This is a genomic window from Paragemmobacter kunshanensis (assembly GCF_011059185.1).
Taxonomy (GTDB): Bacteria; Pseudomonadota; Alphaproteobacteria; order Rhodobacterales; family Rhodobacteraceae; genus Paragemmobacter; species Paragemmobacter kunshanensis.
Genome location: NZ_JAALFE010000004.1, coordinates 109,848 through 221,501, shown reverse-complemented (window position 1 = coordinate 221,501; position 111,654 = coordinate 109,848). Strand labels below are relative to the sequence as shown.

The following is a 111,654-nucleotide window of genomic DNA, read 5'->3' as shown; positions in this document are numbered from 1 at the left end:
GGCTGCGTGGCACATGGACCGAGGCGCTTGGCCGGCCTGTGATGCCGATGACGCATCCGGCCTATCTGTTGCGCAACCCGGCGGCAAAGCGCGAGGCCTGGGCGGATCTGCTGGAGATACAGGCGAGATTGAGGGCGAGATGAGCCGGATCGACGAGACGAAGGATTTCATCCCGGTGCGGATTGCCGTGCTGACCGTCAGCGACACGCGGACGGCAGCGGACGACCGTTCGGGCGATACGCTGGTGGAGAGGTTGACGGATGCGGGGCATCTGCTGGCCGCGCGGGGGATCGTGCAGGATGACCGGGCCGGGATCGCGGCGCAGTTGCGGGCCTGGATCGCCGATCCGGCGGTGGATGTGATCCTGACGACGGGCGGCACGGGGCTGACGGGGCGGGATGTCACCGTCGAGGCGCATCGCGACGTCTATGAGAAGGAGATCGAGGCCTTCGGCACGGTCTTTACCATCGTGTCGATGCAGAAGATCGGAACAAGCGCGGTGCAGTCGCGGGCCTGTGGTGGCGTGGCGGGGGGGACCTATCTCTTTGCGCTGCCGGGCAGCCCGGGGGCCTGTCGGGATGCCTGGGACGAGATCCTGAAATGGCAGTTCGACTATCGCCACCGGCCCTGCAACTTTGTCGAGATCTTCCCCCGGCTTGAGGAACATCGCCGCAGAAAGTAGCGCAGGGCAGCGACGGAAACCTGGGCATCCGGCGTTTCACGCAGGCGTCATTGGCGCGGGCGGCCTGACGGGCTAGGTTGGCGTCAGGGCAGCAGGGTCTGCGAAGGGGATGGAATGCGGTTTTTCGGTCGCGCGGTCGGCGGTTTGTTTCTGGCGGCGGTGACGCTGGCCCTGCTGGCGCTGGCGGTCGGGGTGGTGATGGGCGCGCTGCGCGAGCGGATGGCGGGCGGTGGCCCGGCACGGCCTGCGGAAGAGCGGGTGATTTCGGCCAATGTGGTGCGGGTGGAGGCCGGGCACATCGTGCCGGTGATCACCGCCTATGGCGAGGTCCGGTCGGTGCGGCGGCTGGAATTGCGCGTGCCGCGCGCGGGCCGGGTGGCCGAGCTTTCGTCGAGTTTTGCCGACGGCGCCATCGTGCGGGCGGGCGAAGTGCTGGTGCGGCTGGACCCGGCCGAGGCGACGGCGGCGCGCGATCTTGCGGCGGCGGCCCTGGCCGAGGCGGAAGCGGCGGGGCGCGAGGCGGCGCGCGGGCTGGATCTGGCGCGGGACGATCTGGCGCAATCAGAGGCACAATTGGCGCTGCGCGGGCAGGCCTTGCAGCGGCAGCGCGACATCGAGGCGCGCGGCGCGGGATCGGCGGCGGCGGTGGAGACGGCGGCCCTGGCCGAGGCGCAGGCGGCGCAGGCGCTTTTGGGCAGCCGGTCGGCGCTGGCGCAGGCCGAAGCGGCGGTGGATCAGGCGGCGATTGCGGTATCGCGCGCGCGGATCAACCTGTCGGAGGCAGAGCGCGCCCTTTCCGAGACGGTGATCACGGCGGAATTCGACGGCCGGCTTGAGGGCGTGGCGGCGCTGGTCGCGGGCGGGCAGGTGGGCGCGAACGAGGTTCTGGGCACGCTGATCGACCCTGCGGCGCTGGAGGTTTCGTTCCGGCTGTCGACGGCGCAATATGCGCGGCTGATCGACTCGCGGGGGCAGTTGGTGGAGGCCCGGGCAAGCGCGCGGCTGGATGTGGCCGGGGCGGCGCTGGCCGCCGAGGGGCGCATCGTGCGGGCGGGCGCTTCGGGGGCCGAGGCGGGCGGGGGCCGTGTCGTCTATGCCGCGCTGGAGGCGGCGCCGGGCCTGCGACCGGGGGATTTCGTGACGGTGGCCGTGGAGGAACCCGCGCTTGACGGCGTGGCCGATCTGCCGGCGACGGCGGTGGATGCGCAGGGCCGCGTGCTGGCGCTGGACGGTGAGGCGCGCTTGCAGGAAGTGGCGGTCGAGGTGCTGCGCCGGCAGGGGGACCGGGTGATCGTGGCCCCCGGCGGGCTGGTCGGCCGCGAGGTGGTGGCGGAACGGTCGCCGCTTCTGGGGGCGGGGATCAAGGTGCGCCCCGTGCGCCCGGGCGAGGCCACCGAGGCCCGGGCCGAGCCCGAGATGTTGGATCTGACGGAGGAGCGCCGCGCGGCGCTGATTGCGGCGGTGGAGGGCAATGCCCGGATGCCGCAGGAGGCCAAGGCGCGCGTGCTGGAGCAGTTGAAGATGGAGCGCGTGCCGGCCGATGTCGTGGCCCGGATCGAAGCCCGGGCCGGGGGCTGAGGGCGATGCGATCCAGGGGGATATTGTCCTATTTCGTGCGGCATCGGACCATTGCCAACCTGGTGATGGTGGTGATGCTGGTGGCCGGGCTGGCGGCGGCGGGCAATATCCGGGCGCAGTATTTTCCGGATGTCATCATTTCGGAAGTGGATGTCGATGTGTCCTGGCCGGGGGCCGGGGCCGAGGATGTGGACCGCGCCATCGTGCAGGTTCTGGAGCCCGCGCTGATCGCCGTCGAAGGCGTGGCGGCGACGAATTCGCGATCCTTCGAAGGGCGGGCCTCGATCGAGATCGAGTTCGAGCCGGGCATTGATCTGGACCGCGCCGCGCAGGACGTGACGGCGGCGGTCGAAGGCGTGACGACCCTGCCCGCCGATGCCGAGGAACCCGAGGTGCGGCGCAGCGCCTGGCGCGATCAGGTGACGGATGTGGTGATCACAGGGCCGGTGGGCGTGGATCAACTGGCGCGGCTGGCCGATGAATTCACCGCGCGGCTTTTTGCGGCGGGCGTCACGCGGACCACGATCAATGGATTGTCCGCGCCGCAGACCGTGGTCGAGGTGACTTCGGTCGCGCTGATGCGGCATGACGTGACCATGGCCGAGATTGCCGATGCCATCGCGGCGGCGGTGGTGACGTCGCCTGCGGGGGAAGTGGCGACGGGGGCCGCCCGGGTGCGGACCGGCGAGGAGCGCCGCCGCGCGGATGAGATCGGCGATATCGCCCTGCGGGTGGCGGCGGATGGGACGGTTTTGCGCATCCGCGACGTGGCCAGCGTTCGGGTGGACGGGGCGGATCGGGGGCGCGCGGCCTTTGTGGGCGAGAACCCGGCCATGGCGATCCGGGTAGAGCGGGGCCCCGAGGGCGATGCCATCGACATGCAGGCCCGCGTGGCCGAGGTTGCGGCTGCGATGCGGCCCGCCCTGCCGCAGGGTGTGACGCTCGATCTCGTGCGGACGCGGGCGGAGCAGATCACCGAGCGGCTGTCGCTGATGTTCGACAATGCGGCGACCGGGCTGGTGCTGGTGGTGCTGATGCTGTTCCTGTTCCTGAACGGGCGCATCGCGCTTTGGGTGGCGGCGGGCATTCCGGTGGCGACCCTTGCCGCCGTCTTCGTGATGTGGACGGGCGGTTTGACGATCAACATGATCTCGCTTTTCGCGCTGATCCTGGTGCTGGGCGTGATCGTGGACGATTCCATCGTCGTGGGGGAACACGCCGATTTCCGCGTGCGGCATCTGGGGGAAACCCCGGTCGTGGCGGCGGAGCGGGCGGCGGTGCGCATGGCGGGGCCTGTATTGGCATCGACGATCACGACGGTGATCGCCTTTCTGGCGCTGGCGGCCATCGGCGGGCGGTTCGGGGATCTGATCCAGGACATTCCCTTTACCGTCATGGCGGTGATGCTGGCATCGCTGATCGAGTGCTTCCTGATCCTGCCCAATCACATGGCCCATGCGCTGGCGGATTCGGTGAAGGAAAAATGGTATGACGCGCCAAGCCGGTTCATGAACCGGCAGCTGGACCGCTTCAAGGAAGCGGGGATGAAACCGCTGATGCGCTGGGTGATCGCGGCGCGCTATCCGGTGCTGGCGGCGGCCGTGTTGGCGCTGGCCACACAGGCGGCGCTGTTCCTGCGCGGGGATGTTCCGTTCCGCTTTTTCAACGCGCCCGAGCAATCGTCGCTGACCGGAAATTTCGCGATGCTGCCGGGGGCGACACGGGCCGATACCGAGGCGATGATGGCCGAGTTGCAGCGGGCGGTCGCGGCGGTGGGTGCTGCCTATGAGGCCGAGCATGGGCTGAACCCGGTGGAATTCGTCATGGCCGAGGTGGGCGGCGGCACGGGGCGCGGTCTTTCGGGGGCGGCGACGAAGGATGCCGATCTCCTGGGTGGGATTTCGGTGGAGATCGTCAATCCGGACCTGCGGCCCTATTCCGGCACCGCCTTCATCGCCGCCGTGGAGGCCGAGGTCCGCCGGCATCCGCTGCTGGAGGAGCTGAGTTTTCGCGGCGGCCGGTTCGGGCCGGGCGGATCGGCGATCTCGGTCGATTTCTACGGGGCGGATGCGTCGGTCCTGAAGGCGGCGGCCGAGGCGCTGAAGGCGCGGCTGGCGGTGTTTCCCGAAGTGTCGGGGCTGGAGGATACGCTGGCCTATGACAAGGAGGAACTTGTCCTGAGCCTGACCCCGACCGGGCAGGCCATGGGATTTGCCATCGACCGGCTGGCCGCCGACCTGCGCGACATGCTGGGCGGGATCGAGGCGGCGACCTTCCCCGATGGCCCGCGTTCGGCGGCGATCCGGGTGGAACTGCCCGAGGGCGAATTGACGGCGGATTTCCTGGAACGGACGCAGATGCGCGCGACCGGGGCCGATGGCACGACGCGCTATGTGCCGCTGGCCGATATCGTGACGGTGGAGCGCGCGGCGGGGTTTTCATCGGTGGTGCGCGAGAATGGCCTGCGCGTCGTGACGGTGTCCGGCGACCTGGCCGAGGATGATCCGGCCCGCGCGACAGAGATTCAGGCCGCGATCCGGCAGGATTTCGTGCCGCGGATCGAGCAGGATTTCGGGGTGCAGGTGCGCTATTCCGGGCAGGCAGAGCAGGAGCGGGAGTTTCTGGGCGGGGCGGCGGTGTCGGTGCTGCTGGCGCTGGTGGGGATCTATCTGTGCCTTGCCTGGGTCTTTGCTAGCTGGGCGCGGCCTTTCGTGGTGATGTCCGTCATTCCCTTCGGGCTGGTGGGCGCGATCTTCGGGCATTGGTATTGGGGGGTGCCCTTGTCGATGTTCTCGATCGTGGGGATCATCGGCATGTCGGGGATCATCGTGAACGATTCGATCGTTCTGGTGTCGACAATTGACGAGTATTCGCGGCGGCGCGGATTGATCCCGGCCGTGGTGGATGCGGTCGCCGACAGGCTGCGCCCGGTGCTGCTGACGACGCTGACGACGGTGCTGGGGCTTGCGCCGCTGCTGTTCGAACGATCAAGCCAGGCAGAGTTCCTGAAGCCGACGGTGGTGACGCTGGTCTTTGGTCTGGGCTTCGGGATGTTCCTCGTGCTGCTGGTGGTTCCGGCGATCACGGTGGTGCAGGCGGATATCACGCGGCGGCTGAAGGCGCTCAGGCGTGGCTTGCGGGGCCGCGGCGCGCGGGGGGCTGCGATGCGGCGGGTGCTGGGGATCGGGGTCGGGGTGATGCTGGCGCTGCTGGTGCTGATCCTCGGGCCGGTCCTTGCAGGCGGGGCCCTGGCGGGATGGCAGGTCGCGTTGCTGCCCTGGCTGGCCGGGTTGCCCGCCGGTGCGGCGGCGTTCCTGCTGGTTCTTCTGGCGGCGGGTGCGGTGACGGGGGCGATCTTCCTGCTGACGCGACAGAGGGCCTGAGGCCCGGGGCAGCGCTTGCGTGCCGGTCAGGGTTGAAGGCGGTCGCGCCTCAGGGTGCGGGGCAGCCCCGGATTTCCACTGCGCGATCGTCCGAGATCACGGTGACAACGACCATGGACCGGTCCAGCGCGAAGGGTTTGCCTTGCGGGGGGACCATCTCGGCCGTGGCGACAAGGGTGTTCCCGTCCCGCTGAACGGCGGATTCGGATACCCAGACACCGGAAAGGCCGGGTTCGAAGACCACGGTTTCGGCGCCATTTCCCCTTGGCAGGTCAATCGTGCCTGTCACGCGCAGGCCATCCTTGATCGGGTCGATGCGGCAGCCGATGCCGCCGAGACCGGCCTCGCGCCCGGTGAGCGGCTGATCGGCCAGCGCAGCATGGATCAGGGGGTCTGGGGCCCCCGGGCCGGAGAGGACGCCGTCGAATGCCAGGCTGGCGGGCAGGCAGATATCGGAACAGACCCCCAGATCCACCGCAGCCCTGAGGCGGACGGGCAGGGAGGGATCGGCGGGGATCACCTCGATCGGCAGGACGAGATCGCCCTTGTAGCCGATGGTGTTCAGCCCGTTCAGGCTGAACACTTCCGGGCGGGGCCAGTGAAAACGGACAGAGCGGACATTCTCGCTTCCTGTCCAGTCGAAGCTGGGGGGGATGCCGGCATCGCCGGGGCTGCGCCAGTATGTCTTCCACCCCTGTGCCATCACAAGATGGAGCGCGGCCATATGCGACCCGTCAGCCGCCTGCCAACCGCTGCGCAAGGCGCCGGTCAGTACGTCATCCTGTGACTGGGCGGCGGCGGGCAGGCAGGGGAGCAGGCAAAGCAGGGCAAGGGGGGCAATCTGGCGCATGAGGCGAAGATAGGGATCGGCGGTGAAATGGGAAATCACGATCCGGCGACAGGAAATGACCTTCGGGGGCTTGAGGCAGGGCTGCAACAGGGCCATCTTCGGGGAAGCAGGCGGAGGATGTGGAGATGGCCGGGCTGGATCTGGATGGAAAGCTCTTGATCGCCATGCCGGGCATGGGCGACCCGCGTTTCGAAAAGAGCGTGATCCTGATCTGTGCCCATTCGGCCGAAGGGGCAATGGGCCTGATCGTGAATCGTCCGGCGCGGGACCTGACCTTTGCCAGCCTGCTGGAGCAGCTTTCCATCCCGATTGGGGCCGAAGGGCGCGATATCCGCATTCATACCGGCGGCCCGGTCGAACGCGGGCGCGGCTTTGTGCTGCATTCGACGGATTATGCGGGCGGGGCCACGACCATGCAGATCGCCTCGGGCTATGGCATGACGGCGACGCTGGACATCATCGAGGCATTGGCCCAGGGCGGTGGGCCCAGCCGGGCCCTGCTGGCACTGGGCTATTCCGGCTGGGGGCCGGGGCAGCTTGAATCCGAGATCCGCGCGAATGGCTGGCTGGTGGCGGATGCGCCGGCGGAACTTGTCTTTTCGCCGGATGATGCGGGGAAGTGGGTGGGCGCGCTCAAGGTGATGGGCATCGACCCGCTGACCCTGTCAGCGGCGTCTGGTCGGGCCTGAGACAGGAAAATTCTTCATCCGAAGAATTTTCCGGGGCACGAATTTTCTGCGAAAATTCGTAGGCTTTCCATGGAAAGCCTGTGGGGAAAAATCTTCAGTGAAGATTTTTCCCTATTCGCCATAGGGGACCCATATGGTCTTGATCGCGGTGGCATGGCGCAAAAATTCGCGGCCCTCCCCCTCTGCGCCCATCCAGTCGCGGGCGCGGCCGTTGTTGACCCATGTCCGCTTGAGGTTTGCCGCGCTTTCGCTTTCGATCAGGGCGGAAAGATCGGTCGAGGAGAAAGACCAGAGCGCCTCCACATCCATGTGGCCTGCCAAGGGCTTGGCGAGTTCGGCATGGCTGCCGGTGACGATGTTCACCACGCCTGCGGGCAGGTCGGAGGTTTCCAGCACCTGGTAAAGGTCCGTCGCGGCCAGCGGGAAGGGGTCTGACGGCACCAGCACGCAGGTATTCCCCATCGCGATGGCGGGGGCCATGGTGGAGATCAGGCCAAGCAGCGGTGCCTCGTCCGGGCAAAGGGCGGCGATGACGCCCACGGGTTCGTTCATGGCAAGGGCAACACCGCGGATCGGGACGGATTTGGCCTGACCGTCGTATTTGTCCGACCATGCGGCATAGGTGAAGAGGCGGGCGATGCTGGCGTCCACTTCTGCCGTGCCGTCACGGCCTGTCAGATCGCGGATGCGCGCGGCGAATTCGGTCGCGCGGGCCGAGAGGTTTTCGGCGATGTAGTACAGGATCTGGGCGCGGTTGTGGCCTGTGGCCTTGCCCCAGCCTTTGGCCGCGTGGGCGGCTTCGACCGCGTTGCGGATGTCCTTGCGGTTGCCGAGGCCGACATGGCCGAGGTGCTTGCCCTTCGGAGAAAAGACCGGGCGGGAATAGCCGCCGTCGGGGCGGGCCTGTTTGCCGCCGATGAAGAGTTTGGCGGTGCGGTCGAGGGTGGGGGGATCAAAATCGCGCGGTTCAGGGATTGCGGCGACGGGTTTCAGGGGTTTGGCGCTGCGGACGGGCTTGAGATAGGCCATGAGGCCTTCCCAGCCACCTTCGCGGCCGAAGCCGCTTTCGCGCACCCCGCCGAAGCCAGCGGCGGCGTCGAAGAGGTTGGTGGCGTTGACCCAGACGACGCCCGCCTTGATCTTGGGCGCGATGTCGAGGGCGAGGTTGACGTTTTCGGTCCAGACCGATGCGGCGAGGCCGTAGCGGGTGTTGTTGGCAAGGTCGACGGCTTCGGCGGGCGTGCGGAAGGTCATGGAGACGAGGACGGGGCCGAAGATTTCCTCCTGCATCAGGCGGGAGGCGGTGCCGAGGCCGGTGATGAGGGTGGGCGGGTAGAAGCAGCCTTGGGCCGGGATCGGCGTATCGGCGTGGTAGATGTCGCCGTCGGAGCCGTTCACCATGTCGGTGATGGTGGCGAGCTGGATCGGGTCCACCACCGCGCCCACGTCGATGCATTTGTCCAAGGGGTCGCCGAGGCGGAGGCCGTCCATCCGGCGTTTCAGTTTTTCGTGGAAGCGGGGGGCGATGCCTTCCTGCACCAGAAGGCGCGATCCGGCGCAGCAGACCTGTCCCTGATTGAACCAGATGGCATCGACGAGGCCTTCGATGGCAGAGTCGATATCGGCGTCGTCGAAGACGATGTAGGGGGACTTGCCGCCCAGTTCGAGGGTCAGCGCCTTGCCCGTGCCTGCCGTGGCGCGGCGGATGGCCTTGCCCACGGCGGTGGAGCCGGTGAAGGCGATCTTGTCGACGCCGGGATGCGCGACGAGGGCGGCGCCCGTGTCGCCGTCGCCGGTGACGATGTTGAGGACGCCCTTGGGAAGCCCTGCCTCGCGCGTGATTTCGGCGAAGAGGAGGGCGGTGAGCGGGGTGTACTCGGCGGGTTTGAGGACCACGGTGTTTCCGGCGGCCAGCGCAGGGGCGACCTTCCATGCCAGCATCAGGAGCGGGAAGTTCCACGGGATCACCGCGCCGCAGACGCCATGGGGGGCGTGGCCGGGAAGTTCGCTGTCCATCAGCTGGGCCAGCCCTGCGTGATAGTAGAAGTGACGGGCGACCAGCGGCACGTCGATGTCGCGGCTTTCGCGGATGGGTTTGCCGTTGTCCATCGTTTCCAGCACGGCCAGAAGGCGGGCGTGTTTCTGGATCAGGCGGGCCAGCGCATAGAGGTATTTCGCGCGGGCATGGGCCGGCAGGCGCGCCCATTTCGGCTGCGCGCGGCGAGCGGCGGCGACGGCTGCGTCGATGTCCTGCGCGGTGCCTTGGGTGATCTGCGCGAGGTCGGTGCCATTGGCGGGGTTCTTCGTGGCGAAGGTCGCGGCCGGTTTGGTGAACCCGCCGTCGATGAAATGGCCGAAGGTTTGGCCGTGTTTCGCGAGCCATGCCTTCACCTCGGCATTGCCTTCGGGGGCGGGGCCGTAATCCATGCGGTCGAAGATTTCCTTGATCGTCATGGTCCTATCCCATCGCATGGCGGTTGGCGGCCGAGTAGTGGCCGGTCAGGTAATGTTCGAGTTGGCGTTCGATGTCGCCCAGCAGGGAAGACGCGCCGAAGCGGAAGAGATCGGGTTGCAGCCAGGGATGGCCCAACTCGTCCTTCATCAGGGCGAGGTATAGAAGCGCATCCTTGGCCTTGGCGATGCCGCCTGCGGGTTTGTAGCCGACCTTCACCCCCGTGCGATCCTGATAGTCGCGGATGGCCCGGATCATCGTCAGTGTCACGGGCAGGGTGGCGTTGACCGACTCCTTGCCGGTGGAGGTCTTGATGAAATCCGCCCCCGCCATCATGCAGACGAGGCTGGCGCGGGCGACATTGCGGAGGGTGGCAAGCTCGCCCGTGGCGAGGATGGCCTTCACATGGGCGTTCCCGCAGGCATCGCGCATTTCGCGCATCTCGTCATAGAGCGCCTGCCAGTTGCCTGTCAGGACGTGGCGGCGCGAGATGACGATGTCGATCTCTTGCGCGCCCGCAGCGACGGAGCGGCGGATTTCCTCGATGCGGAGGTCGAAGGGCGAGAGGCCCGCCGGAAAGCCGGTGGAGACGGCGGCGACGGGGATTTTCGTGCCTTCCAGCGCGCGGACGGCGGTTTCCACCATGTCGTGATAGACGCAGACCGCGCCGGTGGTGAGCCCCTCCATCCCGAGTTTTTCCAGCATCCAGGGGGCGACGGGCTGGCGCGCCTTGGCGCAGAGCCGTTCGACGCGGCCCCAGGTATCATCACCCGAGAGGGTGGTGAGGTCGATCAGGCTGACGGCCTTCAGAAGCCATGCGGCCTGAAACTCTTTCTTCACCGAGCGGCGGCCACCCAGCGTGGCGGCGCGGCGTTCGATGGCGGAGGTATTCGCCTGCACGGCGGCGACCCAGTCGAGATCGAGCGGCATGCCGGGATTGCGCGGATGGGCGACCTGCGGAAGCTGGGTCTTGCTTGGGGTGAGTGTCTGCACGCGGTCCTCCCTTCCGGACGGGGGGAAGATGCCTGCAGGCGCTGCCCCGCGCAAGGGCGGGGATGCGATCTATCTGCTTCTTTTTTACCGTTTGGTCAGGAATCCCGTTGGGGAAGCTGCGGTTCCGGGCCTTCGGGGGCGTCGTCGAAGGTGGACCAGTCGCGGCTGACGCCGGTCTTGGGGATCTGGCCGTCGAAATGGCGTGATTGCAGATGCACCTTGGACAGGTAGTTCGCGGTGATCGGTGCCGTGACGAAGATGAAGACCATCACCAGGATTTCCTGCCAGGAGAAGCCCGTGCCGATCATCAGGCCGTGGAACATGGAGGCGAGCAGCGCGGTGCCGAGGCCGACGGTGGAGGCCTTGGTCGGGGCATGCAGGCGCTGCATCCTGTCCTTGAGGCGGATCAGGCCATAGCTGCCGGTCAGGCCGAAGAGGCCGCCCACGACAAGAAGGATGGAAAGGATGATGTCGAGGGCGAAGGTCATTCGATCACGCTCCCCCTGAGAAGGAATTTGCAGAAGGCGACGGTGCCGACGAAGCCCGTCATGGCAAAGAGCATCGCTGCCTCGAAGTTGATGCCGAGGCCGGTCTGGATGCCGTAGAGGACGATGATGGCGATGACGTTCACGACCATCGTGTCGAGCGCAAGCACGCGGTCGGCCACCGTCGGGCCGAGGATGAGGCGCCAGAGGTTCAGGATCAGGCCGAGGCCGAAACAGACGAGCGCGAAGGCAAGGGCGTAGGTGATCATTCGAAGATCCTCTTGAGCCGGGATTCGTAGCGCGACTTGATGTCGTCGCGGATGGCGTCGGGGTCGGGCGCATGCAGCGAGTGGATCAGCAGGACGCGCCCGCAGGAGGACATGTCGGCGGTGACGGTGCCGGGGGTCATGGTGATGGTTCCGGCAAGCAGGGCGATGGCCTCGGGCGATTTCAACTCGATCGGGACGCGGATCCAGGCGGACTGGATGCGATCGCGCGGCATGAACAGGACGATCTTCGCCACCTGCACATTGGCGACGATCACGTCCCAGACCACCAGAAGGACATAGGAAAGAAGCGCGGGCAGGCTATTGAGCCGGGGGCGGTGGGGCCAGTAGGGCGCGGTGATCAGGGGGATCACGGTCGCAAGGAAGGCGGCCATGACAAGGCTGCCCAGCTTCCATTGATTGACGAGGAGGAACCAGGTCAGGACCAGGAAGAGCGAGAGGTAGGGGTGGGGATAGAGGCGGCGGAGCATGTCAGTTCACCCACGGAAGCTGGTTCGCGGCGATATAGCCAGCGGGTTGGTGCAGGGCCGTGGCGGTAAGGTCGAGCCAGTCCTTGACCGGGCCTGCGAAGATGGTGAGCGCGACAAGTGCCGCTAGAAGCGCCCCGACCGAGATGAAGGCGAGGGGTTCGGAGGCATGGCCGGGTTCGGGTGCCTCGCCGGTTGCGTGGGATTTCCAGAACAGCACGGATCCGGCGCGCGCGAAGCCGAGGATCAGCAGAAGCGAGGACAGCAGCACCACCGTCCAGATCAGCGGCGCATCGCCGCGCATCGCATCGAGGACCAGCAGTTTCCCGATGAAGCCCGACAGCGGCGGCATGCCGGCCAGGGCGATGGCACCGACGAAGAACAGTCCGGCGATCAGGCCCTGCTGGGCGATCCGGGGGCGCGCGTCCAGTCGGGCGCTGCCGCGGCGGTCGGTGACGAGATCGGCGATCAGGAACAGCGCGGCCGTGGCGAGGGTGGAATGGATCAGGTAATAGAGCGCGGCCGAGGTCGCGGCGGGCGTGAAGGCCGAGAAGGCGGTGAAGATCGTGCCCATGGAGGCGATGCCGGCAAAGGCCGCCAGCCGTTGCAGCGTGGTGGCCCCCAGCACGCCAACGGCCCCGATGGCCAGGGTGACAAGCGCGGCGGGCAGCATCAGATCGCCGATCATGCTGCCGATGGCGGGGGAGTCGGGCGTGAAGAAGAGCGTGCTGCTGCGCAGGATCGCATAGGCGCCGACCTTGGTCATGATGGCAAAGAGCGCGGCGACCGGGCCCGGGGCATTGGCATAGGTGCCTGGCAGCCAGAATTGCAGCGGCACCAGCGCGCCCTTGATCGCGAAGACCGAAAGCATCAGCACGGCCGCGGCACGGATCAGGGCGGCATCCCCTTCGGGCAGGGCCGCGACCTTGACGGCGATGTCGGCCATGTTGAGCGTGCCGGTCACGGCATAGACCGTGGCCAGCGCGAAGAGGAACAGCGTGGAGGCCACGAGGTTGAAGCCGATATACTGCACCCCGGCGCGCAGCCTGTCCTTGCCTGCGCCATGGATCATCAGCCCGTAGGAGGCGATGAGAAGCACTTCGAAGAAGACGAAGAGGTTGAAGGCGTCGCCAGTCAGGAAGGCCCCGTTCAGGCCCATCAGCTGAAACAGGAAGAGCGCGTGGAAATGGCGGCCCCGCGCATCCCAATCGGTAGAGATGACGTAAAGCTGCACGCCAAGCGCAAGGATGGCCGTGAGCATCAGCATCATGGCGGAAAGCCTGTCCAGCACGAGGACGATGCCGAAGGGGGCGGGCCAGTTGCCCAGCAGATAGGCCTCTGGAGGGTTGTGGCTGGCCGCGATCAGCAGCGCCGCCGCGATGGCCCCCAGCGCCACGGTTCCCGCGAGGCCGAAGATGCGCTGCAGCGTCAGGTCGTTGCGCATGACCAGCACGATGAGCGGTGCGAGGATCGCCGGAAGGACGACCGGCGCGATGATCCAGTGCGACATCATGCGCGTGTCTCCTCTTCCTCGTCCATGTCGACCTTGTCATGGCCAGCTTCGAGCCAGGAGCCGAGCGCCATCAGCACTATGACGGCGGTCATCCCGAAGGAGATCACGATGGCCGTGAGGACGAGCGCCTGCGGCAGCGGATCGGTATAGCCCGCCGCATCCTTGGCGATGATGGCCGGAAGGCCAGGCACGATGCGGCCCGCGGCGAAGATGAAGACGTTCACGGCATAGGACAGCAGCGTCAGCCCGATGATGACGGGAAAGGTGCGCTGGCGCAGCATCAGGTAGACGCCGCTGGCGGTAAGGCTGCCGATGGCGATGGCGATCAGGGCTTCCATGTCAATTTCCCCCTTCCGGGCGATCCACGGAATAGGGATCGGCGCTGACCGTTTCGCCGGCGCGGCGGGCCAGACGGCTGAGTGAGTTGAGGGCGAGCAGCACCGCGCCGAGGACGCAGAGGAAGACGCCCAGATCGAAGATGGCGGCGGTGGCAAGCTCGAATTCCTCGAGCGGCCAGAGATGGACATAGGTGTAGCTGGAGGCGAGGAAGGGCGCGCCGAAGAGCCAGGACCCGACGCCCGCGGCGGCGGCGGTCAGGACCCCCGCGCCGATGAGGGCGTGATGGTCGATGCGCTGGCGCGCCTCTGTCCAGCCGAGGCCGGAGGCCATGTATTGCATCACGGTGGCGATGGCGAAGACGAGGCCCGCGACAAAGCCGCCGCCGGGCAGGTTGTGGCCGCGCAGGAAGATGAAGACACCGATCATCATGGCGACAGGCAGGATGAAGCGGGTGGCCATCACCATCAGCAGCGGGTGCCGGTCGCCGGCAAGGCCTGTCCGCGTGGCGGCCATGGCGCGCAGCGCGTCATTGGCGGGGCCGGGTTTCAGCAGGGCTTCGGCCAGCGCATAGATCAGCAGCGCGGCGATCCCCAGCACGATGATTTCGCCGAAGGTATCATAGCCGCGGAAATCCACGATGATGGTGTTGACCGCATTGGTGCCGCCCGCGCCCGGTTTCGACTGTTCGAGGTGATAGGCCGATATGGAGGGGAAGGCGAAGTTGCGGGTCATGATCGCATAGGCCAGGCCCGCGATGCCCGCGCCCGCGCCGATTGCGATGACGGCATCGCGAATGCGGCGGACGGGGCTGCTTTCGCGCGGGGTCTCCTTGGGCAGGAAGTTGAGCGCGAGCAGCATGAAGACCACGGTGACAACCTCGACCGTGATCTGGGTCAGCGCGAGGTCGGGGGCCGAGAGCCAGGCGAAGCCGAGCGAGATGATGAGGCCGATGATCCCGATCAGGATGAGCGAGAGCAGGCGGTTCCGGTGGATCAGCGCGACGCCCAGCGTGGCGAACATCAGAAGGCCCCAGGCAATGGCGGTGACCGGGGTTATGGCCAGCATCTCGCGCGTGCCGGGGCTGTGGGTGCCGCTGTTGAAGGCCCAGAGCGCCGTCGCGGTGATGGCGATGGTCGCGATGGCGATGGCGCGGGTAAGCGAGCCGTTGTGCAGGGCCTGCGTGAGCGCGCGCGCCCCAGCGGCAAGCGGTTCGACAATGGCGTCGAAGATCGCCTTCGCTTCGGGTCGGGGGGTGCCGTCCCACATGGCGCGCAGCCGCGGGAAGGCGGCGAGCATGGCAAAGCCGCCGCCCACGGCCGCGATCGACATCCACAGCGCGGGGGAATAGAGGCCGTGCCAGTGCTTGATATGCACCTCTTGCGCGGTGCCCGTGACGGCCGAGGCCGCGGCATCCACCAGCCAGGCCGCCGAGGCCATGGGGGCAAGGCCGATGATCACGACAAGGGTGGCCAGCAGGGCGGGGGCGGCCCAGAGGCCGAAGCCCGGATCATGGGGTTTGTGGGGATAATCGTCGCGGACCGGGCCGAGGAAGCCATGCGCGAGGAAGCGGAAGCTGTAGGCGACGGAGAAGAGCGCGCCGATCGTGGCCAGAACCGGCAGCAGCCAGTCGGGGCCGAGCGCGGTATGCGCCGCCTCTTCCAGCATCATCTCTTTCGACAGGAAGCCGTTGAAGGGCGGGATCCCGGCCATGGAAAGCGCGGCGATGCCCGCGATGGTGAAGGTGACGGGCATCAGGTGGCGCAGGCCGCCGAGGCGGCGCAGATCGCGGGTATGCGCCTCATGGTCCACGATCCCCGCCGACATGAAGAGCGCGGCCTTGAAGGTGGCATGGTTGATGATGTGGAAGATCGCGACAGTTGCCGCCTTGGCCGTGCCAAGACCCAGCAGCATGGTGATCAGGCCAAGATGGCTGACCGTGGAAAAGGCGAGAAGCGCCTTCAGGTCGTCCTTGAAGAAGGCGATCTTGGCCCCGATCACCATGGTGATCAGCCCGGCCGAGGTGACGATCCAGAACCATTCCGGCGTGCCGGCCAGCACCGGCCACATGCGGGCCATCAGGAAGATGCCGGCCTTCACCATGGTGGCCGAATGCAGGTAGGCCGAAACCGGGGTGGGGGCCGCCATCGCATGGGGAAGCCAGAAGTGGAACGGAAACTGCGCGGATTTGGTGAAAGCGCCGAGCAGGATCAGGATCAGCGCGGGCAGATACCAGCCAGAGGCCTGGATCACGACTTTCTGCGTCAGGATCACCGACAGGTCATAGCTGCCAGCGATATTGCCCAGGATCAGCATGCCCGCGATCATGGCAAGCCCGCCGCTGCCGGTGACGGCCAGCGCCATGCGCGCGCCCTGGCGGCCTTCGGGAAGGTGTTTCCAGTAGCCGATCAGCAGGAAGGACGAAAGCGAGGTAAGTTCCCAGAAGATCAGCAGAAGAAGGATGTTGTCCGACAGGACGATCCCCACCATAGCGCCCTGAAAGAGCATGAGGTAGGTGTAGAAGACCCCCATCGGATCCGACTTCGAAAGATAGAAGCGGGCATAGAGGATGATGAGAAGCCCGATCCCGAGGATCAGCCCGGCAAAGAGCAGGCCGAGGCCATCGAGCATGAAATTCGCGTTCAGCCCGAGCGAGGGCAGCCATTCGATCCGGGTCTGCACCACCTCTCCACGCAGGACGGCGGGGGCCTGAAGCGCGAGCAGCGCGAGGGCGAGCGCGGTGACGGATCCCGTGACCGTGGCGCAGGCCGTGCGTCCGGCGCGGATGAGAAGGCCCGGAAGCAGGGCTCCGAGGAAGGGCAGGGCGGCAATCAGCGCAAGGGTCATCGGAAAACAAACTCTCCCTCAGCGCCGGTATGCGACGCAGTCTTCTTATTCGACAGGAACCACCCGAAGGTTAGCCCATTCGTTTGGACGGACCCTGTCCATCTGGGCAGAATGTTCGAACAGATCAAGATGCAGATGCAGAAACCGCAGGATTTCCGGGCCATTTCGGGCCGGATTGGCCCGATTTTCGCGGACTGCGACAATCAGCCCTGCGGGATTGCCGGGTCGATCAGGTAGCGCTGGGCCAGGGGGATGGCGGCAGCACCGAGGGCGCGGGCTTCGGCGCCGACGGTGCCTTCGCGGACCTGCGGACGCTCGACGCCCGAAAGATCGAGCCGGCCGAGGGCGGCATCGGTGCGAAGGGTCAGTTCGGCGCGGACATGCGTGGGCATCCATCCGTCGATCATCACGGCTTCCAGTTCGACCAGCGCCGCGGCAGAGAGGGTGGCATAGGCCAGTCCTTCGGCGGCATGCTGGATCCAGTGATCGAGGAGGTGGTCGGAGACGCGCCATTCGGCATGCTGTTCCCAAAGGTGATCGGCACTTTCGCCCGCGGCTTCCATCATTTCGGCCAGGCGCGACATCGAGGCGACATCGAACAGGCGTTGCAGCGTGCCATCGGGGCCGGGAACGGGCATGGGGCCGACACCGCCCGCATTGCCGGTGCGCCCCGGAAAGAGCTGACCGTTCAGCACCAGCCCGCCACCGATGAAGGTGCCGAAATAGAAATAGAGAAAGTCCTTCGGCTTTTCGCCCGTTCCGAAGACCAGTTCCGCGCCGCAGGCGGCAGTGGCATCGTTCTGGACATGGACCGGCATGCCCGCGATGGCCGAGATTTCGGCGGCGATGTCGCGATCCCGCCAGGCGTCCATTTCCGTCTGCGGCGCCCCGATGTAGCGCACCCAGTTCCAGAGCTGGAAGGGCATGGCGATGCCGATGCCGCCGACGCGGTCGCGCAGGGCGGCGGGCAGATTTTCCAGAACCGCGGGCAGCGCCTCGGTGACGAAGGCCACGACCGTGCCGGGGGTGGGGTAGCGATAGACGCGGCGGCGCGTGGCGCGGACCCGGCCGAGGAAATCGACCAGCATGAGATCGGCAGACCGGCGGCCGATCTTCAGCCCGATGAAGAAGGCCCCCTCGGCATCCAGCGACATCGGGACGGAGGGTTGGCCGATGCGGCCGCGGATCGGTTCCCCGCGCAGCAAGAGCCCGTCCTGTTCGAGGCTGCGCATGATGACGGACACGGTCTGCACCGAAAGCCCCGTCATGCGCGCAAGATCGGACTTGGCGAGCGGCCCTTGCCGACGCAGGATGGAAAGGACGAGCCTTTCGTTATGCGCGCGCATGCCGGACTGGTTCGATCCCCGGAAGCCCGTGGCTTCGGGGTGCAGACGATCCGGCATCGTCTCGGCCAATGGTCGCACGTCTCCTCCCGCTCCGGGTGTGTTGCCCGGTTTTGAGGCGAGGATGCGCGGGGAATCGGCAGCCTGTCAATAATAATTCAGAGTGATTTAATTATCTTGACGCGAGGGCGGGAATCGGCTTTCTTGGCTGCGTCGCAAGGGGGGATGTCCCTTCACGGCATGTCACAAAGGGGGGGCACCCCCGGATTTTCTTGGGAGGAAAATCAATGAAATTCAAAGCTAAGGCCCTTGCGGGCGCTGCCACGCTTGCCCTGATGTCGGCTGTTCCGGCCATGGCGCAGGACGTTTCTGCCTGCCTGATCACCAAGACCGACACCAACCCCTTCTTCGTCAAGATGAAGGAAGGCGCCGAAGCCAAGGCTGCGGAACTGGGTGTGACCCTGAAATCCTATGCCGGCAAGGTGGACGGTGACCATGACAGCCAGGTCGCGGCCATCGAAGCCTGCATCGCCGACGGTGCCAAGGGCATCCTGATCGCCGCCTCGGACACCAAGGCGATCGTCGATTCGGTGAAGAAGGCGCAAGAGGCCGGCATGGTCGTCATCGCGCTGGACACCCCCCTTGATCCGGCTGATGCCGCCGATGCGACCTTCGCGACCGACAACCTGGAAGCCGGCAAGCTGATCGGTGCATGGGCTGCCGCCACGCTGGGTGCCGAGGCCGCCAATGCCAAGATCGGCTTCCTGAACCTGACCCCGTCCGAGCCGACCGTGGACGTCCTGCGCAACCAGGGCTTCATGATGGGCTTCGGGATCGACGTGAAGGACCCCAACGATATCGGCGACGAGGATGATCCGCGCATCGTCGGCCACGACATCACCAACGGCAACGAAGAAGGCGGCCGCAAGGCGATGGAGAACCTTCTGCAGATCAACCCCGACATCAACGTGATCCACACGATCAACGAACCGGCCGCCGTGGGTGCCTATCAGGCGCTGAAGGCGATCGGCAAGGAAAACGACGTGCTGATCGTGTCGGTTGACGGCGGCTGCCCGGGCGTGGCCTCGGTCAAGGACGGCGTGATCGGTGCGACCTCGCAGCAGTACCCGCTGATGATGGCGGCGCTGGGCGTGGAAGCGATCAAGAAGTGGGCCGACGAAGGCGTGAAGCCGGAGCCGACCCCGGGCAAGGCCTTCTTCGACACCGGCGTGGCGCTGATCACCGACAAGCCCGCCGAAGGCGTGCCGTCGATCGACACCACCAAGGGCACCGAGCTCTGCTGGGGCTGATCTGAAAAGACTTGCGCGGGGGGCCTGTCCCCCCGCACGATCCCGGAAGGGAGAAAACGGGGGCGGCTCTCGATCAGGGCCGCCCTTCGTCTAGGCAGCGCCCGGATGGCGGGTTGAACGGGGGGACAGATGAGTCAGCCACAGGAATTCGAAAAGGTTCTCGACAAGAGCGCGACCACGGTCGCCCATTTCGAGGAACAGAAAAGCGGCCTTCGCAAGCTGCAGCACTTCCTGCATTCCAACCCGGCCGCCGTGCCGATGATCGTGCTTGTCGCGCTGATCATCATCTTTGGCCTTGCGCGGGGGGAGCGGTTCTTTTCCGCCTATACCCTGACGCTGATCATGCAGCAGGTGGCGGTGGTGGGTATCCTTGCTTCGGCCCAGACGCTGGTGATCCTGACGGCGGGTATCGACCTGTCGATCGGCGTTCTGATGGTCTTTGCCTTTGTCATCATGGGCAATTTCGTTCTCGCCTATGAAATGCCCGCCATGGTGGCGATCCTTGCCGGGTTCCTGATCGCAGGGGGCGGGGGGGCGTTGAACGGTTATCTGGTCTCGCGCCTGAAACTGCCGCCCTTCATCGTGACGCTGGGCACCTGGAACATCATCATGGCGATCTGTCTGATCTATTCGGAGAACGCCACATTGCGAGAGGCGGACCTGACGGCGCAGACCCAGTTGCTGCACATTTTCGGCACCAGCTTCAAGATCGGCGGCGCGGTTGTGACGCTGGGCGTGGTCGCCATGCTGGCGCTGTATGTGGGCCTGTGGTTCATGCTGAACAACACGGCTTTCGGGCGCCATATCTATGCCGTCGGCGATGATCCGGACGCCGCAGATCTGGCCGGGATCCGCACGAACAACGTGCTGCTGAAGACCTATACGCTGGCGGGCCTGATCGCGGGTCTGGCGGCCTGGGTGTCCATCGGGCGGAACGGTTCGATCTCGCCGTCCACCGTCGTCACCGACTTCAACCTGCAAGCCATCACGGCTGCGGTGATCGGGGGCATCTCGCTGTTTGGCGGGCGCGGATCGATCCTTGGCGTGCTGTTCGGGACGCTGATCGTCGGCGTGATGAGCATGGGGCTGAATATGCTGGGCGCGGACCCGCAGTGGAAGGTGCTTTTGACCGGGATCCTGATCATCGGCGCCGTCGCCATTGACCAGTGGATCCGCAAGGTTTCGGGCTAAGGGAGGGACGAGACATGGCTGAACCCATTCTGACCGCACGCGGATTGACCAAGCGCTATGGTCGCGTGACCGCGCTCGACAATTGCGACTTCGACCTCTACCCCGGCGAGATCCTTGCCGTGATCGGGGATAACGGGGCGGGCAAGTCCACCCTCATCAAGGCGCTTTGCGGTGCCGTGGTGCCGGACGAGGGCGAGATCAAGCTGGACGGCAAACCCGTCCACTTCACCAACCCGATGCAGGCGCGCAATGCCGGGATCGAGACGGTGTATCAGAACCTTGCCCTTTCGCCCGCGCTTTCCATCGCGGACAACATGTTCATGGGGCGCGAGATCCGCAAGCCGGGCGTGATGGGGTCGATGTTGCGGATGCTGGATCGCAAGGCGATGGAAAAGATCGCGCGCGAGAAACTGTCCGAACTGGGCCTGATGACGATCCAGAACATCGGGCAGGCGGTGGAAACGCTTTCGGGTGGCCAGCGTCAGGGCGTGGCCGTGGCGCGGGCGGCGGCCTTCGGGTCCAAGGTGGTGATCATGGACGAACCCACCGCCGCGCTGGGGGTGAAGGAAAGCCGCCGCGTGCTGGAACTGATCCTTGACGTGAAGAAGCGGGGGCTGCCGATCATCCTGATCAGCCACAACATGCCGCACGTCTTCGAAGTGGCGGACCGCATCCACATTCACCGACTGGGCAAGCGTCTTTGCGTGATTGACCCGAAGGAATACACGATGTCGGACGCGGTGGCCTTCATGACCGGGGCCAAGGTGCCGGATCACGTCATCGCCTGATGCATGCCTTGACAGCCCGGCGAAGCCCCGGAACGGGGGCTTCGCCGGGTTTTTCTTTGATGCCGGGGCTTGGCCGGATCAGGCCCGCGGCAGCAGGCCGCCCGCGATCCAGCGGTCTACGATGGCGAGGGCCGCATCGCTGAAGGCCGGATCGTTGATATGGGCGTCGAGTTCCACCAGCGAGACGTTCGGCGCGCAGCATTTGCGGATCTCGTCGACGAAGGCGGCAAGGCCCGCCGCATCCTGCAAGGGGCCGCCGGGGCGATCCCATTCGTTGCCGCCATGCAGGGGAAGAAGGAACACCGTCTCGGCCTTTGCGCCTGAGAGCTTGGCCATGATCTGGCGCGCCATGGCGCGGCGCTGTTCGGCATCCAGAACGACGGATGAAAGCAGCCGGTTATGGGCGTGGAAGGGGTTTTCGGCAAAGCGGTCGGGCAGGGGATGCCAGCCCACCAGATCGACCAGATCGTAGCAGCCGATGGAAACGATCTGTGGCAGGCCGCGCGCGCCTGCGGCTGTCATGCGGTCGGGGCCGGCGCTGATGGCGGAACCGAACAGGTGATTGCCCACCTCTTGCGGGGCAAGGTCGAGGACGGCGGCGAAGGCGCCTTCGGCGGCAAGGCTTTCGAAGGCGCGGCCGCCCATGCCGGTTGCATGGAACACGGCCACCTCGAAACCCCGCGCCTCGAGCGCGGGTTTGAGGGACACCATATAGCGCAGGACGGTCTTGCCGAAGCTGGTCATCCCGATCATCGGGCGGTCGCGGCGGGGCGGTTCCACCGCGCGCGCCGCGCCCAGAACGGCCCCTGCCGCCTGCGAGAGCGATGCCTTGCAGATGGCGTTGAGGCCATAGAGCCCGCCTGCCCAGAGGATCATCTGGATATCTGCGGGCAGCCGTTCCGGCGGGATCATGGGCGAAAAGCTGACGGTGGAGACCACGTATTTCGGCACGCCCAGCGGCAGGGCGGAACAGAGATCGAGCGCCAGGTCCGTGCCCATGGTGCCGCCCAGCACGATCACGCCATGGATGCGGCCTTCGGCATGCAGCCGGGCGGCTAGGCGGGCAGAGCCTGCGGCCATGATCTGCATGGCGGTATTCTCATCCCCGGCGGCGATGGCCGCGGCGATGCTGGATCCTGCCGCCTCGGCCACCTGATGCTTGGAGATGTCGGCGGGTGTGGCGGGATCGCCCAGAACCGACACATCCATCGTGATGACCCGCCCGCCCTGGGCGCGGATCACATCGGCCATATAGGCCAGTTCGTCATTCTTCGTGTCCCAGGTGCCTGCGACAAGGATCGTGCGGTCGGCGGCCATCACAGTTGAATCCATCCGGTCTTGAGATCGGTGTATTTGTCCAATGCGTGCAGCGACTTGTCCGCCCCGTTGCCGGATTGCCGGGTGCCGGACAGGGGCACGGTGATATCGGCGCCGCCATAGGTGTTCACATGCACCACGCCCGCGCGGATGCCCCGCAGCATGCGATGCGCGCGGCCGAGGTTGCCTGTCCAGACGCCTGCGGCCAGGCCGTAATCGGTGGCATTGGCCAGATGCAGGGCCTCTTGTTCGGTAGAGAAGGGGGTCACGGCGAGGACGGGGCCGAAGACTTCGTTCCGGAAGAGGCGGTGGTGGGGGGCGACGCCCGTGACGATGGCCGGATCCATGTAATAACCGCCCGTATCTGCAAGGATGCGGTTGCCGCCGGTCACGAGTTCGCCGCCTTCGGCGGTGGCGTCGGTCACGAAGCGCAGGTTGGCCTCCAGTTGCGTCAGGGAGTTGATCGCGCCGATCTGGCTTGTCAGTTGCAGCGGATTGCCGACCGACATCTGCGTCGTGGCCCGGGTCAGCGCGTCGATGAAGGCATCATGGATGGATGCCTCGACCAGAAGGCGGGAACCGGCGACGCAGACCTGGCCTGCATTGCGGAATATGGCCATGGCCGCGGCCTTGGCGGCAGCAGCGATATCGGGGGCATCGGCAAAGACGATGTTGGGCGACTTGCCCCCCAGTTCCAGATAGCAGCGCTTGAGGTTGGAACGGGCGGAATATTCCAGCAGCCGCCGCCCGGTGGCACCTGATCCCGTGAAGACCAGCACATCGACATCGGGCGAAAGCGCCAGCGCCTCGCCCGTGATTGCGCCGGGGCCGGTGACGACATTGAAGACGCCGGGCGGCACCCCGGCCTCGAGCGCGAGTTCGGCAAGGCGCAGCAGGGTAAGCGAGGCGGTTTCAGCCGGTTTCAGAACCACGGAATTGCCCATGGCAAGGGCCGGGGCGATCTTCCATGCGCCGATCATCAGAGGGAAATTCCACGGCACGATGGCCCCGACGACGCCGATGGGTTCGCGGTGGACCAGCGCCAGCACATTGGCCTGCGTCGGCGCGATCTCGCCATGGATCTTGTCGATCGCCTCGGCATAGTAGCGGAAGGTGCCGGCGGCGCTGCCCGGTTCGGCCTTGAGCGCCATGGAGATTTCGGTGCCGTTGTCGCGCACGCCGAGAACGGCCAGTTCGAGGGCGTGCCTGTCGATCAGATCGGCGAGGCGGTGCAGGACCTTCTTGCGTTCGGCGGGGGGCCTTGCAGACCAGCGGCCATCTTCGAAGGCCGCGCGGGCATCCGCGCAGGCGCGGGCGACATCCGCGGCGGAGGCTGTGGCGAGGGTTGTCAGACGCGATCCGTCGATGGGGGAAAGGACGGGCATCGGCGCGCCCGAGCCATCCTGCCATGCCCCGCCGATCAGCAGGCGTTGGGGGGGGACCGGTGTGGCGGCAAGCCGGTCGATGGTTGCTTGGTCAAGTGTCATTGATCTGCCAGTCCTCGCGCGGGCGGCGTGCCTTGATCGCCCCCCGGATGGTGAAGAAGAGAAGCAGGGCGAGCCCTGCAAGAATGACGGCCGAGATCGGCCGTGTGACGAAGATCGAAAGGTCGCCGCCCGCGCCGCCCATGGCCTGGCGGAAGCGACTTTCGAGGATCGGTCCCATGACGACGCCCAGCAGGATGGGCGTCAGCGGCCAACGGTGGCTGCGCAGGATGTAGCCCAGCACGGCAAAGGCCATGGCGAGGCCGACATCCGAGAAATTGTAGTTCGAGGCATAGGTGCCGATGAGCGAGAGCGTGAGGATCGCCACACCGAGGAAGCGCTTGTTGATCAGGGCGGCGCGGGCAATGGTATTGGTGGCGACGAGAAGGAACAGGATGATGACCAGGTTCATGGCCAGCAACGTCCAGTAAAGCCCGGCCACGAATTCCGGCCGGTTCAGGAAGAGATCCGGCCCCGGGATCACGTTATGCACCAGAAAGACCGCCAGCATCATGGCTGTCAGTTCCTCGCCCGGGATGCCCAAGGCCAGCATGGGGATCAGCGCGGCGGGGGGGACGGCGTTGTTCGTGGCCTCGGAGACGATGATGCCTTCAGGGGCGCCCTTGCCGAAGAGATGCCCTTCCTTCGACAGCTTGCGCGCCCAGACATAGTTCACCTGCTGCGCGAGGAATTCCCCCACGCCCGGCATGATGCCGCAGATGATGCCGAAGACGGAGGAGCCGAAGAGCGTGACCTTGTAGCGGAACACCTCGAGGAAGCCCTGGAAGAAATGGCCCTTCAACTGCACGGATTGGCGCGTGGTGTCGCGCCCGGTGAGCTGGATCAGCGCCTCGGACATGGCGAAAAGGCCGATGACCATCGGCACCAGGGGGATGCCCTGGATCAGCCAGCTTTGGCCAAAGCTGTAGCGCTGGGTGGAATAGGCGGTTTCGATCCCCACCGTGGCAAGGAACAGGCCGAAGGCCAGCGCCGCCGTTGCCTCGACCCGCCGCCCGCCATGGCCGATGACGACAAGGACGAGGGCGGCGAAGGCCAGCATGGCGAATTCGGCCGAACCGAAGTTCTTGGCTACTTCGGCGAGGGGCCTTGTCAGCAGCATGAGGGCCAGGACCGCCAGCACGCCGCCGACAAAGGAAGAGGAATAGGCAAGGCTCAGGGCGCGGCGCGCTTCGCCCCGGTCGACGAAGGGCCGTGCCTCGAGCGCGGTCAGCACGGCGACCGGGCTGCCGGGGGTGTTGATCATGATGGCGGGGATGGCCGAGCCATAGGCAGAGCCGCAATAGACGCCGAGGAGGAGGGTCATCCCGGTAAGCGGGTCCATCGCAAAGGTGCTGGGCAGCAGGATCGAGATGGTCACGGCGGCCCCGGCCCCGGGGATGGCCCCCACGATGACGCCAAGGATGGCCCCGATGCACATGGTCAGGAACAGCGCGGGATCGGCAAGTTGCTGCAGGCCGAGAAACAGGAAATCCATCGCCGCGCCTTTCAGAACCAGCGCATCAGCGCAAGGCGGATGCCATCGGGGAACAGGTCATAAAGCCCGGGCGCGGGCATCCAGACGCCCAGCCCCGCACGGAAGACCGCGATCATGAAGAGCGAAAGCCCGATGCCCGCCCAGATCCAGCGCGCGGCCCGCAGTCCGACCCGCCACAACAGGCCAAGGACGAAGACCAGTGTCGCGGGGAAATAGCCCAGATGCTGGATCGCCCAGATATAGGCCGCGTAATAGGCGAGGAATTCGGCGGGACGGAGCCAGCCCAGAACCTTTGCCCGTGCGTCTGCCCATTCCTCGGCCGTGGCCGGGTGCGCCCGCAGATCGGCGGCATCGCGCCAAAGCGTCACCAGATTTGCCGCCACCAGCAGGGCAAGCGCGATCCCCGGCGCAAAGGCGGGCCGAGTCCACCACCCGCCCGAAGCCTGCCCCGTCCGTGTGGCCACCCCGATCAGCGCCAGCAGCAGCAGCGAGATTGCCGCGAAGATGAGCGCCAGCGCCATGCTTTCCAGACGGTTCGCCTGTGGTTCGTCCGGGTCCGTCATCCTTGCCCCCGCGCAAATGGGCAGGGCGCGGCCCGCAGGCCGCGCCCTGCCCGAACCTTACTCGGTCACGCCCAGCTTTTCGCGCAGGGCGGCCAGATCGACCATGTCCTTGGCCACCTGTTCGGTCGCCGCCGCCTGATCCTGCCAATAGACCAGCGCGCCGGTCGTCTTGGCGATCTCTTGCGCGGCCTCGCTTGCCACGACGGTCTGCGCCACGGCGGCGATCTTGTCCTTCACCTCTTGCGGGGTGCCCTTGGGCACGAAGAGCCCGTTCCAGAGCGAGGCCCCCTGCAGGGCGGGCACCTGTTCACCCAGCGTCGGGACATCGGGCGTGATCGCGGTGCGGTCGCCGGTGATCGTTGCCAGCACCTTGATTTCGCCCAGGCAGGACAGCACCAGCTGTGCCGTGGTGTTTATCACATCCGCGTCGCCATTGGCGAGGGTGGAGCAATCCACCGCGTCGAAGGCGGCTTCGGCGCTGAAGGCACCGCCCAGTTCCTGCACTCCATAGACCGTCATCATCGTGGGTTCGATGCCATAGCCGAAATGGCCAAGGCGCACGGGGTTGGCCTTCGAATATTCGGCCAGTTCGGCCATGCTGGAATAGGGGGCGTCGGCCTTGGCCGCGATCAGGAAGGGATAGGTCAGGAAGATCCCCACCGGTTCGAGCGCGTCAGCCGCGAACTGGGCATCGGGGCCCATGGTCTTGACCGTTGGAATGCCGACGGTCAGCGAGCCGATGGTGTAGCCATCGGGTGCCGCGGTGGCCACATCCAGCCCGCCCACGACGCCGCCCCCGCCCGGCTTGTTCACGACGGCTGCCGGAACGCCGGTCTGGGCCTGCAGTTCTTCGGCGATCATGCGTGTCAGCACATCCTCCAGATCGCCGGGGGGCCAGGGGACCACGAAGGTGACGGGTTTTTCGGGGTATTCGGCAAGGGCTGCCCCGCCGAGGGCGGCGAGGGCAAGCGCAGCCGCGCTGCCCAGAAGGGCGATTTTCTTCATCCGGCTTCTCCGCTGTTGGTGGTTCATTATTTGAACCGTTGGTTTGAAAAATAGATTGACAGGCCAAGCGGCAATCTGTCAACAAAAATGCAATGGCGCGCATTCCGCTTTTGCGGGGCGGCAGGGGGAGGCGGCGAAAGCCCATGGGGACGGTCGGAAAAGCCCTTGATCTGCTTGATCTTTTCACCCGCCAGAGGGCGCAGGTGGGCCTGTCCGAGATTGCGCGTCTGTCGGGCCTGAACAAGGCGACCTGCCATCGCCTGCTGACCGAAATGGAATCGCGCGGGTTGGTGGAGCAAGTCGGCGCGGCGCGGGAATACCGGCTTGGCCCGGCGGTGCTGCGCCTTGCCGCCCTGCGCGAAACGGCGGTGCCGACCCGCGATGCGGCGATGCCGGTGCTGCAGGCGCTGGCGCGGGCGACGGGCGAGACGGCGCATCTTTCGCTGCGCGAGGGCGACAGGCTGGTGACCATCGCCTTTGCCTATTCGCCCGCCCATGCGACCAAGGTGATGATGGAGGATGCCGACATCCTGCCCTGGCATGCCACCTCATCCGGGCAGGCAGTGCTGGCCTTCCTGCCCGAAGATCAGCGCGAGGCATTGCTTGGCCGCCCCCTGCCGCGCCTGACGGCAGCTACGGAGACGGATCCCGATCGCCTGCGCGCCCGGCTTGCAGAGGTGCGTGCCCTGGGCTGTGCCGAAACGGCGGGAACGTTCGAGTCCGATGCCCAAAGCCTTGCCGTGCCGCTTTTCGCGCGGGGGGATGCGGTGGTGGGCGCGCTGGGCGTGGCGGTGCCGGTCAGCCGGATGTCGCCGGACCTGCATGCCGTCATCCGCCGCGAAGTCACGGCGGCGGCAACGGAAATCGCGACACTCTGGGGCGGACAGGTTCCGCCCGGCATCACCGCGCTGTGGCAGCGCCTGACCTGAACATCCGAAGGAGAGAGCCATGAAGGACGAGAACTTCCTGAAGGCGAACAACGCCCGCAGCCTGTGGCATCCCATGACGGCCCCGGCCGACAGCCTGAAGAACGCCCCCACCATCGTGACCGGTGGGCAGGGCGTGCGGATCACCGATATCGACGGGCATGAGGTGGTCGATGGTGTGGGGGGGCTGTGGAACGTCAATCTGGGCTATTCCTGCCAGCCGGTGAAGGCGGCGATTGCCGCGCAGCTTGACCGGTTGCCCTATTATTCGATCTTCCGGGGCACCTCGAACGATTGCGTCATCGAACTGGCCGAAGAGTTGCGCGCCTTCTTTGAACCGGATGGCCTGACGCGGGCCTTCTTCACCTCGGGCGGGTCGGATTCGGTGGAAACCGCGCTGCGGCTGGCGCGGCAGTATCACAAGATCCGGGGCGAGGGCGGGCGGGTGAAATACCTGTCGCTGAAGAAGGGCTATCACGGCACCCATACAGGGGGGGCATCGGTCAACGGGAATGCCAATTTCCGCACGGCCTATGAGCCGCTTCTGCCGGGCTGCCACCACATCCCCGCCCCCTATACCTATCGCAATCCGTTCAACGAGACCGATCCCGCGCGGCTGGCCCAATTGTGCCTTGCCGCGCTGGAGGATGAGATCGCCTTTCAGGGGGCGGGCACCATTGCCGCCTTCATCATGGAGCCGATCCTTGGCGCAGGCGGCGTGATCCCGCCGCATGAAAGTTTCATGCCGAGGGTGGAGGCGATCTGCCGCAAGCATGGCATCCTGCTGATCGCGGATGAGGTGATTACCGCCTTCGGCCGCACGGGGGCATGGACGGGGAGCCGGTTGTGGGGCGTGAAGCCCGATTTCGCCTGCACGGCGAAGGCCATCACCAATGGCTATTTCCCCTTCGGCGCCGTGATGATCGCCGAACCTGTCGCAGAGGTCTTCGAGGGCGATGCCAGCGGCAAGGCGGCCATCGGGCACGGCTATACCTATTCCGGCCACCCTGTCGGCGCGGCGGCGGCGCTGGCCTGTCTGGCGGAAACGAAGCGGCTGAACGTGGTCGAGAACGCGGCCGCGCGCGGGACGCAGCTTTTCCGGGGTGTGCAGGAGTTGATGGCGCGGCACGACATCATCGGCGACGTGCGCGGCGGCCACGGCCTGATGACGGCCATCGAACTGGTGGCCGACCGTGCCACCAAGGCCGCGCCCGACAAGGCGATCCCCGCCCGCGTGCAGGAAGCGGCCTATCGCGCGGGAGCGATGGTGCGGGTTTCGGGGCCGAACATCATCCTGTCGCCGCCCCTTGTCCTGACGGCGGCGGATGTCGAGGTGATCCTTTCGGCGCTGGACGCCGGGTTCAGGGCGCTTTGACATGACGACGGGTTTCTGCTTCGACGAACGCACGCTTTGGCATTCCACGGGCGAGGCCGCGCTGTTCCTGCGGCCCGGCGGCTGGATCCAGCCGCCTGCCGGGGGCGGTGCGGCCGAGAACCCGGAAACCAAGCGCCGGTTCAAGAACCTGCTGGAGGTGTCGGGTCTGTGGCGCAAGCTGACGGTGGAGAGCGGGGAAGCCGCGACCGATGAGGCGCTGCGCCGGATCCATCCGGTCGGCTACCTGACCGAATTCAAGCGGCTTTCGGATGCGGATGGGGGAATCCTGGGCGAGGAATCGCCTTTTGGCCATGGCGGCTATGACATCGCCGCGCTGTCTGCCGGGCTGGCCATGCACGCGATGGACCGCGTGCTGACCGGGGCCTGGCGCAATGCCTATTCCTTGTCGCGCCCGCCGGGGCATCACTGCATGCCCGATCATTCCATGGGGTTCTGCCTGATGGCCAATATCCCCGTCGCGATCGAAGAGATGAAGGCACGGCATGGGCTGGGCAAGGTGGCCGTCGTCGACTGGGACGTGCATCACGGCAACGGGACGCAGGCGATCTATTGGGAGCGGCCCGATGTCCTGACGATCTCGGTCCATCAGAATGCCTGCTATCCGGTGCATCTGGGGTCGACAGCGGAACGCGGGGCGGGCGCGGGAGAGGGTGCGAACATCAACATTCCCCTGCTGCCGGGGGGTGGACATGAAAGCTATCTCGCCGCGATGGACCGGATCATCCTGCCCGCGCTGGAACGGTTCCGCCCGGATCTGATCGTCGTGGCCTCGGGGCTGGATGCCAATGGGCTGGACCCTTTGGCGCGGATGATGGCGCATTCCGGCACCTATCGTGCGATGACCGCGCGGCTGATGCAGGCCGCCGATGCGCTTTGCGCCGGACGGCTGGTTCTGGTGCATGAGGGTGGCTATTCCGAGGTGATGGTGCCCTTCTGCGGGCATGCGATCATGGAAACCCTTTCGGGGCAGCAGACGGCGGTGGTCGATCCGCTGCTGGATCTCCTGCAGGCCCAGCAACCGCCACCGGAATTCGACGCGCTGGAATCCCGGAGGCTTGCCGCCATGGCAGATGCTTTCGGCCTGTGAAGGAAGACCCGATGACTGATTTCGTCGCGCTGCTTGGCACCAAGGGCGGCCCTGCCATCCGCAGCGGATCGCCGATGCCCACGTCATCGCTGCTGTCGCTTGGCGGGCAGCGCATCGTTGTCGATGCAGGCCTTGGTGTGACGCGTGGCCTTTGCGATCAGGGCATGGCGCTGAAGGATATCCGCACCGTATTCATCACCCATCTGCATTCGGACCACTATCTGGAACTCGGCCCCTTGCTGCACACGGCCTGGACTGCCGGATTGAAAACCCCGGTCCGCATCTGGGGGCCATCGGGGCTGGCTGCCTATTTCGAGGGGTTCTTCCTTTCGATGCGGGAAGACATCGACACAAGGATCGAGGATGAGGGACGGCCCGATCTGCGCGATCTGGTGTCCTGTCATGTGATCCGGGATGGCGAGGCGATCATCGAAGGCGGTATCACAGCCGTCGCCATGCCTTCGATCCATCCACCGCTGAGGGAAAGCTGGTCGCTGTCCTTTCGGGGGGCGGGGCGGCATGTCGTCTTTTCGGGGGATACGGCGCATAATCCCGCGCTGGCCGATTTCGCGCGCGGGGCGGATCTGCTGATCCATGAGGCGATGCTGGCCGAGGGGCTGGAGGCCCTGCAGCGCCGCATCGGCAATGGGGATGACCGGCTGATGGCGCATTGGCTGCGGGCGCATACCCTGGCCGAAGATGCGGCAAGGGTGGCCGCGGAGGCAGGTGTCGGGGCGCTGGCGCTGCATCATCTGATCCCGTCCGACGATCCCGATTTCGGCGTGACCGACTGGCAGTGTGCCTGCGCCCCGCATTGGCAGGGGCCCTTGCATGTCGGGCGGGACGGGCTGCGGATCGACCTGCCTCTGCTTGGGTAGGCCGGGGGTGACAAGGCCGCCCCCGCATGGCAGGGTCGCGCCCATCCGTGACGCGGCAGGACCATGACCAGCATCCCCTTTCCCGGCCCCCAGATCCCGACGCTTGTCCAGCATGTGCTGGCGCGGATCGACCTTGGGCAGCTCAATCCCGGTGATCTGCTGGACGAGGCGGAGCTTGCGGAAAGCTATGGCGTTTCGCGCACCCCTGTCCGTGAGGCCATCCTCTATCTGGAGGCGCTGGGTCTTGTCCGGCGTTTGCCACGCAAGGGCGCGACGATCTTCCGGCCGACGCTGGAGGAGTTCCTGGCCATTCTGGAAGTGCATGCCAAGCTGGAGGGGCAGGCGGCGGGCCTTGCTGCGCGGCGCCTGTCGCGGCAGGGGGCAGCCGATCTGGAAGCGGCGGTCCGCGCCTGCGAGGCGCATGCCGCCGCCAATCCTGATGCCGATCCGGATGGTTATTACCAGCACAACCTGCGATTCCATGAATGCGTGGCGATTGCCTCGGGCAACGGGGTATTGCTGGAATCGCTCAAGACCAATGCACGCAGGCTGCTGGCCTATTACCGGGCGCGCTATCGCTTTGCCGGGGCGATCCCACGATCAGCGGCCGAACACCGCGCCATCGCGCGGCTGATCACCGACCGCGATTCCCTTGGGGCGGAGTCTGCGATGCAGCAGCATGTGCAGTTCGACCAGGTCACCGCGATGGACCTGATCGCCGCCCTGTCCTAGGCCGCGCCGGGGGCGGCCTGTTCGAAGAAACGGGCGATCCATTCGGCGAAGCGCGGGCCTTCGATGCCCGCCCGCAGCGACTGGCGCGCGGCCGCGCCAACGGCGGGGGGGAATTTCGGGGCGAATTCCTCGACCAGGGCTGCGATGAAGCCGGGGGTCATCTCGGGGTGGTACTGGGTGGCGAAGACCCGGGTTCCGATGCGATAGGCCGCCACAGGGCAGCCTTCGGACTGACCGATGATCTCGGCATCCGGGGGAAGTTCCAGCACCTGCTCGCCATGGGCGGCAGCCAGGCGGATCGTTGCGGGATCCGCCATCCAGGGCGCAGGGGCCGTGATGCGGGTTTCGGCCGCGCCAAGGATGAAGGGGCCGGGATTCGGCCCCACGCGGCCACCAAGGGCCTGTGCCACGGCCTGATGCCCGAAACAGGCCCCCACGATCGGAATTCCCGCGGTATGGGCTGTGCGGATCAGGTCCATCAACCGGGTGATCCAGCCTGCGTCATCCAGCACGGAGGCCGGGCTGCCCCCGATCAGAAGGCCATCGAATTCCTGCGGGGAAACGGGGAATTCCCCTTTCGGAAGATCAAAGGGCGTGACCTGCCAGCCGGGACGTGCAGCATGGATCAGCGCTGTGAACTTCGCCGCATCCCGCGGGTGGCGCGCGGCGAAGGCGGTGTCGTCCGTATTCGTCACGAGCAGCCCGATATGCATGCATATTTTCCTTTACATATTTATAAGCCATATCATTATGCAAAAAACCAAGCTGCGGCAAGGAGCCAATGATGACGGTCTGGACACCCACCGATGATGGCCATGCCGATCTGACCAGCCATGACACCTTTCTGACCGGTGCGCCGCACAACACCTTTGCCCGCCTGCGCCGGGATGATCCGATGCACTGGACGGAATGGGATCAGGGCCTGCCCTTCTGGTCTGTCACCCGGCATGCCGATATCCATGCGCTGAACGGCAAGCCCGACCTTCTTTCCTCGGCCCGCGGCATAAGGATGGAGGATCAGAGCTATGAGGAATACCTCGCCCGCCGCACATTCCAGGAGACCGATCCGCCCGAACACATGATGACGCGGGTCAAGGTTGCGAAGGCATTCTCGAAACCTGTGGTGGCGGGGTTTGAAGAGGCGATCCGCGATCTTTGCGTTGATATCCTCGACTCTGCGCTTGCCAAGGGCACCTTCGATGCAACCAAGGAGATTGCCCGCGAATTGCCGATGCGGATGCTGGGCCGGATCGTCGGCCTGCCGGATGAAGACCTGCCGTGGCTGGTGGAAAAGGGCGATGCGCTGATCGCCAATACCGACCCGGATTTCACCGATCACGTGCTGGACAAGCTGACGACGGATGAGTTCCGGATGATGCCCTTCAACTCGCCCGCGGGGGCGGAACTGTTCGTCTATGCGCGCGATCTGATGCAGCGGAAAACCGCGGCGGGGGATACGTCGGGGGTGTTGCACCTGATCCTGCAACCCGGTCCCGATGGATCTGTCCTGCCGGAGAACGAGTTTCGCAACTTCTTCTGCCTGATCGTGGCGGCGGGCAATGACACCACGCGCTATTCCATCGCGGCGGGCATACAGGCGCTGGCGCATCAGCCCGAACTTCTGGCGCAGATCCAGAGCGGGGCGGTGGATGACACCATGGCAGACGAGATCATCCGCTGGGCGTCGCCCACATCCTATTTCCGCCGGACAGCGACGCGCGATTTCGAGATGCATGGAAAGCAGATCAGGGCGGGCGACAAGGTGCTTTACTGGTATGCCTCGGCCAATCGCGACGAGGCGGCCTTCGATCAACCCTTCCGCGTGGATCTGGCGCGCACGCCCAACCGCCACCTGGCCTTTGGGCAGGGCGGGCCGCATCTGTGCCTGGGCATGTGGCTGGCGCGGCTGGAGGTGCGGGTGCTGTTTCAGGAACTCGCCAAGCGGATCAAGTCGATCGAACCTGCGGGAGAACAGAAATTCCTGCGATCCAACTTCGTGGCCGGGCTGAAATCGCTGCCTGTCCGCGTGACATTGAAATGAACCAAGAAAAACAGTGAACAGGGAGTAACATCATGGCGGACCGCCTCAGGGCCATGTTCTGCGACCATCTCAGCCTGATGCGCGGCAAGTATCTGCCCGCGTCGAAGATGAAATCCGATGGCACCCGGCTGGCACGGCCGACCTTCAGCGTGCATTGGGACAAGGACCTGATCCTTGATGCGCCCCATACGAAATGCCGCGAAGGCATCCCCGACATGGAGTTCCGCTGGGACGGCACCGAAATCCGCGATGGATGGGAGCCGGGCACAAGGGTGGTGACGGGCGATCTGTATGACAGCGACGGCGCGCCGCTGCCGCTTTGCCCGCGCGGCGCGCTGAAGCGTGCGGTGGCGGATTGGGGACGGCATGGCCTGACCCCGAAGGTGGGGATCGAGCTTGAGGCCTTCGCCTTCGAGATTGGCGAAGATGGCGGCCTGTCGCCCCTGCATGCGCCGGGCGGCATCGTCTATGGCACCGGCCCCTTTGCCGATCCGGCCGGATTCACCGATGCGATCTGGCATCGGGCCGAAGAGGCGGGGTTCCGGCTTGAACTGATCACCGCCGAATACGACACCCCGCAATATGAATTCACACTGGCCTATGACGAGGCGGTGAAGGCTGTCGACGAGATGGTCCTGTTCCGGCAGATGGCGCGCGAAGTGGCGCTGGAACATGGGATCCTTCTGACCTTCCTGCCCAAACCCATTCTGGAAAAGGGCGGATCGGGGTTGCATTTCAACCTCTCTTTCGCGGATGCGGCTGGCAAGAACGCCTTGGCGACCGGGCCGAAGGGCGGCCCGGATCACATGAACGATCTGGCGCGGGGCTGCGTGGCGGGGTGGATGCGGCATCACAAGGGGTTGGCGGGTATCCTGGCGCCCACGGTCGGATCCTATCTGCGCCTGCAACCGGCCTCGATGTCCGGCTATTGGTGCAACTGGGGCGGCGATCACCGTGGCGTCACCGTGCGCGTGTCGGAAGAGGGCGGGGCGAAGACCCGGCTGGAACACCGTATGGCCGATGCCTCCTGCAACCCCTACACCGCGCTGGCCGCCCTGTTGCAGGCGGCGCGTCTGGGGATGGAGAACGCCTATCCCCTGCCAGAGGCCGAGGCGGGAGATTGCTTTGACCGCATTGATGCAGGCTTTGGCGTCGCGGCTTCGCTGGCCGAGGCGATGGATGATCTTGAGGCAGATACCGCGCTCTGCGCAGCCCTGGGGCCAGAGATCGCCGAACACCACATCTTCATGAAGCGGATCGAGGTGGACAAGACGGCGGGCCTCGAAGGGGCGGCGCTGCGCGACTATTACATCTGGTATGTCTGAGGGGGCTGTCATGCAGGCGACATGGAAACTGCCCGATGGGCGCGCGATCACGCTGGACGTGGCCGAAGGGATGAACCTGATGCAGGCCGCCGTGGCGCGCGGCATTCCGGGGGTGGTGGGGGAATGCGGGGGGTCGCTGTCCTGCGCGACCTGCCATGTGGTTGTTGATCCGGACTGGGCGGCGCGGGCGGGGAAGCCGGGCGTGTTCGAGGCGGATATGCTGGACATCACCGAGGCGGAGCGGCAACCCACATCGCGCCTGTCCTGCCAGATCACGATGACGGCCGCGCTGGACGGGATCGTGGTTCAGGTTCCAGCCGTCTAGACCGGCAGGCCCGCATCGGCCTTGGGCTGATCCATCACGATCTGGCTTTGCACGCGCGCCACGGCGGGGTGGGGCAGCAGGCGGTGGTGGATCAGCGCGTTCAGCGCGGGCAGATCGGCGCACCAGACCCGCAGAAGGTAATCGGCCTCGCCTGTCAGCGTCCAGCAGGCCACGATTTCGGGCAGGGTGCCGATCAGCCGCAGAAAGCCCTGTGCCGTTTCGGGGCTGTGGGCGGCCATCTGCACCTGCACGAAGGCCTGCACGGTCAGACCCAGCCGCGGCGGGGCGAGGCGGGCGCTGTAGCCGGTGATGAACCCGTCCGCCTCGAGCCGCGCCTTGCGGCGGGCGGCCTGACTGGCAGAAAGGCCGAGCCGATCACCCAGATCCTGGGCCGTGATGTCTGCCTCGCGTTGCAGCGTGGCGAGCAGGCGGGAATCGATCTCATCCATGATGCAGGAAATCCGCGTGATTGGTGGGTTTCGCGGAGATTGCGCGCATATATTACGAAAGAGAAGCCGAATTTCGCGCGCCGGACGCGTGGGAAAGATGCGAACATCATGGATGTATCCGCTTTCTGAAAGGAATTCCGATGGGCCCCTTCCCGCATCACGCCCCCCGCGCCAGCATCAGCCCGGAGAATCCGGCCGGGACAGACGGGTTCGAATTCGTGGAATTCGCCCATCCCAACCCGGATGAGTTGCGCGCGCTGTTTGCGCGGATGGGCTATGCCCTGACCGCGCGGCACAAGACCAAGGCGGTGGAGTTGTGGCAGCAGGGCGACATCACCTATGTGCTGAACGACGAACCGGGCAGTCATGCCCGCCGCTTTGTCGCCGAACACGGCCCTTGCGCGCCGTCGATGGGCTGGCGGGTGGCGGATGCGGCCCATGCCCATGCCCATGCCGTGGCCCTGGGCGCCACGCCCTATACCGGGGCGGACCGGGTGCTGGATCTGCCCGCGATTGTGGGGATCGGCGGATCCCTGATCTATCTCACCGATCAATATGGTGATGGCAGCAGCCCCTATGACGCAGATTTCGACTGGGTCTCTGCGCCGAAGCCTGCGGGTGTGGGGTTCCACTATCTTGATCACCTGACGCATAACGTGCATCGCGGCAATATGGACAAGTGGTTCGACTTCTACGGTCGCCTGTTCAATTTCCGCCAGATCCGGTTCTTCGACATCGAGGGCAAGTTCAGCGGCCTGCATTCCCGCGCGCTGACCAGCCCCTGTGGCCGCATCCGCATCCCGGTGAACGAGGATCGCGGCGAGACGGGGCAGATCGTCGAATACCTGAAACGCTATAATGGCGCAGGCATCCAGCACATCGCGGTGGGCTGTGATGACATCTATTCGGCCACCGATGCCATTGCCGAGCGTGGCTTGAAGTTCATGCCAAAGCCGCCGATGGCCTATTACGACCTGTCCCGGACCCGCGTCACGGGCCACAGCGAGCCCGTCGACCGGATGGCGAAGCATGGCATCCTGATTGATGGCGAAGGCGTGGTGGATGGCGGCGCGACGAAGATCCTGCTGCAGATCTTCTCCAAGACGGTGATCGGGCCGATCTTCTTTGAATTCATCCAGCGCAAGGGCGATGACGGGTTCGGAGAGGGCAATTTCCGCGCGCTTTTCGAAAGCATCGAACAGGATCAGATCGACCGCGGCGTGCTGCAGCCGGTTTGAAGTGAATTGAGCGCGGCCCCGCCGGGGGCGGGTCCGCGCATTGATTTTGCCTCGCCTGCGCGCCTTCGCGCTTGGCTCAGGTTTTTTGGGGTATTTGGGCCAAGATGAAGATCAGGCCGCGCTGCCGGTTGTTTCGCGCGCCGTTCGGATGGCTTCGGCGATGGTCGCGTGATCGCCCACTTCGTTCATCAGGATCAGGATCAGGCGGGCGTTCAGCGCGTGGCTTTCCGCCTCTGTCAGCCCGTCATGGGCGGCGATGAGGGCGGCGTAGCTGTCATCGGGGCGGGTCAGGTTCGGGGTGGTGGTCAGCATCCGGCAGGCTCCAGGGACAGGGCGCGGGCAAGGGCTGTTGCGATGGCGGGGGCGTCATGGGCCTGCCAGCGAGCGGCGACATGCTGATCGGGCCGGATCAGGTAGACGGCGCTGGCGGCATCGCCGAGGTAGCGGCTGGCCAGCGCGGGGTTGTCAGCCGCGGTCAGCGCAAGGCGGGGGATGGTCTGGCCATGCGCAACGGTCGTGTCGGGGGCATCGGCATCAATCGTCAACAGGGTGAAGCCCGGTGACAGGCGGTTCAGCAGCCAGCCTTCGGGCGTGGGCGCATCGGGGCAGGGGCTGCCCGGGCGGCTGCGCATGGGAAGGGAGGGATCGTCCGGCCCGTTCAGCGCGGAGCCGTCATGCGTGCAGGGCAGCGAAAGGCGACCGGAATTCACGATGGTGCGGGCAAAGGGCAGTTGGGCCGCCAGATCGAGAACGGCGTTGCGGAAGAGTTTCGACACGGTCGATTTCGGCGTGATGAAATCCGTCGAACGTGTGGAATTCAGGATGTTCTCGTCCGCGGCCTGCACGCGTTCGGCATCATAGCTGTCGAGCAGGCGGTCGGGGGCGTTGCCATTGATCACTGCGGCGAGTTTCCAGCCCAGATTGTCGACGTCCTGAATGCCGGAATTGGCCCCGCGTGCGCCAAAGGGGGATACCTGATGCGCGGCATCGCCCGCAAAGATCACCCTGCCATGGCAGAAGCGTTCCATCCGGCGGCACTGGAAGGTGTAGATCGAGGTCCAGACAAGATCATATTCCACATCCGGGCCCAGCATGGCATCGACGCGGCGGCGGATATTGGCGGGTTCCAGTTCGTGTTTGCGGTCGATGTTCCAGCCAAGCTGGAAGTCGATCCGCCAGATGCCATCGGGTTGCTTGTGCAAGAGCGCCGAGTCGCCCGATCGGAAATGCGGTTCGAACCAGAACCAGCGCTCGGTCGGGAAGGGGGCGTTCATGCGGACATCGGCGATCAGGAAGTTGTCCTCGAACACCCGGCCATCGAAATTCAGCCCCAGCATGGACCGAAGCGGGCTGCGCGCGCCGTCGCAGGCGATCAGCCAGTCGGCGGCGATTTGGTAGGGGCCATCGGGGGTGGTGACGTCCAGCAGGGCGCCATTGTCATCATGGGTGACCGCATCGACGCGGTTCCTGCCCCGGATCTCGATCGGGGCGCCGGCGGCCTGCGCCTGAAGGATGGCATCGTGCAGGAATTTCTCGAACCAGGGTTGCTGCAGGTTGATGAAGGCCGGGAAGGCATGGCCGTCTTCGGGAAGCAGGTTGAATTCGTAGAGGAGGCGGTCATCGTGAAACACCTTGCCGACATTCCAGACAACGCCCTTGTCCAGCATCGGGCCCGCCGCGCCGAGCCTGTCGCAGATCTCCAGCGTGCGTTTGGCAAAGCAGATGGCGCGGCTGCCCGCGCCAACCCCTTCGTGATCGTCCAGCAGCAGGACAGGCACGCCCCGGCGGCCAAGGTCCAGCGCCATGGCCAGCCCGATGGGGCCACCCCCCACCACGACGACCTTGTGGCGGCGCGGCCCGGGGGCATCCTGATCGGGCGAATGGGCGTAGGGGTAGAGGGTGAAGGCCAGGTCGTAGCGTTGCTGGATCGTCATGCCGGATTATCCCTGCAGGGCTGCCCACATCTCCAGATCGCGCTGGGCGGTCCAGATGCGGGGATGGTGGATGCCGCGCGCCTCGTCATAGGCGCGGGCGACGTTGAAGGGCAGGCAATGTTCGTAGATCGCGTAATCCCTGAATTTCGGGTCGCATTCGGCGCGGCAGGCATCCCAGGCCTCTTTCAGGCTGCCATTGCGGGCGGCGACGCGGGCGACGGGGCGATAGGTGCTGTCGACGAAATCCTTGGTCCGGTCGAGCGCGGCATTGACGGCGGCAGAGCCGATCACGGCATCGCCCCGCCCCGGTGCGATGGCGGCAAGGTCATAGGCGCGGATCGCCTCGAGTGTGTTGCCCCAATCGGCGAAATGGCCGTCGCCGCAATAGCAGGCGGAATGCGCCTCGACGATGTCGCCGGTGAACATCACGTTCTGGTCGGGCACATGGATCACCGCATCGCCCGCCGTATGGGCGCGGCCCAGCTGGCAGATATCCACCCGGCGCTTGCCCAGCCAGACCGTCATCTTGCCGTTGAAGGTGGTGGTGGGCCAGGTCAGGCCGGGGATGCTTTCATGGCCCTGAAACAGGCGGGGGAAGCGCTGGAACTCGCTGTCCCAGTCTTCCTGCCCGCGTTCGGCCACCATGTTGCGGGCGGCTTCGGACATGATGATCTGCGGCGCGTTGAAGGCGGATGCCCCCAGCACGCGGACGGCGTGGTAATGGGTCAGCACGACATGGCTGATCGGTTTGTCGGTGACGCTGCGGATGCAGTCGATCACCTTTTGCGCAAGGCGCGGGGTGGCCTGCGCCTCGACCACCATCACGCTGTCATCGCCGATGATGACGCCCGAATTGGGATCGCCCTCGGCGGTGAAGGCATAGAGGCCCTCGCCGATTTCGGTGAAGCTGATCTTCTTTTCGCTGAGGTCGCCCTGCGAGGCAAAGGCCTTGGCCATGGGGATGTTCCTTATCTTGCGTAGGGGTCGGCAAGCGCGGGCAGGACTTTCCCGACACAGGCGCCGAAGCCGATGGTGAAGCCATCCCCGGCGCAGTGGCCGCGCAGGGTGAGGGTGTCGTTGTCTTCGATGAAGGTTCTGGTCCCGCCAGTGATGGCGATGGGTTCCTTGCCGCCCCAGGACAGTTCCAGCAGGCTGCCGCGGCTGTCCTTGTCGGGGCCGGAGATGGTGCCAGACCCCAGCAGATCACCCGTGTTCATCGGACAGCCGCTGGTGGTGTGATGGGCAAGTTGCTGGGCGGCGGAGTAATACATCTCGCGATAGTTGGTGCGCGCGATGATGGTTTCGGTTCCGCCTTCTGGCGTGATCCCCACCTCAAGCGCGATGTCGTAAAGCATCGGGCCGGGTTCCCGGAGGTGCGGAAGAAGCGGCACCTCGCGTTGCGGGGTGGGCACGCGGAAGGGTTCCAGCGCGGATTTCATCACGATCCATGGCGAGATGGTGGTGGCCGTGGCCTTGGCCTGGAACGGGCCGAGCGGTTGATATTCCCACGCCTGGATATCGCGGGCGGACCAGTCGTTCAGCAGGACATAGCCGAAGATCATGGCATCCGCCTCGGCCACGGTGACGGGGCCGGTGGAGGAAGTGCCCACGACGGCGCCCATCTCCAGTTCGATGTCGAAGCGGCGTGACGGCTGGAAGGACGGGGCCGGGTGATCCGGTCCCTTCACCTGGCCCCAGGGGCGGCGCAGATCGGTTCCCGACACGATGACGGAGGAGGCACGCCCGTTATAGCCGATGGGAATGTGAAGCCAGTTTGGCGGCAGGGCGTTCTCGGCCCCGCGGAACATGGTGCCCACATTGGTGGCATGGTGCCGGCCTGCGTAAAAGTCGGTGTATTCGCTGACGAGGAACGGCATGTGCAGCGTCACTTCGGACAGTGGCGCAAGGAAGGGTTCGACTGCGGCCTTTTCTGTCGCGCCTTCCGCCAGAAGTTCGGTGATCCGGGCGCGCAGGTCGGCCCAGACCGCAGGGCCCGCTTCCATCAGGTCATTCCAGAAGGGCACATCCAGTAGGGGGCCTGCGTCGAAGGTGACAAGGCCCGCCTCTTCCAGCCCGGCCAGATCGAGGACGAAATCCCCGATGGCCATGCCGCAGCGTGGCTCGTCCTCGGCTGTCGAGAAGACGCCGCAGGGCAGGTTGTTCAGGGGAAAGGGGCAGTCCGGCGCATTCGCGCTTTGCACCCAGGAACGGAGCAGGCCCATATGCCTTCCTTTGCAGATTTGGGGGCTGTCGGGCGGGGTGTTCCCCCGCCACGATCACTTTACGCCGGGGGTGCCGTCGAATTTCTTTTCGAGACTGCCCCAGCAATCGATATAGTCTTCCTGCAGGTGACCCGCCTGGGCGGCGAAGGGCGTCAGGTGCTGCGGAAAGCGGGTTTCGAACATGAAGGACATGGTGTCTTCCAGCTTTTCCGCCTTCAGATCGGCATTCGACGCGCCCTCGAAGGCCTGCTTGTCGGGGCCGTGCGGAAGCATGCAGTTGTGCAGGCTCATCCCGCCGGGGACAAATCCCTTGGGTTTGGCGTCGTAGATGCCATGGATATTGCCCATCAGTTCGGACATGACGTTCTTGTGATACCACGGCGGGCGGAAGGTGTTTTCGGCCACCATCCAGCGATCGCGGAACAGGACGAAGTCGATGTTCGCCGTGCCTTCGATACCTGAAGGCGCTGTCAGAACGGTGAAGATCGACGGATCGGGGTGATCGAACAGGATGGCGCCCACGGGGCAATAGGTGCGCAGATCGTATTTGCACGGGGCGTAGTTGCCATGCCAGGCGACCACGTCCAGCGGGCTGTGGCCGATTGCGGTCTGATGAAATTGGCCGCACCATTTCACGGTGACGGTCGAGGGAACCTCGCGGTCTTCGAAGGCGGCGACCGGCGTCTTGAAATCGCGCGGGTTGGCCATGCAGTTCGCCCCGATGGGGCCACGGCCCGGCAGGGTGAATTTCTGGCCGTAATTCTCGCAGACGAAGCCGCGGCAGGGGCCTTCCAGCACCTCGACGCGGTAGACAAGGCCGCGCGGCAGAATGGCGATTTCCTGCGGCTCGATGTCGATGATGCCAAGTTCGGTGCAGAAGCGAAGGCGGCCTTCCTGCGGAACGACCAGCAACTCGCCATCGGCCGAGAAGAAATATTCGTCCTTCATCGACTCGGTCACCAGATAGACATGGCTGGCCATGCCGACCTGCGTGTTCACATCGCCCGCCGTCACCATGGTGCGCATCCCGGTGATCCATGTCAGCGGCTCATCCGGAACGGCAAGCGGATCCCAGCGATACTGGCCAAGGCTGATGATCTCGGGGTCGATGCAAGGGGCGGATTTCCAGAGCGGCACGTCGATCTTGCGGAAGCGATGGGTGTGCTTCACCGAGGGCCGGATGCGATAGCACCAGGTCCTTTCGTTCTGATGGCTGGGCGCGGTGAAGGCGGTGCCGGAAAGCTGTTCGCCATAAAGGCCGTAATTGCATTTCTGCGGGCTGTTCATGCCTTGTGGCAGCGCGCCGGGAAGGGCTTCGGTTTCGAAGTCGTTCCCGAAGCCGGGCATATAGCCTTCATGCGGGCCAAGGTTGCTGACGGCGCGGATCATGCCCGCGGGAAGGGTGTGACTGGTCATCTGATCCTCTGGCATCACGCGACAGTGTCCGGGCTCCAGTATTAGTTGCATCTGCAACCAAGTCAAGGTAAAGCTGACTCTGGCAAATCGGATTGGGTGCGGGATGCGGCAGGATATCGTTCTTCACGACTACTGGCGGTCGTCATCGGCCTATCGTGTGCGGATCGGGCTGAACTTGATCGGGTTGCCCTATCGGCGCGTTGCCGTGGATCTGGTTGCCGGGGCGCAACGGGGCGCGGACCATCTGGCCGCCAATCCTCAGGGCCTTGTGCCGGTGCTGGAGATCGACGGCCTGCGCCTGACCCAATCCCTTGCCATCCTTGAATATCTGGATGAGACGCGCCTGGCCGGGTTCCTGCCGGCCGATGCCGCAGGGCGGGCGCGGGTGCGCGCGCTGGCCCATGCCATCGCGATGGAAACGCAGCCCGTCTGCAACCTGCGCGTGGCGCGTCATGCCGTGGCGCTTGGCGGGGAGGCCACGATGGAAGGATGGATGCGCCATTTCATCGCGCTGGGTCTGGAAGGGTTCGAGGGGCTGCTGGGCCAGGGTCCCGAAGGCCAGTTCTGCCATGGGGACAGGCCGGGGCTGGCCGATCTTTGCCTTGTGCCGCAGGTCTATAATGCGTGGCGCTGGCATGTCGATCTTTCCCCCTATCCGCGCCTGTCGGCGATCTGCGAAAGGTTGGACCGTCTGGCAGCCGTCTCCGAGGCCCATCCCGACAGGGTGAAACCCTTGGCATGATGGCCCCGGGCATGGCAGTCTGGCCCGGCAAGCGGAGTGGGCGATGAGTGACGTGCCAAAGCAGCGGGAGACCGGGCAGGAGTTCGATCTCGAGGGGTTTCTGCCCTATCTGTTGAACCAGGCCGCGGAGGCGACCTCGCGCTCCTTTCAGGCGAGCTACAAGGCCGAATATGGCATGACGCGCACGCAATGGCGGGTGCTGGCCAATCTGGGCAAGTTCGGGGCGATGACGGCGCGCGACATCTGCCGCATCAGCCATATCGAGAAAACCAAGGTCAGCCGTGCCGTGGCGGCGCTGGAGGCGGAGGGTCTGTTGCAGCGGGCGACCAGTCCTGAAGACCGACGAGCCGAGATCCTGTCGCTGACGGACGGGGGCAGGCGGGTTTTCCGCGACCTGGGCCAGCGTGCGCTGGCCTATGATGCGGAGTTGCGGAAGAGACTGGGGGACGGTGTGGCCACGCAGATCGACGCTGTGCTGCGCAGCATCGCGGCGCAGGGTGATCCCGATGTCACACCGGGCGACGACTAGGGTGGCGTGCCGGGCAGGGGCCCGCGGAAGATGCCCGCGCAATGGCGCGAGGTTGCAGGTGATGTGTAACAGATCCCGTGGGATCCGCGTATAGGCTGACTGGATGACGGATCGCGAAACGAACTGGTCGGCATTGCTTCGCGCGGCAATGGCAGGGGACGGGCAGGCCTATGCCCTTTTCCTTGGCCAGATCACGCCGGTTCTGCGGGGCATTGTCCGGGCGCGCGGGCGGACGCTGGGGGTGGAAGGACAAGAGGATGTGTTGCAGGAGGTGTTGATCGCCATTCACACCAAGCGCCACACCTGGGATCAGACGGCCCCGTTGCTGCCCTGGCTCTATGCGGTGACGCGGCACAAGATCGTGGATGCCTACCGGCGGAAGGGAAGTTCGCTTCACCTGTCGATCGAGGATTTCGCCGATGTGCTGGAGGCCGAGACAGGCCCCGACCTGCTGGCGGCCCGTGACAGTGCCAGGCTGATCGGGCAACTGGACGCGCGGTCCGCGGCCATCGTGCGGGCGGTCAGTCTGGATGGCCATTCCACGGCCGAAGTGGGGGCGCGGATGGAAATGACGGAAGGCGCGGTGCGGGTGGCCCTGCATCGGGCGATACAGAAGATGGCGCGACTGGCGAGAGGGCTGGAGCGATGAAGACCGATGATCTGATCCGGGTCCTTGCGGCCGATGCGCAGCCGCCGCGGAGATTGCGGCCGGGCTTGGCGGGGCTCGCCCTGATCGGGGCTGTTGTCGTTGTATCGGCGGTCTTCCTTGTGATGGCAGGCCCGCGCGCGGGATTGATGACGGCGCTGGGCCAGCCGGTGATCGCGGCGAAGTCCGCGCTGCCGCTGATGCTGTTCCTGCTGGCGCTGCCCGTGACGGTGGGGATGATGCGGCCCGAACGCCTGCCCCGGTTGCCGCGCGCCCTGATCCTGCCTGCTGTCCTTGCGGCGGGGCTTTGGGCCATGGCCTTTGCCAGCTTGCCCGGGGATCTGCGCTTTGCCGATGTGTCGCGGTTCGCGCTGACCGAATGCCTGGGCCTGATCATCGGCCTGTCGCTGCCTGCGCTTGTTCCTGCCTTCATGGTGCTGCGGCGCGGGGCCCCGGCATCACCCCTGCTGGCCGGTGGCATGGCCGGGTTGACGGTCGGTGCCGGGATTGCCGCCGGATATTCGCTGTTCTGCACGCAGGACAACCCGCTTTTCTATGTGACCTGGTACGGCGTGGCGATCCTGTCCGTGACGATCTTCGCGGCGCTTGTCGGCAGGCGGCTGCTGCGCTGGTGACGCGGGCTGCGACGGCCTCGATCAACCGGGGCAGGTGTCAGAACCATTGACCGGGTTCCATAAGGCCCAGATCCATAAGCTGCTGCGAAGGCCACTGGAAGGCGGTGGAATTGTGCCAGCGAAAGCTGTTGATTTCCCATCTGGACCCGGGATTCGTCTTCAACGCCTTGGCCGTGCGGAAGGAACAGACGCAGGCCGTCAGGTTGTTGTGCCAGGGGCAGGCATAGGTGTTGTACTCTTCATCCGAGAAGACGAAATCGGGTGACAGGACCAGCCCCTTGCGCGACTTGAACAGCGAGATGCGGTCGATCTTTCGGCGGGTCCACGGAACATGTTCCTCGAACCGCCAGCGCAGGCCGCCGAAGAAATCCAGCTGGCGTTCCTTGGGGTGCCAGTTGTTTTCGGGATCCTGGCGCGCGAGGGCATAATAACCCGATCTGTCGAGATGGGCATTCTCGAGGCTGACCGCATTGGGAAAGCGATCGAGATCTTCGGCATAGAGGTCGATCACATAGGTCAGCATCGCATCGCGCCGTTCTTCGGCATGGAAGGCGATCAGGTCGCGCACGGTGCGCGTCTCGCAGAAGGGGTAGAAAAGGTATTCGCCGTTGAAGCAGTAATACATCCAAAGGCCGGGGAAGGCCTCGATCAGGCGGTTCACGGCGGTAACGAGCGAATTCTCGGCATGGGTGTCGTGGCTGATGCGATGAACCTGGCCTTCCAGGCCGGGTGGCAGGTCGATCCCCTCTGGCGCAAGCATCAGGACATCGCGGAAACCGGCCTGAAGGTGATGGCGAAGCGTGGTATCCACCTCGGTCGGGTCTTCGGCCAGGATGATGGCCATGGGGCCCTTGGGTGGCGTGGCCGCCATCGCGGTGATATAGCCCGACAGGCTTTCATATTGCATGGACCTGCCCCGAGACCCCGAACAGCACAGTGCCCGCGACTGGTGGCTGCGGGCGATCGCCGCCAAGGTCCGGCATGGACGGGCGATTTGCAAGCCCCGCGGTGTGGAAAGGTCGCAAGTCCCGGATGATTGCAGAGCCTCGGCTTTTGCGTGTAAGGGGCGAAGCTGCGGAACAGGGGTGCGCCATGGCTGAACCGAAGAAGCTTTTCATCAAGACCTATGGCTGTCAGATGAATGTCTATGACAGCGAGCGCATGGCAGAAGTCCTGGGTGCAGAGGGCTATGTCACGACCGATGTGCAGGAAGAGGCGGACATGGTTCTGCTGAACACCTGTCATATCCGTGAAAAGGCATCGGAGAAGCTCTATTCCGATCTGGGTCGGTTGAAGCCCCTGAAGGCGGCAAAGCCGGATCTGAAGATCGGCGTGGCAGGCTGCGTGGCGCAGGCCGAGGGCGACGAGATCCTGCGCAGGATGCCGCTGGTCGATCTGGTTGTCGGCCCGCAAAGCTATCATCGCCTGCCGGGGATGGTGGACAAGCTGGCGCAGGGCGGCAAGGCCGTGGACACAGAGTTCCCCGCCGAGGACAAGTTCAATCATATGCCCGAACGCAAGGTCCTTCGCGGGCCGTCGGCCTTTCTGACGGTGCAGGAAGGGTGTGACAAGTTCTGTGCCTTCTGCGTGGTTCCCTATACGCGGGGGGCCGAGGTCAGCCGTCCGGTGGAGCGTCTCTTGCGCGAGGCGCGGGCGCTGGTGGACAGGGGCGTGCGCGAGATCACCCTTCTGGGGCAGAACGTGAATGCCTATCACGGTGCCGGCGCCGGGGGGGATTGGGGCCTGGCCCGGCTGGTGCGGGAATTGGCACGCATCGACGGGCTGGAGCGGATCCGCTACACGACCAGCCATCCCAATGACATGGAAGACGACCTGATCGCCGCGCATGGGGACGAGCCGAAACTGATGCCCTACCTGCACTTGCCGGTGCAATCCGGATCGGACCGGATCCTGAAGGCGATGAACCGCAAGCACACGCGCGAGCAGTATTTCCGCCTGGTGGAGCGTATCCGCGCCGCAAGACCCGATATCCTGCTGTCTTCGGATTTCATCGTGGGCTTTCCCGGCGAAAGTGATGCCGATTTCGCGGATACGATGGATCTGATCCGCACGGTCGGTTTTGGCGCTTCGTTCAGCTTCAAGTATTCTGCCCGGCCCGGCACGCCGGCTGCGGAGAAGGCACCGGTTCCGGCCGAGGTCGCCGATGCACGCCTGCAGGACTTGCAGGCGCTGATCACGGCGCAGCAGCGCGCGGCGCAAGAGGCGATGGTCGGCCGCGAGGTGGGTGTGCTTTACGAGAAGACCGGGCGACTGCCGGGGCAGATGGTGGGCAAGTCCGACCATCTCCATGCCGTGCATGTGACCGATCCCGAAGCGCGGGTGGGCGATCTGGTGCGTGTACGCATCAAGGCGTCTGCGCCCAATTCGCTTGCGGGTGAAAGGCTCTGACGCAGGGCGCGCGGTTTCCGATCCTGCGACAATCCCGCTGGAATGGCGCAATTGTGCGAACCTTGGCTGCGGGCCTTTGCCCTGGTCCCTTGCAAGGGCCATGAATCTGCTTGCTTTGTCGGCCAAGCAACGGCAATCCTGCGGGTGAGTATCTGTATGTGGTGATCTGTTAACGAGGAGGGCTTCGGCTTGTTTCGGTACTCGATGCGCGCGATTTTCGGCGCGCTTTGTCTGTTCGTGGCCGCAGGTGCCCCGGCAGATCTGAAAGCCCAGTCAGCGCCCGAGGTGAAGGGCAAGATAGATTGGGGTGCATGGATCGACGATGATGGATGCATGCACTGGTGGGCCGATGGCGGGGTCGAGGGCTACATGGTGCCCCGCCGTGACCCTGCGACCGGCAAGCCGGTCTGCCTGAAGCGCAATCTCTGCCTTGTCGAGAATACCGACACGCTGTTCGCCACGGACAGCGCCCAGCTTACGGCCCATGGCCGTGCGCGGTTGCAGAGCTTCTTCCAGTCGGCGGGGGCCTTCGGCTATGCCATCTACGGCCATACCGACAGCCGCGCCTCGGATGAATACAACATGCGCCTGTCACAGCGCCGCGCGGCAGCGGTTGCTGCCGTGGCGCAATCCGTCGGGGCCCCGGTGGAACGGATGATCGGCTACGGTGAGCGGCAGCCCCGGGCCAGCAATGCGACGGCGGAAGGCATGCAGCAGAACCGCCGGGTCGAAGTTGTCTGCTATACGTGGGGTCGGTGATGGTTGGTGTGAACATGGCCCGTATTGGGTTGGTGCTGGTTATGGGCCTTGGCCTTTCGGCCTGCGGGATCCGGCCCTACAGTGGCCCGAACGATGTGATCGCAACCGGAAACGACCGGGGCTTTCTGGACCGGGGCGCGCTGGTCAACGGCGAGGCGGCAATCGCCTATGATCCGGATGGATGCCAGAACTGGATCATTGATGACGGGATCGAGGGATATTCGAGCCCGCGCTACGACCCGGCGAGTGGCCTGCCGATCTGCAACAACCGCTATCCCCCGGGAACCGTGATCGGCAACTACGAGACGAAGTCGAGGACCCTGCGGGACTGGGTGCCTTCGAACTGATCCCGGCGGTGCAGGACCGTCCGATGCAGGGGCCGTGCCGAAAGGCGCGGCCCCTTCGCTTGCCGGCCATGATGTCATGCTTCTTGCACAATCCTTGTGCAGACTCTGGCCATGTCTGTGAATGATGCTTGCCTTGTGGCCAAACGCGGCACATCATCAAGATATGGCGAAGCCCTTGTAGAAGGAGAGCCCTTTGGGCATCAGCGCGCTGACCCCCCCGACCCGTTCCGAGGACGTTGTGGAAACGCTGCTCGAATTTCCGGACAACCGTTTGCTGATCGACCTGTGCGGCGAATTCGACCGCAACCTGGCGCAGATCGAGCATCAGATCGGGGTGCATATCCTGAGGCGCGGGAACCGTCTGGCTGTCATCGGTGAGAAGGGTGCAAGGGATCAGGCGGCAGGCGTGCTGCGATCGCTTTATGCGCGGCTGGAATCCGGGCGTGGCGTGGCGGCGGGCGATATCGACGGTGCCATGCGGATGGGCAGGCCGATGCCAGACCGGCCGATGGCCGAGGGCGAACAGATCGAGATGTTCGGCGGCGGCAATCTGGAATTGCGCACCCGCAAGAAGCCGATCGAACCGCGGACCGAGGCGCAGAAGGCCTATGTCGCGAACCTGTTCCAGAACGAGTTGGGCTTCGGCATCGGGCCTGCGGGGACGGGCAAGACCTATCTCGCGGTGGCCGTGGGCGTGACCATGTTCATTTCCGGCGCGGTGGAAAAGATCATCCTGAGCCGTCCGGCCGTGGAGGCGGGCGAACGCCTTGGCTTCCTGCCCGGCGACATGAAGGAGAAGGTCGATCCCTATATGCAGCCGCTTTACGACGCGCTGAACGATTTCCTGCCCCAGAAGCAGGTGCAGAAGCTGATGGAGGAAAAGCGGATCGAGATCGCCCCCCTGGCCTTCATGCGCGGGCGGACGCTGTCCAATGCCTTCATCGTGCTGGACGAGGCGCAGAATGCCACGACCATGCAGATGAAGATGTTCCTGACGCGCCTTGGCGAAGGCAGCCGGATGGTGATCACCGGCGACCGGACGCAGATCGACCTGCCGCGCGGGGTTCCCAGTGGCCTGCAGGATGCCGAGCGGATCCTGAAAGGGGTGAAGGGCGTGACCTTCAACTATTTCACCGCCAAGGATGTGGTGCGCCATCCGCTGGTGGCGCGGATTATCGAGGCCTATGAGGCGGACGAGACGCCCTCGGCGTGAAGAGAATTGTGCGCGGCCCCCGCGAGGCGGGGCCCGCGCAAGGTTTTTGTCTCGCCTTCGCGCCTTCGCGCTGCGGCTCGGGTGATGGGGGCGCTGCCCCCAAACCCCCGGGGTATTTCGGGCCAGGATGAAGGGCAGGGCGTTTGCGCATTGCTTCGGCTTCGGCTAGGAGCGCGGGCATGAGCGGGATCGTGGACATCGTCATCGAGGATGCGCGCTGGGAGGCCCTTGGTCTGGAGGCGCTGGCCGAGCGCGCCTGCGCGGCGGCTCTGCAGGGCGCGGGGCTGGGCGTGGAAGGGTATTGCGTCGTGCTGATGGGCTGCGACGATGCGCGCATCGCGGTGCTGAATGCCGATTTCCGGGGCAAGCCGCAGCCGACGAATGTGCTGTCCTGGCCATCGGAAGAGCGGGCGGCCGAGATTGCGGGCGAGGCACCCGAGCCGCCGGAGGCGGGCGATTCGGATGAGCCGTGCGAACTGGGCGATATCGCCATCGCCTGGGAGACCTGCTTGCGCGAGGCCGAGGAGCAGGGCAAGCCGATGCAGGATCACGTGACGCATCTTGTCGTTCACGGGCTGTTGCATTGTCTGGGTTATGATCATGTCGAGGATGCCGATGCATCCCTGATGGAAGGTCTGGAAGTGGAGATACTTGCCAGCCTTGGCCTTCCTGACCCATATTTGCGGGGCCCCGCCTGACGGGGTGTTTTGGACGAAGGACAGATGGGCAGTAGCACCGACGGGTCTAATGCAGCGCAGCGCGCGCAGGGAACGACCCATGAAGACGAACCGGAGCCAGCACAACGCGGCTTTTTCGGGCGCTTGTTGAGCGCCTTTTCCCCGACAAGCGAAACGGCAAGCCCGGGCGATGTGCAGCCGCCCTCGCCGCAGGCCGCCAGCGCGGCGCCGGGTGCGGGGCTGCCGGGCATCGGCAACCTGCGGCGCCTGCGGGTGGATGATGTGGCTGTGCCGAAGGTCGATATCGTGGCGGTGCCGCTGGATATCGGGAAGGACGACCTTGTCGAGGTGTTCCGCGAACATGGCTTCAGCCGCGTGCCTGTCTACAAGGGAACGCTGGATCATCCCCAGGGCCTTGTCCTGCTGAAGGATCTTGCCCTGCAGCACGGTTTTGGCACGGCGGGGCGGTTCTCGCTGAAAAAGCTGCTGCGGCCGGTGCTTTACGCGCCGCCTTCGATGCCCATCGGCGTGCTGCTGCAGAAGATGCAGCGCGAGCGGGTGCATATGGCGCTGGTGATTGACGAATATGGTGGGGTTGATGGCCTTGTGACCATCGAGGACCTGATCGAAACCGTCATCGGCGAGATCGAGGATGAACATGACGAAGAGGAAGGCGCGCTCTGGAAGGAAGAGCGGCCCGGCATCTTTGTCGCCATGGCCAATGCGCCGCTGGAAGAGATCGAGGCTGCGCTGGGCCTGAAACTGCGCCAGGACGAGGATGACGAGGAGATCGACACCCTCGGCGGGATCGTCTTCCTGCGCACCGGGCGTGTGCCGGCGCGGGGCGAGATCGTTCCGCATGAAAGCGGCGCCGAATTCGAGGTGGTCGATGCCGACCCCCGCCGGATCAAGCGTGTGCGGATCCGCCTGCCGGAAGCGGTGGCCGAAAAGGTAAGGATGGCCGCCGGGTGATCGGGGCTTTTCGCGGCAGGGCCCGGGCGTCGTTCCCGGGTTGGCGCGGCCTTGGGCTGGCCATGCTGGCCGGGGCCGTGGCGGCCGCAGGGCAGGCACCGCTTGGCTGGTGGTGGCTGGCCCTGCCTGCGATGGCGTTCCTGATGGACAGGATCATGCGGGCCAGGGCCGGGCGCGGCTGGGTCGCATGGTTCGGCGGGGCGGGCTATTTCGCCGCGGCCCTGGCATGGATCGTGGAGCCGTTCCTGATCGAACCGTGGGTGCATGGCTGGATGGCGCCCTTTGCCGTGGTGCTTCTCTCATTCGGGTTGGCGCTGTTCTGGGCGGTGGCGGCCCTTGCTGCAGGACAGATCGCGCGGGAAGGCCTGCACGGGTTGGGCATGCTTGTCATCGCGATGACGGGCGCGGAACTGGCGCGGGGGCATGTCCTGACGGGCTTTCCCTGGGCCATGCCGGGGCATGTCTGGATCGGCTTCGCCCCGGCACAACTGGCCGCCTATGTCGGCCCCGGGGGGCTGACGCTGTTCACGCTGGCTGTGGCGGCCCTGCTTGCCCGGCGCAGTGTCCTTTCTGGTGCTGCCGCCGTCATCCTGCTGGGGGCGGCCTTCGGTCTGGGGCATTGGCGCGAGAGCTTGCCCCTGCCCGAGCCACGCCCTGCGGTGCTGCGCCTGGTTCAGCCCAATGCCGAGCAGGGGCTGAAATGGGATCCCGAACTGGCGCGGATGTTCTTTGAACGACAGCTTGACTACACGGCGGCGGGATCGCGGCCGGATCTGGCGATCTGGCCGGAAACGGCGGTGCCCTATCTTCTGGAAGACTATCCCGAGGTGGCCCTGCGGATTGCCGAGGCGGGCCGTGGCAGCCCGGTCGCCGTGGGCGTGCAGCGGGTTGACGGCTGGCAGTTCTGGAACAGCCTGGCCGTGATCGGGCCGGACGGACGGGTTGGCGCAAGCTATGACAAGCATCACCTTGTTCCCTTTGGCGAATACATCCCCGCCGGTGACATCCTTTATGACCTGTTCGGTCTGGTGGCCTTTGCAGCACAGCAGGGGAATGGGTATTCGGCCGGTCCCGGCCCTGCCGTGCTGGACCTCGGGGGCGGACTTGGCCGTGTCCTTCCCCTGATCTGCTATGAGGCGATCTTTCCGCAGGACGTGCGCAACGCGCCCCTCCGCGCCGACTGGATCCTGCAGATCACCAATGATGCCTGGTTCGGCACATGGTCCGGCCCGCAGCAGCATCTGGCCCAGGCCCGGCTTCGGGCGATCGAACAGGGGCTGCCCCTTGTGCGCGTGGCCAATACCGGGATCACCGTGGTGACCGATGCACGCGGGCGGATTCTGGACAGCCTGCCCCAGGGCGAGGCGGGCTATATGGATGTCCGCCTTCCGGGGGCCTTGCCGCCCACGCCCTATGCGCGCTGGGGAGAGGTGCCGCTTCTGCTGATCCTGCTGGGATTGCTTGCGGTCGGGGTGCTGACCCAGCGCCGGAAGGTTGCTTGACGCGGGCGGATGCCGGGTCTAGTGAGGCGCATCGAACCGTCACAACGGCTTCCTGGCGTGACGGGGGTAACCCAATGGAGCACTTCCCATGTCCCGTACGAATTATGTCTTCACCTCCGAATCCGTTTCGGAGGGGCATCCCGACAAGGTCTGTGACCGCATCTCTGACGCAGTGCTGGATGCCTTCCTGTCGGAAGAACCGAATGCCCGAGTAGCCTGTGAAACCTTTGCCACCACCAATACGGTTGTCGTGGGCGGGGAAGTGGGTCTGTCCACCGAGGCGGCCACCAAGGCGATGCTTGCACGTGTCGAGGGGATCGTCCGCGACTGCGTGAAGGACATCGGATACGAACAGGACAAGTTCCACTGGAACACCCTGAAGGTTCACAACCTGCTGCACGAACAGTCGGCCCATATCGCGCAGGGCGTGGACCGGGACGGCGCGGGCGATCAGGGCATCATGTTCGGCTATGCCTGCCGCGAGACGCCGGAACTGATGCCGGCACCGATCCAGTATTCCCACGCGATCCTGCGGCGGCTGGCCGAGGTGCGCAAGAATGGCACCGAACCCACGCTGGGGCCGGATGCCAAGTCGCAGCTTTCGCTGCGCTATGAGGATGGCAAGCCCGTCGAGGTGACGTCGATCGTGCTGTCCACCCAGCATCTGGACGAGGCGCAGACCAGCGACGACATCCGCGCCATCGTGGAGCCCTATATCCGCGAGATCCTGCCTGCGGGCTGGATCACCGGGAAGACGGAATGGTGGGTGAACCCGACGGGCAAGTTCGTCATCGGCGGGCCTGACGGGGATGCCGGTCTGACGGGCCGGAAGATCATCGTGGATACCTATGGCGGGGCTGCGCCGCATGGCGGCGGGGCGTTTTCGGGCAAGGATCCCACCAAGGTGGACCGTTCGGCCGCCTATGCCGCGCGCTATCTGGCGAAGAACGTGGTCGCGGCGGGGCTGGCGGATCGCTGCACGCTGCAGGTGTCCTATGCGATCGGCGTGGCAAAGCCCCTGTCGATCTACGTGGATACGCATGGCACGGGCGCGGTGGATGCCGCAGCCATTGAAAAGGCCGTGGCGGAATGCATGGACCTGACGCCGCGCGGCATCCGCACGACGCTGGGATTGAACAAACCGATCTATGCGCGCACCTCGGCCTATGGCCATTTCGGGCGCGAGGCCACGGCGGATGGCGGGTTCAGCTGGGAACGCACCGATCTGGTGGATGCGCTGAAGAAGGCCATCCGCTGACGGCTTGACCCCAAGGCAGTGACAGGGTTAGAGGCCCCGGATCAATTCCGGGGCCTTTTCCATGTCAGACCAGCCTGTGACCGAGCGGCGCAATTTCTATGGGCGCGTTCATGGCAAGACCCTGCGGGCCAGCCAGAAGGGCTATCTGGCCGAGGATCTGGGCAAGGTCCGGCTGCAAGGCGTGTCAGTCGAGGACAATCCGGGCCGCGTTCCCCTTAACACGGCCGGGCTCTTCGGCGGGCGGCCCCTCTGGCTGGAGGTCGGCTTTGGCGGAGGGGAGCATCTGGTTCATATGGCCGCGCGATACCAGGAGGTGGGCATCATCGGCTGCGAGCCTTTCGTGAACGGTGTTGCCATGCTTCTGGGCAAGATCCGCGCGGCAGGGGTGGAGAACCTGGCGATCCATCCGGGCGATGTGCGCGATCTGTTCGACGTTCTGCCCGCTGCGTCGGTGGCGAAGTGTTTCCTGAACTATCCTGATCCCTGGCCCAAGGCGCGGCATCATCGGCGGCGCTTCGTGACGCAGGGATACCTTGGCGCGCTGGCGCGGGTGATGGCGCCGGGGGCAGAGTTCCGGGTTGCCACGGATATCCCCGATTACGTGCGCCAGACGCTGGAAGAGGTGCCCGGTGCGGGCTTCGATCTGGTGGCGCAGGCCGGGGCAGGGGGCGCGTGGGAGGATTGGCTTTCGACCCGCTATGAGCAGAAGGCGTTGCGCGAGGGGCGGTCGCCCCACTACCTGACCTTCCGGCGGAAGGGTTAGGCCAAGTTCACGCCGGGATCGCCCACCATTCGCCGGGGGCCAGCGCGCGGAAACGGTCGGGGCCGATCCCTTTCGCCTCCAGCGCGGCGGTGAGGGCGCGGGGAGGGGCGTCGCGGCCTTCATTCGTCAATTGGAACGTCCCCCAGTGATGGCCCACGGCATGGGTCGCGCCGGACAACAGGAAGCCTTCCACCGCCTCGGCCGGATCCTGATGCTGGTCGCGCATGAACCAGCGGGGTTCATAGGCACCGACGGGCAGGATGGCGGCGCGAATCTTTCCGTGTTTCTGCGGCAGGTCGCGGTAGGGGCGGCCCTGATCGAAACCCGTATCACCGATATGGAAGATGCGCCCTGCGGGCGTGTCGATCAGAAAGGCCGACCAAAGCGCCATGGACCTATCACGCGTGCCGCGTGCCGACCAATGGTGACAGGGTTCGAAATGCACCGTTGCGGGACCAAGGGCGACGGTATGGCCCCAGTTGCCGGTGACGATACGCATGTCGGGAACGGCGTCCTTCACGATCGTGTCGTTGCCAAGGGGCGTGATCACCAATGGATCATGGGCCTGTTTCAACCGGGCGAGAGTGGCAAGGTCGAGATGGTCATAGTGATTGTGGCTGAGCAGGACCGCATCAATGCGGGGCAATGCCTCGAACCGGATGCCGGGGGCAGTGGTGCGGCGGGGACCGGCAAAGGAGAAGGGGCTTGCGCGATCTGACCAGACCGGATCGGTGAGGATGTTCAGGCCCGCGACCTGAACGAGCAATGTCGCATGGCCGACCATTGTGATGATCAGGTCATCGACCCTGGGCGCAGGGATCGCCGGGCGTATCCCAACACTGTCGGGCCAGCGCACGCGTCCCCCCCCGGTCTGCCATTTCAGAAGATCGGCAAAGCCCTTGGGCGGGCTGCCGCCGGGGTTGAAAAAGCGGGTGCCATCGAAATTCGGGCCTGGTGGGCCTTGGTAATAGCGGTTGCGGGCGGGGGACAGGGCAAAGGCTCCGGTTGCGGCGGCGGCAGCGCCAGCGGCGAGAAGGGCAGTCCGGGTAAGGAAGCGGCGGCGGTTCATGTCTTGGATATGCGGGTTCGTTCAAGGTTTTCAACCCGCGCGCGGGGCATGGACCGTTGGCGGCGGTTGCGCTATCAGGCGGGCCGGTATGACAGGGAGATGAAGATGTCCGGCCACGGAGACGCGCAACCCATGATCGCCCGCAAATCCGGCCCCCTGCATGGCGTGGCCGAGGTGCCGGGCGACAAGTCGATCAGCCACCGCGCGCTGATCTTTGGGGCCATGGCCGTGGGCGAGACGCGGGTGACGGGCCTTCTGGAAGGGCAGGATGTGCTGGACACGGCCAAGGCCATGCGGGCCTTCGGGGCCGAGGTCACGCGGCACGGCCAAGGAGAATGGTCGGTGCATGGCGTGGGTGTGGGCGGGTTCCGCGAGCCTTCGGATGTGATTGATTGCGGCAATTCCGGAACCGGCGTGCGGCTGATCATGGGGACGATGGCGACCTCTGCGATCACGGCGACCTTTACCGGCGACGCGTCCTTGCGCAAGCGGCCGATGGGGCGGGTGACGGACCCGCTGTCGCTGTTCGGGGCGCGGGCCTATGGGCGGCAGGGCGGACGGTTGCCCATGACGGTGGTGGGCGCTTCGGACCCGGTGCCGGTGCGCTATGCGCTGCCTGTTGCCAGCGCGCAGGTGAAAAGCGCGGTGCTGCTGGCGGGGCTGAACGCGCCGGGCCAGACGGTGGTGATCGAGAAAGAGCCGACGCGCGACCATTCGGAGCGGATGCTGCTGGGTTTTGGTGCGGAACTGGTGGTGGAGAAGACGGCAGAGGGGAATGTCATCACCCTGACCGGGCGGCCGGAATTGCGGCCCCAGACCGTGGCGGTGCCGCGCGATCCGTCGAGTGCGGCCTTTCCGACCTGCGCGGCGCTGATCGTGGAAGGGTCGGATATAACCGTTCCGGGGGTAAGCCAGAACCTGACGCGGAACGGGTTGTATCTGACGCTGGTCGAGATGGGCGCGGAGATCGCGTTCCTGAACCCGCGGGAAGAGGGCGGGGAGCCGGTGGCCGACCTGCGGGTGCGTTTTTCGCCAGATCTCAAGGGGATAGAGGTGCCGGAGGAACGGGCGCCGTCGATGATCGACGAATATCCGATCCTGTCGGTGGTGGCGGCCTTTGCCGAGGGCGTCACGGTGATGCGCGGCGTGAAGGAGTTGCGGGTCAAGGAAAGCGACCGGATCGACGCCATGGCGCGCGGGCTGGAGGCCTGTGGCGTGCGGATCGAGGAGGATGAGGATACGCTGATCGTTCACGGGATGGGGGCGGGCGGGGTGCCGGGTGGGGCGACATGTGCCACGCATCTGGACCACCGGATCGCGATGAGCTTCCTGGTCTGCGGGATGGCGGCAAAGAAGCCGGTATCGGTGGATGACGCGTCGCCCATCCTGACATCTTTCCCGATCTTCGAGGGGCTGATGACGGGGCTTGGCGCGACTTTGGAACGCGGGTAACGATTTTTCTGCGAAAAATCAGGGGGCTGTCGGCCCCCTCGCCCCTGCGGGGCTCACCCCCTGAGGGTATTTTGGCCAGGATGAAGGGGCGAGGCGGTGATCTTCACGGTGGCAATCGACGGGCCTGCAGCGGCGGGCAAGGGGACGATCTCGCGTGCGGTGGCGGCGCGGTTCGGGTTCCGGCATCTGGATACCGGGCTTCTTTATCGGGCCGTTGGGGCCAAGGGCGGTGATCCTGTGGCTGCGGCTGTGGGGTTGGCGCCTGCCGATCTGGAGCGGGGCGATCTGCGGACGCTGGAGGCGGGGCAGGCGGCTTCGAAAGTGGCGGCGATACCGGAGGTGCGGGCGGCCTTGGTGGCGTTCCAGCGGCGGTTTGCGCGGGCCGAAGGGGGGGCGGTTCTGGACGGGCGGGACATCGGGACGGTGATCTGCCCGGAGGCGGAGGTGAAGCTTTACGTGACCGCCTCGGCCGAGGTGCGGGCCCATAGGCGGTGGCTGGAGGTGGGCGGGGACCTATCTGTTGTGCTGGCCGAGGTGCGGGAGCGGGATGCGCGCGACATGGGGCGGGCGGATGCGCCGCTGAAGGCGGCGGCGGATGCGGTGGTGCTGGATACCAGTGAGATGAGCGTCGAGGAGGCGGTGGAGCGGGCCATTGCTGTGGTTCAGGCACGGATGGAGGGGCGGTGATGGGCATGCGGTTGCCGGAGTTGCAGGGCAAGGCGGTGCTGGTGACGGGGGCCAGCACGGGCATCGGGGCGGCGGTGGCGCGGGCCTTCGCGGCGCAGGGCGCGCGGGTGGGATTGCATTACAATTCCAGCGAAGATGCTGCGAAAGCAGTGGCTTACGAGATCGAGGCGGCAGGCGGGGAGGCGGTGCTGATCCGGGCGGATCTGTCCACCGGGGCGGGAGCGCGGGCGGCGGTGGAGGGGGCCTTGGGGGCCTTTGGGCGGCTGGACGGGTTGATCAACAATGCGGGCGGGATGGTGCGGCGGGTGCCCTATGCCCTTGTTTCCGAAGCGGATTATGACGAGATCATGGATCTGAACGCGCGGTCGGTGGTGGTGGCCTCGCAGGCCGCCATCGCGCCCCTGAAGGCGGCGGGGGGCGGGTTCATCATCAATACCACTTCGGTCGCGGCGCGGAACGGGGCGAGCGGGGGGGCGGGGCTTTATGGTTCGTCCAAGGCCTTTGTCCACAATGTGACGCGGGGGATGGCCAAGGAGTTGATTCCGTTCGGTATTCGGGTGAACGCCGTGGCGCCGGGGGTGATCACCACGCCGTTCCATGAGCGCTATTCGACCGAAGCGCAATTGCAGGCACAGCTTGCCACGATCCCGGCGGGGCGGCTGGGCGGGCCGGAGGATTGTGTGGGGGCCTATCTGTTTCTGGCCTGTGCGAGCCTGTCGGGATATGTCGTGGGGCAGGTGATCGAGGTGAATGGCGGGCAGTTGATGCCCTGAGCCGGGCTTGGTTAACGGGCTGATCGCAAAGGGTTTTTGGCTGGAATCACGGTTGGCGACTGTTCAGCTTTCCAGTGCAGCACGCCAGTGCAGACGGGTGTGCATACAAATTCCGGCAGGCGAGGTGGGGTGATCGTGGTTAAGCGTGCGCTGATGCGCAGAGAGCCGCCCCTTGCCTGCCCGGCCCGCGGCGCAGGGCGGAGGGTTCGCGGCCATAGAGGGTGCGGAAGGCGGCGTTGAAACTGCGGATGCTGCCGAAGCCTGCCTGAAGCGCGATCTCGGCCATGGGCAGATCGGTCTGGTCGATCAGCCGCTTGGCCCGGCCGATGCGCAGGGTGCGGGCGGCCTGAAGCGGGGAGGCCCCGAGATGGCGCAGGAAGAGGCGCGAGAGGTGCCGCGCGCCGATGCCGAGGCGATGGGCCAGCGTCTCGACCGTGGCGTGATCGAGGGCGCCATCCTCGATCATGCGCAGGGCGCGTTCGACGGTGGTTCTGGTGCCGTTCCAGGCCGGGCAGAAGGGGGCGGTTTCCGGGCGGCAGCGCAGGCAGGGCCGGTAGCCCGCCCGTTCCGCCGCCGCCGCCGTGGGGAAGAAGGAGACGTTCCGGGTGAGCGGCTGCTTTACCGGGCAGACGGGGCGGCAATAGATGCCGGTTGTCCGGACCGCCGTGAAGAAGCGGCCGTCATAATCCGGGTCGCGCCGCAGCCGGGCCGTGTTGCATGTGTCGAAATCCAGCATGGGCCAAGGTTAGGCCAAGCCCCGCGATGTGGCGAGGCGCAAGATGTGATGAGGTCCGAAACCTGCCAGACAGGGGACGGGCGGGCCTTTAGGCAGGCGGGGCAGAGACGGGAGGGCAGGCGGGATGCAGATGACGGTGCGGGATTGGGGATTGCTGATCCTTTTGTCCTTTCTGTGGGGCGGGGCCTTTTTCCTTGCGGCGGTCGCGGTGCGGGAGGTGCCGCCGCTGACCATCGTTCTGGCGCGTACGGGGATTGCCGCGCTGGTGCTGGCCGCGGTGATCCGGCCGGGCGGCGATGCCTGGCCCCTTCTGCGCCGGGCGGTTCCCGCCTTTGCGATCATGGGGCTGTTGAACAACCTGGTTCCCTTCAGCCTGCTGTTCTGGGCGCAGACCATGATCCCGAGCGGCCTTGCCGCGATCCTGAATGCGACGACACCGATCTTTTCCATCCTGGTGGCGCATGTCGTGCTGGCCGATGAGCGGATGACGGCGCAGCGGGCCATCGGCATCGGGTTCGGCTTCCTGGGCGTGGTGGTTCTGATCGGGCATCCCGGGCTTGTGGGGGAGGGGCTCGCCCTGACGGGCATGCTGGCCTGCCTTGGCGCGGCGCTGTCCTATGGCGTGGCGGCGAGCTTTGGCCGCCGCTTCCGGGGCATGGGCCTGTCATCGGCGCAGGTGGCGCTGGGGCAGTTGACGGCGACGGCGGTGATGATGATCCCGGTGGCGGGGGTGATCGACCGGCCCTGGGCCCTTGCGATGCCGGGTCTGCCGGTGATTGGCGCGGTGGTGGCGCTGGCGGTGGTGTCGACGGCGCTGGCCTATGTGATCTTCTTTCGGCTGCTGGCCTCTGTAGGGGCGGTGAACACCGCGCTGGTGACGCTGCTGATCCCGCCGAGTGCGATTGTCCTGGGCTGGCTGTTTCTGGGCGAGCGGCTGGGGGGGCAGCATTACGCGGGGATGGGGTTGATCGGGCTGGGGTTGCTGGCGGTCGACGGTCGGGTGCTGCGGCGGTTGGGGTGGGTCGGGGGGGCGGGGTGAACCCCGCCTTACGGGTGTGAGGTTTGGGGGGGCGGGGTGAACCCCGCCTTACGGGTGTGGGTTTGGGGGTGGCGGGGAGACCCCCGCCTTACGGGTGTGGGTTTGGGGGTGGCGGGGTGAACCCCGCCCTACAGGTGCGGTGCTTCGGGGTGGGGGGCGCGGGTCAGATGAGGGCGATGCGTTCGCGCTGGGACGGGTCGGGATAGGGGCGGTAGAGGCCGATTTCGGCGCTTTCGATCATCGCATGCATCTTTTCGTAAAGCTGGACCGCGTGATCATCGGCATCGGCCAGCGCGGTGAAGGCCGCATCCAGCGCGGCCATGCCTTCGATTTCGATCTCCAGCACGAAATCGGTGTGGCGGCCGGAGGCGAGGCCGAACTTGCGGCGCATCAGGCGCCAGTCGGAGACGAGGTTCAGGCTGGCCAGATGGTTGAGCCAGAGGCCCACGGCATGGGCGAAGGAGAGGGCGCGGGCCTCGGGTTTCAGTTCGATGAGGCAGTGATAGGTGTTCATCTTGCGACTCCGTCCGGGGTGGCGACCATCCTGGCGGATGAGGGCCTGACATTCGGTTAAGACGTCCGCGCCGCCCGTTTCCTTAGGGCGAAGCGGCGGGCGGTTTCCCGCGGGGGCGGCGCTTGGCGCTTGTTTTCCTTGGCCCGAGGGACTATAGGCCCCCAATCCTGATGGGAGAGTCGCGGCAGGGCCGGTTTCCGGCGGCGGCGGTCTTTTTCCGGAGGGGCCAGCCAAAGACCTGCGGAGACAACCGCATGGCCCGAAAACCATGACAAAGGACGAACTGCATATGTGCGCGAAAAACGCTATGGAAGAATTCGAAGCCCTTCTGAAGGAGAGCTTCGAGATTGACACCCCCGAAGAGGGAACGGTTGTCAAAGGCAAGGTCATCGCCATCGAGGCGGGCCAGGCCATCGTCGATGTGGGCTACAAGATGGAAGGCCGCATCGACCTGAAGGAATTCGCAAATCCCGGCGAGCAGCCCAACATCAATGTGGGCGACGAGGTCGAGGTCTATCTGGACCGCGTGGAGAATGCCCGCGGTGAAGCGGTCATCAGCCGCGAGAAGGCCCGCCGCGAGGAAGCCTGGGATCGCCTTGAAAAGGCCTATGCCGCCGAGACCCGCGTCGACGGCGCGATCTTCGGCCGCGTCAAGGGTGGCTTTACCGTGGATCTGGGCGGCGCTGTTGCGTTCCTGCCGGGTTCGCAGGTTGACGTGCGCCCCGTGCGTGATGCGGGCCCGCTGATGGGCATGAAGCAGCCCTTCCAGATCCTGAAGATGGACCGTCGCCGCGGCAACATCGTTGTCTCGCGCCGTGCGATCCTTGAGGAAAGCCGTGCGGAACAGCGCGCCGAAGTGATCGGCAACCTGACCGAGGGCCAGACCATCGACGGCGTGGTGAAGAACATCACCGAATACGGCGCCTTCGTCGATCTGGGCGGCGTGGACGGCCTGCTGCACGTGACCGACATGGCCTGGCGCCGGGTGAACCACCCGTCCGAGATCCTGGCCATCGGCGAGACGATCAAGGTGCAGGTCATCAAGATCAACAAGGACACGCACCGCATCAGCCTGGGCATGAAGCAGCTGCAGGCCGATCCGTGGGATGCCGTGGAGCGCGCCTATCCGCTGGGTTCGGTCCACAAGGGCCGCGTGACCAACATCACCGATTACGGCGCCTTCGTGGAGCTGGAAGCCGGTGTCGAGGGTCTGGTCCATGTCTCGGAAATGAGCTGGACGAAGAAGAACGTGCATCCCGGCAAGATCGTCTCTACCTCGCAGGAGGTGGACGTCATGGTGCTGGAGATCGACAGCGCCAAGCGCCGCGTGTCGCTGGGCCTGAAGCAGACGCAGCGCAACCCGTGGGAAGTGTTTGCGGAAACCCATCCGGTCGGGTCGACCATCGAGGGCGAAGTCAAGAACATCACCGAATTCGGTCTGTTCGTCGGCCTGGACAACGATATCGACGGCATGGTCCACCTTTCGGACCTGTCCTGGGATCAGCGCGGCGAGGATGCCATCCAGAACTACCGCAAGGGCGACACGGTCAAGGCCGCGGTCACCGAGGTGGATGTGGAGAAGGAGCGCATCTCGCTGTCGATCAAGGCACTGGGCGACGATTCGTTCACCGATGCGGTGGATGGCGTGAAGCGCGGTTCGGTCATCACGGTTGCCGTGACGGCGATCGAGGATGGCGGGATCGAGGTGGAGTATAACGGCGCCAAGTCGTTCATCCGCCGGTCCGACCTGTCGCGTGATCGGGCCGACCAGCGGCCCGAGCGGTTCCAGGTGGGTGATTCCGTCGATGTGCGGGTGACCAACATCGACCCGAAGACCCGCCGTCTGGGCCTGTCGATCAAGGCGCGCGAGATCGCCGAAGAGAAAGAGGCTGTGGAACAGTATGGCTCGTCCGATTCGGGTGCATCGCTGGGGGATATCCTTGGCGCGGCGCTGAAGGGCGGCAACTGAGCCTGACTTCGGTCTGAAAACACGGAAAGGCCCCGCTTCGGCGGGGCCTTTCTGTTTCGGCGGGCTTGTTCCGGGGGCCCTTGCTGGCGCAAGCTGTGGCCGGATGGCGGTTGCCCGGCGGCCATAGCAGCGGGCCAAACGGATGGTCTGTTTCGTTTTCGTTGTGCGATGGCATTTTTTGCCTATAGTCCAAGGCAAACAACAGCGTGGCAACCGGGCATAACGGGACCACAGGGGGGACTTGGATGATCCGTTCGGAACTGATCCAGAAGATCGCGGATGAGAACCCGCATCTCACGCAGCGCCATGTCGAGCGCATCGTGAACACGGTCTTCGAGGAAATCATCGAAGCCTTGGCCAAGGGGGACCGGGTCGAGCTGCGCGGTTTCGGCGCGTTTTCGGTGAAGTCGCGCGATGCGCGGCTGGGCCGCAACCCGCGCACCGGCGAGGCGGTGAAGGTCGAGGACAAGAAGGTGCCCTTCTTCAAGACCGGAAAGCTGCTGCGCGACCGGCTGAACGGCAAGGTCTGATGCTTTTCCCGGGCCCTGCGTCTTGCATGCGGGGTGGGCTGGCGCGATAGTCGGGGTTCAAGGATGAGGACCCTGGGATGCTGCGCACGCTTCGTTATGCCCTGATCGCCGTCTTGCTGCTGGTGCTGCTGACCATGGCGCTGGCCAATCGGACCGTGGTGCCGGTGCGGTTCCTGCCCGAGGATGTGGGGGCGCTGCTGGGCCTGTCCTGGCAGATGGAACTGCCGCTGTTCCTGGTGATCCTGGGCGGGGTGGCGGCCGGTGTGCTGATCGGGTTCACCTGGGAATGGCTGCGCGAACACAAGCATCGCAAGACGGCAAGCCAGCGCGGGCGGGACCTGGCGCGGCTGGAGCGGGAGCTTGAGGTGATGAGGGATTCCCGCTCGGTGCCGGGGGATGATGTGCTGGCGCTGATCGAGAAGCGCAAGGCGGGCTGAGCCATGGCAGAGGTACGGGTGAAGATCTGCGGTCTGCGGACCGTGGCGGATGTGGATGCCGTGGCGGCGGCGGGGGCGGGTTATGCGGGGTTCAACTTCTTTGCCCCCTCGCCGCGTTTCGTGACGGTGGAGGCGGCGCGGGCGCTGGCGCTGGCTGCGCCGCCGGGGCTGTGCAAGGTGGCGTTGGTGGTGGATGCGGATGACGCGACGCTGGATGCCATCGTGGCGGGGGTGCCGCTGGACATGCTGCAACTGCATGGACATGAGAGCGTGGCGCGGGTGGCCGAGATCCGGGCGCGGTATGGATTGCCGGTGATGAAGGTGATCGGGGTGGCGGGCGAGGCGGATCTGGCCGCGCTGACCGAGATTTCGCTGGCGGCGGATCAGTTGCTGATCGACGCCAAGCCGCCGAAGGATGCCGTGCTGCCGGGGGGGAACGGGCTGGCCTTCGACTGGCGGCTGCTGGTGGGGCGGAAATGGCTGAAGCCCTGGATGCTGGCCGGGGGTCTGACGCCCGGGAACGTGGCCGAGGCGGTGCGTCTGACGGGGGCGCGGCAGGTGGATGTGGCATCGGGTGTGGAAAGCGCGCCGGGGGTGAAGGATGCGGCGCGGATCGCGGATTTCGTGCGGGCGGCGCAGGGGTAGCGAATTCTGTCGCAGAATTCGCGACGGAATTTGACGCAAATTCCGGTTTGCGGCCGTTCGATACCGGGCGGGCCGGGGCGCGGGGTGCGGCCCGGATCGCGGATTTCGTGCGGGCGGCGCAGGGGGTGCGAATTCTGCCGCAGAATTCGCGACGGAATTTGATGCAAATTCCGGTTGGGGCCGTTCGGTGCCTTGTGGGCAGGGGCGTGGAAAGCGCGCCCGGACAGAAGGATGCGGGGAGGATCGCGGCCTTTGTCCGGGCGGCGGGGTGATCCCGGGGGGAGCGTCCCGGGATCGGGGACCGCTTACATCGCGGGCAGGATCGTCAGGTCGCGGATCGGCTGGTCGGTGCCGGTGATCGGCATCGTGCCGGAAACCATGCCGGTGGCGAGGTCGAGCTTGTGCAGCCCGCCCATGGCTGCGATCCAGGCGGTGTTGGTGCCATCGGCGGTGGTGGCGATATCCATCGCGACGGGGCCGTCCAGCGTGACGCCGAGGCTGCCGATGGTGGCAAGCGTGCCGTCATTCGGCGCGGTCTGCTGCAGGAGCGCGTTGAGGCCCGCGTCGATGTCGAACATCGCGGTCTTTTCCGGCTTGCCGTAGCTGTTGGTATAGGCAACGGCGACGACCATCGGCAGGACCGAGGCATTGGCATCGGCGGGATCGAAGTTCAGCGCGCCGTCCACGGTGACTTCGCCCGTGGCCATGTCGACGCGGTGGTTCGTGGTGCCGGACATGAAGCGCAGCTTGTCGGCGGCGGGGTTCACATCGACGATCACGGCGGCGCCGTCGGCGACGGGCAGCATGGTGTTCATCTTGGCCATTTCCATGGTGGCGCCGGTCATCGGGTCGATTTCCACGATGGTCTGGGCATCGGTGACGCCGATGATCTTGCCGGTGCCGGGGCGGTAGTCGATGCCGAGCAGACGGGTGACACCCTGCGCCTCGACGCTGCCCGTCACGGCGGCGGTGGCGGTGTCGATCATCAACAGCGTGCGGTCGCCCGACAGACCCAGCGCAGTTTCGGCATGGGCCGCACCCGTGGCGGCGGCGGCGAGGATGAGGGTTGTCGTAAGCGTCTTCATGGCATTGCTCCTGTCCATTGATTGCAACGGGCGGAGCTACGTAAGCGAGGCGGGCGGAGTTTCAGCGGGCGGTGTTCACGAAAGCGTCAGAGGCGGGCGGTTGGGCGGGCGGTTGGGCGAGGCGAATTCTGAGGCGAGACATTCGCGGCGGAATCTGGCGCAAATTCCGGGGGGGACATCGGGTCGATGTCCGGGTGTGCGGGCGATGCGGGATGGGGGCGAAATCTGCGTCAGATTTCGGACCGGAGTTTGCGTCAAACTCCGCCTTTCCTGTGGCGGCCAAGGGCGCTACATCGGGGGGGAGAGAACAGGGAGTGCGGGCGATGGCCGAGGACGGGATCAACAGCTTCATGACCGGGCCGGACGAGGCCGGGCGGTTCGGCATCTTTGGCGGGCGGTTCGTGTCCGAGACGCTGATGCCGCTGATCCTGGAGCTGGAAGAGCGCTATGATTTCGCCAAGACCGACCCGAGCTTCTGGGCGGAGATGGACGATCTGTGGAAGCATTACGTGGGCCGCCCCTCGCCGCTCTATCATGCCGAGCGCCTGACCGCGCATCTGGGTGGCGCGAAGATCTACATGAAGCGCGACGAGCTGAACCATACCGGCGCGCACAAGATCAACAATGTGCTGGGCCAGATCATCCTGGCCCGCCGGATGGGCAAGACGCGGATCATTGCCGAAACGGGCGCGGGGCAGCATGGCGTGGCGACGGCCACGGTCTGCGCCAAGTTCGGGTTGAAATGCGTGGTCTACATGGGCGCGCATGATGTGGAGCGGCAGGCGCCCAATGTGTTCCGCATGAAGCTTCTGGGGGCGGAGGTGATTCCCGTCACCTCGGGCCGGGGGACGCTGAAGGATGCGATGAACGATGCGCTGCGCGACTGGGTGACCAATGTGCGCGACACCTTCTATTGCATCGGCACGGTGGCGGGGCCGCATCCCTATCCGGCGATGGTGCGCGACTTCCAGTCGATCATCGGGAAGGAAGTGCGCTGGCAACTGGCGGAACAGGAAGGCGAGGGGCGGCTGCCCGATACGGTGATTGCGGCGATCGGGGGCGGGTCGAACGCGATGGGGCTGTTCTATCCCTTCCTGGACGATCCTTCCGTGCGGATCATCGGGGTCGAGGCGGGCGGCAAGGGCGTGGATGACCGGATGCAGCATTGCGCGTCGCTGACGGGCGGGCGTCCGGGGGTGCTGCATGGCAACCGGACCTATCTGTTGCAGGATCCGGACGGGCAGATCCTTGAAGGGTTCTCGATCAGCGCGGGGCTGGACTATCCGGGGATCGGGCCGGAGCATGCCTGGCTGCATGACACGGGGCGCGCGGAATATGTGAGCATCACGGATGCCGAGGCGCTGGAGGCGTTCCAGCTGTCGTGCAGGCTGGAGGGGATCATCCCGGCGCTGGAGCCGAGCCACGCGCTGGCCCATGTGATGAAGATCGCGCCGGGGCTGCCGAAGGACCATATCATCGTGATGAACATGTGCGGGCGGGGGGACAAGGACATCTTTACCGTGGCCAAGCATCTGGGCGTGGACATGAAGGTCTGACGCGCGGGGCGCGCGCGACCTGCCGGGAATGGCCAAAGGCCCCCGTCCTGTGAAGGGCGGGGGCCTTTTGCTGCGCGGGAGGACGGCGGCGGGGCCGTAAACTTGCGTTTATCGCGGGGAAGGGACCGGGGGTTGAGCCGTCTAGGCCCCCGGTTGATAGGCACGCGCGCCTGTCCCGTGGCAAGGCGGGCCGTCGGCCGGGAATCACCCCGGGCAGGGCAGGGCGGGGCCGGTGCGGCCCCTGCCTGCCTGTGCGTGACCGGCCCGGAAAGGCGATGGTGCGGAGATGGACCGAGACAGCAGCAGGGCCCCGGCGGGGGGCCTGGGGCGGGGGCGGCAGGACGGCCGGCAGGGCGGGCGGCGGGGCCGTTTGCGGGCTGGCCCGGTTCCTGCCGCAATTGCCATGAAAATGACGCGGCGGGGTCATTTCACGACACTTTTAACATTGGATAACGCGACGACTGCCTTGGGGCGGTCTTGCCCTAGAGGGGGTATATGATGATGGCACGCAAGGTTATGGGCGCACTCGTGATGGGTGCTTTGGGGGCCGGATCGGCCCTTGCCGACAGCGTTTCGGACAACATCGTGGCCCAGCTTGAGACGCAAGGATTCCGGAACGTGTCCACCGAGCGCACATGGCTTGGCCGGACCCGGATCATTGCGGAAGGCGAGGCCGGGCAACGCGAGATCGTCGTCAATCCGAACAATGGCGAGATTCTGCGCGACATGTTCGTGGAAGCGGGCGGCGGCGACGGCGCGGGTCGGCAGATCCTGCAGACCGCCGACACTTCCGCAGCGCTTGCTGGCGGCGTCGGCATTGCCGCGACCAAGGACAAGGTGGAAGAGGCGAAAGTGAGTGCAGCGGGGAGCAATCGCGGCGGTGGCCGCGAAGACGGATCCCGCGGCCGTGGGGAAACATCCAGGGATGACCGTGGTGGAAGAACCGATGCTGGAAACGGCGGACCGGGTGGCTGAAGCCGCCCTTGATCCGATGAGCCGGCGGTGCCACGCGTGACGGGGCGCTGGTTCATATACGGGGTTCTGATGATCCAGGCGCTGAGCGCCTTGTTCTTCGTGTCCGATATCGCGGCGTCGCTGCTGGGGATCTACCTTGCGCCGCTGCCCTGGGAAGTGCGGGAACTGCTGGAGATCGGGGCGACGCTGGGGCTTCTGTTCGGCATCGGCCTGGGCGGCATGCTGCTGGGGCGCCTGCTGCGCGAGCGCAATCTGGCGCAGGAGCGGCTGCGCCGGGCATCCGGGGCGTTCATGGATCTGCTGGAAGAGCGGTTCGGCGAATGGGCGCTGACACCTGCGGAGCGGGATGTGGCGCTGTTTGCCATCAAGGGGATGTCGACATCCGAGATCGCGATGCTGCGGGCGACGTCGGAGGGGACGGTCAAGGCGCAGACCAACGCGATCTATCGCAAGGCGGGCGTGACGGGGCGGCCGCAGCTTCTGTCGCTGTTCATCGACGATCTGATGCGCGATGACGTGACGGATCAGATCCGCCCGCGCGCGGCGGCGGCGGTGCCTGCAGGGCCGACGGCGGTGGCGGCCTGAGGCCGCAGCCCGGAGGGGCGAAAATTCACCTCAGCCGGGGCGGGGCGCCCGGGCAGGCGCGGGCCTCGGCCGTGCCGATGCGCAGGGCGCGGCCGATCCGGTGGGCGAGGGCAGACCATTGCGCGGCGGTCTCGGGTGGCAGGTTGCGGCGCAGGACGCTGTCGAAAAGCCCCAGCCAGACATCGAACATCGGTTCGCGGATATCTTCGGCGGCGCGGTGGACCTGCATCGGATTGCCGCTGTAGCCGCCTTCATGGAGGATCGCGTTGCGCCAGAAGCGGGTGATGCGGGCCTCGTGCGCGGGCCAGTCGGTGACATGGCGGGCGAAGACGGGGCCAAGGCCCGGATGGTTGCGGATCACGGCGTAGAATTCCGCGATGACGGTGTCGATCTGGGCATCGGTGATGGGAAAGCGGGGCGGCAGCATGGCGGCAGGCTTGCCCGGGGCGGGGTGCGGGGGCAAGGGGATGTGCTGTCGCAGGGGGGATGTGCTGTCGCGGGGGGGGGCGGGATCAGCCTTCGGGTGGCAGGTCCACGGCATATTGGCGCAGGATCGAGAGCGGCACGATGTCGAGCGTGCGGATATGGGTGGCGGCAAGGCGCAGGCGGGGGGCTGCGCCTTCTTCATGTGCCTGCAGGAAGCGGGCGGCGCAGAGGCACCAGTGATCGCCCGGTTTCAGCCCGGCAAAGCCGTATTCGGGGCGCGGGGTGGACAGGTCATTGCCGAGGTATTTCGACAGGGCGAGGAATTCCTCGGTCATTTCGGCGCAGACGGTGTGGCGGCCCCTATCCATCGGCCCGGTATCGCAGCAGCCATTGCGGAAGAAGCCGGTCAGCGGCGCGGCAGAGCAGAGTTCCAGCGGCCCGCCCAGGACATTGATCGAGGTTTCCTGCATGGCGCGGCCCTTCATCCTTTGGCGGCAAAGCTAATGCATGCGGGCGCGGAGTCGAGAGGGGAGATTTGCATCATCCCCGGCCTCGGGTAAGGATGTCGCATTGTCGGGCGATGTTTCGGGGTGTCGATTTGGAAGCTGTGATCCTGGGCATCCTTGCGGTGCTGGCCATTCCGGTTGGGTTGATCGCGCTTTGGGTGCGCTTTGCGGGCCTGTCGCGGCAGATGGCCCTGATGGCAGAGCGGCTGGCCCGGGCCGAGGCGCGGCTGGTGGCGCTGGAGGCGGGCCCCGGCGCGCGGGGGGCAGAACAGGGCGCGGCGGAGCGGAGCGCGGCCGAGGCCGGCCCTTCGCCCTGGCAGCGCGTGGCCCCGCGGGTGGACCTGCCGCCCGAGGCGGCGGCTTTGGCAGAGGGGGAGACCGGGGTGGCGGGCGCGGGCGTGCAGGAGCCGGCGGCGCCTGTCGTGGCGGCACCTGCCCTGCCGCGCAGCCCGGGGCTGATGGCGCGGTTTGCGGGCTGGTTGCAGGAGAACTGGGTCTATGCCGTGTCGGGGCTGTCGCTGGCGCTGGCCGGGGTGTTCTTGGTGCAATACGGGATGGAGCGCGGCTTTCTGCCGCCTGCGGTGCGGGTGCTGGCGGGGATCGGCTTCGGTCTTGCGCTGATTTATGCGGGCGAGCGGGTGCGGCGGCGCTTTGGCGATGGCGAGGCGTCTTCGACGGCCTATCTGCCTTCGGTCTTTTCCGGGGCGGGGCTGGTGTCGGTCTTTGCCGCGGTGCTGGCGGCGCGGCAGATGTATGGGCTGATCGGGGCCGAGATCACCTTTGCCCTGCTGGTGGCGACGGCGGGCGGTGCGATCCTGCTGGGCTGGTTCCATGGGCCGCTTCTGGCGGCGCTGGGGCTGGTGGGGGCGACGCTGTCGCCCTTTGTGGTGGGCGGCAATTCGGAAAGCGTGGATTGGTTGCAGGGCTATTTCCTGCTGGTGGCGGCGGTCGGGCTGGCGGTGGATGCGGTGCGGCGCTGGGCCTGGGTGTCCGGGCTGGCGGTGGGGTTGGCGCTGGCGGCGGGGATCCTGTTGCAACTGGGCGGGGGCAGTGCCGAGGCGCTGATGATGGCGGTGACGGGGCTGGCGCTGATGGCGGTGGGCATTCCGGCGCTGCGGCTGTTTCCCGATCATGCGGGGCCGACGGTCCTGCAGGCGGGGCTGATCGCGAAGGGCAGGGGCGGGCGGCCCGGCTTTCCGGTGCTGCTGGCCTGGGCGGCGGTGATGGCGGCGGTGGCGCTGCTGATCCTTGTGATGCCGGGGCCGGGCTGGGGGCTTTTGCCCTTTGTGCTGCTGGCGGGGCTGGGCATCGTGCTGGCGCTGTGGTCGGGCGAGGCGCCGGGGCTGCATGACCTGCCGCTGGTGCCTGTGGGCGGGTTCATCGCGCTGGTGGCGCTGATGCCCGGGCGGGGGGGCGATCTGTTCTGGCAGTTCGTCGATGCGGCCGAGGGGCTGCGCCCGCCCGAGACGGCGGCGCCGCTGACGGTGACATGGCTGGTGGCGCTGGCGGCGGGGCTGTCCGTCGCGCTGGCCTTGCGGGCGCAGCGGGGCGCGGCGCATCCGGTGATCCTGTCGATCGCGGCGGCGCTGGCGGCACCCGTGACGGCGCTGCTCTTGGAGCTGACATGGCCGGTCTCGGCCGTGGTCGGGGCCTACGCTTGGGCGCTGCAGGTGATGGCGCTGGCCGCGCTGATGGTGGGTCTGGCGGTGCGGTTCGCGAGGGTGGACGCGGGCGATCTGCGCCGGGCGGCGCATTTCACGCTGTCGGCGCTGTCGCTGATGGCGCTCGCGCTTTTCCTGATCCTGTCGCATGCGGCGCTGTCGCTGGGTCTTGCGGTGCTGGTTGCCGTGGCGGCGGGGCTGGACCGGCGGCTGCGCCTGCCCGAGATGGCCCTGGCGGTGCAGGCGGGGGCGATCCTGCTGGGCTGGCGGATGGCGGTGGATCCGGGGCTGATCTGGGCCTTTGACGCGCCGGTGCTGGCGGCGGTGGCGGCCTATATGGGGCCGGTGATCGGGCTGGCGGCGGCGCTGTGGCTGTTGCCGCGCGAGGGGCGGGCGGCGGCGCGGGCCTTTGCGGAAAGCGGGATCGTGCTGGCCCTGGTTCTGCTGGCGGATGTGCTGATCCTGCGCTGGATGGCGGGCGGGCCGGGGCAGTTTCCGCCCGAGGCGCATTGGTCGGTCGCGGCGCTGGCGCTGCCCTGGCTGGCGATGGCGCTGGCGCAGCTTTACCGGGTGAAGCTGGGCGGGCGGATGGCGGTGCTGCGCTATGGGCTGGCTGTGATTTCGGGCCTTGTCTGGGGCCTTGGGATGCTGCTGGCGGTGACGCTGTTCAACCCGATGGTCTATGGCGATACGGTGCGCGGGCCGCTGGTTCTGGACAGCCTGTTCCTGGCCTATGCCCTGCCGGGCGCGGCAATCCTGATGCTGCGCGGGCGGCTGGGGCATCTGCCGGGCTGGCTGCGTCTGGGGTTGAACGGGATCGGGGCGGCGCTGGTGGCGCTTTATGCCGGGCTGGAGATCCGGCGGTTCTGGCGGGGGGATGACCTGTCGGTGCCGGGGACGAGCCAGCCGGAGCTGTATTCCTATACGATCGCGCTGCTGCTGCTTGGGGCGGTGCTGCTGTGGCAGGCCATCGCGCGGAATTCCGTGGGCCTGCGGCGGGTGGCGCTGGGCCTGATCGGGTTGACGGTGGCGAAGGTCTTCCTGGTGGATGCGGGCGGGCTGTCGGGGTTGATGCGGGTCTTTTCCTTCCTGGCGCTGGGCCTGTCGCTGGCGGGGCTGGCCTGGCTGAACCGCTGGGCGGCGATGCGGACCGGGGCCGCGCCCGGCGCGAAGTGAGGCCGGGCAGATGGCCGCCTTGCCGCACTGGACCCTTGCGCGGCGCGCGTCTATAACGCGCGCCATGATGCAGATATTCGCGATGGATGCCCGAATTAGCTGCCCGGCGCGCTGATCAGCCGCCGGGAGATCCGCCTATCGCCTGCGGCAGGGCCAGCGCCTGCCGACACCCTGCCTGACAGATCGCAAGGACAGCCGCCCATGTGCGCCGACACGACGAATACGCCCGACTACCGTTCCACCGTCTTCCTGCCCGAGACCGAGTTTCCCATGCGCGCGGGCCTGCCCCAGCGCGAGCCGGAATGGCTGGACCGTTGGGCGCGGATCGGGATCTATGACCGGCTGCGGGAGCGGGGCCGCGCCGAGGGGCGGGCGCCTTTCGTGCTGCATGACGGCCCTCCCTATGCGAACGGGCATCTGCATATCGGGCATGCGCTGAACAAGATCCTGAAGGATTTCATCGTGCGCAGCCAGCAGATGCTGGGGCGGGACGCGCGCTATGTGCCGGGCTGGGATTGCCACGGGCTGCCCATCGAATGGAAGATCGAGGAGCAGTATCGCGCGAAGGGCCTGAACAAGGATGATGTGGATGTGGTGGCCTTCCGTCAGGAATGCCGCAAGTTCGCCGAAGGCTGGATCGACGTGCAGCGCGAGGAGTTCAAGCGGCTGGGCGTGACCGGCAACTGGGCCGATCCCTATCTGACGATGGATTACCACGCGGAAGCCGTGATCGCGGATGAGTTCATGAAATTCGTGATGAACGGGTCGCTGTATCAGGGGTCGAAGCCCGTGATGTGGTCGCCGGTGGAAAAGACCGCGCTGGCCGAGGCGGAGGTGGAATATCACGATCACACCAGCCACACGATCTGGGTGAAGTTCCCGGTGGTGGCGGCGGGGGATGCGCTGTTCACCAGGACGCGGACGGATGTGGTGATCTGGACCACCACGCCCTGGACCATCCCGCAGAACCGGGCGATCAGTTTCGGGCCGGAGATCGGCTATGGGCTTTATGAAATCATCGGGCGGCCTGCCGACAGCACGGCGACCATCGGGCAGCGGCTGATCCTGGCCGACAAGCTGGCCGAGGCGGTGTTCACGCAGGCCAAGCTTTCGGGGCCGGACTTCGTGCGGCGGCTCTGCGATGTGGCGGCGGGTGATCTGGCGGCGATGGTTTGCGCGCATCCGTTCCGGGGGGTTGAGGGTGGCGCGGGCGAGTGGGATTTCGATGTTCCCCTGCTGCCGGGCGATCATGTGACGGATGATGCGGGGACGGGGTTCGTGCATACCGCGCCCAGCCATGGCGATGACGACTATCAGATGGGCCTGAAATTCGGCCTGCCGATGACCTATAATGTCGAACCCGATGGCAGCTATCGCGCGGACCTGCCGCTCTTCGGCGGGCAGGCGATCCTGACGCCCGAGGGCAAGGAAGGCCCGGCCAATGTGAGCGTGATCAAGCAGCTGGCCTATACGGGGGCGCTGTTTGCCAAGGGCAAGCTGAAGCATTCCTATCCGCATAGCTGGCGGTCGAAGGCGCCGCTGATCTATCGCAACACGCCGCAATGGTTTGTGGCGATCGACCGGGTGCTGGAGGATGGCATGTCCACCCATGGCGAGACGATCCGGCAAAGGGCGCTGAATTCCATCAACCAGCTGGTGGAATGGACGCCGGTGACCGGGCGGAACCGGCTGCATTCGATGATCGAGGCGCGGCCCGATTGGGTGCTGTCGCGGCAGCGCGCCTGGGGTGTGCCGCTGACCTGTTTCGTGAAGAAGGGGGCCAGGCCCACGGATGCCGATTACCTGCTGCGGAACGGCGAGGTGAATGCGCGGATCAAGGCGGCGTTCGAGGCCGAGGGCGCGGATGTCTGGTATGTGGAGGGCTTCAAGGAGCGGGTGCTGGGCGGGATCGTCGATCCGGCGGGCTATGACCAGGTCTTTGACGTGCTGGATGTGTGGTTCGATTCCGGGTCGACCCATGCCTTCGTGCTGCGGGATCGCGCGGATGGGGCGGCGGACGGGATTGCCGATCTCTATCTCGAAGGGACAGACCAGCATCGCGGCTGGTTCCATTCCAGCATGCTGCAGGCCTGCGGGACCAAGGGGCGCGCGCCCTATCGGGGCGTGCTGACGCATGGCTTCACGCTGGACGAGAAGGGCATGAAGATGTCCAAGTCGCTGGGCAACACGGTTGCCCCGCAAGAGGTGATCGACGAATACGGCGCCGATATCCTGCGGCTTTGGGTGGCGCAGTCGGATTACACCATCGACCTGCGGATCGGGAAGGAAATCCTGAAGGGCGTGGCCGACAGCTATCGCCGGCTGCGCAACACGCTGCGCTTCATGCTGGGCAATCTGGCGGGGTTCACCGATGCCGAGCGGGTGGATGTGGCCGAGATGCCGGAGCTGGAGCAATGGGTGCTGCACCGGCTGGCGGAACTGGATGGTGAAGTGCGCGCGGGCTATGCGCGCTATGATTTCCAGGGCGTGTTCCAGAAGCTGTTCACCTTTGCCACGACGGACCTGTCGGCGGTCTATTTCGACATCCGCAAGGACAGCCTTTACTGCGATGCGCCCGGTGCGCTGCGGCGGCGGGCGGCGCGGACGGTTCTGGATGCGCTGTTTCACCGGCTGACGACATGGCTCGCGCCGATCCTGGTGTTCACGATGGAGGATGTCTGGCTGTCGCGCTTTCCGGGTGAGGGGGAGTCTGTCCATCTGCGCGACATTCCCGAAACGCCCGGCGCATGGCTGAACCCCGCGCTGGCGGCGAAATGGGAGCGCATCCGCGCGGTGCGCCGCGTGGTGACGGGCGCGCTGGAGGTGCAGCGGACGGCGAAGGTGATCGGGGCCTCGCTGGAGGCGGCGCCGGTGGTGCATGTCGATGCCGCGACGGCGGCGCTGCTGGAGGGGGTGGATTTCGCCGATCTCTGCATCACGTCGGATATCGCGGTGGTGACGGTGCCCGCGCCGGAGGGGGCCTTTGCCCTGGCCGAGGTAGAGGGCGTGGCGGTGGTGTTCCGGGCGGCGGAGGGTGCGAAATGCGAGCGCTGCTGGCAGGTGCTGCCGGATGTGGGAACCCATTCCCATGCGGGCGTCTGCGCGCGCTGTGATGAAGCCCTCGGATGAGGGGATCGCGGCGGTCCTGACGGACCTTGCGCTGCGGCGGGGCCGGGGGAAGACCTTTTGCCCCTCCGAGGCCGCCAAGGCGCTGGCCGCCGATTGGCGGCCGTTGATGGCAGATGTGCGGCGGGTGGCGGCGGGGCATCCGGATGTGGTGGCCACGCAGAAGGGCGTGCCGGTGGACCCGGTCGCCGCGCGGGGGCCGATCCGGTTGGGGTTGCGGTAGGGCAGCGGGGTGAACCCGTTCGGAGGCGGGGTGAACCCCTACAAGGCGGGGTGAACCCCGCCCTACGGCCAGATCATCCCTGCGATAAGGCCAGAGGGGGGAAATCCCCTGTTGCGGCTTGCCCTTGGGCGGCGGGGGGACTAGCCGTTTCGTGACGGTTCCATGACGGGTGCATCGTGACCTTTGGCGTCTTTCTGGCGGTTCTGGCGGCGGCCTTCCTGCATGCGCTTTGGAATGCGCTGATCAAGGTCGGCACGTCGAAGGCGGGCGGCATGGTGATCCTGTCGATTGCCGAGATCCCCATCGGGTTGACCATCGCGCTGTTCTGTCCCTGGCCGAAGCCGGAAGTCTGGTGGTGGATCCTGGCCTCGGGCTGCACGCATTTCTGCTACAAGTCCTTCCTTGTCTTCGCCTATGAGCGGGGCGACCTGAGCCGGGTCTATCCCATCGCGCGGGGGGCGGCGCCGATGGTGGTGGCGCTGGTGGGGGCCTTCACGCTGGCCGATGCGATCTCGGGGCGGGAATATCTGGGCATCGCGGTGCTGGGCGCGGGGATCCTGCTGATGGCGCGGGGGGTGTTCACGCGCGGAGAGGATCGGCGGCTGCTGCCCTTTGCCCTTGGGTCGGCCTGTGCGACGGCGACCTATACGATGATTGATGGCCTGGGCGCGCGCGTGTCGGGCGATGCGGTGGCCTATGTGGCCTGGGTCTTTGTGGCGGATGGGCTGATCTTCACCACGGGGATGCTGCTCTGGAAGGGGGTGGACGTGATCCCCCGGAACGGCCGGGCCTGGGGGTTGGCGACATTCGCCTCGGCCGCGTCATACGGGGCCTATGCGGTGTCGGTCTGGGCGATGACGGTGGCCCCCCTGGCCGTGGTGGCGGCGCTGCGCGAGACGTCGATCCTGTTTGCGGTACTGATCGGCTGGCTGGCCTTCGGCGAGAAGATGGGGGTGGAGAAGGCGGTGGCCTCGGTGGTGATCGTGGCGGGGGTGGTGCTGACGCGGCTGTAGGGCGGGGTTCACCCCGCCTTCCCCCCTGGGCCATGGCGGGGTGAACCCCGCCCTACGTCACGCCACGCGGTCGATGTTGCGGTCGGGGATGATCTGCTGGGCGATGCCTGCGAAGGTGAGGTAGAGCGAGGTGATCACCAGCCCCCAATGCGCCCAGCTTTGCGGGTAGAAATCCACCCAGGCCGCCCAGCCCGCGAAGAAGACCCAGCCGAGCGCCATGGGCAGGGTGACCATGCGCCAGCGGGCGGTGCGGACGGGGTGGACGAATTTCAGGTTGGTGAACATCCCCACGGTCAGCGCCACCACGATGAACAGGATGATCCACCAGGCCGGATGCACGGCAAACAGCACCAGGACCACCATGTTCCAGCAGGCGGGAAAGCCAGCGAAGGACTTGTCCTTGGTCTTCATCCTTGTATCGGCGAAATAGACGACCGAGCCGTAGACGATGGCGATGATGGCGAACCAGCCCGTCCAGCCCGGCAGCAGCCCCGACTTGAACAGCGCATAGGCCGGGATGAAGACATAGGTGAGGTAGTCGACGATCAGGTCCATCAACACGCCGTCATAGGTGGGCCAGTTCTTCGTCACGTCGTAGCGGCGGGCGAGGGGGCCGTCGATGCCATCGACAAGCAGCGCGAAGACGAGCCAGAGGAACATCAGGCTCCACTCTTCCTGGACGGCGGCGAGCATGGCGAACATGGAGAGAACCGCACCGGTCGCGGTGAGGAGGTGAACGCCGAGGGCCTTGAGACGGATATCCATGTCCTTGGTTTGCCCCGAAAACGACCCCGGTGCAATTCCTGTCAGGCGCGGGGATGCGCCTTTTCGTAGACTTCCATCAATCTTGCGGCATCCACGGCGGTATATGCCTGCGTCGTGGACAGGGAGGCATGGCCCAGCAGTTCCTGGATCGCGCGGAGGTCGCCCCCTGCGGAAAGCAGGTGGGTGGCAAAGCTGTGGCGCAGCGCGTGGGGCGTGGCGGTGGCGGGAAGGCCAAGCTGGAGGCGGGTCCTTTCCATCGCCAGCGCGATGAGGCGGGGGTTGAGCGGGCCACCGCGCGCGCCGCGGAAGAGGGCCTCGCTTGCGGTGAGGTCGAAGGGGCAGAGGCGGACATAGTCCGCCACCGCGGCGCGGGCGGCGGGCAGGACGGGGACGAGGCGCGTCTTGCCGCCCTTGCCGGTGATGCGCAGGATATCGGGCAGGGGATGGGCGGCGCCGGTGAGGCCGAGCGCTTCGGAGATGCGCAGGCCGCAGCCATAGAGCAGGGTGACGACGGCGGTATCGCGCGCGGCGATCCAGTCTTCGCGGGACTGGTCGCCCACGCTATCGAGCATGGCGCGGGCGCCGTCTTCGGAGAGCGGGCGGGGCAGCTTGCGGCGGAATTTCGGGCCGCGGGTGGAGAGGAGGGCGGTGGCATCGCTGCCCTCGCGATCCGCGATCCAGGCGGTGAAGCGCTTGACGGCGGAAAGCGCGCGGGCGAGCGAGCGGGCCGAGAGGCCGCGGGCGCGTTCATGCGCCATCCAGGCGCGGATGTCCTGCAGGGGCAGGCTGGCGAGGGCGGCGGTGCCTTCGGCCCCGCCGCGATGGGTGGCGAGGAAGGCGAGGAAACCCGTCACATCGCGGCCATAGGCGGTGATCGTATTGGCGGCGGCCCCGTCCAGCGCGCGCAGATGGGCGAGCCAGCGTTCCAGCGCGTCGCGCTGCTGCGCCGAGAGGAGGGCCGTCATGACAGCCAGCGGCGCATGGTCCGTTCGAAGACCCCGGCGAAGAAGGCCAGAAGGTCGGTGCCGTGGGTGGGTTTGAACTGATGCGGGTCTTCGGCGCCGAAGACCAGCATCCCCGGCAGGCGGCCGGTGCCGAAATCGAGGCGCATCAGCGCCTCGGACCGGATCCATCCGGCGCGTTCGCCATAGAGGGCGTCATTGTCGGGCTGGACCTGCCGCAGGACAACGGGGCGCAGGGGCACGTTGCGCCCGCCAGCAAGGTAGTCGGTCACGAAGCCGGGTTCGGCCACGTAAAGGACATCGCCCAGACGGCGCAGGAGGGCGGGGCTGTCCTCGGGCTGGACGGATTCCAGAACGAGGCGCACGCATTCCACCCTGAGCGTGCCCGCCACATCGGTGGCGAGGGTCTTGAGGAAATCCTCGAAGCTGAGCGGATCGAGCATCTGGAGGATGGCGCGATGCACCTGGTTGGTGCCTGCGAGGTTTTCATAGGCCGCGGCGATCACGGAGCGGTGGGTATCTTCCAGCCGATCCAGCCGCGCCTCGAGCCGTTCCATCGCGATGCCGCGCAGATCGACGATGTTCGAGCCCATCGCGCGTTCATTCGCGGCGATGAGCGCGTTCATCACGTCGCGGTCTTCCAGCAGAAGCTCTGGCTCCGACAGGAGCCGGTCGCGCAAGTCAGGTTCGATCATTGGTGTCACTGCCCGGTATTCTTGGTGATTTGCCGGACAGTATAGCAGAAGATCAGATGATCTTCTGCCCCGTTTTTGCCCAGTCCTTCATGAACTGGTCGAGCCCCTTGTCGGTGAGGACATGGGAGGCCATCGCCTTGATCACGGCAGGCGGCGCGGTCATCACATCGGCCCCGATCAGGGCGCATTGGGTGACGTGGTTCGCGGTGCGGATGGAGGCGGCGAGGATCTGGGTGTCGAAGCCGTAATTGTCATAGATCTCGCGGATGTCGGAGATCAGGTCGAGGCCGTCGAGGTTGATGTCATCGAGACGCCCGATGAAGGGGGAGATGAAGGTGGCACCCGCCTTGGCGGCGAGAAGCGCCTGATTGGCCGAGAAGCAGAGGGTGACGTTGACCATCTTGCCTTCCGAGGACAGGACCTTGCAGGTCTTCAGCCCGTCCCATGTCAGCGGCACTTTCACGGCGATGTTCGGCGCGATTTCGGCCAGCTTGCGGCCTTCGGCGATCATGTCTTCGGCCTTGAGCGCCACGACCTCGGCCGAGACGGGGCCGGAGACGATGGAGCAGATTTCGCGGGTGACTTCGAGGATGTCGCGGCCGGATTTCAGGATCAGCGAGGGGTTGGTGGTGACACCGTCCACCATGCCGAGATCGTTCAGCTCGGCGATGGCGTCGACATCGGCGGTATCCACAAAGAATTTCATCGGCGCGGTCCTTATGGGTTGCGGGGCTTTGGGGGCGGGTTTACCCCAAGAGGCTGTCGGGCGGAAGGGCCGGGCGGTGCATCTCGACATAAAAATGTATGAGGATGGAAACATTTGTATGACCGGACCTATCAGGCGGGCGAACTGGTCGGCGTTCTGACGACCGAGCCGCTGGGGCGGGTGCTGGATTACCGCGCGCCGGAGGGGGGCTGCGGGGATGGCGATTTCGTCGAGGTGCCGCTGGGGCCGCGCCGGGTGCTGGGGGTGGTCTGGGGCCGGGGGCGCGGGGATTGGGATATCGCCAAGGTGCGCCCCGTGGGGCGCGTGCTGGAGGCCCCGCCGATGCGGGCGGAGTTGCGGGCCTTCCTTGCCAAGGCCGCGGATTACACGCTGACGCCCTTGCCGCAGATGCTGCGCCTGGCGACCCGCGCGCCGGGGTTGATGGAGGGGGCGGCTTTGCGGCGGATCTATCGGCTGGGGGGCGCGGTGCCCAATCAGCTGACCGATGCGCGGCATCGGGTGGTAGAGGCGCTGCGGGCCTTTGGCGGCGCGCCGATGACGCTGGGCGAACTGGCCGAGGAGGCGGGCTGCGGGACGTCGGTGGTGAAGGGCCTGGTCAAGCTGGGCGTGGTGGTGGAAGAGGAGGCGCCGCGCGATCTGCCTTTCCCGCCTCTGGACCCCAAGGGCGGGCCGGAGTTGCAGGGCGATCAGGTCGCGGCGGCGGATGCGCTGGTCGCGGCGGTGGCGGCGGGGGAGTATTCGACGACGCTGTTGAAGGGGGTGACCGGGTCGGGGAAGACCGAGGTCTATCTTGAGGCGGTGGCGGAATGCCTGCGGGCGGGACGGCAGGCCCTGGTGCTGCTGCCCGAGATCGCGCTGACGGCGGAATTCCTGAAGCGGGTGGAGGCGCGGTTCGGGGCGCGGCCTGCCGAGTGGCATTCGGGCGTCACGATGACCGAGCGGCGGCGGGTCTGGAAGATGGTCGCCACGGGGGGCGCGTCGGTGGTGGTGGGGGCGCGGTCGGCCTTGTTCCTGCCTTATCAACGGCTTGGCCTGGTCGTGGTGGATGAGGAACATGACACCTCTTACAAGCAGGAGGAGGGGGTTCTGTATAACGCGCGGGACATGGCGGTGCTGCGGGGGGCCATCGTGGGCTGCCCTGTGGTGCTGGCATCCGCCACGCCGTCGCTGGAGACATGGGCGAATGTGGAGGCGGGGAAATATTCCCGGCTGGACCTGTCGGCCCGCTATGGCGCGGCGGAGATGCCGGAGGTGCGGGCCATCGACATGCGGGGCGAAAAGCTGCCTGCGGATCGCTGGCTGAGCGCGAAGCTGGCGGCGGAGGTGGCGGCGCGGGTGGAGAAGGGGGAACAGGCGATGCTGTTCCTGAACCGGCGGGGCTATGCGCCGGTGACGCTCTGCCGGGCCTGCGGGCATCAGGTGGGCTGCGACCATTGCGACGCGCGGATGGTGGAGCATCGGTTCCAGAAGCGGCTGGTCTGTCACCAATGCGGGGCGACGAAGCCGGTGCCGGTGGCCTGCCCGGCCTGCGGGGTGGAGGGGCGGATGGCGGCGGTCGGTCCGGGGGTGGAGCGGCTGGCCGAGGAAGTGGCGGCGCGGTTTCCGGATGCCCGCGTGGCGGTGCTGTCATCGGACCTGTTTGGATCGGCGCGGGCCTTGAAGGCGCAGATCGAGGCGATTGCGGGGGGCGAGGCGGAGATCATCATCGGCACGCAGATCGTGGCGAAGGGTCACAACTTTCCGTTGCTGACGCTGGTGGGGGTGATCGACGCGGATCTGGGATTGCAGGGATCGGACCTGCGGGCGGCGGAGCGGACATTTCAGCTGATGCGGCAGGTGGCGGGGCGCGCGGGGCGGCTGGAGGGGCGGAAGGGGGTGGCCCTGTTGCAGACGCATCAGCCGGAGCATCCGGTGATCCGGGCCATTCTGGGAGGCGATGAGGAGGCCTTCTGGCGGGCCGAGGCCGCCGAGCGGCGGGCGGCGGGGGTGCCGCCCTACGGGCGGATGGCGGGGGTGATCCTGTCCAGCCCGGATGTGGCGCAGGTGTTCGATTTCGCGGGCGAGTTGGCGCGTCGGGACGCGCCCTTGCGGGCCGTGGGGGCGCAGGTCTTTGGCCCCGCGCCCGCGCCGATTGCGCGGGTCCGCGGGCGGCATCGGGTGCGGCTTCTGGTGAAGGCGGAAAAGGGCGTGCCCCTGCAGGCGGCTTTGGCGGAATGGGTGGCGCAGGTGAAGCCGCCCGCGAACCTGAGGCTGGCCATCGACATTGATCCGCAGAGCTTTCTCTAGGGCTGGACGGGCCCGGCGGGCTTTTCCGCCGAGGCGGGGAATGGGCATTAATACTCATTTAAAGCTGACACGAAATCGGCGATGATAGGCCCCGGCAGACCAGAAGAAACGGGCAGGTCAAGGGGTTGCTTCGGTAATGTTGAATGACAGGCAACTGCGCTGGGCGGCGATTGGCCTTGCCCTGTTCCTGCTGCCGGATCCGGCGGCGGCGCAGGTCGGGCCGAATGCGCCCATGGGCGGGCCGGAGGTGATGCGCCCGCTGACCGTGCAGGCGGTGACGGAGACGGATCTGATCGCCAGTCTGGAGCAGGAGGGGTTTTCCGTCGTCGAGCGGGAGCGGACCTTTCTGGGCCGGGTGCGGATCCTGGCCGTCGGGCCGGAAGGCACGCGCGAAGTGATCCTGAACCCCCGCAACGGCAAGGTGCTGAGGGATCTGTTCCGCAGGCAGGAACCGCTGCCGGCAGAACCGGAGACTCCGCCCGAAGCGCCCGAGGAAGCCCCCGCGGCCGAAGCGGCGAAGAGTCTGGAAGCACCGGCCGCAGCCGATAACGGGGCGCCCGGGCAGGGCCGCGACGGGAATGGCAGCCGGAGCCACGATGAAGGCGGTGGGCGCGGGGGGGCGTCAGACGGCGGGCGCTAGAAGCGCCGCCCGGCCGAATGTATCGGGCACAAGTTTTTTCTGTCACCCGGGGACGGGCGGGCGTAGGACTGCGCCATGAGCTTGCGCCGGATGACCCTTGCCGAGGCCGAGACGCTGCCGCGCTGGCAGCGCCCTGAAAGCCTGCTGTTCCTGATGGCCTTTGCCATGCCCATCGCCTTTGCCACATGGTCGGCGCTGCTGAACAACTTTGTCATCGAGGCGGCGCAGTTTTCCGGGGTGGAGATCGGCTGGCTGCATACGGTGCGCGAGATCCCGGGCTTTCTGGCCATCGGGGTGATCTTCCTGATCCTGTTCCTGCGCGAGCAGGTGCTGGGCGTGGCCTCGCTTGGCCTCTTGGGCGTGGCCACGGCGGTGACGGCGTGGTTTCCGTCCTTTGGGGGCATGCTGCTGGTGACGCTGCTGTCCTCCATCGGGTTTCATTATTTCGAGACGGTGAACCAGTCGCTGCAGCTGCAATGGGTGGAAAAGCAGCGCGCGCCGCAGGTTCTGGGCTGGATCGTGGGTGTGGGATCGGGGGCGTCGCTGCTGGCCTATGGGGCGATCGTGCTGCTGTGGGAGCCTTTGGGGCTGAGCTATGATGCGGTCTATCTGACCTCGGGCGGGATCACGGCGGCGATCGCGCTGTTCTGTTTCCTTGCCTATCCGCAGTTCGAGGGGCCGCATGCCCAGCATCGGCACATGGTGCTGCGCAAGCGCTATTGGCTGTTCTATGCGTTGCAGTTCATGGCAGGGGCGCGGCGGCAGATCTTTGTGGTCTTTGCCGGGTTCATGATGGTGGAACGCTTCGGGATGAAGGTCTCGGAGATGACGATGCTGCTGCTGGTGAATTACGTGCTGCAGATGGTGGCCGCGCCGGTGATGGGCCGCGCGCTGGGCCGGTTCGGCGAGCGCAAGGTGATGGCCTTTGAATATGTCGGGCTGACGCTGGTGTTTCTGGCCTATGGCGGGCTTTACTGGTTTGGCTGGGGGCTGGTGATCGCGGGGGCGCTCTATATCTGTGACCAGATGTTCTTTGCGCTGTCCTTCGCGCTGAAGACCTATTTCCAGAAGATCGCCGATCCGGCCGATATCGCGCCGACGGCGGCGGTGGCCTTTACGATCAACCATATCGCGGCGGTCTTCCTGCCTGCGGCTTTGGGCTATATGTGGGCGAAGAGCCCGGATTGGGTGTTCCTGCTGGGGGCGGGGATGGCGCTGGTGGCGCTGGCGCTGGCCCTGATGATCCCGCGCCATCCCGAGCCGGGATATGAGACGGTGTTCGGGTCGGCGGGGCCGAGGGCCGCTCCGGCGGAGTGAGGGCCAAAAATCTTGTGAAGATTTTTGCAAATTTCTTCGAAGAAATTTGGTGGGCGCGGCCCTATATACGGGGGGAACCGATGGAGGGCTGCCGATGTTTTTCGTGGATCGCCGCAAGATGGAAATGGTGACGCCGGACAAGGCGCTGCCCGGGCGGGCGGAGCCGCTGCCCACGGCGGAGCTGCATTTCCTGTCGGGCATCCCGCTGAAATCGCCGGTGCCTGCGGGCATGGCCGAGGCCATGTTCGGCATGGGCTGTTTCTGGGGGGTGGAGCGGAAGTTCTGGCAGACCGCGGGCGTCTGGCTGACGATGGTGGGCTATGCGGGCGGGTTCACGCCGAACCCGACCTACAAGGAGACCTGCACCCAGCTTACGGGCCATAACGAGGTGGTGCGGGTGATCTTTGACCCTGCGGTGATTTCCTATGAGGGGCTGCTGAAGGTCTTCTGGGAGGGGCATGACCCGACGCAGGGGATGCGGCAGGGCAATGATATCGGATCGACCTATCGGTCGGGGATCTATGTCTATGACGAGGCGCAGGCTACGGCCGCGCGGGAGAGCAAGGCCGCCTATCAGGCGCGGCTGACGGCGGCGGGCTATGGCGCGATCACCACCGAGATCATCCCCGCGCCGGTCTTCTATTTCGCCGAGGATTACCATCAGCAGTATCTGGCGAAGAACCCTGACGGTTATTGCGGCATCGGGGGGACGGGGGTAAGTTGCCCCATCGGACTGACCGCCTGAGACGCGGCAGCGTTTCAAGGGTTGGGGGACATTTCGGGACATGGCGTCTGGGCGCATCGACACCCGCGCCGTCGGGCTGGAGGCTGGCTGTGCGCTGGCCAAGTGGCTGACGGGCAAGGAGCATATGCATTACGGGCTGTGGGCGGGGCTGGACCCTGTGGCGGCCAATCTGGGCGCGGCGCAGGAGGCCTATAGCCAGCGGCTCTTCGCGCTGCTGCCCGAGGGGCGGTTGCGGATCCTGGATATCGGCGGCGGCGCGGGCGAGACGGCGAAGCGGCTGATCGCGATGGGGCATTCGGTGGAGATCGTGGTGCCGTCGGCCTTTCTGGCCGCGCGCTGCCGGGTGAACGCGCCCGAGGCCGTGGTGCATGAGGCGATGTTCGAGGAGGCGCGGGTGACCGGGCCGTTCGACCTGTGCCTGTTTTCCGAGAGTTTCCAGTATATCCCCCTGACGGAGAGCCTGCCGCGCGCCAAGGCCCTGCTGGCGCCGGGGGGCGCGATCGTGATCGGCGACTGTTTCCGCAGGCTGGATGGGGATTGGCTGAAGAACCCGCATCGGACGGTGGGCGGCGGGCATGTGGTGGAGAAATTTCAGGAAGCCGCGGCGCGCGAGGGGTTGGTGATCGAGGCCGAGGAGGATGTGACCGATCAGGTGGCCCCCTCGATCGACGTGGAACAGGCCTTCTTCAACGTGCTGGGCGTGGGCGTGGCGGGCATGGACCGCGAATTGCGCGCCAAGCGGCCCTGGCTTCGCGGGCTGGTCGTGGGGGTTCTGGGCCGGGTGATGGGCGCGCGGCGGCGGGCGTCGCTGATGCGGCGGCTGACGGGGGATGAGCGGACGGGCGAGGCGTTCCGGCGCAGCAACCGCTATCTCTTGATGCGGTTGCGCCCGGCTTCGGTTTAGAGGTATCGGGGGTGATCCACGAGGAGACACCCCCATGCCCACCTATTCCGCCCTGACGACGCTGGAAGGCGAAGATGCCGCCGTGGCGCTGGCCAATGCCATCGAGCGGATGGAGCCGGAGCCCACGGGGGTGGGCGTCTTCGAGATCGAGGATGACTCGGGTCTGTGGGAAGTGGGGGCCTATTTCCTGGAAAAGCCCGACATGGTGATGCTGGAGGTGATCGCGCTGGCCTTTGGCGCGAAGCCCTTCGCGCTGTCGGAACTGCCCGAGATCGACTGGGTCGCCAAGGTGCGGCGGGAGTTGAGCCCGGTGGAGGCGGGGCGGTTCTTCGTGTTCGGCAGCCATGATGCGGACAAGGTGCCCGAGGGGCGGGTGGCGCTGCAGATCGAGGCGACGGTGGCCTTTGGCACGGGGCATCACGGCACGACCCTGGGCTGTCTGCGGGCGTTTGACCGGCTGTTCGAGGCGGGCCTGCGCCCGGCCAAGGTGGCCGATATCGGCTGCGGGACGGCGGTGCTGGCGATGGCGGCGGCGGCCGTGCTGCCGGATGCCCTGGTGATCGCGTCGGATATCGACGCGGTGGCGGTGGATGTGGCCGAGGCGAATATCGCCATCAACGGGCTGGAGGGGCGGCTGGAATGCCTTGAGGCGGCGGGGTTCGGCCATGCGCGTCTGGCCGAGGTGGCGCCCTTCGATCTGGTCTTTGCCAATATCCTGAAGGGGCCGCTGATCGAGCTGGCCCCCGACATGGCGGGGCATCTGGGCAAGGGCGGGCTGGCGATCCTGTCCGGCCTGCTGGTCGTGCAGGCCGAAGCCGTGACGGCGGCCTATGAGGCCGAGGGATTCGCGCTGGAAGGGCGCGAGGATATCGGCGAATGGTCCACGCTGGTTCTGAAGCGCAAATAAACCAAAGTTGTATTAAAACTTGCGGCAGAAAAGCGGCAGAGGGCCCCTTTTGCCGCAATTTCGCCATGATTGCCGAATAGTGATTAACGTCGGTGGGGGTCGTGACGAGGGGCAAGACATGTCCGACCCGAATATGGACGACTTTTACAAGCGGGTAGGCCGGATCGAGCAGGCGCATGCGCTGGGCTATGGGTTCGAGGCACCTGATACGCTGGGCCGGTCCTTCTACCGGCGTCTGCCTGTGCGTCGCAGGCCGGTTTTCCGCATCGGCATCTTTCTGTTCTGCTTCTGCTTCGGCATGAAGGGGGCCATCCATTACCATATGGGGGCCGACAGCTTTGACCGGCGCGTGGCCGATATCGAGGCGCGGGGCGGATTTGACGCCGTTCAGGGTTTCCTGATGCGGGCGGATCCGGTGACGGTGCTGATTTCGGACGGGATTTCGCTGATCGTGGAGCGTAGCCGCGTCTGACGCGGTGGATCCTCTTGCAGGCTGGCCCTGCCGGAACGGGCGGGCCTGAAATGCAAAGGGCCGTCGTCCCCCACGGACGACGGCCCAGCATTTCGTTCGGTGGCTGTGGTTCAGCGACCGAGCATTTCGATGTCGCCGCGGCACAGGCCGATATCGTCAAGCTCGCGATCGGAAAGCTTGGCAAGGGCGTTGCGGGTGACGCGGGCGTCGTTCCAGTTCGAGAAGGCGATGAAGCCGTTCGAGATGAACTGGACAGCGCGGAAGATCGAAATGGCGCCGAACGGCGCCGGGCGGGTCGTTTCATAGGCGGCCATGGGGTTGATCCTTTACAAACTGCTCATGGTTGAAGCGTTTTCGCTTCGTGAGAGCCATATAATCTTGCTGCATGTGCAAAGCCAGTGCTGCGCTTGCAAGTCACCCTTGCAATGGCTGCATGACGAAAGAGCCCCAAAGGGGCCGTAATTGTTGGGGTTTTGATTGGCGATCTGCGCTTTTGTCGGTTTCGACGGGGGCAGCGTCGCGTTCTGCACCTGCATAACAAAACCTTTACAAAGGCTGCAAGCGGAAAAGTCCTTTGCCTGATGTTCCCGTTTCGTGCTAATCCTTGCCCAAGCAAGAAGAAAAGGGGCAGGCATGCGCGTGCTGGGGATCGACCCGGGGCTGCGGAACCTCGGCTGGGGGGTGATCGACGTGGCGGGGGCGCGGCTGAGCCATGTCGCCAACGGCATCTGCCATTCCGCGCCGGGCGAGGGTGAGGGCGATCTGGCGCAGCGGCTGCTGTCCCTGCATGCGCAACTGACCGAGGTGCTGCGGCAGTGGCAGCCGGATACGGCGGCGGTGGAGCATACTTTCGTGAACAAGGACGCGGTGGCGACGCTGAAGCTGGGCCAGGCGCGGGGGATCGCGCTTCTGGTGCCGGCGCAGTTCGGGCTGACGGTGGGGGAATATGCGCCCAACGCGGTGAAGAAGACAGTGGTGGGCGTGGGCCATGCGGCGAAGGTGCAGGTGGATCACATGGTCAGGCTGCATCTGCCGGGGGTGAAGGTGGCGGGCCCGGATGCGGCGGATGCGCTGGCGGTGGCGATCTGCCATGCGCATCATTCGCAAAGCGCGGGGCGCTTGCAGGATGCGCTGAGAAGGGCTGCGGGATGATTGGCAAGATTTCGGGGCGGCTGGACTGGCGCGGCGGCGATCAGGTGCTGATCGATGTGCGGGGGGTTGGCTATATCGTTCATGTGAATGAACGCACCATGGCCGCGCTGCCGGGGGTGGGGGAGGCGGTTTCGCTTTATACCGATCTGCTGGTGCGGGAGGATCTTTTGCAGCTGTTCGGGTTTCCGACGATGCTGGAGAAGGAGTGGCACAAGCTGTTGATGACCGTGCAGGGGGTGGGGGCGAAGGCATCCATGGCGATCCTTGGCGCGCTGGGCGCGGAAGGGGTGGCGCGGGCGATTTCCCTTGGCGATGCGCGGGCGGTGCAGGCGGCGCCCGGCGTGGGGCCGAAGCTGGCGCAGCGGGTGATACTGGAGTTGAAGGCCAAGGCACCGGGGTTGATGGCGATGGGGGGCAAGCTCGCGGTTTCGGCGGTGGCGGATGAGGGGGATGCGGTGATCGAGCCCGTCGCGCCCGCGCCGAAGCGGGTGGCGAAGGTGGACGGGGCCGCGCAGGCGCGGGCGGCGGCGAGTGCGGATGCGCTGTCGGCCTTGGCGAACCTTGGCTATGGCGCGGGGGATGCGGCGCAGGCCGTGGCGACGGTGGCGGCCGAGATGCCGGAGGCGGATGCGGCGGGGCTGATCCGGGCGGCGCTGAAGCTCTTGGCACCGAAGTAAGGCTTGCAGCGCGGCGCGGCCTGCCCATCTTTGATCCAGGGCGATGGAGGGCCGGGCATGAGCGGGTATGGCAAGACATTCATCCTGATGGCGGCGCTGACGGCGCTGTTCATGGGGATCGGCGCGATGATCGGCGGCGCGGGCGGTGCGGTGCTGGCGCTGGTCTTTGCGGCGGGGATGAACCTGTTCGGCTATTGGAATGCGGACAAGGCCGTGCTGCGGATGACCGGGGCGCGCGAGGTGGATCTGGCCAGCGCGCCGGATTTCGTGGGGATGGTGCATCGGCTGGCCGATGGGGCGGGGATGCCGCGCCCCAAGGTCTATGTGATCGAGACGGATCAGCCCAATGCCTTTGCCACGGGGCGAAACCCGGAAAACGCGGCGGTGGCGGCGACGACGGGCCTGTTGCGGCGGTTGACGGCGGAAGAGGTGGCGGCGGTGATGGCGCATGAACTGGCGCATATCCAGAACCGCGACACGCTGATCATGACGGTGACGGCAACCTTTGCCGGGGCCATCGGGATGCTGGCCAATTTCGCGATGTTCTTCGGCAACCGCGAGCGTGCGGGGGGCGTGCTGGGGATGATCGCGGTGATGATCTTTGCGCCCCTGGCGGCGGGGCTGGTGCAGATGGCGATTTCCCGGTCGCGGGAATATGAGGCGGACAAGGTGGGGGCGGCGATCTGTGGCAATCCGATGTGGCTGGCCTCGGCCTTGCAGAAGATTGATGCCTTCGCCAAGGGGATCGACAATGTGCAGGCCGAGCGGAACCCGGCGGTGGCGCATATGTTCATCATCAACCCCTTGCACGCGCACAAGCGGGATGCGCTGTTTTCCACCCATCCGGCGACGGCGAACCGGATCGCCGCGCTGGAGGCGCTGGCGGCAGAGGGGAAGCGCTGGGGCAAGGTGGGGGTTGCGGCGCGGGGGCCATGGGGCGGCTGAGGCTTGCCAAAAGGGCGGCGTTCTGTGAATGTTCCCGCCCATGATGACCCCTGATCCCACGCTTCGCCCTGACCGTTTGCCGGAAGATACCGACCGCGCCTTGCGCCCGCAGGCGCTGGAGGAATTCGTGGGGCAGGCGGAGGCGCGGGCGAACCTGCGCGTCTTCATCGAAAGCGCCCGGATGCGGGGCGAGGCGATGGATCACACGCTGTTCCACGGGCCACCCGGTCTGGGCAAGACGACGCTGGCGCAGATCATGGCGCGGGAGTTGGGGGTGGGGTTCCGCATGACATCCGGCCCGGTGCTGGCCAAGCCCGGCGATCTGGCGGCGATCCTGACCAATCTGGAACCGCGCGATGTGCTGTTCATCGACGAGATCCATCGGCTGTCCCCGGTGGTGGAGGAGGTGCTTTATCCCGCGATGGAGGATTTCGCGCTGGATCTGGTGATCGGCGAGGGGCCGGCGGCGCGGACAGTGCGGATTGATCTGCAGCCCTTCACGCTGGTGGGGGCGACGACGCGGCTGGGGCTTTTGACGACGCCTTTGCGCGACCGGTTCGGGATTCCGACGCGGTTGCAGTTCTATACCGAGGAGGAGCTGGATCTGATCGTGGGGCGCGGCGCGCGGCTGCTGGGTGTGCAGGCGGATGCAGACGGCACGCGCGAGATCGCGCGTCGGGCGCGGGGGACGCCAAGGGTTGCGGGGCGATTGCTGCGGCGGGTGGTGGATTTCGTGCTGGTCGAGGGGGACGGCCGGTTGACCAAGGGGATCGCCGACCGGGCGCTGACGCGGCTGGGGGTGGATCATCTGGGGCTGGATGGGGCGGACCGGCGCTATTTGGGCTTGCTGGCCGAGAATTATGGCGGCGGGCCGGTGGGGGTGGAGACCATCGCGGCGGCGCTGTCCGAGGCGCGGGACGCGATCGAGGAGGTGATCGAGCCCTATCTGTTGCAGCAGGGGCTGATCCAGCGGACGCCGCGCGGGCGGATGCTGGCGGCGAAGGCCTGGCGGCATCTGGGGCTGGAGTCGCCGAAGGGGCCGGGACAGAACGATCTCTTCGAGGCGTGAGCAGGGCAAAAATTTTCACGAAAATTTTTGCCCGCGGAGGCCGAAAAATTTCGGGTCGAAATTTTTCGGCGGTGGGGCACCAAAAGTTTTTGGGAAAACTTTTGGTGCCGGAGGGGGGCGAGACGGGTGAAAGAGGCTGAGATGACCCCGGATGCGGTGCGGGCGCTGTTCACGCGGGCGGACGGAACCTATCTTTTCGCGCGCTGGGGGCGGCCCATCGTGCCGGTGGTCTTTGGTGTGGAAGAGGCGACGCTGTCGGTGGTGAAGGGGGCGGTCGAGGCGGTGGTCGCGCTGGCGGGGCATCGCATGGCCGAGACAGACCCGGAACTGGGCGCGAACCTGATGGTCTTCTTCTTTCGCGACTGGGCCGAACTGCCGGAGGTGCCAAACCTTGACCGGCTGGTGCCGGGGCTGGAGGACCTTTGCGCGCGGCTGGCGGCGGCGCAGGCGAACCAGTACCGGATCTTTCGATTCGATCCGGACGGGGCCATCCGGGCGGTCTTTGTCTTTCTGCGGATGGACGCGCATCTTGAGGCGGTGCCGGTCGAGACACTGGCGCTGAGCCAGGCCGTGCAGATGATCCTGTTGTGGTCCGACCGGGCCTTTGCGGAACAGTCGCCGCTTGTTCTGGCCGAGGCGGGGAGCGCGATGCTGCGACCGGAGATCGCAGCGGTGATCCGGGCGGGATATGATCCGGTGCTGCCTGTGATGGCACAGGACGGCGCGCATGCGCTGCGGCTTTTCGCGCGGCTTGGGCGGGCGGTCTGAGGCGCGGCTGCCCGAGAATCGCGGCGCCCGCGGGCGCGATGGTGCAGGCGGGGGCCGAAGGGGCCCGACGAGGTTAGCGCAATCAGGGAAGGGGCGGTCTTTTTGACGCATCCGCCACTGCGTGGCGCGTCGGGCGCGTGGCGCATGCGCTGGCCGGATTTCGGGCGCAGGGACGGGGGGTTAGGCGAATGGTTGTAAAGAAATTTACGATATGGCGGAAACCGCGTCAATAAATTGACAAAATAAACGATAGACATCAAAGGTTTGTTGGTAATTAACTCCGGGTCAATTATTATCGCGATCACGTGACCGAAGGCCCGGGTTCGGGCTGGTCGCGCGGCGTGGCGAAACTGGAGGAGAACCCATGGCGGATACGATGCAGCAGCAGGGGGTCTATCCGGCCTCGGCCGATTTCGTGGCGAAGGCGCATGTCGATGCAGCAGCCTACGAGCGCATGTATGCGGCATCGGTGGCCGATCCGGCGGCCTTCTGGGGCGAGCAGGGCAAGCGGATCGACTGGATCCGGGACTACACCAAGGTCAAGGATACCAACTTTGACCTCGGGAAGGTGTCGATCAAGTGGTATGAGGACGGCACGCTGAACGTGTCGGCCAATTGCATCGACCGCCACATGACGGGGCGCGCGAACCAGACCGCGATCATCTGGGAGCCCGATGATCCCAAGACCCCGGCCCAGCACATCACCTATGCGCAACTGCTGGAACAGACCTGCCGGATGGCGAATGTGCTGAAGAAGCACGGGGTGAAGAAGGGGGACCGGGTCGTCCTCTATTTGCCGATGATCCCCGAGGCGGCCTATGCGATGCTGGCCTGCGCGCGGATCGGGGCCATTCATTCGGTGGTCTTCGGGGGCTTTTCGCCCGATGCGCTGGCCAACCGGATCAACGATTCCGAAGCCAAGGTGGTGATCACCGCCGACTGGGCGCCGCGCGGGGGCAAGAAGACGCCGCTGAAAGGCAATACGGATGCGGCGCTGCTGCATTGCGATGACCATGTGAAATGCATGGTGGTGAAGCATACCGGCGACCAGACGAGCTGGGTTGACGAGCGCGACATCGACCTGAAGGCCGAGATGGCCGAGGTTTCGGGCTATTGCGCCTATACCGAGGTGGGGGCGGAGGATCCGCTGTTCATCCTTTACACCTCGGGCTCTACCGGCAAGCCGAAGGGGGTTGTGCATACTTCGGGCGGCTATCTGGTCTATGCGTCGATGACGCATCAGATGACCTTCGACTACCATGATGGCGACGTGTTCTGGTGCACGGCTGATGTGGGCTGGGTGACGGGGCACAGCTATATCGTCTATGGGCCGCTGGCCAATGGCGCGACCACGATCATGTTCGAGGGCGTGCCGACCTTCCCGGATGCGGGGCGGTTCTGGGAGGTTTGCGCCAAGCACAAGGTGACGCAGTTCTACACCGCGCCGACGGCGATCCGCAGCCTGATGGGGCTGGGCACGGAATGGGTGGAAAAACATGACCTGTCGTCCCTGCGCCTGCTGGGTTCGGTGGGCGAGCCGATCAACCCGGAAGCCTGGAACTGGTACAACACCCATGTCGGCAAGGGGCGTTGCCCCATCGTCGATACCTTCTGGCAGACGGAGACCGGCGGGCATCTGATCACGCCGCTGCCCGGCGCCATTCCGCAAAAGCCGGGTTCGGCGACGAAGCCCTTCTTCGGGGTGAAGCCGGTGGTCCTGGACCCCGCCACGGCGGCGGTGCAGGAGGCCACGGAGACGGACGGCGTGCTGTGCATCGCCGACAGCTGGCCGGGCCAGATGCGGACGCTGTGGGGCGATCATGCGCGCTTCGAGGAAGCCTATTTCAGCCAGTATCGCGGCTATTACTTCACCGGCGACGGCTGCCGCCGCGATGCGGATGGCTATTACTGGATCACGGGCCGCGTGGATGACGTGATCAACGTGTCGGGCCACCGGATGGGCACCGCCGAGGTCGAATCCGCGCTGGTGGCGCATCCCAAGGTGGCCGAGGCGGCGGTGGTGGGCTATCCGCATGACATCAAGGGGCAGGGCATCTATGCCTATGTCACGCTGATGAAAGGCGAGGAACCGTCGGACGCGCTGCGCAAGGAGCTGGAAGCCTGGGTGCGGACCGAGATCGGCCCGATTGCCAAGCCGGACCTGATCCAATGGGCGCCGGGCCTGCCCAAGACGCGGTCGGGCAAGATCATGCGTCGCATCCTGCGCAAGATCGCCGAGAACGATTTCGGCAGCCTTGGAGATACCTCGACCCTTGCCGATCCTTCGGTGGTGGATGAGCTGATCGAGAACCGGATGAACCGGGGATGAGCGAGGTTCTGACCACCCCCGCCGTCCTGATCCTGCTTGGCCCCCCGGGGGCCGGGAAGGGCACGCAGGCGCGCATGCTGGAAGAGGATTTCGGTCTGGTCCAGCTTTCCACCGGCGACCTTCTGCGCGCCGCCGTGGCCGCAGGGACCGAGGCCGGCAAGCAGGCCAAGGCGGTGATGGAGGCGGGGCAGCTTGTTTCCGACGAGATCGTGCTGGCGATCCTGAAGGACCGCATGGCCGCGCCGGATGTGGCCAGGGGCGTGATCCTGGACGGGTTCCCGCGCACCGACGGGCAGGCGGCGGCGCTGGATGCGCTGCTGGCGGCGGCGGGGCAGAAGGTGACCGCCGCGATCAGCCTGGAGGTGGATGACGAGGCGATGGTGGGCCGGGTGTCCGGCCGCTACACCTGCGGCACCTGCGGGGAAGGCTATCACGACGAATTCAAGCAGCCCGCCGTGGCGGGCACTTGCGACAAATGCGGCGGCACGGCGTTCAAGCGCCGGGCTGACGACAATGCCGAGACGGTGCGGGAAAGGCTGAAGGCCTATCACGCCCAGACGGCCCCGCTGATCGCCTATTACGAGGGCAAGGGCGTGCTGGAACGGATCGACGCGATGGGCTCCATCGCGGGGATCCGCAGCGCGCTTTCGGCCATCGTGAGCCGCGTCTCGGCGTGAGAAAGGGAGGCCGTATCCCCCATCTTTCGGGGGGTGCGGATGTGGAGAAAAGAAACCTCAGGGAGTAGCACTCATGGCGGACAAGACATCGTCCAACGCCTATTGGGCCGCGAATATCCGGATCATCCTCATCTCGTTGGCGATCTGGTTTGCGTGCTCGTTCGGGCTGGGCATCATCCTTCGTCCCGCGCTTTCGGGAATCCATATCGGCGGCGCCGATCTGGGCTTCTGGTTCGCGCAGAACGGGTCGATCTATGTGTTCATCGTGCTGATCTTTGCCTATGCGGCGAAGATGAACAAGCTCGACAAAGAACACGGCGTTCAGGAATAAGGGGCGGGAAACATGGATCAGTTTACCCTCAACCTGATCGTGGTGGGGCTTAGCTTTGCCCTCTACTTCGGGATCGCGATCTGGGCCCGTGCCGGGTCCACCTCGGAATTCTACGCCGCTGGCCAGGGCGTTCCGCCCGTGATGAACGGCATGGCGACCGGCGCGGACTGGATGTCGGCGGCTTCGTTCATCTCGATGGCCGGCATCATCGCCTTTGGTGGCTATGAAAGCTCGGCCTATCTGATGGGCTGGACCGGCGGCTATGTGCTGCTGGCGCTGCTGCTTGCGCCCTATCTGCGCAAGTTCGGCAAGTTCACCGTGCCGGAATTCGTGGGCGACCGTTTCTATTCGGGTGGCGCGCGTCTGATGGCGGTGGTCTGCCTGATCATCATCTCGGTGACCTATGTTATCGGCCAGATGACGGGCGTGGGCGTGACCTTCGCGCGCTTCCTGGAAGTGTCGACCTCGACCGGCCTTTATATCGGGGCGGCGGTCGTGTTCGCCTATGCGGTGCTTGGCGGCATGAAGGGCATCACCTATACGCAGGTGGCGCAATATGTCGTGCTGATCATCGCCTATACCATCCCGGCGCTGTTCATCTCGCTTTCGCTGACGGGCAACTTCCTGCCGCAGCTGGGCCTGATCGGCGGCTATGCGCCCTCGGGTGGCGATGTGGCCTTCCTTGAGAAGCTGGATGCGGTTGTCACGGAACTGGGCTTCAAGGCCTATACCGCCGACAGCTCGAACTACTTCAACATGTTCCTGTTCACCATGTCGCTGATGATCGGCACCGCGGGCCTTCCGCACGTGATCATCCGCTTCTTCACCGTTCCGAAGGTCGCCGATGCGCGGTCCTCGGCGGGTTGGGCGCTGGTGTTCATCGCGCTGCTCTACACCGTGGCCCCGGCCGTGGGTTCGATGGCGCGTCTGAACCTGACGACGACGATGTGGCCTGCCGCCGTGACGGGCAGCGCCTTTGACGGCCCGGCGATCACCCGTGCCGACATCGACGCCAAGCCGGAACTGAGCTGGATCCGCACCTGGGAGAAGACCGGCCTTCTGAAGATGGTCGACAAGAACGGGGACGGCCAGATCCAGTACGTGAACGAACCGGCCGATCTTGCCGCCAATACCAAGGCGCTGGATGCGGCGGCTGCGGAACTGGCGAAAGCCGCCGACGCCGACAAGGCCGCGATCGAGGCGAAGATTGCCGAACTGACGACTGCCCGCGAAGGCGTGATCGCCACCGCGACGGTCGGTTCCACCGGCAAGACCTTTGCCGAGATGGGTCTGAACGGGAACGAACTGGTCACCGTGAACAACGACATCATGGTGCTGGCGAACCCCGAAATCGCGGCCCTGCCGGGCTGGGTTGTGGCTCTGGTCGCCGCGGGCGCCCTGGCGGCCGCCCTCTCGACGGCTGCGGGTCTGCTGCTGGCGATCTCGTCCGCGATCTCGCATGACCTGATCAAGGGCACGATCAACCCCAACATCTCGGAAAAGGGCGAGCTTCTGGCGGCGCGTATCTCGATGGCCTTCGCCATCGTGCTGGCGACCTACCTGGGCCTCAACCCGCCCGGCTTCGCGGCGCAGACTGTGGCCCTGGCCTTCGGTCTGGCTGCTGCGACGATCTTCCCTGTGCTGATGATGGGCATCTTCTCGTCCCGCATCAACAAGGAAGGCGCCATCATGGGGATGATCGTCGGCCTGCTGTTCACGTCGATCTACATCTTCATCTTCAAGGGCTGGTTCTTCATCCCCGGCACCAACAACCTGCCGGATACGCCGGACCAGTACTTCTTCGGGATCTCGCCGCTGTCGATCGGCACGATCGGGGCTGTGCTGAACTTCGTCACCGCCTTCGTGGTGTCGTCGATCACCAAGGCGCCGCCGAAGGAAGTTGTGGAACTGGTCGAGTCGATCCGCGTGCCGAAAGGTGCGGGCGCGGCCCAGGCCCACTGAGCGAACAGGAAGGCCCCGGCGGTTGCCGGGGCCTTTCCATCCGATGCCGGAAAGGGATGATCAGGGGCGCAGCATGGACGAGAGCCTGAAGACGATCATGGGCTTTCTGGAGACGGTGCATCCCTATGATGGCCTGCCGCAGGACGAGTTGGCGCGTGTCGCCGGTTCCTTCAGCCGCAGGGACTATGCCGCGGGGGAAGAGGTCTATCACGCGGGGGAGCCGCTGAAGGGCCTGTATCTTGTGAAGCGCGGCGCGGTGGAGGTGCTGGAGCCTTCGGGGGGGATCGTGTCCCTGCTCGGCCCGCGCAACAGCTTCGGTGAACGCGGATTGATGCGCGACGGGCTGGCGGTGACGACGGCGCGGGTGACGCAGGATTCGGTTCTGCTGATGCTGCCGGTGGCCGAGTTCCGGCGCATGATGGTGGATCATCCGTCCTTCGAGCGGTTCTTCCATCGCGGGCGCGGGGGCGAGCATCGCGAGGCGGAGCTGACCGCGCAGAAGGTGGAGCGCCTGATGGCGCATGAGCCGATCACGGTGCCTGCCGAAACGCCCATCAGGGTGGCGGCCGGGGTGATGCGCGACAACCGGGTATCGAGCCTGGGCGTGACCGAGGCCGGGCGCTTTGCAGGCCTTGTGACGGTGCGGGATTTCACCAACAAGGTGCTGGCCGAGGGGCTGTCGCCCGATGCGGCGGTGGCCGAGGTGATGACGCGCGATCCGGTGGTGCTGCCGCCTTCGGCGCTGGGATCGGATGTGCTGCACATCATGCTGGAGCGGCGGATCGGGCATCTGCCGGTGGTGGAGAATGGCACGCTGGTCGGCATGGTGACGCAGACCGATCTGACGCGGTTCCAGGCGGTGTCATCGGCGCAGTTCGTGCGCGATGCGGCTGTGGCTGTGGATGTGGCGGAACTGGCCGCGGTGACGGCGCGCATTCCGCGGCTGCTGTTGCAGCTGGTCGGCGCGCATCACGCGCATGAGGTGGTGACGCGGCTGATCACCGATATCGCCGATACGGTGACGCGGCGGCTGCTGGCGCTGGCCGAGCAGGCGCTGGGGCCGGCGCCGGTGCCCTATCTCTGGCTGGCCTGCGGATCGCAGGGGCGGCAGGAGCAGACGGGTGTTTCGGATCAGGACAATTGCCTGATCCTGTCGGACGAGGCCGGGCCCGAGGACATGCCCTATTTCGCGGCGCTGGCGAAGTTCGTGTCGGACGGGCTGGATGCCTGCGGCTATGTCTATTGCCCGGGCGACATGATGGCCACCAATCCGCGCTGGTGCCAGCCGCTGCGGGTGTGGCGGGACTATTTCGCGGGATGGGTGGCGACGCCCGATCCGATGGCGCAGATGCTGGCCTCGGTCATGTTCGACCTGCGGCCCATCGGGGGGGAGCCTGCGCTGTTCCGGGCCTTGCAGGACGATACGCTGGCGATGGCGTCGAAGAATTCGATCTTTGTCGCGCATATGGTGCAGAATTCGCTGAAGCATGCGCCGCCGCTGGGCCTGCTCCGCGGTTTTGCGACGATCCGGTCGGGCGAGCACAAGAACCATATCGACCTGAAGCATAACGGCGTGGTGCCGGTCACCGATCTGGGCCGGGTCTATGCGCTGATCGGACGGTTCGGGGCGGTGAATACCCGCGCGCGGCTGGAGGCGGCGGCGGAGGCCGGGGTGATTTCACCCTCCGGCGCGCGCGACCTGATCGAGGCCTATGACCTGATCGCGCGGACGCGGCTGGAGCATCAGGCCCAGCAGGTGCGCCAGGGCGAGAAGCCTGACAATTTCCTGTCGCTGTCGGACCTGTCCGATTTCGAGAGGTCCCATCTGCGCGACGCCTTTGTCGTGGTGCGGACGATGCAATCCGCCGTGGGCCAGGCCCGCGGCGCAAGAAGTTGAGGGTGGCGGAATGGGTCTGGAATTGCTGGCAGCGATCGTGGCGGCGGTGGCCTTTGCAGGCATCGCCATGATGCTGCGCAAGGTGACGCGGGACCGGCTGCCGAAATGGATCGTGCCGGCGGCGGCGGGGCTGGGGCTGATCGGCTTCACGGCCTGGAACGAATACAGCTGGTTCTCGCGCGTGTCGGGCGAATTGCCGGCGGGGGTGGAGGTGGTCTGGGCGGATGACAATCCGCAGGCGCTGCGGCCATGGACCTTTGTCGCGCCGCTGGTGACGCGGTTTCTGGCGATGGACAGCCGCACCCTGGCGCGGCATCCGGCGAAGGACGATCTGGTGATGGCCGATGTCTATGCCTTTGCGCGCTGGCGCGGGGTGGAGCAGGGGCTGGTCGTGGTGGACTGCGCGGGGATGCGGTCGGTGCGGCTGGTGGAAGGTGTGCGGATCAGTGACGCGGGTGAACTGGAGGGCGGCGAATGGGCCGCCCTTGCCGAGGGAGATCAACTGGGCGTCGTGGCCTGCCGGAGGTCTGACTGATGGGTGAGGCGAAGAGAGAGCCGCTTGTCCTGATCGTCGAGGACGAGGACAATATCGCGGTCGCGCTGGAATATGTCGTCAAGCGCGAGGGTTACGGCCATGCGCGGGTGGCCGATGGGGCGGAGGCGCTGCCCTTCATCCGCAATCGCCACCCCGAGGTGGTGCTGCTGGACATCATGCTGCCTTCGGTTTCGGGCTATGAGATCTGTCAGGAGATCCGGCTGGATCCGGCGTTGTCGGATGTGAAGGTGGTGATGATGACCGCGCGGGGATCGGCGCTGGAGAAGCGCAAGGCGATGGCGCTGGGGGCGGATGGGTTCGTGACCAAGCCCTTCGATCTGGGCACCTTGCGCGGCGAGATCCGGCGGATCATGGCCGGGGGGGATCCGATGTGATCGCCCGGCTGAGCCTGCGGCTGCGGATATTGCTGTTCTTTGCCGCGCTGGCGGGGGGCACGCTGGCCGCGATCGGGCTGGGCCTTTGGTTTGCGGTGACGCGCTTTCCGGCGCTGGCGGGCGAGATGAGCGCGCTGGTGCAGATCGGCACGGTGGCGGGATTTGCGAGCCTTGGGCTTATCGTCTGGGTGTGGTTCCTGTTCGACAAGAACGTGGCGCGGCCCATCGACCTTTTGGCCGGGGCGCTGCGGGCGCGGGCGCATTCGGATGTGGTTCGCCCGCTGGAGACAGAGGTGGCGAAGTATCTGGGCGATCTGGCCCCGGCGGCGAGTGCCGCCGCCGATACGCTGGCCGAGACGCGCAGCGCGCTGGCCGAGGCCATCGGGCGCGAGACGGCGCGGCTGACCGCCGAGAAGGCGCGGCTGGAATTGCTGCTGTCGGATGTGCCGGTGGGGGTGATGATCTGCGCGGCGGATCATCAGCTTGTCTTCTACAACAGCCAGGCGGCGGAGTTTCTGGGGGCGGGCAGTCTGGATGTGGCGGATCAGCCGGGGCTGGCGCGCAGCGTCTTTGGCTATCTGCGTGAGGGGCCGTTGCAGGATGCCTATCGCCGCCTGCGCGAGACGGGCGCGGGGGATGCGGCATCGGATCTGCTGTGCACGGCGGTGCAGGGGCGGGCCTTGCTGGCGGGGCGCATGCGGCTTCTGGCCGGAGAGGGCGAGGCGCCGGGCTATGTGCTGACGCTGCGGGACGTGACGCAGGATTTCGCCGTCTCGGCCCGGCGGGAGGCCTTTATCGCCGAGGCGCTGGAGCGGATCAGCCGGTCGGTGGCGGGGATCGTGACGATCAGCGGGGCCGCCGCCGAGGGCGGGGATGCGGCGCTGGTGCGGGCGATGGAGGCGGAAGTGGCGGGGCTTGTCGCCACGGTGCAGGAGATCGCGCGCAGCAATCAGGAGCGGCGGCCCGAGACGCTGCCCTATGCGATGCTGCGGGGCGAGGATGTGCTGGACGGCATCAAGGCGCGGGTGGAGCGGGCGGGGCAGGCGATCCGGGTGACGCCCGGCGCGCTGATGATCGGGTGCAATGCCTATGAACTGGTCGGGCTGGCGGCGCTGCTTTGCGCCGAGATCGCGGCGCGGCCCGGGGTGGGGGATCTGGAGCTGCGGCTGGACGAGGAATTTGGCGGGGCGTCGCTGCGGATCCTGTGGACGGGGCCCGCGCTGACGGTGGCGGCGCTGGAGCGGCTGCTGGACCGGCCGCTTGATCCGGCCCTGCCCGACAGCACCACGGGGCGCAGTTTCCTGGCCGAACATGCCACCGATATCTGGCCCGAGACACAGGCCGACGGGCGCGAGGCGCTGTGCCTGCCGATCCTGCAGGCGCGGCGGGCGGTGCGGCGGCCCGAGCCGATCGTGCGGCGGGTGACCTATGATTTCGACCTGCTGGCGCAGGAAAAGCGCGGGCATGTGCTGAAGAGCGGGCTGGATGCGCTGACCTATGTGATCTTCGACACCGAGACGACGGGGCTGATGCCGCATCAGGGCGACGAGATCGTGCAGATCGCGGCGGTGCGGGTGGTGAACGGGCGGCGGGTCGAGGGCGAGGTGTTCAACACGCTGGTCAATCCGGGGCGGGCGATTCCGCCTTCGTCATCGGCGGTGCATGGGATTTCGGATGCGATGGTCGTCGATGCGCCCGGCGTGACCGAGGCGCTGGCGCGGTTCCATCGCTTTGCCGAAGGGTCGGTTCTTGTGGCGCATAACGCGCCCTTCGACATGACCTTCCTGCGCCGCGCCGAAGGGGCCATCGGCAAGCGGTTCGACATGCCGATCCTGGATACGGTGCTGCTGTCGGCGGTGGTGTTCAGCCAGCATGAGGAACATTCGCTGGATGCGCTGACGCATCGGCTGGGTATCACGATTTCGGAAGAGGCGCGGCATACCGCGCTGGGTGACGCAGTGGCGACGGCGGATGCCTTTCTGAAGATGCTGACCATGCTGCGCGGGCGTGGCGTCACCACCTTTGAGCAGGTGCTGACCGAGGTGCGCAAGCATGGCCGCCTGTTGCAGGATCTGAACGCCTGAGGGCGCGCGCGGGGATCAGGACAGCACCATCCCGGGCGCGGCAAGGCGCCGGGGATCGCCCAGCCAGCCATAGGCCAGCAAGCAGGGGCCTGCGCTGCCGGTGGTGATTTCATGTTCCGTCGCGGGAGGATTGAACACGAGGCTGCCGGGGGCGTGACTGGCGGCATGGTTCTGCGACCAGCGGCCCGAAAGGGCGAGGTAGCTTTCCTCGATCCCCTTGTGGTGATGCGGCGGGTAATGCGTGCCGGGGGCAAAGAGGACAAGGCCAAGGATCAGGTCATCGGCAAGGATCGGCCCCTGGGGGCCGAGGATTTCGCAATAGGCGTAGTCGCGGGCGAGGGCTTCGGGCAGGGAAGCATAGCCGTATTCCCAGGTCAGCCGGTCGGCCACGGCGAGAAGGGCCATGGCCATGTCGGCAAAGGGGCCGCGGGTGGCGGCGGCAAGGGCGGCTGGCAGCCAGCGGGTGACGGGCTTGTCGGCGGCGGGGCGCGGGGAAAGGCGGGGCGGGCCCGCCTGCACGCGGGCGAGGGCCTGCCGCAGGCGGGCGGTGTGATCGGCGATGGGGGCGCTGCCCGCATCGGCGGCCTGGCCATAGGCCGCGTCGAAGGCGGCCAGCAGGGCCAGCCATTCGGGCGTGGCTTTGGTTGGTTCTGCTCCGGTCATGGCGGGATCAGGCGATGGCGGGATCGAGCGGCACGACGATCCGCCCGCGGATCTGGCCCTTGAGGAAGGCGGGGGCGGTGGCGATGACATCGCCAAGGGCGATTTCGGTGGTCATCCCTTCGAGTAGCGCGAGGTCGAGTTCCTGGGCGAGGTGGGACCAGGCGGCCATGCGTTCGGGTTTTGGGCACATGACGCTGTCGATCCCGGCAAGGGTCACGCCGCGCAGGATGAAGGGGGCGACGGTGGTGGGCAGGTCCATCCCGGCGGCAAGGCCGCAGGCGGCGACGACGCCGCGATAGCGCATGGCTGCCAGCACATTGGCCAGCACGGTGCCGCCAGCCACATCGACGGCCCCGGCCCAGCGTTCGCGCGCCAGGGGTTTGCCGGGGGCAGAGAGTTCCGCCCTATCGACGATGGTGGCGGCGCCGAGGTGGCGCAGATAGTCGGCCTCGGCCGGGCGGCCGGTGACGGCGGCGACCTGATAGCCGCGGCGGGCCAGCAGGGCGGTGGCGATGCTGCCGACGCCGCCCGCGGCGCCGGTCACCACCACCTCGCCCGAGGCGGGGGTGATGCCGTGGCGTTCCAGCGCCAGCACGCAGAGCATGGCGGTATAGCCTGCCGTGCCGATGGCCATGGCGGCGCGGGTGGAAAGCGTCTCGGGCAGGGGGATGAGCCAGTCGCCATTCAGCCGGGCCTGCCCGGCAAGGCCGCCCCAATGGCGTTCGCCGACGCCCCAGCCGTTCAGGACCACGCGGTCTCCGGGGCGGAAATCGGGGTGATCGCTGGCCGCGACGCGCCCGGCCAGATCAATCCCCGGGACCATGGGAAAGCTGCGCACCACGGGCGAGGCCCCGGTGATGGCCAGCGCATCCTTGTAGTTCAGCGTGGACCAGCCGACATCGACGGCGACGTCACCTTGCGGCAACTGATCGGGGGAAAGCCGGGCGAGGCGGGCGGATTGGCCGGTTTCGGTTTTCTCGATCAGGATGGCGTCGAACATCGGGAGGCCTTTCTTGGGATCACTGTGTCAGGAGGGCGAAGAATTGCTGGCGGAAGCGGCGCAGGGGCGCGGGGCTGGCGTCCAGCTTGGCGCGCAGGACCGCGCCTTCCCAGCCTGTCCAGAAGAATTCTGCCAGCAGCGCGGGATCATGGTGGGGGGAGAGGGTGCCATCATCGCGGGCGAGGGTGAGGCAGGCGGCGGTGCGGGCCTGCCAATCGGCCAGCACATCGGTCAGGCGGGCGCGGAAGGGTTCGGGAAGCGCGCCCATTTCCTGCCCGAGATTGCCGATCAGGCAGCCGCGCCGGAAGCCGTGCCGCGCCATGCCGGATTCGGCATCTTCGGTGAAGGCGCGGAGGCGGACGAGCGGGGCAAGCCCGGGATCGAGCAGGCGGCGATCCAGCCTGCGGGCGAAATGGGCGTGATAGGCCGAGATGAGCGCCTCGGCGAAATCGGCCTTGCTGTCGAAATAGTGGTAGAAGGCCCCCTTGGTGATGGCGGCGCTGCGCAGGATGTCTTCCAGCGCGGTGGCGCCATAGCCCCGTTCCGTCAGGAAGATCAGCCCCGCGCGGATCAGGCGCTGGCGGGCTTCGGCCGCGTCGGGGGGCGTGGCGGGACGGCCGCGCGGGCGGGGAGGGGCAGGGGAAAGGGGGGCGGCATCGGTGGGCATGTCATTTAATAGACCGAATGGTATGGGAAATGGAAGCGCTTTCGCGCGCGGCCTGTTTCGGCGTGGGGGCAGGGTCAGGCGAGGGTGACGATGTGGTTGTCCCAGGCGAGGGCGTGGGATTGCAGCGCGGTCATCCCGTCGGTGATGCGCAGCAGCGCGCCCATCCCGTCGCTGGCGAGAAAGCCGCCATCGGGCAGCGCGGCGAGGCCGCAGATATCGGGGCGGGCATGGCTGGCGAGATAGCCGCCATCCGGGGCGAAGACCTGCGCCAGCCCGCCGCGCGGCGAGGTGAGGCCGATGCGGCCATCGGTGGCCACGGCGATGGAGCCTGCATAGCCCTGCATGCGGGGTTGTTCGGTTTCCGGGGCGGGGCAAAGGGTGGGGGCTTGGCCGGGGGACCAGAGGCCCAGAAGCGGCACGGCTTCGGCGGCGTCGCCTTCCCATTGCATGGCAAAGGCGATGCGGTCGTCGCGGGCAAGGGCGAGGTGGCGGATGGAATTGCGGTTCAGCGCGGGGTCGAGCGCGGCCTGATCCAGGATCGCGCCATCCTGTGACAGCAGGGTCAGGTTGGGGCGCATGTCGGGGATGTTGAGCTTCGTGCGGTCGCGCGGATCGGTGGCGATGCCGCCATTGGCGATGACGAGGTTGCCATCGGCCAAGCGCCTTACGTCATGCGGGCCGATGCCGCCGGAGGGGGCCTCGCCCATGCGGGTGAAGCGGCGGGTTTCCCAGAGGCCGATGCGGCCTTCGGAGGTTTCGGCGATGACTTCGGAGGTGAAGAGGGTTTCGCCATCGGCGGAAAAGGCGCCGTGGCCGTTGAACTGCCGCCCCGGCGGCGGGGTGAGGGTGGAGATCAGGCGGCCATCGCGGCAATCGAGGACAAGGGCGAAGACGCCGGGGCGGCGGGCGAAGGCCACGGCGAGGGGCTGGTCGGGATGGGCGGTGGCGGCATGGCCCCTTGCGGGCAGGGGCAGGGAGAAGAGGCTTTCGCCATCGGCGGTGAGGCCGTGGAGGCGGTAGGTTTCGCCCTGTTTCGCGGCGGCGAGGAAGCGGGGATTGCCGACATCGGCCCAGCTTGGCGCGGGCAGGCAGAGGGCGGCGAGGCCGGCAAGGACAGAGCGGCGCGAGGTCATGTCAATCTCCGTCCAGGGCGTTGAAGCCGATGCCGACGCCGAGTTGCGGGGGCAGTTCGGCCAGCAGGGCATCGCGGGTGGCGCGGATGGATTGCTGGAGGATCTCGATCCGCAGGCGGCCCGCGGGATCGGCGACCCCGGCAAGGGCGGGATCGTTCAGCGCGGTGGCGCGGGCGAGGGCGCTGTCGAAGGCGGCGCGGGATTTCGGGCTGTCGGGGGCCAGATTGACCATGAGGTCGCGCAGGGCCTGAAGGGACAAGGTGACATTCAGCAGGCTGCGGGCGGAGGCATGCGCCTCGGCCAGATCGGGGCGGGGTTTGTCGAAGCTGCCCAGGGGGCGGCCAAGGCGTTGGTCGGCGAGTTGTTCGAGGCCGGTGGTGAGTTGGGTGAGAAGGGCCTGCCGCGCCTCGGCCTGTGACAGGAAGCGGGGATTGCCGGGTTCGCCTGCGGTGGTGAGGCTGGCGGCGAAGCCCTGCTGCCAGAGGGTGGCGATTTCGGCGGTGCTGCGGGCGAGATCGGCGGTGGTGAGGCGGATCAGGGTGCAGGTGTCGCCTTGCAGGGCGTCGGTCGCCGGGAAGAGCAGGCGTTCCAGCGCCATCAGGCCGCGCGCGGCGACGGATTGATTGGCGAAGGTTTCGGGGGTGAGGGTGGCGGGATCACCGGCCAGCAGGGCGCGCTGGGCGGCGCGGCCGCGCCCCTTGGGATCGGGCCAGAAATGGATGGCAAGGCCACGGCCCTGTTCCTCCACCGGGCCGAGATGCAGATGCTGGACCGCCATCCAGGCATCGAAGGTGGCGTTCCAGGCGGGGGCCAGCGCGGCGGGCGCGCAATCGGCCTGCGCTGCCGCATCGAGGGCGGAGGCGGCATCGGCAAGCGTGGCATAGCCGGGCAGGGCGTGGTTCTGCACCACCGCGGCCACGTCGGCGCGGGCGGAGGGTGGCGCGGCGAGGGACAGCGCGAGCGAGAGGGCGAGGATCAGGGGGCGCAGCATCAGAGGCTTTCCAGAAAGGCGATGAGGGCATCGCGGTCGGCCTTGGGCAAGGCGATGGTGGCGTCGCGGGCGGCTTGCGCCTCGCCCCCGTGCCAGAGGATCGCCTCGAGCAGGGTACGGGCGCGGCCATCGTGCAGGAATTGGGTATGGCCGCTGACCTGTGCGGTCAGGCCGATGCCCCAGAGCGGCGGGGTCTTCCATTCGCGGCCCGTGGCGCGGCCCTCAGCGCGGTTGTCGGCAAGGGCTTCGCCCATGTCGTGCAGCAGAAGATCGGTATAGGGCCAGATCAGTTGAAAGCTTTGTTCCGGCTGATCGGTCAGGCGATGGGTGACGTGTTTGGGGGTGTGGCAGGCGGCGCAGTTCAGGGTGTGGAACATCTCCTTGCCGCGCAGGACCTGCGGGTCATCCACCCGGCGGCGTTCGGGCACGCCGAGATTGCGGGAGTAGAAGGTGACGAGGTCGAGGCTTTCGGCATCGACTTCGAGCCCGTCGCGGGCAGTGGGTTCCTGGCCATGGGGGGCAGCGCGGCAATCGCCCTGTGTGGGGCTGCAATCGCCCCAGGGTTCGGGGTGAAGGGGGGTGGACAGGCCCATGTCGCCCGAGAAGGCCCCTGCGGATTGTTCGCGCACGGTGGGGGCACCCGCCTTGAGGCCGAAGCGGCCGAGCATGGGGATGCCGAATTCGACCGAAGGCACGATCTGCGCGCGGCCCGAGATGCCGTCGCCATTCGCATCGTCCGGGTCGGCGAGGGCGAGGATATCGGCGGCGGGGATCGCCTCCAGCAGGCCGAGGCCGATCATCTGGGGCGCGACGCGGGGCGAGAGCATCAGCTGCGGGTCGGGCGGGCCATAGGCGGGATCGGCGAAGGCATAGCTGGGCTGGCGCAGGGTGATCACCGTGCCATCGGCAATGGGAACGGGCAGATCGGCATAGGTGATGTCCATCCGGCCTTCGGCGTGGTGGCCGGGGGCGGCGAGATCCTGCAACTGGCCGCCATAGGTGGGATCGGGGGCGGTGGCGATCCATTCGGCGATATCGGCGGGGCCGGTATCGGCGTGAATGGAGAGGCGCAGGAACATCGACACGCGGCCATCCTCGGGGCCTTCGGGCGGGTGACCGCGCCCATCCTTCAGGTGGCAATCCTGGCAGGCGCGGGCGTTGTAGAGGGGGCCGAGCCCATCGGAGGCAAGGGTGGAGGCGGGCGAGGCGACCCAGGTCTTGCGGAACAGCGCATTGCCCAGCTTGAAGCGCATCTCATGGTCGAAGGGCATGTTGGCCGAGGACTGGCTGAAGGCATCGGCATTGGCGCGGGCGCGCACCGTGGCCGCCCCGGCGGAGAGCGCCTCGAAGGGTTCGGGGGTGGTGAAATCGGTGGGCGGGGCGAGGATCGCCGCGATGCGGGCAGTTTCGGCGGCGGTGCGGGGCAGGGTGGAGAGATGCGGATCGTCCAGCGTTTGCGACAGGGCGGGGGCTGCGGTCAGGAGGACGAGGAGAAGGGGGCGGAGCATGGCGGGTGCCTTATGGCCGGGGGGCCTTGGGTATGGGGGCCTGGGGATGGGCGCTGCGCAACCCGCGCGGGGCTGCACAGCGGTCGGGTTCACTGGAAGACGGCACCCGGATTATCGAGGCTATCGGAGCCTTCGAAGCTGATCTGCGTCAGGCCGAGCGCGGTGACCGCACGGTCGATCGAGGCCGTCTGCGTCACGAGGGCATTGACCGCGGCCATGATCAGCGCCTCGCCCTCGGCGCTGCCCGGGGCGAGCATCTGGTCATAGGCGAAGCCCCCTTCGGCGGCGGTCTTGATCGCCTGCAGGGCGGTGACGGTGGCATCGAGTTCGGCCCTGAGGCGGGTATCGACGGCGGGATCGGCGGCGGCGACGAGGTCTGACAGCGAGGGGCCCGAGACGGTGCTTCCATCGACGCGAGTATAGCTGCCGAGATAGACGTTCCGGATGCCGAGGCCATCGTAGAAATGGCTGTTATGGGTATTGTCGGAGAAGCAGTCATGTTCTTCTTCCGGGTCGTTCAGCATCAGGCCAAGCTTCATCCGTTCGCCCGCCTGTTCGCCATAGGACAGGCTGCCCATGCCGGTGAGCATGGCCAGAAGCCCGGCCTGGGGATCGGCGGTCACGGTGGCGCGGCCTTCGCCGCCCGGCGCCCAGGCGGCGGCCATGTATTCGAGATCCGCGACCAGGAGATCCGTCGCGGCCTTGAGATAGGCGGCGCGGCGGTCGCAATTGCCGCCGGTGCAGCCGTCACCTTGCAGGAAATCGGTGAAGGGGCGGTTGCCAGCGCCCGGTTCGGTGCCGTTCAGATCCTGCCCCCAGAGCAGGAATTCGATGGCGTGATAGCCGGAGGCGACATTCGCCTCGATCCCGTCTGCTTCGTGCAGGGTGCCCGAGATGAAGGCGGGGGTGATCTGGCTGGCGTCGATTTCCGTGCCGGAGAGGGTGAATTTCGGCGTGGCGATGACGTTGAGTTGTGCGAGGCTGTTTTCCTCGTTCACGCCATAGCCGGGATCGACATAGTCGATCAGGCCCTCGTCCAGCGGCCAGGCATTCACCTTGCCTTCCCAATCGTCGACGATGGGGTTGCCGAAGCGGAAGACCTCGGTCTGCTGATAGGGGATGCGGGAGGCGAGCCAGGCGGCGCGGGCGGCGGTGAGGGTGGACTCGGACGGGGTGGCGATCAGGGCTTCGACGGCGGATTGCAGGGCTTGCGCGGTGGTCAGGCTGTCGCCGTAGCCCGCGGCGGCGATGTCGGCATAGGTGGCGACGACGGCGGCGGGATCGGCGGCAAGGGCCGGGCTGGCAAGGGCGGTGCAGAGCAGGAGGGCGGCGGCGCGGGTCATGGGGGAACTCCGGGTTCGGGCGGGGCCGATGCACGATGCCGGAGGGCAGGGTCAGCGCAGGGGCCAGCGGAAAGGGGCGTGATCAGCCTTGGATGGTGGTGGATCGGCTTGCCCTTCGGGCTGGCTGAGAGCTTCCTGACAAAAAAGCTTGGGAAAGTAAATGGGTGATTGAATATGTCGGGAATTGTGCGCCCTTTGGCCGCCTCTTTCAGGCGGAGGCGGGAAGGCGGCGCGTGGCAAGCCAGGCGGCCAGCGCCATGAGGCCCGCGGTGGCAAGGCAGGCGGGCAGGCCGCCCCATTGATAGCTGAGGCCCGAAAGGAGGGTGCCGAGCAGGCGGCCCGCGGCATTGGCCATGTAGTAGAAGCCGACATCGCGGGTGATCCGGTCGGCGGATCCGAAGGCGAGGATCAGGTAGGAATGGACCGAGGAGTTGACGGCAAAGACGAAGCCGAAGGCCAGAAGCCCCGCGATCAGTGTGGCGGTCAACCAGGGGGCGGGGCCGCCTGCCCAGAGGGCAAGGGCGGCCAGCGCGAAGGGAATGGGGACCAGCAGGCCCGACCAGAGGGTGGCCTTCTGCGTGGTGGCGGTCAGGGCCTGGGCCTTGCCGCCAAGGATGCGGGGGGCCATGGCCTGCACCGCGCCATAGGCGATGATCCAGAGCGCGAGAAAGCCGCCGATCAGGAAGAAGGCCGCGCGGCGGCCATCCGGCGTTCCGTCTGACAGGACGGCCTGAAAATAGACCGGGATGCCCACGACGAACCAGACATCCCGCGCGCCGAAGAGGAAGAGGCGCGCCAGCGAGAGGCGGTTGATGCGCGCGTCGGGTGAGCGCCAGCCGCCCCAGCCTTCGGCCGATTTCATGCGCCCCGGCAGGCCCTTGGGCAGGAAGAGAAGGACCGCGAGCAGGATGGCGGCCAGCACGGCGGCCATGGTCCAGAGCGCGGGTTGGAAACCCGCGATGGCGAGGAGGGCCGCGCCAAGGAAGAAGCCCGCGCCCTTGACCGCGTTCTTCGATCCCGTCAGCAGCGCGACCCAGCGGAAGAGGCTGCCATCCCCGGCGGGGGCCAGCAGCTTGACGGCGGATTTGGAGGACATCTTGGCAAGGTCTTTTGCCACGCCGGAGACGCCCTGCACGGCCATGACGAAGGCGACGGAGGCGGCGATGGCCCATGCGGGATCGAGCTGCGACAGGGCGATGAGGGCCGCGATCTGCAACGACAGCCCGGCATGGAGCGTGGCGGCAAGGCCGAAGCGGGCGGCGAGCCAACCCGCGGCGAGGTTGGTCGCGATGCCTGCGACTTCGTAGAGCAGGAACAGCCAGGCAAGCTGGACGGGCGAGAAGCCCAGCGCGTTGAAATGCAGAAGCACCAGCATCCTGAGCGCGCCATCCGACAGCATGAAGGCCCAATAGGCGGCCGTCACGGCGATATAGGCGCGCTTCGGGT

The 111,654-nt window shown here is 66.4% G+C and carries 107 protein-coding genes and 1 riboswitch (1 of these 108 cut by a window edge); of the genes, 65 read left to right on the top strand and 42 right to left on the bottom strand.

Translation table 11 applies throughout. The features are described from left to right. The 4 genes from G5V65_RS06285 to G5V65_RS06270 all read left to right on the top strand — a co-directional run. Positions 1-143, top strand: the 3' end of a protein-coding gene (locus G5V65_RS06285) for a uracil-DNA glycosylase (RefSeq protein ID WP_165047994.1). Its footprint begins 718 nt before the window's first position; 143 of the gene's 861 nt are visible here — the last part of the coding sequence; its start codon lies off the left edge, out of view; its stop codon occupies positions 141-143. Then, positions 140-682, top strand: a complete 543-nt coding sequence (gene moaB, locus G5V65_RS06280; RefSeq protein ID WP_165047992.1) for a molybdenum cofactor biosynthesis protein B — start codon at positions 140-142, stop codon at positions 680-682. Before G5V65_RS06285 ends, moaB begins: the two co-directional genes overlap by 4 nt. A gap of 114 nt (positions 683-796) precedes the next feature. Then, the gene (locus G5V65_RS06275; protein ID WP_165047990.1) at positions 797-2,260 is read left to right on the top strand and encodes an efflux RND transporter periplasmic adaptor subunit; all 1,464 of its coding nucleotides are present in this window, start codon (positions 797-799) and stop codon (positions 2,258-2,260) included. A gap of 5 nt (positions 2,261-2,265) precedes the next feature. Further along, entirely contained in the window at positions 2,266-5,643 is a 3,378-nt protein-coding gene (locus G5V65_RS06270; protein ID WP_165047988.1) for an efflux RND transporter permease subunit, read from the top strand. Between the two features lie 49 nt (positions 5,644-5,692). On the opposite strand, the gene G5V65_RS06265 is transcribed toward G5V65_RS06270, so the two are convergent. Next, positions 5,693-6,589: a protein-disulfide reductase DsbD domain-containing protein gene (locus G5V65_RS06265; RefSeq protein WP_241250466.1), complete on the bottom strand. Its 897-nt coding sequence runs from the start codon at positions 6,587-6,589 to the stop codon at positions 5,693-5,695. Positions 6,590-6,627: 38 nt separating this feature from the next. Between G5V65_RS06265 and G5V65_RS06260 the strand changes: the two genes are divergently transcribed. Then, positions 6,628-7,182 (top strand): YqgE/AlgH family protein, encoded by a 555-nt coding sequence (locus G5V65_RS06260; protein WP_165048129.1) that lies wholly within the window; start codon positions 6,628-6,630, stop codon positions 7,180-7,182. A gap of 111 nt (positions 7,183-7,293) precedes the next feature. Here G5V65_RS06260 and G5V65_RS06255 read toward each other — a convergent pair whose 3' ends face one another. From G5V65_RS06255 to G5V65_RS06215, 9 genes are all read right to left on the bottom strand, one after another. Then, a complete protein-coding gene (locus G5V65_RS06255) occupies positions 7,294-9,636 on the bottom strand; it encodes an aldehyde dehydrogenase family protein (RefSeq protein WP_165047986.1) in 2,343 nt (780 codons plus the stop codon). Positions 9,637-9,640: 4 nt separating this feature from the next. After that, positions 9,641-10,627 (bottom strand): deoxyribose-phosphate aldolase, encoded by a 987-nt coding sequence (gene deoC / locus G5V65_RS06250; RefSeq protein ID WP_165047984.1) that lies wholly within the window; start codon positions 10,625-10,627, stop codon positions 9,641-9,643. Positions 10,628-10,722: 95 nt separating this feature from the next. Further along, positions 10,723-11,115 carry a monovalent cation/H(+) antiporter subunit G gene (mnhG, locus tag G5V65_RS06245; RefSeq protein WP_165047981.1) on the bottom strand — a complete coding sequence of 131 codons (393 nt, stop codon included), beginning with the start codon at positions 11,113-11,115 and terminating at the stop codon, positions 10,723-10,725. Then, positions 11,112-11,381, bottom strand: a complete 270-nt coding sequence (locus G5V65_RS06240; protein ID WP_165047979.1) for a K+/H+ antiporter subunit F — start codon at positions 11,379-11,381, stop codon at positions 11,112-11,114. Before G5V65_RS06240 ends, mnhG begins: the two co-directional genes overlap by 4 nt. Further along, on the bottom strand, positions 11,378-11,869 hold the full coding sequence (locus tag G5V65_RS06235; protein ID WP_165047977.1) for a Na+/H+ antiporter subunit E: 492 nt from the start codon (positions 11,867-11,869) through the stop codon (positions 11,378-11,380). The genes G5V65_RS06240 and G5V65_RS06235 overlap by 4 nt, the downstream gene beginning before the upstream one ends. 1 nt (position 11,870) lies before the next feature. Beyond that, a complete protein-coding gene (locus tag G5V65_RS06230; RefSeq protein WP_165048127.1) occupies positions 11,871-13,376 on the bottom strand; it encodes a monovalent cation/H+ antiporter subunit D in 1,506 nt (501 codons plus the stop codon). After that, entirely contained in the window at positions 13,376-13,717 is a 342-nt protein-coding gene (locus G5V65_RS06225; protein WP_165047974.1) for a Na+/H+ antiporter subunit C, read from the bottom strand. The genes G5V65_RS06230 and G5V65_RS06225 overlap by 1 nt, the downstream gene beginning before the upstream one ends. Before the next feature lies 1 nt (position 13,718). Then, positions 13,719-16,562, bottom strand: coding sequence for a monovalent cation/H+ antiporter subunit A (locus tag G5V65_RS06220; protein ID WP_165047972.1), 2,844 nt, complete (start codon positions 16,560-16,562; stop codon positions 13,719-13,721). Positions 16,563-16,765: 203 nt separating this feature from the next. Further along, positions 16,766-17,965, bottom strand: coding sequence for an ROK family transcriptional regulator (locus G5V65_RS06215; protein WP_165048124.1), 1,200 nt, complete (start codon positions 17,963-17,965; stop codon positions 16,766-16,768). 227 nt (positions 17,966-18,192) lie between these two features. On the opposite strand from G5V65_RS06215, the gene G5V65_RS06210 reads away from it, so the two are divergent. From G5V65_RS06210 to G5V65_RS06200, 3 genes are all read left to right on the top strand, one after another. Further along, complete coding sequence (locus G5V65_RS06210) at positions 18,193-19,215, top strand: sugar ABC transporter substrate-binding protein (protein WP_165047970.1); 1,023 nt, start codon at positions 18,193-18,195, stop codon at positions 19,213-19,215. 129 nt (positions 19,216-19,344) lie between these two features. Continuing rightward, complete coding sequence (locus tag G5V65_RS06205) at positions 19,345-20,406, top strand: ABC transporter permease (RefSeq protein WP_165047968.1); 1,062 nt, start codon at positions 19,345-19,347, stop codon at positions 20,404-20,406. 14 nt (positions 20,407-20,420) lie between these two features. After that, positions 20,421-21,194, top strand: a complete 774-nt coding sequence (locus tag G5V65_RS06200) for an ATP-binding cassette domain-containing protein (protein ID WP_165047965.1) — start codon at positions 20,421-20,423, stop codon at positions 21,192-21,194. Positions 21,195-21,272: 78 nt separating this feature from the next. Here G5V65_RS06200 and G5V65_RS06195 read toward each other — a convergent pair whose 3' ends face one another. Genes G5V65_RS06195 through G5V65_RS06175 form a run of 5 tightly spaced genes read right to left on the bottom strand, consistent with a single transcriptional unit; the run spans position 21,273 to position 27,058 of the window. Further along, positions 21,273-22,511: a Tm-1-like ATP-binding domain-containing protein gene (locus tag G5V65_RS06195; RefSeq protein WP_165047963.1), complete on the bottom strand. Its 1,239-nt coding sequence runs from the start codon at positions 22,509-22,511 to the stop codon at positions 21,273-21,275. Beyond that, entirely contained in the window at positions 22,511-23,998 is a 1,488-nt protein-coding gene (locus G5V65_RS06190; protein ID WP_165047961.1) for an aldehyde dehydrogenase family protein, read from the bottom strand. The genes G5V65_RS06195 and G5V65_RS06190 overlap by 1 nt, the downstream gene beginning before the upstream one ends. Then, positions 23,988-25,490 carry a tripartite tricarboxylate transporter permease gene (locus tag G5V65_RS06185; protein ID WP_165047959.1) on the bottom strand — a complete coding sequence of 501 codons (1,503 nt, stop codon included), beginning with the start codon at positions 25,488-25,490 and terminating at the stop codon, positions 23,988-23,990. Before G5V65_RS06185 ends, G5V65_RS06190 begins: the two co-directional genes overlap by 11 nt. Before the next feature lie 11 nt (positions 25,491-25,501). Continuing rightward, positions 25,502-26,053, bottom strand: coding sequence for a tripartite tricarboxylate transporter TctB family protein (locus tag G5V65_RS06180; RefSeq protein ID WP_165047957.1), 552 nt, complete (start codon positions 26,051-26,053; stop codon positions 25,502-25,504). Between the two features lie 57 nt (positions 26,054-26,110). After that, complete coding sequence (locus G5V65_RS06175) at positions 26,111-27,058, bottom strand: tripartite tricarboxylate transporter substrate binding protein (RefSeq protein ID WP_165047954.1); 948 nt, start codon at positions 27,056-27,058, stop codon at positions 26,111-26,113. A 143-nt stretch (positions 27,059-27,201) separates the two neighbouring features. Between G5V65_RS06175 and G5V65_RS06170 the strand changes: the two genes are divergently transcribed. The 5 genes from G5V65_RS06170 to G5V65_RS06150 all read left to right on the top strand — a co-directional run bounded on the left by G5V65_RS06170 (position 27,202) and on the right by G5V65_RS06150 (position 32,077). Beyond that, on the top strand, positions 27,202-27,987 hold the full coding sequence (locus G5V65_RS06170; RefSeq protein ID WP_165047952.1) for an IclR family transcriptional regulator: 786 nt from the start codon (positions 27,202-27,204) through the stop codon (positions 27,985-27,987). Positions 27,988-28,006: 19 nt separating this feature from the next. Beyond that, complete coding sequence (locus tag G5V65_RS06165; RefSeq protein ID WP_165047950.1) at positions 28,007-29,359, top strand: aminotransferase class III-fold pyridoxal phosphate-dependent enzyme; 1,353 nt, start codon at positions 28,007-28,009, stop codon at positions 29,357-29,359. Between the two features lie 157 nt (positions 29,360-29,516). Next, positions 29,517-30,467, top strand: a complete 951-nt coding sequence (locus G5V65_RS06160; protein WP_449301102.1) for a class II histone deacetylase — start codon at positions 29,517-29,519, stop codon at positions 30,465-30,467. Positions 30,468-30,478: 11 nt separating this feature from the next. Further along, positions 30,479-31,345: an MBL fold metallo-hydrolase gene (locus G5V65_RS06155; protein WP_165047945.1), complete on the top strand. Its 867-nt coding sequence runs from the start codon at positions 30,479-30,481 to the stop codon at positions 31,343-31,345. Between the two features lie 63 nt (positions 31,346-31,408). After that, complete coding sequence (locus G5V65_RS06150) at positions 31,409-32,077, top strand: GntR family transcriptional regulator (RefSeq protein ID WP_165047943.1); 669 nt, start codon at positions 31,409-31,411, stop codon at positions 32,075-32,077. Here the strand turns inward: G5V65_RS06150 and G5V65_RS06145 are convergent. Further along, positions 32,074-32,790 (bottom strand): type 1 glutamine amidotransferase, encoded by a 717-nt coding sequence (locus G5V65_RS06145; protein ID WP_165047941.1) that lies wholly within the window; start codon positions 32,788-32,790, stop codon positions 32,074-32,076. The two genes, G5V65_RS06150 and G5V65_RS06145, sit on opposite strands and share 4 nt — an antisense overlap. Before the next feature lie 71 nt (positions 32,791-32,861). Here G5V65_RS06145 and G5V65_RS06140 point away from each other — a divergent pair, with 71 nt between their 5' ends. Genes G5V65_RS06140 through G5V65_RS06130 form a run of 3 tightly spaced genes read left to right on the top strand, consistent with a single transcriptional unit; the run spans position 32,862 to position 35,768 of the window. Beyond that, positions 32,862-34,118, top strand: coding sequence for a cytochrome P450 (locus tag G5V65_RS06140; RefSeq protein ID WP_165047939.1), 1,257 nt, complete (start codon positions 32,862-32,864; stop codon positions 34,116-34,118). 32 nt (positions 34,119-34,150) lie between these two features. Next, positions 34,151-35,443, top strand: a complete 1,293-nt coding sequence (locus G5V65_RS06135) for a glutamine synthetase family protein (RefSeq protein WP_165047936.1) — start codon at positions 34,151-34,153, stop codon at positions 35,441-35,443. Positions 35,444-35,453: 10 nt separating this feature from the next. Further along, positions 35,454-35,768 (top strand): 2Fe-2S iron-sulfur cluster-binding protein, encoded by a 315-nt coding sequence (locus tag G5V65_RS06130; protein ID WP_165047934.1) that lies wholly within the window; start codon positions 35,454-35,456, stop codon positions 35,766-35,768. On the opposite strand, the gene G5V65_RS06125 is transcribed toward G5V65_RS06130, so the two are convergent. After that, positions 35,765-36,217 carry an Lrp/AsnC family transcriptional regulator gene (locus G5V65_RS06125; RefSeq protein WP_206526694.1) on the bottom strand — a complete coding sequence of 151 codons (453 nt, stop codon included), beginning with the start codon at positions 36,215-36,217 and terminating at the stop codon, positions 35,765-35,767. The two genes, G5V65_RS06130 and G5V65_RS06125, sit on opposite strands and share 4 nt — an antisense overlap. A 140-nt stretch (positions 36,218-36,357) precedes the next feature. Here G5V65_RS06125 and hppD point away from each other — a divergent pair, with 140 nt between their 5' ends. Beyond that, on the top strand, positions 36,358-37,455 hold the full coding sequence (gene hppD / locus G5V65_RS06120; protein WP_165047932.1) for a 4-hydroxyphenylpyruvate dioxygenase: 1,098 nt from the start codon (positions 36,358-36,360) through the stop codon (positions 37,453-37,455). Positions 37,456-37,566: 111 nt separating this feature from the next. Here the strand turns inward: hppD and G5V65_RS06115 are convergent, their stop codons facing one another. From G5V65_RS06115 to hmgA, 5 genes are read right to left on the bottom strand one after another with little or no spacing between them, the layout of a single operon-like run. After that, positions 37,567-37,767, bottom strand: coding sequence for a DUF2783 domain-containing protein (locus G5V65_RS06115; protein ID WP_165047929.1), 201 nt, complete (start codon positions 37,765-37,767; stop codon positions 37,567-37,569). Further along, a complete protein-coding gene (locus G5V65_RS06110; protein WP_165047927.1) occupies positions 37,761-39,389 on the bottom strand; it encodes an FAD-dependent oxidoreductase in 1,629 nt (542 codons plus the stop codon). The genes G5V65_RS06115 and G5V65_RS06110 overlap by 7 nt, the downstream gene beginning before the upstream one ends. Positions 39,390-39,395: 6 nt before the next feature. Continuing rightward, positions 39,396-40,346, bottom strand: coding sequence for an MBL fold metallo-hydrolase (locus G5V65_RS06105; RefSeq protein ID WP_165047925.1), 951 nt, complete (start codon positions 40,344-40,346; stop codon positions 39,396-39,398). 11 nt (positions 40,347-40,357) lie between these two features. Next, positions 40,358-41,611, bottom strand: a complete 1,254-nt coding sequence (gene fahA / locus G5V65_RS06100; protein WP_165047923.1) for a fumarylacetoacetase — start codon at positions 41,609-41,611, stop codon at positions 40,358-40,360. Positions 41,612-41,665: 54 nt separating this feature from the next. Then, entirely contained in the window at positions 41,666-43,027 is a 1,362-nt protein-coding gene (gene hmgA, locus G5V65_RS06095; RefSeq protein WP_165047921.1) for a homogentisate 1,2-dioxygenase, read from the bottom strand. A 103-nt stretch (positions 43,028-43,130) separates the two neighbouring features. Between hmgA and maiA the strand changes: the two genes are divergently transcribed. The 4 genes from maiA (at position 43,131) to G5V65_RS06075 (ending at position 45,579) form a co-directional block, all read left to right on the top strand. After that, entirely contained in the window at positions 43,131-43,769 is a 639-nt protein-coding gene (gene maiA / locus G5V65_RS06090) for a maleylacetoacetate isomerase (protein WP_206526693.1), read from the top strand. A 43-nt stretch (positions 43,770-43,812) separates the two neighbouring features. Then, entirely contained in the window at positions 43,813-44,298 is a 486-nt protein-coding gene (locus tag G5V65_RS06085) for a MarR family winged helix-turn-helix transcriptional regulator (protein WP_165047918.1), read from the top strand. A 103-nt stretch (positions 44,299-44,401) separates the two neighbouring features. Beyond that, positions 44,402-44,947: a sigma-70 family RNA polymerase sigma factor gene (locus G5V65_RS06080; protein ID WP_165047916.1), complete on the top strand. Its 546-nt coding sequence runs from the start codon at positions 44,402-44,404 to the stop codon at positions 44,945-44,947. Beyond that, positions 44,944-45,579 carry an NrsF family protein gene (locus tag G5V65_RS06075; RefSeq protein ID WP_165047914.1) on the top strand — a complete coding sequence of 212 codons (636 nt, stop codon included), beginning with the start codon at positions 44,944-44,946 and terminating at the stop codon, positions 45,577-45,579. The genes G5V65_RS06080 and G5V65_RS06075 overlap by 4 nt, the downstream gene beginning before the upstream one ends. Before the next feature lie 37 nt (positions 45,580-45,616). On the opposite strand, the gene G5V65_RS06070 is transcribed toward G5V65_RS06075, so the two are convergent. After that, positions 45,617-46,486 (bottom strand): hypothetical protein, encoded by an 870-nt coding sequence (locus G5V65_RS06070; protein ID WP_206526692.1) that lies wholly within the window; start codon positions 46,484-46,486, stop codon positions 45,617-45,619. Between the two features lie 185 nt (positions 46,487-46,671). Here G5V65_RS06070 and miaB point away from each other — a divergent pair, with 185 nt between their 5' ends. From miaB to trmB, 9 genes are all read left to right on the top strand, one after another. Then, a complete protein-coding gene (gene miaB, locus G5V65_RS06065; protein ID WP_165047909.1) occupies positions 46,672-47,988 on the top strand; it encodes a tRNA (N6-isopentenyl adenosine(37)-C2)-methylthiotransferase MiaB in 1,317 nt (438 codons plus the stop codon). Positions 47,989-48,192: 204 nt separating this feature from the next. Continuing rightward, positions 48,193-48,747 carry an OmpA family protein gene (locus tag G5V65_RS06060; protein WP_241250464.1) on the top strand — a complete coding sequence of 185 codons (555 nt, stop codon included), beginning with the start codon at positions 48,193-48,195 and terminating at the stop codon, positions 48,745-48,747. A 14-nt stretch (positions 48,748-48,761) separates the two neighbouring features. Next, positions 48,762-49,094, top strand: a complete 333-nt coding sequence (locus G5V65_RS06055) for a hypothetical protein (RefSeq protein ID WP_165047907.1) — start codon at positions 48,762-48,764, stop codon at positions 49,092-49,094. Between the two features lie 193 nt (positions 49,095-49,287). After that, positions 49,288-50,307 (top strand): PhoH family protein, encoded by a 1,020-nt coding sequence (locus G5V65_RS06050; protein ID WP_165047905.1) that lies wholly within the window; start codon positions 49,288-49,290, stop codon positions 50,305-50,307. Between the two features lie 179 nt (positions 50,308-50,486). After that, positions 50,487-51,005 carry an rRNA maturation RNase YbeY gene (ybeY, locus tag G5V65_RS06045; RefSeq protein ID WP_165047902.1) on the top strand — a complete coding sequence of 173 codons (519 nt, stop codon included), beginning with the start codon at positions 50,487-50,489 and terminating at the stop codon, positions 51,003-51,005. A gap of 24 nt (positions 51,006-51,029) precedes the next feature. Next, positions 51,030-51,956 (top strand): transporter associated domain-containing protein, encoded by a 927-nt coding sequence (locus G5V65_RS06040; protein WP_165047900.1) that lies wholly within the window; start codon positions 51,030-51,032, stop codon positions 51,954-51,956. A 62-nt stretch (positions 51,957-52,018) separates the two neighbouring features. Beyond that, a complete protein-coding gene (lnt, locus tag G5V65_RS06035; RefSeq protein ID WP_165047898.1) occupies positions 52,019-53,458 on the top strand; it encodes an apolipoprotein N-acyltransferase in 1,440 nt (479 codons plus the stop codon). Positions 53,459-53,491: 33 nt separating this feature from the next. Next, a riboswitch (SAM-SAH riboswitch) is annotated at positions 53,492-53,540 on the top strand. A 6-nt stretch (positions 53,541-53,546) separates the two neighbouring features. Next, on the top strand, positions 53,547-54,716 hold the full coding sequence (metK, locus tag G5V65_RS06030) for a methionine adenosyltransferase (RefSeq protein WP_165047897.1): 1,170 nt from the start codon (positions 53,547-53,549) through the stop codon (positions 54,714-54,716). A gap of 61 nt (positions 54,717-54,777) precedes the next feature. Continuing rightward, positions 54,778-55,479 carry a tRNA (guanine(46)-N(7))-methyltransferase TrmB gene (trmB, locus tag G5V65_RS06025; protein WP_165047895.1) on the top strand — a complete coding sequence of 234 codons (702 nt, stop codon included), beginning with the start codon at positions 54,778-54,780 and terminating at the stop codon, positions 55,477-55,479. Between the two features lie 7 nt (positions 55,480-55,486). Here the strand turns inward: trmB and G5V65_RS06020 are convergent, their stop codons facing one another. Further along, on the bottom strand, positions 55,487-56,548 hold the full coding sequence (locus G5V65_RS06020) for an MBL fold metallo-hydrolase (protein WP_165047893.1): 1,062 nt from the start codon (positions 56,546-56,548) through the stop codon (positions 55,487-55,489). A 105-nt stretch (positions 56,549-56,653) separates the two neighbouring features. Here G5V65_RS06020 and aroA point away from each other — a divergent pair, with 105 nt between their 5' ends. From aroA to G5V65_RS06005, 3 genes are all read left to right on the top strand, one after another. Next, positions 56,654-58,000, top strand: a complete 1,347-nt coding sequence (gene aroA / locus G5V65_RS06015; RefSeq protein ID WP_165047891.1) for a 3-phosphoshikimate 1-carboxyvinyltransferase — start codon at positions 56,654-56,656, stop codon at positions 57,998-58,000. A gap of 96 nt (positions 58,001-58,096) precedes the next feature. Next, the gene (locus G5V65_RS06010; RefSeq protein WP_165047888.1) at positions 58,097-58,687 is read left to right on the top strand and encodes a (d)CMP kinase; all 591 of its coding nucleotides are present in this window, start codon (positions 58,097-58,099) and stop codon (positions 58,685-58,687) included. Beyond that, on the top strand, positions 58,687-59,460 hold the full coding sequence (locus tag G5V65_RS06005; protein ID WP_165047885.1) for an SDR family NAD(P)-dependent oxidoreductase: 774 nt from the start codon (positions 58,687-58,689) through the stop codon (positions 59,458-59,460). The genes G5V65_RS06010 and G5V65_RS06005 overlap by 1 nt, the downstream gene beginning before the upstream one ends. A 139-nt stretch (positions 59,461-59,599) precedes the next feature. Here G5V65_RS06005 and G5V65_RS06000 read toward each other — a convergent pair whose 3' ends face one another. Beyond that, complete coding sequence (locus G5V65_RS06000) at positions 59,600-60,196, bottom strand: bifunctional transcriptional activator/DNA repair enzyme AdaA (protein WP_165047883.1); 597 nt, start codon at positions 60,194-60,196, stop codon at positions 59,600-59,602. Positions 60,197-60,326: 130 nt separating this feature from the next. Here G5V65_RS06000 and G5V65_RS05995 point away from each other — a divergent pair, with 130 nt between their 5' ends. Continuing rightward, complete coding sequence (locus G5V65_RS05995) at positions 60,327-61,235, top strand: DMT family transporter (protein ID WP_165047881.1); 909 nt, start codon at positions 60,327-60,329, stop codon at positions 61,233-61,235. Positions 61,236-61,398: 163 nt separating this feature from the next. On the opposite strand, the gene G5V65_RS05990 is transcribed toward G5V65_RS05995, so the two are convergent. Continuing rightward, on the bottom strand, positions 61,399-61,749 hold the full coding sequence (locus G5V65_RS05990) for a DUF6614 family protein (RefSeq protein WP_165047879.1): 351 nt from the start codon (positions 61,747-61,749) through the stop codon (positions 61,399-61,401). Positions 61,750-62,038: 289 nt separating this feature from the next. Between G5V65_RS05990 and rpsA the strand changes: the two genes are divergently transcribed. The 4 genes from rpsA (at position 62,039) to G5V65_RS05970 (ending at position 65,330) form a co-directional block, all read left to right on the top strand. Next, positions 62,039-63,718, top strand: a complete 1,680-nt coding sequence (rpsA, locus tag G5V65_RS05985) for a 30S ribosomal protein S1 (RefSeq protein ID WP_165048114.1) — start codon at positions 62,039-62,041, stop codon at positions 63,716-63,718. Positions 63,719-63,963: 245 nt separating this feature from the next. Next, positions 63,964-64,248 carry an integration host factor subunit beta gene (gene ihfB / locus G5V65_RS05980; RefSeq protein WP_165047877.1) on the top strand — a complete coding sequence of 95 codons (285 nt, stop codon included), beginning with the start codon at positions 63,964-63,966 and terminating at the stop codon, positions 64,246-64,248. 77 nt (positions 64,249-64,325) lie between these two features. Then, positions 64,326-64,685, top strand: a complete 360-nt coding sequence (locus tag G5V65_RS05975) for a LapA family protein (protein WP_241250463.1) — start codon at positions 64,326-64,328, stop codon at positions 64,683-64,685. A gap of 3 nt (positions 64,686-64,688) precedes the next feature. Continuing rightward, positions 64,689-65,330 carry a phosphoribosylanthranilate isomerase gene (locus G5V65_RS05970; protein ID WP_165047875.1) on the top strand — a complete coding sequence of 214 codons (642 nt, stop codon included), beginning with the start codon at positions 64,689-64,691 and terminating at the stop codon, positions 65,328-65,330. Between the two features lie 305 nt (positions 65,331-65,635). Here the strand turns inward: G5V65_RS05970 and G5V65_RS05965 are convergent, their stop codons facing one another. After that, positions 65,636-66,415 (bottom strand): DUF4394 domain-containing protein, encoded by a 780-nt coding sequence (locus G5V65_RS05965; protein WP_165047873.1) that lies wholly within the window; start codon positions 66,413-66,415, stop codon positions 65,636-65,638. 323 nt (positions 66,416-66,738) lie between these two features. Here G5V65_RS05965 and trpB point away from each other — a divergent pair, with 323 nt between their 5' ends. The 3 genes from trpB (at position 66,739) to G5V65_RS05950 (ending at position 69,531) form a co-directional block, all read left to right on the top strand. Further along, positions 66,739-67,971: a tryptophan synthase subunit beta gene (gene trpB, locus G5V65_RS05960; protein WP_165047871.1), complete on the top strand. Its 1,233-nt coding sequence runs from the start codon at positions 66,739-66,741 to the stop codon at positions 67,969-67,971. A 498-nt stretch (positions 67,972-68,469) separates the two neighbouring features. Beyond that, on the top strand, positions 68,470-68,946 hold the full coding sequence (locus G5V65_RS05955) for a hypothetical protein (RefSeq protein ID WP_165047869.1): 477 nt from the start codon (positions 68,470-68,472) through the stop codon (positions 68,944-68,946). 69 nt (positions 68,947-69,015) lie between these two features. After that, positions 69,016-69,531 (top strand): helix-turn-helix transcriptional regulator, encoded by a 516-nt coding sequence (locus G5V65_RS05950; protein ID WP_206526691.1) that lies wholly within the window; start codon positions 69,016-69,018, stop codon positions 69,529-69,531. Between the two features lie 25 nt (positions 69,532-69,556). Here G5V65_RS05950 and G5V65_RS05945 read toward each other — a convergent pair whose 3' ends face one another. Both G5V65_RS05945 and G5V65_RS05940 read right to left on the bottom strand, forming a co-directional pair. Continuing rightward, positions 69,557-69,958, bottom strand: coding sequence for a group III truncated hemoglobin (locus G5V65_RS05945; protein WP_165047867.1), 402 nt, complete (start codon positions 69,956-69,958; stop codon positions 69,557-69,559). A gap of 85 nt (positions 69,959-70,043) precedes the next feature. Then, the gene (locus tag G5V65_RS05940) at positions 70,044-70,427 is read right to left on the bottom strand and encodes a DUF2237 family protein (RefSeq protein WP_165048106.1); all 384 of its coding nucleotides are present in this window, start codon (positions 70,425-70,427) and stop codon (positions 70,044-70,046) included. A gap of 137 nt (positions 70,428-70,564) precedes the next feature. Between G5V65_RS05940 and G5V65_RS05935 the strand changes: the two genes are divergently transcribed. The 4 genes from G5V65_RS05935 (at position 70,565) to G5V65_RS05920 (ending at position 77,662) form a co-directional block, all read left to right on the top strand. After that, positions 70,565-73,300 (top strand): DUF2339 domain-containing protein, encoded by a 2,736-nt coding sequence (locus G5V65_RS05935; protein ID WP_343162827.1) that lies wholly within the window; start codon positions 70,565-70,567, stop codon positions 73,298-73,300. Positions 73,301-73,501: 201 nt separating this feature from the next. Beyond that, positions 73,502-76,429, top strand: a complete 2,928-nt coding sequence (gene ileS, locus G5V65_RS05930) for an isoleucine--tRNA ligase (protein ID WP_165047862.1) — start codon at positions 73,502-73,504, stop codon at positions 76,427-76,429. Further along, on the top strand, positions 76,413-76,649 hold the full coding sequence (locus G5V65_RS05925) for a DUF3253 domain-containing protein (protein ID WP_165047860.1): 237 nt from the start codon (positions 76,413-76,415) through the stop codon (positions 76,647-76,649). Before ileS ends, G5V65_RS05925 begins: the two co-directional genes overlap by 17 nt. A 176-nt stretch (positions 76,650-76,825) precedes the next feature. Continuing rightward, on the top strand, positions 76,826-77,662 hold the full coding sequence (locus G5V65_RS05920; protein WP_165047858.1) for an EamA family transporter: 837 nt from the start codon (positions 76,826-76,828) through the stop codon (positions 77,660-77,662). 57 nt (positions 77,663-77,719) lie between these two features. Here G5V65_RS05920 and G5V65_RS05915 read toward each other — a convergent pair whose 3' ends face one another. From G5V65_RS05915 to fsa, 4 genes are read right to left on the bottom strand one after another with little or no spacing between them, the layout of a single operon-like run. Then, entirely contained in the window at positions 77,720-78,427 is a 708-nt protein-coding gene (locus G5V65_RS05915; RefSeq protein WP_165047856.1) for a CDP-alcohol phosphatidyltransferase family protein, read from the bottom strand. Positions 78,428-78,468: 41 nt separating this feature from the next. Then, complete coding sequence (locus G5V65_RS05910) at positions 78,469-79,392, bottom strand: tyrosine recombinase XerC (RefSeq protein WP_165047854.1); 924 nt, start codon at positions 79,390-79,392, stop codon at positions 78,469-78,471. Continuing rightward, positions 79,389-80,084 carry a DUF484 family protein gene (locus tag G5V65_RS05905; RefSeq protein WP_165047852.1) on the bottom strand — a complete coding sequence of 232 codons (696 nt, stop codon included), beginning with the start codon at positions 80,082-80,084 and terminating at the stop codon, positions 79,389-79,391. Before G5V65_RS05905 ends, G5V65_RS05910 begins: the two co-directional genes overlap by 4 nt. A gap of 52 nt (positions 80,085-80,136) precedes the next feature. After that, the gene (gene fsa, locus G5V65_RS05900) at positions 80,137-80,790 is read right to left on the bottom strand and encodes a fructose-6-phosphate aldolase (protein ID WP_165047851.1); all 654 of its coding nucleotides are present in this window, start codon (positions 80,788-80,790) and stop codon (positions 80,137-80,139) included. A 114-nt stretch (positions 80,791-80,904) separates the two neighbouring features. Between fsa and G5V65_RS05895 the strand changes: the two genes are divergently transcribed. The 7 genes from G5V65_RS05895 (at position 80,905) to G5V65_RS05865 (ending at position 88,082) form a co-directional block, all read left to right on the top strand. Further along, positions 80,905-83,097 carry a primosomal protein N' gene (locus G5V65_RS05895; RefSeq protein ID WP_165047849.1) on the top strand — a complete coding sequence of 731 codons (2,193 nt, stop codon included), beginning with the start codon at positions 80,905-80,907 and terminating at the stop codon, positions 83,095-83,097. A gap of 136 nt (positions 83,098-83,233) precedes the next feature. Continuing rightward, positions 83,234-83,737: a hypothetical protein gene (locus G5V65_RS05890; RefSeq protein ID WP_165047847.1), complete on the top strand. Its 504-nt coding sequence runs from the start codon at positions 83,234-83,236 to the stop codon at positions 83,735-83,737. Positions 83,738-83,812: 75 nt separating this feature from the next. Next, the gene (locus tag G5V65_RS05885; RefSeq protein ID WP_241250462.1) at positions 83,813-85,054 is read left to right on the top strand and encodes an MFS transporter; all 1,242 of its coding nucleotides are present in this window, start codon (positions 83,813-83,815) and stop codon (positions 85,052-85,054) included. Between the two features lie 94 nt (positions 85,055-85,148). Beyond that, complete coding sequence (gene msrA, locus G5V65_RS05880; protein ID WP_165047845.1) at positions 85,149-85,799, top strand: peptide-methionine (S)-S-oxide reductase MsrA; 651 nt, start codon at positions 85,149-85,151, stop codon at positions 85,797-85,799. 40 nt (positions 85,800-85,839) lie between these two features. After that, complete coding sequence (locus G5V65_RS05875) at positions 85,840-86,703, top strand: class I SAM-dependent methyltransferase (protein ID WP_165047843.1); 864 nt, start codon at positions 85,840-85,842, stop codon at positions 86,701-86,703. A 34-nt stretch (positions 86,704-86,737) separates the two neighbouring features. Continuing rightward, positions 86,738-87,610 carry a 50S ribosomal protein L11 methyltransferase gene (locus tag G5V65_RS05870; RefSeq protein WP_165047841.1) on the top strand — a complete coding sequence of 291 codons (873 nt, stop codon included), beginning with the start codon at positions 86,738-86,740 and terminating at the stop codon, positions 87,608-87,610. 118 nt (positions 87,611-87,728) lie between these two features. Further along, the gene (locus tag G5V65_RS05865) at positions 87,729-88,082 is read left to right on the top strand and encodes a hypothetical protein (protein ID WP_165047838.1); all 354 of its coding nucleotides are present in this window, start codon (positions 87,729-87,731) and stop codon (positions 88,080-88,082) included. Between the two features lie 110 nt (positions 88,083-88,192). Here the strand turns inward: G5V65_RS05865 and G5V65_RS05860 are convergent, their stop codons facing one another. After that, the gene (locus tag G5V65_RS05860; RefSeq protein WP_165047836.1) at positions 88,193-88,396 is read right to left on the bottom strand and encodes a DUF1127 domain-containing protein; all 204 of its coding nucleotides are present in this window, start codon (positions 88,394-88,396) and stop codon (positions 88,193-88,195) included. A gap of 319 nt (positions 88,397-88,715) precedes the next feature. Between G5V65_RS05860 and ruvC the strand changes: the two genes are divergently transcribed. The 13 genes from ruvC (at position 88,716) to G5V65_RS05795 (ending at position 102,903) form a co-directional block, all read left to right on the top strand. After that, positions 88,716-89,234, top strand: a complete 519-nt coding sequence (gene ruvC / locus G5V65_RS05855) for a crossover junction endodeoxyribonuclease RuvC (protein ID WP_165047834.1) — start codon at positions 88,716-88,718, stop codon at positions 89,232-89,234. Next, a complete protein-coding gene (gene ruvA, locus G5V65_RS05850; RefSeq protein ID WP_165047832.1) occupies positions 89,231-89,911 on the top strand; it encodes a Holliday junction branch migration protein RuvA in 681 nt (226 codons plus the stop codon). Before ruvC ends, ruvA begins: the two co-directional genes overlap by 4 nt. A gap of 57 nt (positions 89,912-89,968) precedes the next feature. Further along, positions 89,969-90,856, top strand: coding sequence for a zinc metalloprotease HtpX (gene htpX / locus G5V65_RS05845; protein WP_165047829.1), 888 nt, complete (start codon positions 89,969-89,971; stop codon positions 90,854-90,856). Positions 90,857-90,896: 40 nt separating this feature from the next. Next, positions 90,897-91,925, top strand: a complete 1,029-nt coding sequence (gene ruvB, locus G5V65_RS05840; protein ID WP_165047827.1) for a Holliday junction branch migration DNA helicase RuvB — start codon at positions 90,897-90,899, stop codon at positions 91,923-91,925. Positions 91,926-92,066: 141 nt separating this feature from the next. Then, entirely contained in the window at positions 92,067-92,693 is a 627-nt protein-coding gene (locus tag G5V65_RS05835; protein ID WP_165047825.1) for a hypothetical protein, read from the top strand. A gap of 364 nt (positions 92,694-93,057) precedes the next feature. Next, entirely contained in the window at positions 93,058-95,022 is a 1,965-nt protein-coding gene (gene acs, locus G5V65_RS05830; RefSeq protein WP_206526690.1) for an acetate--CoA ligase, read from the top strand. Continuing rightward, a complete protein-coding gene (locus tag G5V65_RS05825) occupies positions 95,019-95,699 on the top strand; it encodes an adenylate kinase (protein ID WP_165047822.1) in 681 nt (226 codons plus the stop codon). The genes acs and G5V65_RS05825 overlap by 4 nt, the downstream gene beginning before the upstream one ends. A 73-nt stretch (positions 95,700-95,772) precedes the next feature. Continuing rightward, positions 95,773-96,030 (top strand): DUF4212 domain-containing protein, encoded by a 258-nt coding sequence (locus G5V65_RS05820; RefSeq protein ID WP_165047820.1) that lies wholly within the window; start codon positions 95,773-95,775, stop codon positions 96,028-96,030. A gap of 12 nt (positions 96,031-96,042) precedes the next feature. After that, the gene (locus tag G5V65_RS05815) at positions 96,043-97,992 is read left to right on the top strand and encodes a sodium:solute symporter family protein (RefSeq protein WP_165047818.1); all 1,950 of its coding nucleotides are present in this window, start codon (positions 96,043-96,045) and stop codon (positions 97,990-97,992) included. 73 nt (positions 97,993-98,065) lie between these two features. Beyond that, the gene (locus G5V65_RS05810; RefSeq protein WP_165047816.1) at positions 98,066-99,889 is read left to right on the top strand and encodes a DUF294 nucleotidyltransferase-like domain-containing protein; all 1,824 of its coding nucleotides are present in this window, start codon (positions 98,066-98,068) and stop codon (positions 99,887-99,889) included. 10 nt (positions 99,890-99,899) lie between these two features. After that, the gene (locus tag G5V65_RS05805) at positions 99,900-100,424 is read left to right on the top strand and encodes a hypothetical protein (protein WP_165047814.1); all 525 of its coding nucleotides are present in this window, start codon (positions 99,900-99,902) and stop codon (positions 100,422-100,424) included. Further along, positions 100,424-100,819, top strand: a complete 396-nt coding sequence (locus G5V65_RS05800; protein WP_165047812.1) for a response regulator transcription factor — start codon at positions 100,424-100,426, stop codon at positions 100,817-100,819. The genes G5V65_RS05805 and G5V65_RS05800 overlap by 1 nt, the downstream gene beginning before the upstream one ends. Further along, positions 100,816-102,903: an exonuclease domain-containing protein gene (locus G5V65_RS05795; protein ID WP_165047810.1), complete on the top strand. Its 2,088-nt coding sequence runs from the start codon at positions 100,816-100,818 to the stop codon at positions 102,901-102,903. The genes G5V65_RS05800 and G5V65_RS05795 overlap by 4 nt, the downstream gene beginning before the upstream one ends. A 15-nt stretch (positions 102,904-102,918) precedes the next feature. Here the strand turns inward: G5V65_RS05795 and G5V65_RS05790 are convergent, their stop codons facing one another. From G5V65_RS05790 to arsJ, 8 genes are all read right to left on the bottom strand, one after another. Beyond that, positions 102,919-103,566, bottom strand: coding sequence for a dimethylsulfonioproprionate lyase family protein (locus tag G5V65_RS05790; RefSeq protein ID WP_165047808.1), 648 nt, complete (start codon positions 103,564-103,566; stop codon positions 102,919-102,921). 7 nt (positions 103,567-103,573) lie between these two features. Continuing rightward, positions 103,574-104,566 carry an acrylyl-CoA reductase (NADPH) gene (gene acuI, locus G5V65_RS05785; protein ID WP_165047806.1) on the bottom strand — a complete coding sequence of 331 codons (993 nt, stop codon included), beginning with the start codon at positions 104,564-104,566 and terminating at the stop codon, positions 103,574-103,576. A gap of 19 nt (positions 104,567-104,585) precedes the next feature. Beyond that, positions 104,586-105,233 carry an acrylate utilization transcriptional regulator AcuR gene (gene acuR, locus G5V65_RS05780; protein ID WP_165047804.1) on the bottom strand — a complete coding sequence of 216 codons (648 nt, stop codon included), beginning with the start codon at positions 105,231-105,233 and terminating at the stop codon, positions 104,586-104,588. A 74-nt stretch (positions 105,234-105,307) separates the two neighbouring features. After that, complete coding sequence (locus G5V65_RS05775; protein ID WP_165047802.1) at positions 105,308-106,366, bottom strand: DUF1513 domain-containing protein; 1,059 nt, start codon at positions 106,364-106,366, stop codon at positions 105,308-105,310. Position 106,367: 1 nt separating this feature from the next. Further along, the gene (locus G5V65_RS05770; RefSeq protein WP_241250461.1) at positions 106,368-107,357 is read right to left on the bottom strand and encodes an imelysin family protein; all 990 of its coding nucleotides are present in this window, start codon (positions 107,355-107,357) and stop codon (positions 106,368-106,370) included. Next, a complete protein-coding gene (locus G5V65_RS05765; protein ID WP_165047800.1) occupies positions 107,357-108,865 on the bottom strand; it encodes a di-heme oxidoreductase family protein in 1,509 nt (502 codons plus the stop codon). Before G5V65_RS05765 ends, G5V65_RS05770 begins: the two co-directional genes overlap by 1 nt. Positions 108,866-108,954: 89 nt before the next feature. Further along, positions 108,955-110,208, bottom strand: coding sequence for an imelysin family protein (locus G5V65_RS05760; protein WP_165047798.1), 1,254 nt, complete (start codon positions 110,206-110,208; stop codon positions 108,955-108,957). A gap of 208 nt (positions 110,209-110,416) precedes the next feature. Continuing rightward, entirely contained in the window at positions 110,417-111,607 is a 1,191-nt protein-coding gene (gene arsJ / locus G5V65_RS05755) for an organoarsenical effux MFS transporter ArsJ (protein WP_241250472.1), read from the bottom strand. Positions 111,608-111,654 lie beyond the last annotated feature (47 nt).

Bases quoted from the DNA above. Each gene is read 5' to 3' on its own strand.
- G5V65_RS06040 (WP_165047900.1), top strand. From the start codon at position 51,030: ATGGGCAGTAGCACCGACGGGTCTAATGCAGCGCAGCGCGCGCAGGGA.
- fahA (WP_165047923.1), bottom strand. From the start codon at position 41,611: ATGGGCCTGCTCCGTTCCTGGGTGCAAAGCGCGAATGCGCCGGACTGC.
- moaB (WP_165047992.1), top strand. From the start codon at position 140: ATGAGCCGGATCGACGAGACGAAGGATTTCATCCCGGTGCGGATTGCC.
- G5V65_RS05890 (WP_165047847.1), top strand. From the start codon at position 83,234: ATGTTGAATGACAGGCAACTGCGCTGGGCGGCGATTGGCCTTGCCCTG.
- G5V65_RS05950 (WP_206526691.1), top strand. From the start codon at position 69,016: ATGATCCAGGCGCTGAGCGCCTTGTTCTTCGTGTCCGATATCGCGGCG.
- G5V65_RS06170 (WP_165047952.1), top strand. From the start codon at position 27,202: ATGGGGACGGTCGGAAAAGCCCTTGATCTGCTTGATCTTTTCACCCGC.
- G5V65_RS06265 (WP_241250466.1), bottom strand. From the start codon at position 6,589: ATGGCCCTGTTGCAGCCCTGCCTCAAGCCCCCGAAGGTCATTTCCTGT.
- G5V65_RS06180 (WP_165047957.1), bottom strand. From the start codon at position 26,053: ATGACGGACCCGGACGAACCACAGGCGAACCGTCTGGAAAGCATGGCG.
- G5V65_RS06225 (WP_165047974.1), bottom strand. From the start codon at position 13,717: ATGGAAGCCCTGATCGCCATCGCCATCGGCAGCCTTACCGCCAGCGGC.
- hmgA (WP_165047921.1), bottom strand. From the start codon at position 43,027: ATGACCAGTCACACCCTTCCCGCGGGCATGATCCGCGCCGTCAGCAAC.
- G5V65_RS06220 (WP_165047972.1), bottom strand. From the start codon at position 16,562: ATGACCCTTGCGCTGATTGCCGCCCTGCCCTTCCTCGGAGCCCTGCTT.
- acuI (WP_165047806.1), bottom strand. From the start codon at position 104,566: ATGTTCGACGCCATCCTGATCGAGAAAACCGAAACCGGCCAATCCGCC.
- G5V65_RS06235 (WP_165047977.1), bottom strand. From the start codon at position 11,869: ATGCTCCGCCGCCTCTATCCCCACCCCTACCTCTCGCTCTTCCTGGTC.
- G5V65_RS06080 (WP_165047916.1), top strand. From the start codon at position 44,402: ATGACGGATCGCGAAACGAACTGGTCGGCATTGCTTCGCGCGGCAATG.
- G5V65_RS06135 (WP_165047936.1), top strand. From the start codon at position 34,151: ATGGCGGACCGCCTCAGGGCCATGTTCTGCGACCATCTCAGCCTGATG.
- G5V65_RS06190 (WP_165047961.1), bottom strand. From the start codon at position 23,998: ATGACACTTGACCAAGCAACCATCGACCGGCTTGCCGCCACACCGGTC.
- G5V65_RS06150 (WP_165047943.1), top strand. From the start codon at position 31,409: ATGACCAGCATCCCCTTTCCCGGCCCCCAGATCCCGACGCTTGTCCAG.
- G5V65_RS05885 (WP_241250462.1), top strand. From the start codon at position 83,813: ATGAGCTTGCGCCGGATGACCCTTGCCGAGGCCGAGACGCTGCCGCGC.
- G5V65_RS05800 (WP_165047812.1), top strand. From the start codon at position 100,424: ATGGGTGAGGCGAAGAGAGAGCCGCTTGTCCTGATCGTCGAGGACGAG.
- G5V65_RS05820 (WP_165047820.1), top strand. From the start codon at position 95,773: ATGGCGGACAAGACATCGTCCAACGCCTATTGGGCCGCGAATATCCGG.
- G5V65_RS05955 (WP_165047869.1), top strand. From the start codon at position 68,470: ATGATGGCACGCAAGGTTATGGGCGCACTCGTGATGGGTGCTTTGGGG.
- G5V65_RS05945 (WP_165047867.1), bottom strand. From the start codon at position 69,958: ATGCTGCCGCCCCGCTTTCCCATCACCGATGCCCAGATCGACACCGTC.
- G5V65_RS05925 (WP_165047860.1), top strand. From the start codon at position 76,413: ATGAAGCCCTCGGATGAGGGGATCGCGGCGGTCCTGACGGACCTTGCG.
- G5V65_RS05870 (WP_165047841.1), top strand. From the start codon at position 86,738: ATGCCCACCTATTCCGCCCTGACGACGCTGGAAGGCGAAGATGCCGCC.
- G5V65_RS05995 (WP_165047881.1), top strand. From the start codon at position 60,327: ATGACGGTGCGGGATTGGGGATTGCTGATCCTTTTGTCCTTTCTGTGG.
- G5V65_RS05990 (WP_165047879.1), bottom strand. From the start codon at position 61,749: ATGAACACCTATCACTGCCTCATCGAACTGAAACCCGAGGCCCGCGCC.
- metK (WP_165047897.1), top strand. From the start codon at position 53,547: ATGTCCCGTACGAATTATGTCTTCACCTCCGAATCCGTTTCGGAGGGG.
- G5V65_RS05965 (WP_165047873.1), bottom strand. From the start codon at position 66,415: ATGAAGACGCTTACGACAACCCTCATCCTCGCCGCCGCCGCCACGGGT.
- G5V65_RS05860 (WP_165047836.1), bottom strand. From the start codon at position 88,396: ATGGCCGCCTATGAAACGACCCGCCCGGCGCCGTTCGGCGCCATTTCG.
- ruvB (WP_165047827.1), top strand. From the start codon at position 90,897: ATGATGACCCCTGATCCCACGCTTCGCCCTGACCGTTTGCCGGAAGAT.
- G5V65_RS06070 (WP_206526692.1), bottom strand. From the start codon at position 46,486: ATGCAATATGAAAGCCTGTCGGGCTATATCACCGCGATGGCGGCCACG.
- G5V65_RS06055 (WP_165047907.1), top strand. From the start codon at position 48,762: ATGGCCCGTATTGGGTTGGTGCTGGTTATGGGCCTTGGCCTTTCGGCC.
- miaB (WP_165047909.1), top strand. From the start codon at position 46,672: ATGGCTGAACCGAAGAAGCTTTTCATCAAGACCTATGGCTGTCAGATG.
- G5V65_RS06205 (WP_165047968.1), top strand. From the start codon at position 19,345: ATGAGTCAGCCACAGGAATTCGAAAAGGTTCTCGACAAGAGCGCGACC.
- G5V65_RS06105 (WP_165047925.1), bottom strand. From the start codon at position 40,346: ATGGCCAAGGCCTTTGCCTCGCAGGGCGACCTCAGCGAAAAGAAGATC.
- rpsA (WP_165048114.1), top strand. From the start codon at position 62,039: ATGTGCGCGAAAAACGCTATGGAAGAATTCGAAGCCCTTCTGAAGGAG.
- htpX (WP_165047829.1), top strand. From the start codon at position 89,969: ATGAGCGGGTATGGCAAGACATTCATCCTGATGGCGGCGCTGACGGCG.
- G5V65_RS06215 (WP_165048124.1), bottom strand. From the start codon at position 17,965: ATGCCGGATCGTCTGCACCCCGAAGCCACGGGCTTCCGGGGATCGAAC.
- G5V65_RS06145 (WP_165047941.1), bottom strand. From the start codon at position 32,790: ATGCATATCGGGCTGCTCGTGACGAATACGGACGACACCGCCTTCGCC.
- G5V65_RS06270 (WP_165047988.1), top strand. From the start codon at position 2,266: ATGCGATCCAGGGGGATATTGTCCTATTTCGTGCGGCATCGGACCATT.
- G5V65_RS05760 (WP_165047798.1), bottom strand. From the start codon at position 110,208: ATGACCCGCGCCGCCGCCCTCCTGCTCTGCACCGCCCTTGCCAGCCCG.
- G5V65_RS06195 (WP_165047963.1), bottom strand. From the start codon at position 22,511: ATGGCCGCCGACCGCACGATCCTTGTCGCAGGCACCTGGGACACGAAG.
- trmB (WP_165047895.1), top strand. From the start codon at position 54,778: ATGTCAGACCAGCCTGTGACCGAGCGGCGCAATTTCTATGGGCGCGTT.
- G5V65_RS05970 (WP_165047875.1), top strand. From the start codon at position 64,689: ATGGCAGAGGTACGGGTGAAGATCTGCGGTCTGCGGACCGTGGCGGAT.
- G5V65_RS05875 (WP_165047843.1), top strand. From the start codon at position 85,840: ATGGCGTCTGGGCGCATCGACACCCGCGCCGTCGGGCTGGAGGCTGGC.
- ihfB (WP_165047877.1), top strand. From the start codon at position 63,964: ATGATCCGTTCGGAACTGATCCAGAAGATCGCGGATGAGAACCCGCAT.
- lnt (WP_165047898.1), top strand. From the start codon at position 52,019: ATGCTGGCCGGGGCCGTGGCGGCCGCAGGGCAGGCACCGCTTGGCTGG.
- ybeY (WP_165047902.1), top strand. From the start codon at position 50,487: ATGAGCGGGATCGTGGACATCGTCATCGAGGATGCGCGCTGGGAGGCC.
- G5V65_RS06275 (WP_165047990.1), top strand. From the start codon at position 797: ATGCGGTTTTTCGGTCGCGCGGTCGGCGGTTTGTTTCTGGCGGCGGTG.
- G5V65_RS06075 (WP_165047914.1), top strand. From the start codon at position 44,944: ATGAAGACCGATGATCTGATCCGGGTCCTTGCGGCCGATGCGCAGCCG.
- G5V65_RS05865 (WP_165047838.1), top strand. From the start codon at position 87,729: ATGTCCGACCCGAATATGGACGACTTTTACAAGCGGGTAGGCCGGATC.
- aroA (WP_165047891.1), top strand. From the start codon at position 56,654: ATGTCCGGCCACGGAGACGCGCAACCCATGATCGCCCGCAAATCCGGC.
- acuR (WP_165047804.1), bottom strand. From the start codon at position 105,233: ATGCCCACCGATGCCGCCCCCCTTTCCCCTGCCCCTCCCCGCCCGCGC.
- G5V65_RS05775 (WP_165047802.1), bottom strand. From the start codon at position 106,366: ATGACCTCGCGCCGCTCTGTCCTTGCCGGCCTCGCCGCCCTCTGCCTG.
- G5V65_RS06175 (WP_165047954.1), bottom strand. From the start codon at position 27,058: ATGAAGAAAATCGCCCTTCTGGGCAGCGCGGCTGCGCTTGCCCTCGCC.
- G5V65_RS06240 (WP_165047979.1), bottom strand. From the start codon at position 11,381: ATGATCACCTACGCCCTTGCCTTCGCGCTCGTCTGTTTCGGCCTCGGC.
- G5V65_RS05810 (WP_165047816.1), top strand. From the start codon at position 98,066: ATGGACGAGAGCCTGAAGACGATCATGGGCTTTCTGGAGACGGTGCAT.
- G5V65_RS05825 (WP_165047822.1), top strand. From the start codon at position 95,019: ATGAGCGAGGTTCTGACCACCCCCGCCGTCCTGATCCTGCTTGGCCCC.
- G5V65_RS06155 (WP_165047945.1), top strand. From the start codon at position 30,479: ATGACTGATTTCGTCGCGCTGCTTGGCACCAAGGGCGGCCCTGCCATC.
- fsa (WP_165047851.1), bottom strand. From the start codon at position 80,790: ATGAAATTCTTTGTGGATACCGCCGATGTCGACGCCATCGCCGAGCTG.
- G5V65_RS05835 (WP_165047825.1), top strand. From the start codon at position 92,067: ATGACCCCGGATGCGGTGCGGGCGCTGTTCACGCGGGCGGACGGAACC.
- ileS (WP_165047862.1), top strand. From the start codon at position 73,502: ATGTGCGCCGACACGACGAATACGCCCGACTACCGTTCCACCGTCTTC.
- G5V65_RS06115 (WP_165047929.1), bottom strand. From the start codon at position 37,767: ATGCTGACCACCACCCCGAACCTGACCCGCCCCGATGACAGCTACGCC.
- mnhG (WP_165047981.1), bottom strand. From the start codon at position 11,115: ATGACCTTCGCCCTCGACATCATCCTTTCCATCCTTCTTGTCGTGGGC.
- G5V65_RS06005 (WP_165047885.1), top strand. From the start codon at position 58,687: ATGGGCATGCGGTTGCCGGAGTTGCAGGGCAAGGCGGTGCTGGTGACG.
- hppD (WP_165047932.1), top strand. From the start codon at position 36,358: ATGGGCCCCTTCCCGCATCACGCCCCCCGCGCCAGCATCAGCCCGGAG.
- G5V65_RS06165 (WP_165047950.1), top strand. From the start codon at position 28,007: ATGAAGGACGAGAACTTCCTGAAGGCGAACAACGCCCGCAGCCTGTGG.
- G5V65_RS06060 (WP_241250464.1), top strand. From the start codon at position 48,193: ATGCGCGCGATTTTCGGCGCGCTTTGTCTGTTCGTGGCCGCAGGTGCC.
- G5V65_RS06255 (WP_165047986.1), bottom strand. From the start codon at position 9,636: ATGACGATCAAGGAAATCTTCGACCGCATGGATTACGGCCCCGCCCCC.
- msrA (WP_165047845.1), top strand. From the start codon at position 85,149: ATGTTTTTCGTGGATCGCCGCAAGATGGAAATGGTGACGCCGGACAAG.
- G5V65_RS05770 (WP_241250461.1), bottom strand. From the start codon at position 107,357: ATGCTGCGCCCCCTGATCCTCGCCCTCTCGCTCGCGCTGTCCCTCGCC.
- G5V65_RS06110 (WP_165047927.1), bottom strand. From the start codon at position 39,389: ATGACGATCCAGCAACGCTACGACCTGGCCTTCACCCTCTACCCCTAC.
- trpB (WP_165047871.1), top strand. From the start codon at position 66,739: ATGGCCGAGGACGGGATCAACAGCTTCATGACCGGGCCGGACGAGGCC.
- G5V65_RS06000 (WP_165047883.1), bottom strand. From the start codon at position 60,196: ATGCTGGATTTCGACACATGCAACACGGCCCGGCTGCGGCGCGACCCG.
- G5V65_RS05975 (WP_241250463.1), top strand. From the start codon at position 64,326: ATGCTGCGCACGCTTCGTTATGCCCTGATCGCCGTCTTGCTGCTGGTG.
- G5V65_RS05805 (WP_165047814.1), top strand. From the start codon at position 99,900: ATGGGTCTGGAATTGCTGGCAGCGATCGTGGCGGCGGTGGCCTTTGCA.
- arsJ (WP_241250472.1), bottom strand. From the start codon at position 111,607: ATGCTGTCGGATGGCGCGCTCAGGATGCTGGTGCTTCTGCATTTCAAC.
- G5V65_RS05790 (WP_165047808.1), bottom strand. From the start codon at position 103,566: ATGACCGGAGCAGAACCAACCAAAGCCACGCCCGAATGGCTGGCCCTG.
- G5V65_RS06085 (WP_165047918.1), top strand. From the start codon at position 43,813: ATGAGTGACGTGCCAAAGCAGCGGGAGACCGGGCAGGAGTTCGATCTC.
- ruvC (WP_165047834.1), top strand. From the start codon at position 88,716: ATGCGCGTGCTGGGGATCGACCCGGGGCTGCGGAACCTCGGCTGGGGG.
- G5V65_RS06230 (WP_165048127.1), bottom strand. From the start codon at position 13,376: ATGTCGCACTGGATCATCGCGCCGGTCGTCCTTCCGGCGATCCTCGCA.
- G5V65_RS06130 (WP_165047934.1), top strand. From the start codon at position 35,454: ATGCAGGCGACATGGAAACTGCCCGATGGGCGCGCGATCACGCTGGAC.
- G5V65_RS06185 (WP_165047959.1), bottom strand. From the start codon at position 25,490: ATGGATTTCCTGTTTCTCGGCCTGCAGCAACTTGCCGATCCCGCGCTG.
- G5V65_RS05815 (WP_165047818.1), top strand. From the start codon at position 96,043: ATGGATCAGTTTACCCTCAACCTGATCGTGGTGGGGCTTAGCTTTGCC.
- G5V65_RS06020 (WP_165047893.1), bottom strand. From the start codon at position 56,548: ATGAACCGCCGCCGCTTCCTTACCCGGACTGCCCTTCTCGCCGCTGGC.
- G5V65_RS06200 (WP_165047965.1), top strand. From the start codon at position 20,421: ATGGCTGAACCCATTCTGACCGCACGCGGATTGACCAAGCGCTATGGT.
- G5V65_RS06140 (WP_165047939.1), top strand. From the start codon at position 32,862: ATGACGGTCTGGACACCCACCGATGATGGCCATGCCGATCTGACCAGC.
- G5V65_RS05765 (WP_165047800.1), bottom strand. From the start codon at position 108,865: ATGCTCCGCCCCCTTCTCCTCGTCCTCCTGACCGCAGCCCCCGCCCTG.
- G5V65_RS06125 (WP_206526694.1), bottom strand. From the start codon at position 36,217: ATGGATGAGATCGATTCCCGCCTGCTCGCCACGCTGCAACGCGAGGCA.
- ruvA (WP_165047832.1), top strand. From the start codon at position 89,231: ATGATTGGCAAGATTTCGGGGCGGCTGGACTGGCGCGGCGGCGATCAG.
- G5V65_RS05940 (WP_165048106.1), bottom strand. From the start codon at position 70,427: ATGCAGGAAACCTCGATCAATGTCCTGGGCGGGCCGCTGGAACTCTGC.
- acs (WP_206526690.1), top strand. From the start codon at position 93,058: ATGGCGGATACGATGCAGCAGCAGGGGGTCTATCCGGCCTCGGCCGAT.
- G5V65_RS05910 (WP_165047854.1), bottom strand. From the start codon at position 79,392: ATGACGGCCCTCCTCTCGGCGCAGCAGCGCGACGCGCTGGAACGCTGG.
- G5V65_RS05905 (WP_165047852.1), bottom strand. From the start codon at position 80,084: ATGATCGAACCTGACTTGCGCGACCGGCTCCTGTCGGAGCCAGAGCTT.
- G5V65_RS05915 (WP_165047856.1), bottom strand. From the start codon at position 78,427: ATGGATATCCGTCTCAAGGCCCTCGGCGTTCACCTCCTCACCGCGACC.
- G5V65_RS06210 (WP_165047970.1), top strand. From the start codon at position 18,193: ATGAAATTCAAAGCTAAGGCCCTTGCGGGCGCTGCCACGCTTGCCCTG.
- maiA (WP_206526693.1), top strand. From the start codon at position 43,131: ATGCGGCAGGATATCGTTCTTCACGACTACTGGCGGTCGTCATCGGCC.